General features: G+C 69.5%; 115 protein-coding genes, 3 pseudogenes and 1 riboswitch (2 of these 119 only partly in view). Of the genes and pseudogenes, 58 read left to right on the plus strand and 60 right to left on the minus strand.

Features of this window, described 5'->3' with window-relative positions; all coding sequences use genetic code 11:
* Positions 1–51, plus strand: partial view of an RNA-binding S4 domain-containing protein gene (locus tag JOD63_RS13225; RefSeq protein ID WP_045274486.1) — the end only. It extends 177 nt beyond the left edge of the window; 51 of the gene's 228 nt are visible here — the last part of the coding sequence; the start codon falls outside the window, past its left edge; it ends in the stop codon at positions 49–51.
* 108 nt (positions 52–159) lie between these two features.
* Here the strand turns inward: JOD63_RS13225 and JOD63_RS13230 are convergent, their stop codons facing one another.
* The 3 genes from JOD63_RS13230 to JOD63_RS13240 form a co-directional block, all read right to left on the minus strand.
* Positions 160–384 carry a three-helix bundle dimerization domain-containing protein gene (locus tag JOD63_RS13230; protein WP_052682336.1) on the minus strand — a complete coding sequence of 75 codons (225 nt, stop codon included), beginning with the start codon at positions 382–384 and terminating at the stop codon, positions 160–162.
* Between the two features lie 70 nt (positions 385–454).
* A complete protein-coding gene (locus JOD63_RS13235; protein ID WP_045274487.1) occupies positions 455–739 on the minus strand; it encodes a putative quinol monooxygenase in 285 nt (94 codons plus the stop codon).
* Positions 736–1,752: a LacI family DNA-binding transcriptional regulator gene (locus tag JOD63_RS13240; RefSeq protein ID WP_045274488.1), complete on the minus strand. Its 1,017-nt coding sequence runs from the start codon at positions 1,750–1,752 to the stop codon at positions 736–738. Before JOD63_RS13240 ends, JOD63_RS13235 begins: the two co-directional genes overlap by 4 nt.
* A 221-nt stretch (positions 1,753–1,973) precedes the next feature.
* On the opposite strand from JOD63_RS13240, the gene JOD63_RS13245 reads away from it, so the two are divergent.
* Positions 1,974–4,259, plus strand: coding sequence for a glycosyl hydrolase 53 family protein (locus JOD63_RS13245; protein WP_084613347.1), 2,286 nt, complete (start codon positions 1,974–1,976; stop codon positions 4,257–4,259).
* A 72-nt stretch (positions 4,260–4,331) separates the two neighbouring features.
* Here the strand turns inward: JOD63_RS13245 and JOD63_RS13250 are convergent, their stop codons facing one another.
* Positions 4,332–4,868 (minus strand): DUF1697 domain-containing protein, encoded by a 537-nt coding sequence (locus JOD63_RS13250; RefSeq protein WP_045274489.1) that lies wholly within the window; start codon positions 4,866–4,868, stop codon positions 4,332–4,334.
* Between the two features lie 306 nt (positions 4,869–5,174).
* Positions 5,175–7,835 (minus strand): DEAD/DEAH box helicase, encoded by a 2,661-nt coding sequence (locus JOD63_RS13255; protein ID WP_045274729.1) that lies wholly within the window; start codon positions 7,833–7,835, stop codon positions 5,175–5,177.
* A 93-nt stretch (positions 7,836–7,928) separates the two neighbouring features.
* On the opposite strand from JOD63_RS13255, the gene JOD63_RS13260 reads away from it, so the two are divergent.
* The 7 genes from JOD63_RS13260 to JOD63_RS13290 all read left to right on the plus strand — a co-directional run bounded on the left by JOD63_RS13260 (position 7,929) and on the right by JOD63_RS13290 (position 14,231).
* The gene (locus JOD63_RS13260) at positions 7,929–8,249 is read left to right on the plus strand and encodes a GNAT family N-acetyltransferase (protein WP_045274728.1); all 321 of its coding nucleotides are present in this window, start codon (positions 7,929–7,931) and stop codon (positions 8,247–8,249) included.
* Positions 8,250–8,256: 7 nt separating this feature from the next.
* The gene (locus tag JOD63_RS13265; RefSeq protein ID WP_045274727.1) at positions 8,257–9,297 is read left to right on the plus strand and encodes a pirin family protein; all 1,041 of its coding nucleotides are present in this window, start codon (positions 8,257–8,259) and stop codon (positions 9,295–9,297) included.
* 98 nt (positions 9,298–9,395) lie between these two features.
* Positions 9,396–9,947 (plus strand): ECF transporter S component, encoded by a 552-nt coding sequence (locus JOD63_RS13270; protein WP_045274749.1) that lies wholly within the window; start codon positions 9,396–9,398, stop codon positions 9,945–9,947.
* Positions 9,948–10,095: 148 nt separating this feature from the next.
* Entirely contained in the window at positions 10,096–11,904 is a 1,809-nt protein-coding gene (locus JOD63_RS13275) for an ABC transporter ATP-binding protein (protein ID WP_245244837.1), read from the plus strand.
* On the plus strand, positions 11,901–12,761 hold the full coding sequence (locus tag JOD63_RS13280) for an energy-coupling factor transporter transmembrane component T (protein WP_084613387.1): 861 nt from the start codon (positions 11,901–11,903) through the stop codon (positions 12,759–12,761). The genes JOD63_RS13275 and JOD63_RS13280 overlap by 4 nt, the downstream gene beginning before the upstream one ends.
* A gap of 28 nt (positions 12,762–12,789) precedes the next feature.
* Positions 12,790–13,662: a siderophore-interacting protein gene (locus JOD63_RS13285; RefSeq protein ID WP_045274726.1), complete on the plus strand. Its 873-nt coding sequence runs from the start codon at positions 12,790–12,792 to the stop codon at positions 13,660–13,662.
* On the plus strand, positions 13,659–14,231 hold the full coding sequence (locus JOD63_RS13290; protein WP_045274725.1) for an ECF transporter S component: 573 nt from the start codon (positions 13,659–13,661) through the stop codon (positions 14,229–14,231). The genes JOD63_RS13285 and JOD63_RS13290 overlap by 4 nt, the downstream gene beginning before the upstream one ends.
* A gap of 20 nt (positions 14,232–14,251) precedes the next feature.
* On the opposite strand, the gene JOD63_RS13295 is transcribed toward JOD63_RS13290, so the two are convergent.
* Positions 14,252–15,028 carry a patatin-like phospholipase family protein gene (locus JOD63_RS13295; RefSeq protein WP_052682401.1) on the minus strand — a complete coding sequence of 259 codons (777 nt, stop codon included), beginning with the start codon at positions 15,026–15,028 and terminating at the stop codon, positions 14,252–14,254.
* 170 nt (positions 15,029–15,198) lie between these two features.
* On the opposite strand from JOD63_RS13295, the gene JOD63_RS13300 reads away from it, so the two are divergent.
* A complete protein-coding gene (locus JOD63_RS13300) occupies positions 15,199–15,585 on the plus strand; it encodes a VOC family protein (protein WP_045274724.1) in 387 nt (128 codons plus the stop codon).
* A gap of 5 nt (positions 15,586–15,590) precedes the next feature.
* Entirely contained in the window at positions 15,591–16,091 is a 501-nt protein-coding gene (locus JOD63_RS13305) for a GNAT family N-acetyltransferase (protein ID WP_045274723.1), read from the plus strand.
* Positions 16,092–16,115: 24 nt separating this feature from the next.
* Here the strand turns inward: JOD63_RS13305 and JOD63_RS13310 are convergent, their stop codons facing one another.
* The gene (locus JOD63_RS13310; protein ID WP_045274745.1) at positions 16,116–16,919 is read right to left on the minus strand and encodes an MBL fold metallo-hydrolase; all 804 of its coding nucleotides are present in this window, start codon (positions 16,917–16,919) and stop codon (positions 16,116–16,118) included.
* A gap of 78 nt (positions 16,920–16,997) precedes the next feature.
* On the opposite strand from JOD63_RS13310, the gene JOD63_RS13315 reads away from it, so the two are divergent.
* From JOD63_RS13315 to JOD63_RS18065, 4 genes are all read left to right on the plus strand, one after another.
* Positions 16,998–17,861 (plus strand): serine hydrolase domain-containing protein, encoded by an 864-nt coding sequence (locus JOD63_RS13315; protein WP_045274722.1) that lies wholly within the window; start codon positions 16,998–17,000, stop codon positions 17,859–17,861.
* Positions 17,862–17,982: 121 nt separating this feature from the next.
* Positions 17,983–19,080, plus strand: coding sequence for an alpha/beta fold hydrolase (locus JOD63_RS13320; RefSeq protein ID WP_045274721.1), 1,098 nt, complete (start codon positions 17,983–17,985; stop codon positions 19,078–19,080).
* 122 nt (positions 19,081–19,202) lie between these two features.
* Positions 19,203–20,060 carry a class I SAM-dependent methyltransferase gene (locus tag JOD63_RS13325; RefSeq protein ID WP_045274720.1) on the plus strand — a complete coding sequence of 286 codons (858 nt, stop codon included), beginning with the start codon at positions 19,203–19,205 and terminating at the stop codon, positions 20,058–20,060.
* Positions 20,057–20,188 (plus strand): hypothetical protein, encoded by a 132-nt coding sequence (locus JOD63_RS18065; RefSeq protein WP_271180715.1) that lies wholly within the window; start codon positions 20,057–20,059, stop codon positions 20,186–20,188. The genes JOD63_RS13325 and JOD63_RS18065 overlap by 4 nt, the downstream gene beginning before the upstream one ends.
* 27 nt (positions 20,189–20,215) lie before the next feature.
* Here JOD63_RS18065 and JOD63_RS13330 read toward each other — a convergent pair whose 3' ends face one another.
* Both JOD63_RS13330 and JOD63_RS13335 read right to left on the minus strand, forming a co-directional pair.
* Positions 20,216–21,148, minus strand: coding sequence for a hypothetical protein (locus tag JOD63_RS13330; protein WP_045274719.1), 933 nt, complete (start codon positions 21,146–21,148; stop codon positions 20,216–20,218).
* Between the two features lie 25 nt (positions 21,149–21,173).
* Complete coding sequence (locus JOD63_RS13335; protein ID WP_045274718.1) at positions 21,174–21,608, minus strand: VOC family protein; 435 nt, start codon at positions 21,606–21,608, stop codon at positions 21,174–21,176.
* 166 nt (positions 21,609–21,774) lie between these two features.
* On the opposite strand from JOD63_RS13335, the gene JOD63_RS13340 reads away from it, so the two are divergent.
* Positions 21,775–22,287: a hypothetical protein gene (locus tag JOD63_RS13340; protein ID WP_045274717.1), complete on the plus strand. Its 513-nt coding sequence runs from the start codon at positions 21,775–21,777 to the stop codon at positions 22,285–22,287.
* Positions 22,288–22,344: 57 nt separating this feature from the next.
* On the opposite strand, the gene JOD63_RS13345 is transcribed toward JOD63_RS13340, so the two are convergent.
* Positions 22,345–22,575, minus strand: a complete 231-nt coding sequence (locus tag JOD63_RS13345; protein ID WP_045274716.1) for a YkvA family protein — start codon at positions 22,573–22,575, stop codon at positions 22,345–22,347.
* Positions 22,576–22,704: 129 nt separating this feature from the next.
* Between JOD63_RS13345 and JOD63_RS13350 the strand changes: the two genes are divergently transcribed.
* Together JOD63_RS13350 and JOD63_RS13355 are read left to right on the plus strand one after the other, a co-directional pair.
* The gene (locus JOD63_RS13350) at positions 22,705–23,091 is read left to right on the plus strand and encodes a DUF2510 domain-containing protein (protein WP_084613384.1); all 387 of its coding nucleotides are present in this window, start codon (positions 22,705–22,707) and stop codon (positions 23,089–23,091) included.
* 35 nt (positions 23,092–23,126) lie between these two features.
* Positions 23,127–23,522: a hypothetical protein gene (locus JOD63_RS13355; protein ID WP_045274715.1), complete on the plus strand. Its 396-nt coding sequence runs from the start codon at positions 23,127–23,129 to the stop codon at positions 23,520–23,522.
* A 263-nt stretch (positions 23,523–23,785) separates the two neighbouring features.
* Here the strand turns inward: JOD63_RS13355 and JOD63_RS13360 are convergent, their stop codons facing one another.
* Positions 23,786–24,583, minus strand: coding sequence for a helix-turn-helix transcriptional regulator (locus JOD63_RS13360; protein WP_211088119.1), 798 nt, complete (start codon positions 24,581–24,583; stop codon positions 23,786–23,788).
* Positions 24,584–24,848: 265 nt separating this feature from the next.
* Here JOD63_RS13360 and JOD63_RS13365 point away from each other — a divergent pair, with 265 nt between their 5' ends.
* On the plus strand, positions 24,849–25,151 hold the full coding sequence (locus JOD63_RS13365) for a hypothetical protein (protein ID WP_157003938.1): 303 nt from the start codon (positions 24,849–24,851) through the stop codon (positions 25,149–25,151).
* A gap of 101 nt (positions 25,152–25,252) precedes the next feature.
* Here the strand turns inward: JOD63_RS13365 and JOD63_RS13370 are convergent, their stop codons facing one another.
* From JOD63_RS13370 to JOD63_RS13380, 3 genes are all read right to left on the minus strand, one after another.
* Entirely contained in the window at positions 25,253–26,848 is a 1,596-nt protein-coding gene (locus JOD63_RS13370) for an ABC transporter permease (protein WP_045274712.1), read from the minus strand.
* Positions 26,848–27,759 (minus strand): ABC transporter ATP-binding protein, encoded by a 912-nt coding sequence (locus tag JOD63_RS13375; protein WP_084613383.1) that lies wholly within the window; start codon positions 27,757–27,759, stop codon positions 26,848–26,850. Before JOD63_RS13375 ends, JOD63_RS13370 begins: the two co-directional genes overlap by 1 nt.
* Positions 27,760–27,927: 168 nt before the next feature.
* Complete coding sequence (locus JOD63_RS13380) at positions 27,928–28,614, minus strand: HXXEE domain-containing protein (protein ID WP_045274710.1); 687 nt, start codon at positions 28,612–28,614, stop codon at positions 27,928–27,930.
* Between the two features lie 102 nt (positions 28,615–28,716).
* Here JOD63_RS13380 and JOD63_RS13385 point away from each other — a divergent pair, with 102 nt between their 5' ends.
* Positions 28,717–29,337, plus strand: coding sequence for a TetR/AcrR family transcriptional regulator (locus tag JOD63_RS13385; RefSeq protein WP_169748388.1), 621 nt, complete (start codon positions 28,717–28,719; stop codon positions 29,335–29,337).
* Between the two features lie 166 nt (positions 29,338–29,503).
* Entirely contained in the window at positions 29,504–30,112 is a 609-nt protein-coding gene (locus tag JOD63_RS13390; protein WP_211088120.1) for a recombinase family protein, read from the plus strand.
* Positions 30,113–30,400: 288 nt separating this feature from the next.
* On the opposite strand, the gene solA is transcribed toward JOD63_RS13390, so the two are convergent.
* Positions 30,401–31,597: an N-methyl-L-tryptophan oxidase gene (gene solA / locus JOD63_RS13395; RefSeq protein WP_045274709.1), complete on the minus strand. Its 1,197-nt coding sequence runs from the start codon at positions 31,595–31,597 to the stop codon at positions 30,401–30,403.
* 26 nt (positions 31,598–31,623) lie between these two features.
* A complete protein-coding gene (locus JOD63_RS13400; protein ID WP_084613381.1) occupies positions 31,624–32,262 on the minus strand; it encodes a TetR/AcrR family transcriptional regulator in 639 nt (212 codons plus the stop codon).
* 93 nt (positions 32,263–32,355) lie between these two features.
* Between JOD63_RS13400 and JOD63_RS13405 the strand changes: the two genes are divergently transcribed.
* Positions 32,356–33,582 (plus strand): metal-dependent hydrolase family protein, encoded by a 1,227-nt coding sequence (locus JOD63_RS13405; protein WP_045274708.1) that lies wholly within the window; start codon positions 32,356–32,358, stop codon positions 33,580–33,582.
* Entirely contained in the window at positions 33,579–34,448 is an 870-nt protein-coding gene (locus JOD63_RS13410; RefSeq protein WP_045274707.1) for an alpha/beta hydrolase, read from the plus strand. Before JOD63_RS13405 ends, JOD63_RS13410 begins: the two co-directional genes overlap by 4 nt.
* Positions 34,449–34,563: 115 nt before the next feature.
* Here the strand turns inward: JOD63_RS13410 and JOD63_RS13415 are convergent, their stop codons facing one another.
* Positions 34,564–35,250, minus strand: a complete 687-nt coding sequence (locus JOD63_RS13415) for a type 1 glutamine amidotransferase domain-containing protein (RefSeq protein WP_045274706.1) — start codon at positions 35,248–35,250, stop codon at positions 34,564–34,566.
* A 59-nt stretch (positions 35,251–35,309) separates the two neighbouring features.
* The gene (locus tag JOD63_RS13420) at positions 35,310–35,912 is read right to left on the minus strand and encodes a TetR/AcrR family transcriptional regulator (RefSeq protein WP_045274740.1); all 603 of its coding nucleotides are present in this window, start codon (positions 35,910–35,912) and stop codon (positions 35,310–35,312) included.
* An 88-nt stretch (positions 35,913–36,000) separates the two neighbouring features.
* Here JOD63_RS13420 and JOD63_RS13425 point away from each other — a divergent pair, with 88 nt between their 5' ends.
* Positions 36,001–36,942: an NAD-dependent epimerase/dehydratase family protein gene (locus tag JOD63_RS13425; RefSeq protein WP_045274705.1), complete on the plus strand. Its 942-nt coding sequence runs from the start codon at positions 36,001–36,003 to the stop codon at positions 36,940–36,942.
* Positions 36,943–37,035: 93 nt separating this feature from the next.
* On the opposite strand, the gene JOD63_RS13430 is transcribed toward JOD63_RS13425, so the two are convergent.
* From JOD63_RS13430 to JOD63_RS13460, 7 genes are all read right to left on the minus strand, one after another.
* The gene (locus JOD63_RS13430) at positions 37,036–37,278 is read right to left on the minus strand and encodes a LacI family DNA-binding transcriptional regulator (protein WP_084613380.1); all 243 of its coding nucleotides are present in this window, start codon (positions 37,276–37,278) and stop codon (positions 37,036–37,038) included.
* Positions 37,268–38,329, minus strand: a complete 1,062-nt coding sequence (locus JOD63_RS13435; protein WP_045274704.1) for an amidohydrolase family protein — start codon at positions 38,327–38,329, stop codon at positions 37,268–37,270. The genes JOD63_RS13430 and JOD63_RS13435 overlap by 11 nt, the downstream gene beginning before the upstream one ends.
* On the minus strand, positions 38,326–39,153 hold the full coding sequence (locus JOD63_RS13440; RefSeq protein ID WP_211088121.1) for an ABC transporter permease: 828 nt from the start codon (positions 39,151–39,153) through the stop codon (positions 38,326–38,328). Before JOD63_RS13440 ends, JOD63_RS13435 begins: the two co-directional genes overlap by 4 nt.
* Positions 39,150–39,998, minus strand: coding sequence for an ABC transporter ATP-binding protein (locus tag JOD63_RS13445; protein WP_211088122.1), 849 nt, complete (start codon positions 39,996–39,998; stop codon positions 39,150–39,152). The genes JOD63_RS13440 and JOD63_RS13445 overlap by 4 nt, the downstream gene beginning before the upstream one ends.
* On the minus strand, positions 39,959–40,786 hold the full coding sequence (locus JOD63_RS13450; RefSeq protein ID WP_211088123.1) for an ABC transporter permease: 828 nt from the start codon (positions 40,784–40,786) through the stop codon (positions 39,959–39,961). Before JOD63_RS13450 ends, JOD63_RS13445 begins: the two co-directional genes overlap by 40 nt.
* Positions 40,783–41,799, minus strand: coding sequence for an ABC transporter substrate-binding protein (locus JOD63_RS13455; RefSeq protein WP_084613379.1), 1,017 nt, complete (start codon positions 41,797–41,799; stop codon positions 40,783–40,785). The genes JOD63_RS13450 and JOD63_RS13455 overlap by 4 nt, the downstream gene beginning before the upstream one ends.
* Positions 41,800–41,931: 132 nt before the next feature.
* Entirely contained in the window at positions 41,932–42,936 is a 1,005-nt protein-coding gene (locus JOD63_RS13460) for a LacI family DNA-binding transcriptional regulator (protein ID WP_045274702.1), read from the minus strand.
* Positions 42,937–43,153: 217 nt separating this feature from the next.
* On the opposite strand from JOD63_RS13460, the gene JOD63_RS13465 reads away from it, so the two are divergent.
* On the plus strand, positions 43,154–43,492 hold the full coding sequence (locus JOD63_RS13465; RefSeq protein ID WP_245243939.1) for a cupin domain-containing protein: 339 nt from the start codon (positions 43,154–43,156) through the stop codon (positions 43,490–43,492).
* 87 nt (positions 43,493–43,579) lie between these two features.
* Here the strand turns inward: JOD63_RS13465 and JOD63_RS13470 are convergent, their stop codons facing one another.
* Positions 43,580–44,086, minus strand: coding sequence for a MarR family winged helix-turn-helix transcriptional regulator (locus JOD63_RS13470; protein ID WP_045274701.1), 507 nt, complete (start codon positions 44,084–44,086; stop codon positions 43,580–43,582).
* Positions 44,087–44,221: 135 nt separating this feature from the next.
* Here JOD63_RS13470 and JOD63_RS13475 point away from each other — a divergent pair, with 135 nt between their 5' ends.
* The gene (locus JOD63_RS13475; RefSeq protein WP_045274700.1) at positions 44,222–45,013 is read left to right on the plus strand and encodes an SDR family NAD(P)-dependent oxidoreductase; all 792 of its coding nucleotides are present in this window, start codon (positions 44,222–44,224) and stop codon (positions 45,011–45,013) included.
* A gap of 42 nt (positions 45,014–45,055) precedes the next feature.
* Here JOD63_RS13475 and JOD63_RS13480 read toward each other — a convergent pair whose 3' ends face one another.
* A complete protein-coding gene (locus JOD63_RS13480; RefSeq protein ID WP_045274699.1) occupies positions 45,056–45,625 on the minus strand; it encodes a TetR/AcrR family transcriptional regulator in 570 nt (189 codons plus the stop codon).
* 86 nt (positions 45,626–45,711) lie between these two features.
* On the opposite strand from JOD63_RS13480, the gene JOD63_RS13485 reads away from it, so the two are divergent.
* The gene (locus tag JOD63_RS13485; protein WP_045274736.1) at positions 45,712–46,137 is read left to right on the plus strand and encodes a nitroreductase/quinone reductase family protein; all 426 of its coding nucleotides are present in this window, start codon (positions 45,712–45,714) and stop codon (positions 46,135–46,137) included.
* Positions 46,134–46,892, plus strand: a complete 759-nt coding sequence (locus JOD63_RS13490; protein ID WP_045274698.1) for an SDR family NAD(P)-dependent oxidoreductase — start codon at positions 46,134–46,136, stop codon at positions 46,890–46,892. The genes JOD63_RS13485 and JOD63_RS13490 overlap by 4 nt, the downstream gene beginning before the upstream one ends.
* A 183-nt stretch (positions 46,893–47,075) precedes the next feature.
* Here the strand turns inward: JOD63_RS13490 and JOD63_RS13495 are convergent, their stop codons facing one another.
* Entirely contained in the window at positions 47,076–47,705 is a 630-nt protein-coding gene (locus tag JOD63_RS13495; protein ID WP_045274697.1) for a TetR/AcrR family transcriptional regulator, read from the minus strand.
* 98 nt (positions 47,706–47,803) lie between these two features.
* Here JOD63_RS13495 and JOD63_RS13500 point away from each other — a divergent pair.
* Both JOD63_RS13500 and JOD63_RS13505 read left to right on the plus strand, forming a co-directional pair.
* Positions 47,804–48,710, plus strand: a pseudogene (locus tag JOD63_RS13500) (ABC transporter ATP-binding protein).
* The gene (locus JOD63_RS13505) at positions 48,710–50,305 is read left to right on the plus strand and encodes an ABC transporter permease (protein WP_045274696.1); all 1,596 of its coding nucleotides are present in this window, start codon (positions 48,710–48,712) and stop codon (positions 50,303–50,305) included. Before JOD63_RS13500 ends, JOD63_RS13505 begins: the two are co-directional and overlap by 1 nt.
* Positions 50,306–50,384: 79 nt before the next feature.
* Here the strand turns inward: JOD63_RS13505 and JOD63_RS13510 are convergent, their stop codons facing one another.
* Positions 50,385–50,726 carry a VOC family protein gene (locus JOD63_RS13510; protein ID WP_045274695.1) on the minus strand — a complete coding sequence of 114 codons (342 nt, stop codon included), beginning with the start codon at positions 50,724–50,726 and terminating at the stop codon, positions 50,385–50,387.
* A gap of 130 nt (positions 50,727–50,856) precedes the next feature.
* Positions 50,857–51,219 (minus strand): iron chaperone, encoded by a 363-nt coding sequence (locus JOD63_RS13515; protein WP_045274735.1) that lies wholly within the window; start codon positions 51,217–51,219, stop codon positions 50,857–50,859.
* 176 nt (positions 51,220–51,395) lie between these two features.
* On the opposite strand from JOD63_RS13515, the gene JOD63_RS13520 reads away from it, so the two are divergent.
* From JOD63_RS13520 to JOD63_RS13540, 5 genes are all read left to right on the plus strand, one after another.
* Positions 51,396–51,881 carry a TetR/AcrR family transcriptional regulator gene (locus JOD63_RS13520; RefSeq protein ID WP_052682395.1) on the plus strand — a complete coding sequence of 162 codons (486 nt, stop codon included), beginning with the start codon at positions 51,396–51,398 and terminating at the stop codon, positions 51,879–51,881.
* Positions 51,882–51,930: 49 nt separating this feature from the next.
* Positions 51,931–52,581 carry an NAD(P)-dependent oxidoreductase gene (locus JOD63_RS13525; protein WP_045274694.1) on the plus strand — a complete coding sequence of 217 codons (651 nt, stop codon included), beginning with the start codon at positions 51,931–51,933 and terminating at the stop codon, positions 52,579–52,581.
* 189 nt (positions 52,582–52,770) lie between these two features.
* On the plus strand, positions 52,771–53,229 hold the full coding sequence (locus JOD63_RS13530; RefSeq protein ID WP_045274693.1) for a GNAT family N-acetyltransferase: 459 nt from the start codon (positions 52,771–52,773) through the stop codon (positions 53,227–53,229).
* 154 nt (positions 53,230–53,383) lie between these two features.
* On the plus strand, positions 53,384–53,713 hold the full coding sequence (locus JOD63_RS13535; RefSeq protein ID WP_045274692.1) for an ArsR/SmtB family transcription factor: 330 nt from the start codon (positions 53,384–53,386) through the stop codon (positions 53,711–53,713).
* On the plus strand, positions 53,710–54,384 hold the full coding sequence (locus JOD63_RS13540) for a cation diffusion facilitator family transporter (protein WP_045274691.1): 675 nt from the start codon (positions 53,710–53,712) through the stop codon (positions 54,382–54,384). The genes JOD63_RS13535 and JOD63_RS13540 overlap by 4 nt, the downstream gene beginning before the upstream one ends.
* Positions 54,385–54,425: 41 nt before the next feature.
* Here the strand turns inward: JOD63_RS13540 and JOD63_RS13545 are convergent, their stop codons facing one another.
* On the minus strand, positions 54,426–55,019 hold the full coding sequence (locus JOD63_RS13545; RefSeq protein WP_052682393.1) for a hypothetical protein: 594 nt from the start codon (positions 55,017–55,019) through the stop codon (positions 54,426–54,428).
* A gap of 373 nt (positions 55,020–55,392) precedes the next feature.
* Between JOD63_RS13545 and JOD63_RS13550 the strand changes: the two genes are divergently transcribed.
* From JOD63_RS13550 to JOD63_RS13560, 3 genes are read left to right on the plus strand one after another with little or no spacing between them, the layout of a single operon-like run.
* On the plus strand, positions 55,393–56,070 hold the full coding sequence (locus JOD63_RS13550; RefSeq protein WP_045274689.1) for a response regulator transcription factor: 678 nt from the start codon (positions 55,393–55,395) through the stop codon (positions 56,068–56,070).
* Complete coding sequence (locus JOD63_RS18270; protein WP_045274688.1) at positions 56,063–57,409, plus strand: sensor histidine kinase; 1,347 nt, start codon at positions 56,063–56,065, stop codon at positions 57,407–57,409. Before JOD63_RS13550 ends, JOD63_RS18270 begins: the two co-directional genes overlap by 8 nt.
* A 56-nt stretch (positions 57,410–57,465) precedes the next feature.
* Positions 57,466–58,158: a hypothetical protein gene (locus JOD63_RS13560; RefSeq protein ID WP_052682391.1), complete on the plus strand. Its 693-nt coding sequence runs from the start codon at positions 57,466–57,468 to the stop codon at positions 58,156–58,158.
* Between the two features lie 130 nt (positions 58,159–58,288).
* Here JOD63_RS13560 and JOD63_RS13565 read toward each other — a convergent pair whose 3' ends face one another.
* A complete protein-coding gene (locus JOD63_RS13565; protein WP_045274687.1) occupies positions 58,289–58,828 on the minus strand; it encodes a hypothetical protein in 540 nt (179 codons plus the stop codon).
* Positions 58,829–58,892: 64 nt separating this feature from the next.
* A complete protein-coding gene (locus JOD63_RS13570; RefSeq protein WP_045274686.1) occupies positions 58,893–59,594 on the minus strand; it encodes a GOLPH3/VPS74 family protein in 702 nt (233 codons plus the stop codon).
* 7 nt (positions 59,595–59,601) lie between these two features.
* Between JOD63_RS13570 and JOD63_RS13575 the strand changes: the two genes are divergently transcribed.
* The gene (locus JOD63_RS13575) at positions 59,602–60,318 is read left to right on the plus strand and encodes a TetR/AcrR family transcriptional regulator (protein WP_169748386.1); all 717 of its coding nucleotides are present in this window, start codon (positions 59,602–59,604) and stop codon (positions 60,316–60,318) included.
* Positions 60,319–60,354: 36 nt separating this feature from the next.
* Here the strand turns inward: JOD63_RS13575 and JOD63_RS13580 are convergent, their stop codons facing one another.
* Positions 60,355–60,609 (minus strand): helix-turn-helix domain-containing protein, encoded by a 255-nt coding sequence (locus tag JOD63_RS13580; RefSeq protein ID WP_045274685.1) that lies wholly within the window; start codon positions 60,607–60,609, stop codon positions 60,355–60,357.
* A gap of 69 nt (positions 60,610–60,678) precedes the next feature.
* Between JOD63_RS13580 and map the strand changes: the two genes are divergently transcribed.
* The gene (gene map, locus JOD63_RS13585; protein ID WP_045274684.1) at positions 60,679–61,455 is read left to right on the plus strand and encodes a type I methionyl aminopeptidase; all 777 of its coding nucleotides are present in this window, start codon (positions 60,679–60,681) and stop codon (positions 61,453–61,455) included.
* Positions 61,456–62,027: 572 nt separating this feature from the next.
* Here the strand turns inward: map and JOD63_RS13590 are convergent.
* Entirely contained in the window at positions 62,028–62,588 is a 561-nt protein-coding gene (locus tag JOD63_RS13590) for a hypothetical protein (RefSeq protein ID WP_157003937.1), read from the minus strand.
* Between the two features lie 721 nt (positions 62,589–63,309).
* Between JOD63_RS13590 and JOD63_RS13595 the strand changes: the two genes are divergently transcribed.
* Positions 63,310–64,077: an MBL fold metallo-hydrolase gene (locus tag JOD63_RS13595; protein WP_157003936.1), complete on the plus strand. Its 768-nt coding sequence runs from the start codon at positions 63,310–63,312 to the stop codon at positions 64,075–64,077.
* Between the two features lie 164 nt (positions 64,078–64,241).
* On the opposite strand, the gene JOD63_RS13600 is transcribed toward JOD63_RS13595, so the two are convergent.
* Positions 64,242–65,405 carry an acyl-CoA dehydrogenase family protein gene (locus JOD63_RS13600; RefSeq protein WP_045274682.1) on the minus strand — a complete coding sequence of 388 codons (1,164 nt, stop codon included), beginning with the start codon at positions 65,403–65,405 and terminating at the stop codon, positions 64,242–64,244.
* Positions 65,406–65,772: 367 nt separating this feature from the next.
* On the opposite strand from JOD63_RS13600, the pseudogene JOD63_RS18355 reads away from it, so the two are divergent.
* Positions 65,773–66,474 (plus strand): annotated as a pseudogene (locus JOD63_RS18355) (DUF998 domain-containing protein); the annotation flags it as partial.
* A gap of 123 nt (positions 66,475–66,597) precedes the next feature.
* On the opposite strand, the gene JOD63_RS18275 reads toward JOD63_RS18355, so the two are convergent.
* The 3 genes from JOD63_RS18275 to JOD63_RS13620 form a co-directional block, all read right to left on the minus strand.
* Complete coding sequence (locus JOD63_RS18275) at positions 66,598–67,536, minus strand: M15 family metallopeptidase (RefSeq protein WP_045274242.1); 939 nt, start codon at positions 67,534–67,536, stop codon at positions 66,598–66,600.
* Between the two features lie 159 nt (positions 67,537–67,695).
* On the minus strand, positions 67,696–69,066 hold the full coding sequence (locus tag JOD63_RS13615) for an MFS transporter (protein WP_052682273.1): 1,371 nt from the start codon (positions 69,064–69,066) through the stop codon (positions 67,696–67,698).
* A complete protein-coding gene (locus JOD63_RS13620; RefSeq protein WP_084613310.1) occupies positions 69,063–70,685 on the minus strand; it encodes a bifunctional hydroxymethylpyrimidine kinase/phosphomethylpyrimidine kinase in 1,623 nt (540 codons plus the stop codon). The genes JOD63_RS13615 and JOD63_RS13620 overlap by 4 nt, the downstream gene beginning before the upstream one ends.
* Positions 70,676–70,788: riboswitch (TPP riboswitch) on the minus strand. (Overlaps the previous gene by 10 nt.)
* Before the next feature lie 93 nt (positions 70,789–70,881).
* Between JOD63_RS13620 and JOD63_RS13625 the strand changes: the two genes are divergently transcribed.
* Complete coding sequence (locus tag JOD63_RS13625; protein ID WP_045274241.1) at positions 70,882–71,991, plus strand: Rv2578c family radical SAM protein; 1,110 nt, start codon at positions 70,882–70,884, stop codon at positions 71,989–71,991.
* 34 nt (positions 71,992–72,025) lie between these two features.
* On the opposite strand, the gene JOD63_RS13630 is transcribed toward JOD63_RS13625, so the two are convergent.
* Entirely contained in the window at positions 72,026–73,369 is a 1,344-nt protein-coding gene (locus tag JOD63_RS13630) for a D-alanyl-D-alanine carboxypeptidase family protein (RefSeq protein WP_245617925.1), read from the minus strand.
* 23 nt (positions 73,370–73,392) lie between these two features.
* On the opposite strand from JOD63_RS13630, the gene JOD63_RS13635 reads away from it, so the two are divergent.
* A complete protein-coding gene (locus JOD63_RS13635) occupies positions 73,393–73,539 on the plus strand; it encodes a hypothetical protein (RefSeq protein WP_157003914.1) in 147 nt (48 codons plus the stop codon).
* A 78-nt stretch (positions 73,540–73,617) separates the two neighbouring features.
* On the opposite strand, the gene JOD63_RS13640 is transcribed toward JOD63_RS13635, so the two are convergent.
* Positions 73,618–75,399, minus strand: coding sequence for a glycosyl hydrolase family 18 protein (locus tag JOD63_RS13640; RefSeq protein WP_052682271.1), 1,782 nt, complete (start codon positions 75,397–75,399; stop codon positions 73,618–73,620).
* A gap of 153 nt (positions 75,400–75,552) precedes the next feature.
* Here JOD63_RS13640 and JOD63_RS13645 point away from each other — a divergent pair, with 153 nt between their 5' ends.
* The gene (locus tag JOD63_RS13645; protein ID WP_052682270.1) at positions 75,553–76,821 is read left to right on the plus strand and encodes a nucleotide disphospho-sugar-binding domain-containing protein; all 1,269 of its coding nucleotides are present in this window, start codon (positions 75,553–75,555) and stop codon (positions 76,819–76,821) included.
* A gap of 336 nt (positions 76,822–77,157) precedes the next feature.
* On the opposite strand, the gene JOD63_RS13650 is transcribed toward JOD63_RS13645, so the two are convergent.
* Entirely contained in the window at positions 77,158–79,320 is a 2,163-nt protein-coding gene (locus JOD63_RS13650) for a DEAD/DEAH box helicase (RefSeq protein WP_045274240.1), read from the minus strand.
* Positions 79,321–79,624: 304 nt separating this feature from the next.
* On the opposite strand from JOD63_RS13650, the gene JOD63_RS13655 reads away from it, so the two are divergent.
* Positions 79,625–80,536: a hypothetical protein gene (locus JOD63_RS13655; protein ID WP_045274239.1), complete on the plus strand. Its 912-nt coding sequence runs from the start codon at positions 79,625–79,627 to the stop codon at positions 80,534–80,536.
* A gap of 54 nt (positions 80,537–80,590) precedes the next feature.
* Positions 80,591–82,360 (plus strand): DUF998 domain-containing protein, encoded by a 1,770-nt coding sequence (locus JOD63_RS18280; protein ID WP_307803167.1) that lies wholly within the window; start codon positions 80,591–80,593, stop codon positions 82,358–82,360.
* 1,047 nt (positions 82,361–83,407) lie between these two features.
* Here the strand turns inward: JOD63_RS18280 and JOD63_RS13670 are convergent.
* The 5 genes and pseudogenes from JOD63_RS13670 to JOD63_RS13690 form a co-directional block, all read right to left on the minus strand.
* A pseudogene (locus tag JOD63_RS13670) lies at positions 83,408–86,551 on the minus strand (efflux RND transporter permease subunit); the annotation flags it as partial.
* Positions 86,552–86,703: 152 nt separating this feature from the next.
* Positions 86,704–87,075, minus strand: coding sequence for a Fluc/FEX family fluoride channel (locus tag JOD63_RS13675; RefSeq protein WP_157003913.1), 372 nt, complete (start codon positions 87,073–87,075; stop codon positions 86,704–86,706).
* Positions 87,072–87,488, minus strand: a complete 417-nt coding sequence (locus JOD63_RS13680; protein WP_045274238.1) for a fluoride efflux transporter FluC — start codon at positions 87,486–87,488, stop codon at positions 87,072–87,074. Before JOD63_RS13680 ends, JOD63_RS13675 begins: the two co-directional genes overlap by 4 nt.
* 48 nt (positions 87,489–87,536) lie before the next feature.
* Positions 87,537–88,505 (minus strand): DNA topoisomerase IB, encoded by a 969-nt coding sequence (locus JOD63_RS13685; RefSeq protein WP_211088125.1) that lies wholly within the window; start codon positions 88,503–88,505, stop codon positions 87,537–87,539.
* 17 nt (positions 88,506–88,522) lie between these two features.
* Complete coding sequence (locus JOD63_RS13690) at positions 88,523–88,792, minus strand: DUF7218 family protein (protein WP_045274236.1); 270 nt, start codon at positions 88,790–88,792, stop codon at positions 88,523–88,525.
* Between the two features lie 138 nt (positions 88,793–88,930).
* On the opposite strand from JOD63_RS13690, the gene JOD63_RS13695 reads away from it, so the two are divergent.
* Positions 88,931–89,095: a hypothetical protein gene (locus tag JOD63_RS13695; protein WP_169748378.1), complete on the plus strand. Its 165-nt coding sequence runs from the start codon at positions 88,931–88,933 to the stop codon at positions 89,093–89,095.
* A gap of 93 nt (positions 89,096–89,188) precedes the next feature.
* On the opposite strand, the gene JOD63_RS13700 is transcribed toward JOD63_RS13695, so the two are convergent.
* On the minus strand, positions 89,189–89,968 hold the full coding sequence (locus JOD63_RS13700; protein WP_045274235.1) for a MerR family transcriptional regulator: 780 nt from the start codon (positions 89,966–89,968) through the stop codon (positions 89,189–89,191).
* A 127-nt stretch (positions 89,969–90,095) separates the two neighbouring features.
* Here JOD63_RS13700 and JOD63_RS13705 point away from each other — a divergent pair, with 127 nt between their 5' ends.
* Both JOD63_RS13705 and JOD63_RS13710 read left to right on the plus strand, forming a co-directional pair.
* Positions 90,096–90,953, plus strand: a complete 858-nt coding sequence (locus JOD63_RS13705) for a DUF4097 family beta strand repeat-containing protein (protein WP_045274234.1) — start codon at positions 90,096–90,098, stop codon at positions 90,951–90,953.
* On the plus strand, positions 90,953–91,561 hold the full coding sequence (locus tag JOD63_RS13710; RefSeq protein WP_045274233.1) for a PadR family transcriptional regulator: 609 nt from the start codon (positions 90,953–90,955) through the stop codon (positions 91,559–91,561). Before JOD63_RS13705 ends, JOD63_RS13710 begins: the two co-directional genes overlap by 1 nt.
* Positions 91,562–91,646: 85 nt before the next feature.
* Here the strand turns inward: JOD63_RS13710 and JOD63_RS13715 are convergent, their stop codons facing one another.
* Positions 91,647–92,192, minus strand: a complete 546-nt coding sequence (locus JOD63_RS13715; protein WP_045274232.1) for a universal stress protein — start codon at positions 92,190–92,192, stop codon at positions 91,647–91,649.
* A gap of 169 nt (positions 92,193–92,361) precedes the next feature.
* Here JOD63_RS13715 and JOD63_RS13720 point away from each other — a divergent pair, with 169 nt between their 5' ends.
* Positions 92,362–92,538, plus strand: a complete 177-nt coding sequence (locus tag JOD63_RS13720; protein WP_084613308.1) for a DUF3073 domain-containing protein — start codon at positions 92,362–92,364, stop codon at positions 92,536–92,538.
* Between the two features lie 3 nt (positions 92,539–92,541).
* On the opposite strand, the gene JOD63_RS13725 is transcribed toward JOD63_RS13720, so the two are convergent.
* The 4 genes from JOD63_RS13725 to purM all read right to left on the minus strand — a co-directional run bounded on the left by JOD63_RS13725 (position 92,542) and on the right by purM (position 96,852).
* The gene (locus tag JOD63_RS13725; protein ID WP_245617924.1) at positions 92,542–92,913 is read right to left on the minus strand and encodes a TIGR02611 family protein; all 372 of its coding nucleotides are present in this window, start codon (positions 92,911–92,913) and stop codon (positions 92,542–92,544) included.
* Positions 92,914–92,971: 58 nt separating this feature from the next.
* Positions 92,972–94,201, minus strand: coding sequence for an MFS transporter (locus JOD63_RS13730; RefSeq protein WP_045274231.1), 1,230 nt, complete (start codon positions 94,199–94,201; stop codon positions 92,972–92,974).
* Positions 94,202–94,309: 108 nt separating this feature from the next.
* Positions 94,310–95,770: an amidophosphoribosyltransferase gene (gene purF / locus JOD63_RS13735; RefSeq protein WP_045274230.1), complete on the minus strand. Its 1,461-nt coding sequence runs from the start codon at positions 95,768–95,770 to the stop codon at positions 94,310–94,312.
* 32 nt (positions 95,771–95,802) lie between these two features.
* Positions 95,803–96,852 (minus strand): phosphoribosylformylglycinamidine cyclo-ligase, encoded by a 1,050-nt coding sequence (purM, locus tag JOD63_RS13740; protein ID WP_245244901.1) that lies wholly within the window; start codon positions 96,850–96,852, stop codon positions 95,803–95,805.
* A 279-nt stretch (positions 96,853–97,131) separates the two neighbouring features.
* Here purM and JOD63_RS13745 point away from each other — a divergent pair, with 279 nt between their 5' ends.
* Positions 97,132–97,737 carry a hypothetical protein gene (locus JOD63_RS13745; protein WP_045274538.1) on the plus strand — a complete coding sequence of 202 codons (606 nt, stop codon included), beginning with the start codon at positions 97,132–97,134 and terminating at the stop codon, positions 97,735–97,737.
* A 51-nt stretch (positions 97,738–97,788) separates the two neighbouring features.
* Here the strand turns inward: JOD63_RS13745 and JOD63_RS13750 are convergent, their stop codons facing one another.
* The 3 genes from JOD63_RS13750 to JOD63_RS13760 all read right to left on the minus strand — a co-directional run bounded on the left by JOD63_RS13750 (position 97,789) and on the right by JOD63_RS13760 (position 102,399).
* Complete coding sequence (locus tag JOD63_RS13750) at positions 97,789–98,145, minus strand: hypothetical protein (RefSeq protein ID WP_045274580.1); 357 nt, start codon at positions 98,143–98,145, stop codon at positions 97,789–97,791.
* Positions 98,146–98,189: 44 nt separating this feature from the next.
* Complete coding sequence (locus JOD63_RS13755) at positions 98,190–98,615, minus strand: hypothetical protein (RefSeq protein WP_045274539.1); 426 nt, start codon at positions 98,613–98,615, stop codon at positions 98,190–98,192.
* A gap of 97 nt (positions 98,616–98,712) precedes the next feature.
* Positions 98,713–102,399, minus strand: coding sequence for an HtaA domain-containing protein (locus JOD63_RS13760; RefSeq protein WP_052682356.1), 3,687 nt, complete (start codon positions 102,397–102,399; stop codon positions 98,713–98,715).
* A 147-nt stretch (positions 102,400–102,546) separates the two neighbouring features.
* Here JOD63_RS13760 and JOD63_RS17865 point away from each other — a divergent pair, with 147 nt between their 5' ends.
* Genes JOD63_RS17865 through JOD63_RS13770 form a run of 3 tightly spaced genes read left to right on the plus strand, consistent with a single transcriptional unit; the run spans position 102,547 to position 105,601 of the window.
* Positions 102,547–103,716 (plus strand): heme/hemin ABC transporter substrate-binding protein, encoded by a 1,170-nt coding sequence (locus JOD63_RS17865; protein WP_045274540.1) that lies wholly within the window; start codon positions 102,547–102,549, stop codon positions 103,714–103,716.
* The gene (locus JOD63_RS13765; protein WP_045274541.1) at positions 103,713–104,786 is read left to right on the plus strand and encodes a FecCD family ABC transporter permease; all 1,074 of its coding nucleotides are present in this window, start codon (positions 103,713–103,715) and stop codon (positions 104,784–104,786) included. The genes JOD63_RS17865 and JOD63_RS13765 overlap by 4 nt, the downstream gene beginning before the upstream one ends.
* Positions 104,783–105,601, plus strand: coding sequence for a heme ABC transporter ATP-binding protein (locus JOD63_RS13770; protein WP_084613355.1), 819 nt, complete (start codon positions 104,783–104,785; stop codon positions 105,599–105,601). Before JOD63_RS13765 ends, JOD63_RS13770 begins: the two co-directional genes overlap by 4 nt.
* A gap of 167 nt (positions 105,602–105,768) precedes the next feature.
* Here JOD63_RS13770 and JOD63_RS13775 read toward each other — a convergent pair whose 3' ends face one another.
* The gene (locus tag JOD63_RS13775; protein WP_045274542.1) at positions 105,769–106,128 is read right to left on the minus strand and encodes a sterol carrier family protein; all 360 of its coding nucleotides are present in this window, start codon (positions 106,126–106,128) and stop codon (positions 105,769–105,771) included.
* A gap of 86 nt (positions 106,129–106,214) precedes the next feature.
* Here JOD63_RS13775 and purD point away from each other — a divergent pair, with 86 nt between their 5' ends.
* From purD to JOD63_RS13790, 3 genes are all read left to right on the plus strand, one after another.
* The gene (gene purD / locus JOD63_RS13780) at positions 106,215–107,486 is read left to right on the plus strand and encodes a phosphoribosylamine--glycine ligase (protein ID WP_045274543.1); all 1,272 of its coding nucleotides are present in this window, start codon (positions 106,215–106,217) and stop codon (positions 107,484–107,486) included.
* A gap of 9 nt (positions 107,487–107,495) precedes the next feature.
* Entirely contained in the window at positions 107,496–107,957 is a 462-nt protein-coding gene (locus JOD63_RS13785; protein ID WP_045274544.1) for an RrF2 family transcriptional regulator, read from the plus strand.
* Positions 107,958–108,129: 172 nt separating this feature from the next.
* Positions 108,130–109,182, plus strand: a complete 1,053-nt coding sequence (locus JOD63_RS13790; RefSeq protein WP_045274545.1) for a sulfite exporter TauE/SafE family protein — start codon at positions 108,130–108,132, stop codon at positions 109,180–109,182.
* A 34-nt stretch (positions 109,183–109,216) separates the two neighbouring features.
* On the opposite strand, the gene JOD63_RS13795 is transcribed toward JOD63_RS13790, so the two are convergent.
* The 3 genes in view from JOD63_RS13795 to JOD63_RS13805 are tightly spaced (at most 36 nt apart) and all read right to left on the minus strand, a layout consistent with a single transcriptional unit that may run on beyond the window.
* Positions 109,217–109,573 carry a DUF202 domain-containing protein gene (locus JOD63_RS13795; protein WP_045274546.1) on the minus strand — a complete coding sequence of 119 codons (357 nt, stop codon included), beginning with the start codon at positions 109,571–109,573 and terminating at the stop codon, positions 109,217–109,219.
* Positions 109,570–109,959, minus strand: coding sequence for a DUF202 domain-containing protein (locus JOD63_RS13800; protein ID WP_045274547.1), 390 nt, complete (start codon positions 109,957–109,959; stop codon positions 109,570–109,572). Before JOD63_RS13800 ends, JOD63_RS13795 begins: the two co-directional genes overlap by 4 nt.
* 36 nt (positions 109,960–109,995) lie before the next feature.
* On the minus strand, positions 109,996–110,507 hold the 3' portion of the coding sequence (locus JOD63_RS13805) for a DHA2 family efflux MFS transporter permease subunit (protein WP_045274583.1). It continues 1,000 nt past the right edge of the window; the window shows 512 of its 1,512 coding nt (coding positions 1,001–1,512); the start codon falls outside the window, past its right edge — the gene reads right to left on this strand; the stop codon is at positions 109,996–109,998.

Raw genomic sequence — 110,507 nt, forward strand, 5'->3', positions numbered from 1 at the left:
CACGGCGACATCGTCGAGTTCGAGGAGCGCAGGGTCCGCGTCTGCCCGTAGCCCCGGCCGCGGCATCCTCCGCCTCGTCGAGAAGGCGACGATGGCCGATCCGGAGCAGCCGACCGGCGAACCTACCGAGCCCGAGGCGAAATCGGGCTGGGGTTCGGGCTACGGCTGAGGGCTCGGGCTCGGCTTCGGGCGCAGCATCCGGATCACCGCTCCCTCGACCAGCACCGGCACGAACTGGCGCAGCCGGGCGGTGTCGAGGCGCTCGAACTGCTCGACCACGAGAGTCGTGATCGAGTCCTCATCGACGTCGGGGAAGCGCTGCGCGAGGCGATCGACGACATAGAGCAGCGCCTCGTACTCGCTCACCGGATTGGTGACGCTCACCCTTCCAGGATGCGCCTTTTCGACGCGATCGGGGCGAGATCCGCCGATCCCGTGCGGAATCGGATGCCGGTCAGCCGAGCCCGACCACGACGTAGTCACGCCGGATCGCCGCGGTGCGACGGCCCCACTCGCTCGCCGCGACGCGGGCCTGATGCGCGCGGAAGGAGCCTTCGCCGTCGAAGAGCTCGTCGACATCCCAGACCAGCGGCTCGTCGATTCGCCGCGTCACGGCGAAGGACAGGCATCCGGGCTCGGCGCGGGTGAGGGCGATGTGGTCGGGAAGCAGCTGCTCGACCAGATCGGCGTCGGCCCGCGTGGCGCAGACGAGCCGGCCGGTCAGGCTCACCGGGGTCACGCCGACTCGCGCTTCACGAGCTCGGTCGGCAGCGTCAGTCGTCCGGCAGGTCGCCCCTCGATCACATCGAGCAGCATCCGCACCATCTCGCGGGCGATGCGGCCGAAGGGCTGGTGCATCGTCGTGATGCCCGGGCTCACCCGGGTGGCGATCGGGGCGTCGTCGAAACCGGCGACGGCGACATCCTGCGGCACGCGCCGCCCCGCCGCATGGAGGGCGTCGATCGCGCCGGCCGCCATCACGTCGTTGGCCGCGAACACGGCGTCGAGGTCGGGGGCGGTCTCGAGCAGCTGCGCCATCGCCCGCCGGCCCGACTCGCGCGAGTAGTCGCCGTACGCGATGCGCGCATCGTCGACACCGCCGAGCTCGTCGCGGAAACCGGCGAGGCGCCCGCGCCCTCCCGAGGTGTCCTGCGGGCCTGCGATCATCGCGATGCGCTCGCGTCCGGCGCCGTCGCGCAGGTATGCGGCCATGTGCCGCGCGCCCTCCACGTCGTCGGCGGCGACGTAGCCGATCCGTCGCTCGTAACCGAGCGGGATGCCGCAGGCGATCACCGGCACTCCGCCGCCGACGAGGTCTTCGAGGAACCCGAGGTGCTCGGCGTGCGACGAGACGAGCAGGGCGCCGTCGACGCGGCCGGTGCGGATGAACTCCGAGGCGCGCCGCTGCTCGTCGGGCGAGCCCGCCATGAGCAGCACCATCGCGATGTCGCGCTCGGCGAGGGCGTCGGCGGCCGCGCGCATGAGCGTGGAGAAGTTCGGGTCCTCGAAGAGGCGGTCCTGCGACTCGGTCAGCAGGAATGCGACGGAGTCGCCGCGCGCCGTCGCCAGGCTGCGTGCGTGCGCGTTGATGCGGTAGCCGGTCTTGACGATCGCGAGCTCCACCGCGGCGCGCGCCTCGCCGCTCACCCAGTGCCCGCCGTTGAGGACGCGCGACACGGTGCCCCGAGAGACGCCCGACTCGCGCGCGACGTCCTCGATCGTGGGGCGCCGTCGCGGCACTCGGTCGGTCACGAGACCCAGTCTAGAGATGCCGGGATGCCGAGAATCACGGGCATCTCCCCGCGACGGCTGGGAGCGCTCCGAGCCCTGCATGCCAGCATCCGCATACCGACATCACCATTCCTCTCCGCCATGCACTGTGCTAGAACTGGGAGCGCACACAGTATCGCAGTGACGCGATCCGCGCCTTCGGGCGGCGGGCCGCGAAGCCGCCGACCCGAGAGGACCTCCGAATGCACACGCGCAGCAGGCGAAGGAGCGCAGCCGCGATCGCGGCAGGCGTCGCCGTCGCGATCGCCATCCCCACCTCGGCGGCCGTCGCAGCCGACGACACGGCAGTCGACGCCGGCATCTTCGTCGACAAGGTCGACGGGCTCTCCCCCGACTTCCTCCACGGCGTCGACGTGTCGACGGTGCTGTCGCTCGAAGAGAGCGGTGTGGTGTTCCGCGACGAGGCAGGCCAGCCGGCCGACCTGTTCGACGTGCTCGCCGACAACGGCGTGAACTCCGTGCGCATCCGCGTCTGGAACGACCCGTACGACGAGACCGGCCAGGGCTACGGAGGCGGCAACGTCGACGCCGACCGTGCCGTCGAGATCGGCGAGCGCGCCACGGCGGCGGGCCTGGGCGTGCTGGTCGACTTCCACTACTCCGACTTCTGGGCCGACCCCGCGCGTCAGCTCGCACCCAAGGCCTGGGAGGGGCTGACGGATGCCGAGACGGTCACCGCACTCCACGACTTCACCGCGGACGCGCTGCAGTCGTTCGAAGACGCCGGCGTCGACGTCGAGATGGTGCAGATCGGCAACGAGACGAACAACGCGATCGCCGGCCACACCCGCGCCGGGCGCGAGATCGACGCCCAGTTCGCGGCGCTGATCGACGCGGGCTCGCAGGCCGTGCGCGAAGTGCTGCCCGACGCCCTCGTCGCCGTGCACTTCACCAACCCCGAAACGGCCGGCCGATACGCCACCTATGCCGCCGGGCTCGACGCCTTCGACGTCGACTACGACGTGTTCGCCAGCTCGTACTACCCGTACTGGCACGGCACCACCGACAACCTCACCGCAGTGCTCACCGACATCGCGACCACGTACGACAAGCAGGTCATGGTCGCCGAGACGTCGTGGGCGCGCACTCTCGACGACGGCGACGGCTACGCGAACGTCATCGGCTCGGGCGGCACCACCAGCCAGTACCCGGTGAGCGTGCAGGGCCAGGCCTGGGAGCTGCGCGATGTGATCGCCGCGGTCGCCGCCGTCGGCGACGCCGGCATCGGCGTGTACTACTGGGAGCCCGCGTGGCTGCCCGTCGGCCCGGCCGACCAGTACGAGGCCAACGCGCTGCTGTGGGAGGAGTTCGGCTCGGGCTGGGCGACGAGCGCCGCGAGCGACTACGACCCCGGTCACGTCGGCGAGTACTACGGCGGCTCGGCGTGGGACAACCAGTCGCTGTTCGCCTGGGACGGCACGCCGCTCGAGTCGCTGCGCACCTTCCAGTACGTCTACACCGGCGCCGTCGCCCCGCTCGAGATCGTGTCGGTCGAGCAGGTCGCGGTCGAGGTGAACGACGGCGATCCGATCGAGCTGCCCGCCACGATCACAGTGACCTACAACGACGGGTCGACCGTCGCCGATCCGGTCACCTGGTCGGGCGCCCTCGCGTGGATCCGCGGACCGGGCTCGTACGAGATCCCCGGCACGACCGCCTCGGGCCTCGACGTCACCGCCACGATCGACGTCGTCGCCGAGAACTTCGTCGTCAACCCCGGGTTCGAAGACGCCGACATGAGCGCCTGGACCCTGACCGCGCCCGCCGCGCGCACCGAGACGAGCGACGCGTTCGCCGGCGACTTCGCGGTGACGTTCTGGAACGGATCGGATTACTCGGTCTCGGCCGCGCAGACGATCACGGGGGTGCCTGCCGGCGAGTACGTGCTCACCGCGACCACGCAGGGGACCAACAGCCCGGCGACCGACACCCGCACGCTCACGGCGACGACGTCCGCCGGCAGCTGGAGCGCTCCGCTGTCGTTCACGCAGTGGAACGCGTTCGACACGGCGACCGTGGCGGGCGTGGTGGTCGGCGCCGACGGCACCGTCGAGGTGCGCGCCGACTTCGCGCTCGCCGGCGGCGCCTGGGGTGTGCTCGATGAGGTGCGCCTGGTGGATGCTGCATCGGTGGGCGGCGGCTCGGTCGACAAGAGCGCGCTGTCGGCGGCGCTCGATGCCGCGGCATCCGTCGACCGCACGCTCTACACCGAGAAGTCCGTCGCCGCCCTCGACGAGGCCGTCGCGATCGGCGAGGTCGTGCTCGCCGGCTCACAGGCGACCGCGAAGGACGTCAAGAAGGCGACCCACGGTGTCGAGAAGGCGCTGAAGAAGCTCGAGAAGCCGAAGCCTCCGAAGCCCGAGAAGCCCACGAAGCCGGAGAAGCCGACCGAGCCTGGCAAGCCCGGGAAGCCCGGGACCGTCGGCCACACCCAGCCCGGAAAGCCGGCGCACCCCCGCGCCTGCTGACCGCCCCCGAGTGGCCCCCACGCGACCCGAACGCGTGGGGGCCGCGACTCTGTGCGCTCCCCGGTCGTCCGATCAGCACCACTTGTCGGCGAGGGCGTACACGACGGTGACGTTGCGGCTCGTCGTCGGTTCGATCAGCTTCGCCGCGCGGAGCGGGTCGACCTTGCCGTCCTGGTAGCCGGGGCCGAGCAGGGCGTGCACCGCGCGACCGCGCACCACCATCTCGCCGGCATCCGTCGCCGTCGCCTCGATCTGCGCGGTGAGCTCCGCCGACGGGGCGTTTTTCACGAAGTAGACGTAGTGACGGGCGAGATCCGGATGCTCCGCATCGAGGGCGCGCGCATCCTCGGCGATCGACGCGATCTCCCGCGCGGTGTAGACCATCGTCGGCACCTCGAACCCCCGGTCGGCGGCGAACGCCGACTCGAGCGCGGCCTCGATGCGCGAGGTCGAGCGCATGCGCGACTCGAACCTCACGTTGCCGGTGTTGATGTGGGTCTGCACGCCGTCGAATCCCGCGTCTTCGACCGCACGGCGGATGTCGTCTTTGGGGAAGACCCGCTTCGCGCCGAGGTTGATCGCACGCAGGAACGCCAGGTAGGTGGGCACCCCGCCATCCTCCCGCAGGCGTCCGACGCCGGCCACCGCCGCGGGCGTCCGACTCCGACCACCGCCGCAGGCGCCTGGGCCCGGGAGCCCGCCCGCCCCCGTCGCACCCCCCACTCCTGTGCCTAACGCAGGATGAAAACTGCGAGCACATCAGCAAGCCTCGGAATCACGCGGCTCGCGCACGAGGCCCGCGCATTCGTCCTGCATTAGGCACGGGTGTCGCGTCTCGGGGCACTCCGGAGCGCTCCGGAGTGCCCGGATCCACGTCGAGCCACCCCAGACCCCGCCGCGGGCAGCCCCACCGGACTACAGCCGAACGACCTCGGTGACGCGCACGACGGCGGTGCCCTCCTCTTCGGAGGCGGCGAGGTCGACGACGCCGCGGATGCGCCAGTCGTGGTCTCCGGCGGGGTCGTCGATGATCTGCTCGACGCGCCAGAGACCGGATGCCGCGGCATCCGTCTCGTCGATCTCGACCAGACGCGGCGAGCGCGCCGCCCCACCGGTGAGCACCTCGTCGTGGTCGTCGTAGTACGCATCGAGGGCGGTGGGCCAGTCGACGTCGGGGTCGAGCTCGACCAGCTCGTCGTCGCGCTGCAGTGCGGCGAGCTGAACCCGGCGGAAGAGCTCGTTACGCACGAGCACGAGGAAGGCGCGGCGGTTGGTGAGCACCGACGGCGGCGCGGGCGGCACGACGACGTCCTCGGGGTCGGCCGACGGGTTGGCGAGCGCCTCCCATTCGTCGACGAGGCTCGAGTCGACCTGGCGCACGAGCTCGCCGAGCCAGGCGACCAGGTCGTGCAGCGACTCGGTCTGCGCCTCGGCCGGCACGGTCTGGCGGATCGCCCGGTACGCGTCGCTGAGGTATCGCAGCACGAGGCCTTCGCTGCGGGCCAGCTGGTACATGTTGACGAGCTCGGCGAACGACAGCGCCCGCTCGAACATGTCGCGCACGACCGACTTGGGGCTCAGCTCGAAGTCGCGCACCCAGGGCTGGCTCGACGCGAACACCTCGTAGGTCTGAGCGAGCAGCTCGTCGAGCGGCTTCGGGTACGTGATCGCCTCGAGCAGCTCCATGCGCTCGTCGTACTCGATGCCGTCGCGCTTCATCGCCGCGACCGCTTCGCCACGAGCCTTGAACTCCTGCTGCGAGAGGATCGCGCGCGGGTCGTCGAGGGTCGACTCGATGATGCTCACCACGTCAAGCGCGTAGTGGCCGGTGCCGACCGACGTGCGGGCAGCCGGCGCGGACCCCGTCGGTGCCGCGGCCCGCGCAGAACTCCACGGATCCGTGCCTGCTTCGGCCGCGTCGGCGGCGAGAGAGCCGGCTGCTGCGGGATCTGTGGAGTTCTGCACGCGCCACGGGCCGCCCGCGGCCTCGTCGTCGGGGTCGAGCAGCCCGATGGCGGCGAGCGCGAACGGCGACAGCGGCTGGTTGAGGGCGAAGTTCGGCTGCAGGTCGACGGTGAGACGGATGCTCGGCCGCGGCCCCGACCGGTCGATCTCGACCACGCCGGCGGTGACCAGCGTGCGGAAGATCGCGATCGCACGGCGGGCCAGCTCGTACCGGCGGGCGCGCGGCTCGTGGTTGTCGAAGACGAGCGAGCGCACCTCGGCGAACGCGTCGCCCCCGCGGGCGATGACGTTGATGAGCATCGCGGCGGTGAGCTGCATGTGGGGTACGAGCGGCTCGGGCTGCGCCTCGATGAGCCGCTCGTACGAGCCCTCGCCCCAGTTGACGACGCCCGTCGGCGCCTTCTTGCGCACGATCTTCTTCCGCTTGGCCGGATCGTCGCCGGCTTTGGCGAGCGCGACGGCGTTCTCGATCTCCCACTCGGGCGCCATCACCACGACGTTGCCGTAGGTGTCGTAGCCGGCGCGGCCGGCGCGGCCCGCCACCTGGTGGAACTCGCGGGCGCTGAGCTGGCGCATCCGTGTGCCGTCGTACTTCGACAGCGCCGTGATGACGACCGTGCGGATCGGCACGTTGATGCCGACCCCCAGCGTGTCGGTGCCGCAGATGACTTTGAGGAGTCCCCGCTGGGCGAGCGTCTCGACGAGGCGGCGGTAGCGGGGCAGCATGCCCGCGTGGTGCACGCCGATGCCGGCGCGCACGAGCCGCGAGAGCGTCTTGCCGAAGCTGGTCGTGAAGCGGAACCCGCCGATCGTCTCGGCGATCGCGTCGCGCTGCTCGCGGGAGGCGACACGGATGCTGGCGAGCGCCTGTGCACGCTCCATCGCGGCAGCCTGTGAGAAGTGCACGATGTACACCGGCGCCTCGAGCCCGTCGAGGAGGCGGGTGAGCACGTCCTGCACCGGACGCCGCTCATAGGAGAAGTGCAGCGGCACCGGACGCTCGACGCCGGTGACGAGGGCGACCGCGCGACCGGTCCGGCGCTCGAGGTCGTCGGCGATCGTCGTCACGTCACCGAGGGTGGCCGACATGAGGATGAACTGCGCCCGAGGAAGGGTGAGCAGCGGCACCTGCCACGCCCAGCCGCGCTCGGGGTCGCCGTAGTAGTGGAACTCGTCCATGACGACCTGGTCGACGTCGGCATCGACGCCGTGACGGAGCGCGAGGTTCGCGAGGATCTCGGCGGTGCAGCACACGATCGGCGCATCGGGGTTCACCGACGAGTCGCCCGTGACCATGCCGACGTTCTCGGCGCCGAACACCTCGACGAGGGCGAAGAACTTCTCGCTCACCAGCGCCTTGATCGGCGCCGTGTAGTAGCTGCGGCCGTCGCGGGCGAGGCACGCGGCGTGCGCGGCGATCGCGACGAGCGACTTGCCCGTGCCCGTCGGCGTCGAGAGCACGACGTGCGAGCCTGAGACGATCTCGATGGTCGCCTCGTCCTGCGCCGGGTACAGCGTGAGACCGCGGTCTTCCGCCCACTCGACGAAGCCGAGGTAGGCGGAGTCGGCGTCGGCGCCGCGGGGCACGGCGTCGAGCAGGGAGAGAGGCATTCCCCCACTCTCTCATCCCGACCGCACGGCCGGTCGCGGTGGCGGAATCGCCGCCGCGCCCCGTACGTTGAAGGCAGCGACGGAAGGATGCCGATGACCGACACCGACGACCAGCCCACTGTCTCGCGCAACGACGAAGACCACCGCTACGAGGTGCACCTCGGCGACGTGCTCGCGGGGTTCACGCAGTTCCGCGCCGACGCGCGCGGACGCCTCCTCTTCCCCCACACCGAGGTCGACCCGGCCTTCCGTGGCCGCGGACTCGCGCAGATCGTCGTGGCCGAGGCGATGGCCGACGCCGCCCGGCGCGGCGAGACCGTCGTGCCGCACTGCCCGGTGGTCTCGAAGTACCTCGAGACCCACGACGTTCCCGGGCTCTCGGTCGAGTGGCCCCACAAGCCGCACCCCGAATGAGCCCGCGATGACCCGACTCGACACCGACGGCGCGGTCACCACCGACGTGAAGACCGACTGCATCGGCCCCCAGGCGCTGCTGCTCGAGGCGCGCGAGGTGCCGCTCGGCGGGGTCCGCGCCATGTCGGTGCGGCGAGCGCTCCCCCAGCGCGACCTGCCGATGGTGGGCGCGTGGTGCTTCCTCGATCGGTTCGGCCCGCAGGTGACGACGATGCGGGTCGAGCCGCATCCGCACGTCGGGCTGCAGACCGTCACCTGGCCGTTCGAGGGTCGCGTGCGCCATCGCGACTCGATCGGCAGCGACGTCGAGGTGCGCCGCGGCGCCCTGAACCTCATGACGAGCGGCGCCGGCATCGCCCATTCGGAGTATTCCGTGGGCGAGGATGCTGTGCCCCTCGACGCCCTGCAGCTGTGGGTCGCGCTGCCCGAAGACCGCCGGCACGGTGGCCCGACGTTCGAGCAGCACGCGTCGCTCCCCGAGGTGCGACTCGACGCCGAGGTCGGCGAGCCCGCCGATGCGGTGGTCGTGCTGGGCGAGTTCGCCGGTGCCACCTCGCCCGCGACCGTGTACACGCCGATCGCCGGTGTCGAGGTGCGCGTGCCTGCGGGCTCGACCGTGCGCCTGCCGCTGCGCGAGGACTGGGAGTACGCGATCGTCGGCGTCGACGGCGACCTCGCGGTCGCGGCATCCGTCGACGTGCCGGTCGATTCCGACGGTGCTGAGCCGTCCGACGCGCCGGACGATCGACCCGACGCGATCGAGGTCGGTGCCGACCGCCTGCTGTACCTCGGCCAAGGACGCGACGGCGTCGAGGTCGCGAGCACCGCCGGAGCGACCCTGTTCGTGCTCGGCGGCGAGCCGTTCGAAGACGACATCGTGATGTGGTGGAACTTCGTCGGCCGCTCGCACGACGAGATCGTCGCGGCGCGCGAGGACTGGGAGGCGCGCTCACCACGGTTCGGCACCGTCGACGGGCACGACGACGTGCGCATCCCGGCGCCGCCGATGCCCGCGGTGCGCCTCACCCGCCGCACGCGCCGCTTCTGACCGGACCGCTCGGCGGCCGCTCGCCGAGCGCCGGCGTCGCCCGGGCGAGCGCTTCACGTCGGAACGCCGACGCCGCCTGCGCCAAGTAGTGTGTGCAGGTGGCCCGATCATCCCGACTCTCGACGAGCGTTCTGCTCACGTGCGCGGCGATCGGGGTTGCGACGGGGGTTGTGCAGATCGCGGCGGGCGCCGTGAGCGGCGTCGTCTCGGCGACCGTGCCCCTGCTCTACGGACTCGTCCTCGGCACGCACGTGCTTCCCGGGGTGATCGGCCAGGCGGTGCTGCGCGCACCGTGGGTCGCGCTCATCACGCACGTGATCGCCGCTCTGGTCGCGAGCGCGGTCGCCCCCGTGTGGATCGGCCGGTACATCGGCACGGCCCTGCTGATCGGTGGCCTGCAGGAAGGGATCGCCGCGCTGTCGCGCTATCGGCGATGGGATGCCTGGCGGTTCTACCTCTCGGCCGTGATCGTGGGAGCCGTGATCGCCGCGGCGATCTGGTTCGCCGCCGACGTCTCGCGGTTCCCGGTGTGGGGTCAGATCGTCTACGTCTCGCTCTTCATCGTGGGTCCCGTGCTGTGGACGGCGGCCGGCCTGGGCGTGGGTTCGGCGCTGCGCCGCGCCGGAGTGGCACGGTCGCCGCGAGCCTGATGTTCCCGCCGCCGCTTAGGGTCGGCTAAGTTAGGAGTGGCTAAGTTCACTCCTGCAGGGAATCCCCGTGACCGCATTCGAGCGCGAACCCGCCGCCGATTGGTCCTCCCCCACCGCGGCGACGAGCGACGACGCACCCGCGCCGCTCCTGCGCGTCCGCGACCTGGCGATCACCCATGACGGCGAGAGCACGCCGGCACCGGCATCCGTCACGTTCGATCTGCACCCCGGCGAGGTCGTTCTGCTGCTCGGCCCCAGCGGGTCGGGCAAGTCGACGCTGACGCTGGCGCTCAACGGACTCATCCCGCACGCCGTGCCCGCCGCACTGCACGGCGCGGTCGAGGTGACCGGCGTCGACACCCGGGCCACCACCGTCGCGGCGCTCAGCACGCAGGTCGGCATGGTGTTCCAGGACCCCGATGCGCAGCTGGTCACCGGCACCCTCTTCGACGAGGTCGCCTTCGGCGTCGAGAACCTCCGGATGCCGGTGGCCGAGGTGCTCGCCCGCGCCGAGGTCGCGCTGCGCCGGGTGGGGCTGTGGGAACGGCGCGGCGAGAACCCCGACCGGCTCTCGGGCGGCGGCCGCCAGCGTCTCGCCATCGCGTGCGCCCTGGCGATGGGGTCTCCGCTGCTCGTGCTCGACGAGCCCACCGCGAACCTCGACCCCCAGGGCATCGAGGAGACGTACGCGGCCCTCGCCGAGGTGGTGGCCGCAGGCGATCGCGCCGTGCTGCTCGTGGAGCACAACCTCGATGCCGCGGTCGGTTTCGTCGACCGCGTGATCGTGCTCGACCAGGACGGGATGCTGGCCGCCGACGGAACCGTCGACGCGGTGCTGCGCGACCGCGCCGACGAGCTGCACCGCATGGGCGTGTGGCTACCGGTGTCGGCTCTCGCCGCCCTGCGCCTGCGAGCGGCGGGCTACGCGCTCGACCCGCTGCCGCTGTCACCGGGCGAGCTGCATGCAGCGCTCGAGGCGGCCGAGGGCCCCTCGACGACCTCGGGGACCACGAACACCCCGGTCGCCGAGGCCACCCCGGTCGCCGAGCCCGTCGAGGCGCCGCCAGCCGCGAACCCCCCGATCATCTCGGTGCGTGACCTCACCCTGCGCCGCGGACGCACCGAGGTGCTCCACGGCGTCTCGCTCGACGTCGCCGCGGGCGAGTTCGTCGCCGTCGTCGGCGCGAACGGCGCCGGCAAGACGAGCCTCATCCAGGCGATCGCCGGAGTCGTGCCCATCCCGCGCGGAACGATCCGGATCGGCGGCGTGGATGTCGCACGCACCGATGCGCGCACGCTGTCGCGCCAGGTGGGCTTCGTCTTCCAGAACCCCGAGCACCAATTCATCGCCCACACCGTGTTCGACGAGATCGCGCACGGCCTGCGGCTGCAGCACCTCGCCGACGACGAGGTGCGCGAGCGCACCGAGGCATTGCTCGTGCGCTTCGGCCTCGAGAACAAGGCCGACTCCCACCCGTTCCTGCTGTCGGGCGGGCAGAAGCGCCGACTGTCCGTGGGCACGGCACTCGTGGCGGGGGCGTCGATCCTCGTGCTCGACGAGCCCACCTTCGGGCAGGACCGCGCCCGCGCCGACGAGCTGCTCACCCTCCTCGAAGAGCTCAACGCCGACGGCACGACGATTATCGTCGTCACCCACGACATGCAGCTCGTGACCGAGCACGCGGTCCGAACGGTCGTGCTCGCCGACGGCCGCGTCCGCACGGCCGGCCCCACTGCCGAGGTGTTCGCCGACGCGGAGCTCATCGAGGGAGCGGGCCTGCGCCTGCCGCCGCTGCGGCGTGCGCTCGGTGGGCTGACGCGGCATCCCGACCTGGCGCGCATCGCCCGTCTCGGCGACCTGCCCGCCGCGCTCACGGTCACACCTGCGGCCGCGGCAGAAGCCCCCGCCACCCCGGCATCCGCACCCGCGTTCACGCTCCCCGGAGGTCGCGCATGACCGCCGCCCCGCAGCAGCAGCAGCAACAACAGCAACCCCCGCAGACGAACCTGCCGCTCGACCCGTACGCCGACCGCGCGACAGCGTCGCCGGCGCGGTTCCTCTACGGCCTCAACCCGCTCGCGAAGCTCGCCGCGCCGATCCCGGCCATGGCGCTGCTCGTGTTCGTGCGCGATCTGCAGACGCCCACCGCGTTCCTCGTGCTGGCAGCGGCGCTGCTCCTGGTCGGGGTGTCGTTCGACCGGCGCCTGCTGATCCTGTTCGCGGCGCTCCCGATCGGGGCACTGGTGATCGGGTTCAGCTTCGCCCTGTGGACCGACCCCGACAAGGTCGATCAGTCGGTCGTGGTCTGGCAGATCGGCAGCTGGATCCTCTACGGCGGCGCCCTCGAGGTGGGCTTCGCCACCGGCCTGCGCCTGGCCGCGATCGTCGCGCTCACCTTCATCGCCGGGCTGTCGACCACCGGGCCCGACCTCGTGCGGGCGAGCGTGCAGCAGCTGCGCGTTCCGTACCGCATCGGGTACACCGCGCTTGCCGCGTTCCGCTTCGTGCCGCGGTTCGCCTATGAGCTCGATGTGATCCGTCAGGCGCACCGGGTGCGCGGCGCCCATGGCGGGCGCGGTCCGTTCGCCGGGGTTGCGCGCTGGTTCGGATACATCGTGCCGCTGCTGGCGGGCGCCATCCGTCACGCCGAGCGGGTCGCCCTGGCGATGGATTCGCGCGCGTTCGGCGCATTCCCCGACCGCACGGAACGCCACCTCGTGCCGTTCCGCACCCGCGACGTCGTCTTCACCGTGCTGTTCTGGGCGGCGTCGGCGGCGATCTTCTGGTTCTTCTTCCCCTGGGGCCTCGCGTAGGCCCTCCACCCCACCCCCTGGAGGACGCATGGCTCTCGCGAGTCGACTGGTGAAGCCCGAGACGCAGGAACTCCTGCATCTGACGGTGCTGCGAACGCAACGGCTGTCGAAGCACTGGATGCGTGTGACGCTCGGCGGAGGCGAGATCGAGCGGTTCCGCCCGCTCGGCTACGACCAGTGGTTCCGGCTGTTCCTGCCGCTCGGCGGCGACGAGGGGCTCGACCGGCTGCCGGCGAAGGCCAACAAGATGTTCGGGTACCTCAAGTACCTGCGCATCCCCGACGGGATGCGGCCGGTGATGCGCAACTACACCGTGCGTGCGTACCGTGCGGCGACCGCCGACGCCGGGGCCGAGATCGACGTCGACTTCGTGCTGCACGGCTCGGCGGCCGACGGCACCGCGGGTCCGGCGTCACGCTGGGCCGAGGCGTGCACGGTCGGCGAGAGCGTGGTCATCATCGACGAGGGTCTGGCCTTCAACCCGGCCCGCGGCACAGATCGGGTCGTGCTCGTCACCGACGAGACCGGGCTGCCGGCCGTCGCAGGCATCTGCGCATCGCTCCCTGCGACCGCGACGGGCATCGCGATCATCGAGGTGCCGTCCGACGAGGATGCCCTCGCCTTCGAGCACCCCACCGGTGTCGAGGTGCGCTTCATCACGCGCGACCACGACGCCAAGCCGGGCACGCTCGCCCTGCGGGCGCTGCAGGAGGCGACCCTCCCCGAAACCCCGCACGCCTTCATCGCCGGCGAGCAAGCCCTCCCGACCGACGCCCGCCGGCACCTCGTCGGCGACCGCGGCCTCGCCAAAGACGCCGTGAGCTTCTGCGGCTACTGGCGGGTCGGCGCGGCATCCCCCACTCCCAAGTCCCAGGTCGCACCCGCAGGAGCACACGCATGAGCCGCGTCACCACCGCCTATCTCCTCACCTGCGCCGCGATCGGCGTGGCGGGCGGCGTGCTCCTGTGGGGTGCGACGGCCCTCTCGACGGTGCTGTTCGCCGCGGTGCCGTTCATCTCGGTCGCGCTCGCCGGCCTGTGGCTGCTTCCTGCGGTCGTCGCGCTGCGGCTGCTCGAGCGCCCGGCAGCGGGTCTGCTCGTGGGCCTCATCTCGGGTCTCGTCGTCTTCCCGTACCTGTTCACGAACCTGTGGTGGGCGTTCTTCGCCGAGCTGCCCTTCCTCCTCGCGATCTATCGCTCGTGGCGCACGTGGCAGTACTACGCCGGAGCGGTGTTCGTCGGCATCCTGTACCCGATCCTCGCCGCCGTCTCGTTCGACCTGTGGACGATGCCGCTGGGCACCCAGATCGGCTTCTTCGCGCTCACCGTGGTGAGCTGCGTGGGCGGCACCGCGATCGGCATCTTCGTCGGCGACCGGCTGCGTGCAGCGGGTGTCGCCAAGCTCGCGCGGCGGCGCGGTCTCGCCGGGCGCGGACTCGGCGCGGGCAGCGGTCCGGCGGGCCAGCACTGACACTCCGCCGCGCGGACGGCCTAGATGAGGGCGACGGATGCCGCGCCCGCGGCATCCTGCTCCCGTGCGGCTGCCGCATCCAGCGCCACCGTCGCGGCGCGGCGTCCTTCTGCGATGAGGCGCGGCACGTCCGACATCGTCCACTGCGCCATGCGCTCCATCTCGGGCTGGATGAGCACCACCGACGGATCGCCGACCAGGTCGGCCGTGCGGGTGACGGTGCGCATCATGCGCACGTTCTCCCACTTGGCGTGCAGGCGCACGACGATCACGCGGTCCGCGCCCAGAGCGCGGGTCGCGGCGACGGGCACGTTGTCGACCATGCCGCCGTCGGCCAGCAGTCGGCCGGCCACCCGCACCGGCGGCAGCAGGCCGGGAACCGCGATCGTCGCGCGCAGCGCCGTGCTCAGCGGGCCGCTGTCGATCGTCAGCGCCTCACGCGTGCGCACGTCGGTCGTGACCGCGCCGAAGCTGCGTGGCAGGTCTTCGATGAGCGGATCGCCGCCGGTGATCTCGCGCAGCGAGTCGGTGACGGCGTGGGTGTCGAGCAGACCCCACCGGGGCGCGAACGACAGCCGCGCGATGCTGCTCCACCGGAATCCTCGCGCCGCCCGGTCGATCTGCGCGGCGTCGAACCCGGCGGCGTATGCGGCGGCGACGAGCGCGCCCGAACTGGTGCCGGTGGCGATGCCCGGACGGATGCCGCGCTCTTCGAGCACCTGCAGCACGCCGACGTGCGCGGCGCCGAAAGCGCCTCCGCCGCCGAGGGTCAGACCGAGGGTGCTGTCGTCTGTCACGTCGGCCTCTTCTTCCGCTCGGGCTACCGCGGAAATCTAGCACCGAGGCATGGGAAAACCCTGGCCGCGGTCGGTATCGACGCCCGCCCTGCTGGCTGCCAGGGGTGGTGAGTCGGCCTTCACGAACGCGGGGCCTTGCCCGCCGGTGACCGCGGCCGTAGCGTCGAGGCGTGCTGATCGTCGGATCCGTCGTCATCCGCGTGGTCGATCTGGCTGCTCAGATCGACTTCTGGTCGCGGGCGCTCGCCTACGTGGTGCGCGAGCCGATCGACGTGGACTTCGCGCTGCTGCATCCGCCCGACGGCCCCGGTCCGAGCGTCTCGCTCGACGCCCAGCCCTCGGAGCGCGTGCTGCCCCCGCGCATCCACCTCGATCTGTACGCCGACGATCAGGCGGCCGAGGTCGCACGCCTCACCCGGCTCGGCGCTCGCGAGGTGCACTGGGACAAGCGTCCCGTCGACGCCGACTACGTGATCATGGAAGACCCCGAGGGCAACCGCTTCTGCGTGATCGACGCGGCGGACTGGTCGGGCTGGGCCGAACACCGGAGAGGGTGAGGGCGATGGGGCGGGTGCGACTGCGCGACGTGGTGACCGAGGCCGATCGAAGGTCGGTGGCGCACCTGCGCCGAGGCCCCGGTCAGGAGAAGTACCTCAACTCGATGGAGGACATCTTCGAGGAGGCCGTCGAAGACGCACGGGCGATGCCGCGCATGTGGGCGGTGCACGACGACGACAGCGGCAAGCTCGTCGGCTTCACGATGATCAGCGACAACATCCCCCAGCCGATGGACGACGACCTCGTCGGCCCCTACTTCCTCTGGAAGCTGCTCATCGACGAGGGCTCGCAGCGCCGCGGGTACGGCACGGCCACCCTCGACGCCGTGATCGCCTACGTGCGCACCCGCCCGAACGCCGAGGTGCTCTTCACCAGCTGTTCCGACGGGCCCGGCTCGCCGCGCGGGTTCTACCTCGGGTACGGGTTCACCGACACCGGCCGAGTCATGTGGGGCGAGAACGTGCTGGCGTACGACCTGACGGCGCAGCATCCGTCGTCCGACTGATGTCGCCCGACTGATCACGCCCGCCTAATCACGCCCGGCGAGGCGCTGCACCTGCCAGTCGTGCACGTCGACGAGCCACTCCAGCGGCGCGTTCTGACCGACTCGGTCGTCATCGACGGGCACCCCGTCGCGGACGGCCTCGACATACGCGCGGTCCTGGTCGATGCGGGTGCGCAGCTGCGCCGCGTCGCCGACCGATCCGTGGCCGGGGATGACGGCGTCCGCTTCGCCGGCGACGTCGTCGAACAGCCGCAGGGCGGCGAGGTAGTCGGCGATCGGATGCTCCGCCTGCAGGTCGAGGAAGGGCATCAGCGTGTCCGACAGCATGTCGCCCGCCACGAGCACCCGACTCTCCTCGATGAGCAGCGCCGCGTGGCCGGGGGCGTGGGCGCGGTGCTCGATGATCCGCACCGTCGGTCCGTCCCACGGCACCTCCGTCGTGCCCGTCGGCAGCGCGGTGATCTCCCCCAGCAGCTCCATCGGGATCTCGTCGGCGTGCTCCGGAGGAAGCCCTTCGGCCACTTCGGCGACCCAGTCGGGGTGGGTGAGCACCTCGCGGATGGATGCCGCGCACGCGGCGGTGCCGTAGCGCGGAGCGGCCCCGAAGTCGGTGTGCCACAGCACGTGATCCCAGTCCGGATGCGTCGAGAACCCGGCCACGACGCGCAGCCCGATCTGCCGGAGGTCGCCTGCGAGGTGCGCCATCTCGTCGCGCGTGATGCCGGGATCGATGAGCAGCACCCCGGCCGCACCCACCACGACGGTCGTGTTGCTCTGGATGAACTCGCTCTCGTGAACGAGCACGCCATCGGCGATCCGTGTCAGCATCTGCACGCCCTTCGTCTGCCCGGCCTCACCATAGTTCGGCGCGGAAGAGCGGGCCAGGGGGCGCGGCAGAATGGAGGCATGACCCGCGCGCAGACCGTCCGTGACCGCATCGTGGACGAGGTCGCGGCATCCGGATTCGGCGCACACGGGCTCCATGTGCTCGTCGGCGACGACACCGCGGCGCACCGCTGGGCGCCCGACGTGCGCGAAGACATCCACTCGGCGGCGAAGGGCATCTGCGTCATCGCGGCCGGCATCGCGGCAGACGAGGGGATGCTGTCGTTCGACGAGCCGATCGCAGACGCCTTCCCGGGTGTCGCCCTCGGCGACGGGGTCGACCAGATCACGCTCCGCCAGCTGCTGAGCATGTCGAGCGGAATCGACCTGCCGTGGTCGGAGACGATGATGACCGACTGGCCCGACCTCGCGGTCGAGTTCCTCGGGCGACCCTCCCGCGGGCGCGTGTTCCAGTACTCGAGCGCGAGCACCTACGTCGCGATGCGCGTGCTCGCAGATCGCGTCGGCGACGTGGTCGACTACCTCGCTCCCCGGCTGTTCGATCCGCTCGGCATCTCCGACGTCGTGTGGGCGCGCTGCCCGAACGGCTACATCGAGGCGGGCGGAGGCCTGGCACTGCGAACCGATGAGCTCGCCCGAATCGGCCGGCTCATCCGCGACCGCGGCCGGTGGCAGGGCGAGCAGCTGGTGTCGGCCGGATGGGTCGATGCGATGAGCTCCGACTGGGTGGTCGCCGGCGAGAACCCCGACTACGACCGCTACGCCCTCGCGGGGTGGGGTGGCCCGGGCTCGGCGTGGCGGCTGCACGGCGCCTACGGCCAGATGCTGATCTTCTCGGGCGACGCGGTGGTCACCGTCACCGCCGCCGATCATCTCGGTGCCGACGCGCTGGCGGCATCCGTCGTCGAGACCCTCGATTCCTGAGACCGACGGGCTTCACGCCGCCGGCGATCAGAGCCAGCGGCGCACCCGCGCGCAGTAGTCGGCGTACTCGTGGGGAGATGACCCCGATGCGCCGCACACGCGCGGCTCCTATGATGTCGCCGTGGACGCGCACCGGGCGGACGTCGTGCAAGACATCCGTTTCGCGCGCTCTGCAGACGGCGTCGGCATCGCCTACGCGGTCCACGGATCGGGCCCGCCGCTGCTGATCGACGCGTGCTGGCTGAGCCACCTGCAGTTCGACTGGGAGAGCCCCGTCTGGCGCCACTACCTCGTCGAGCTGGGCAAGATCGCGACCGTCATCCGCTACGACGAGCGCGGGCACGGCCTGTCCGACCGCAATGTCACCGACCACAGCCTTCCGGCGCGCGTGGCCGATCTCGAGGCGGTCGTGGAGGATGCCGGTCTCGACCGGTTCGCCCTCCTGGCCATGGCCCAGGGCGGCCCGGTCGCGATCGAGTACGCGGCGCGTCATCCGGAGCGTCTCACCCGGCTCGTCTTCTACGGCAGCTACTCGGGCGCGCAGGCGGCGGCGACGCCCGAGGAGCTCGAACTGCTCGCGGCGTTCGAGGCGCTGATCAAAGTGGGCTGGGCGAGACCGACGTCGGAGTTTCGTCGCGTGTTCAGCAGCATGATGATCCCCGGCGGCACCGAAGAGCAGATGCGCTGGCTCGACGACCTGCAGCAGCGCGCATGCGACACCGAGACCGCCGTCATCTCGCGCACGCAGCGCCAGGTCGAGGACTCGACCTGGCGCTTGGGGGAACTGGACCTTCCGACCCTCGTCATCCACAGCCGTGGCGATCAGATGAACGAGTTCCACCACGCCCGGCACCTGGCAGCCGGCATCCGCGGGGCGCGCCTCGTGGGTCTCGACAGCAACAACCACATCGTGCTCGCCGATGAGCCCGCCTGGCCGGCGTTCGTCAGAGAGATCGCCGAATTCATCGAGCCCGACAGGCAGATCCCGATCGAGGCTGCCGACGACGACGTCGCCGCCCTCATCTCGCCGCGGGAACTCGACATCCTGCGGCTCGCCGCGACCGGCTACGACAACGACGCCATCGCCGCCGAGCTCTTCCTCTCGGTGCGCACGGTCGAGCGCCATCTGCAGAACTTGTACGCCAAGCTCGGGCTGAGCGGGCGGACCGCTCGCACCGCCGCCGTCGCGCGACTGCTGTCCAGCGCACCGAGCGCGTAGAGCGCGTACGCGTCAGCCGCCACGAGACCGCGGCGCGGAAGCCGGCGTTACGCGTCGGCGCCGATGCCACCCCGTGTGCGTGATTCCTACCTTGGGTGCATCAACCGAGAAAGAGGGATCAGATGTCATCCTTTTCCAGCACCACCGCCACCATCACCGCCACCGATGAGGACCGCGCACTCAAGGCGAAGCACGCCGCGATGTGGGCGGCCGGCGACTACCCCGCCGTCGCCGACGAGGTCGTCCATCCGCTCGGCGGCATCCTCGTCGAAGCGCTCGACGTGCAGCCCGGCCGACGCGTCCTCGACGTCGCCGCCGGCACCGGCACATCGGCGATCCCCTCCGCACGGCGCGGCGCCGACGTCGTCGCCACCGATCTCACCCCCGAGCTCCTCGAGGTCGGACGCGCGAAGGCTGCAGCCGAAGGCCTCGAGCTCACCTGGCAGACCGCCGACGCAGAGGCCCTGCCGTTCGCCGACGCCGAGTTCGATGTCGTCATGTCGAGCATCGGCGTGATGTTCGCCCCGCACCACCGGCTGGCAGCCGACGAGCTCCTCCGCGTGTGTCGTCCGGGCGGATCGATCGGGGTCCTCAGCTGGACCCCCGGCGGCTTCATCGGCACGCTGTTCGCGACGATGAAGCCATACGCGCCGGCGGCTCCTCCCGGTGCTTCGCCGGCCCCGCTGTGGGGAAGCGTCGAGCACGTGCGCGACCTGTTCGGCGATCGTGTCGACGAGCTCGTCGCCCATCAGCAGGTGCTGGTGGTCGACAGATTCCCCAACGGGGCGGCGTTCCGCGACTTCTTCAAGGCGACCTACGGCCCCACCATCGCGGTCTACCGCCACATCGGCGACGACCCCGACCAGGTCGCCGCACTCGACGCAGACCTCGCCGCGCTCGGCGACCGGTACCTCGACGGCGGCGCGATGTCGTGGGAGTACCTGCTCGTCACCGCGAAACGTCGCGAGGAGAGGTCATGATCCTGGCGATCGCCGTCCTGGCCCTCGGCCTCGCCGGCGGAGTCTGCGCCGTCGTCGCGGTCGTCCGGGACTCGCGGAGTCCGCTGCCCACGCTCCGAAGCTACGACACCCGGCATCCACTGCCGTGACGACGCCCGTCGGCGCCCCGCGCCCGTTCAGTCGGCGAGCGCGGGGCTCGGCTCGGTCGCATCCCGGGTGCGCAGGGTGCGGCGGCGCGCGAGCAGCAGCGATCCGACGACGCCGACGACGAGCGCCACGATCAGGGGCGGGATCACGAGCTCGGGCATCGTGAGGGCCATGAGGAACACCTGCACGCCGTACTCGGCCATCTCGGCCGGGTACGGCGCGAGCACGCGGGTGCCCGCCGCCGCAGACACCGCGGTGAAGAACGCGGGGCCGATCCACAGCGCGAGCAGGCTCACGACCGCGGCGATGACCCGGCCGATCGAGCGGAAGCCGCACCAGGCGATCGCGCAGCCGACCAGCACCGCAGGCATCCAGCGCAGGATCGTCAGGAGCACCTGCGTCAGCTCGTTCGGACCGTAGGTCATCACGTCGCGGAGGGCCACTCCGACCCACCCTGCCGAGACGATCGCGCTCATCGACAGGGCGATCGTGGCACCCGGAACCGGCGCGCGGGCGATGAGCAGCACCACGAGCAGGCTGACCAGGAGCGACACCACGATGACGGCGATGACCGCGCCGGCGTAGACCGCGGTGCGCGTCGACTCCTCGAGCATCCCGATCGTCACGACCGACGACTGCACCGCGGCGAGCAGCTGGCCGACCATCAGCCCGCCGACGAGCAGGGTCGTGCCGAAGCGGGGGCGACGATCCGCCAGCGTCCGGCCGGCGATGCCCGCGGCTGCCGCGCCGACGACGAGCAGCGCGACGATCGACGCGAGGAAGTACTGGCTGAAGGGCAGCAGCGCGAACGGGGTGTCGGTGGTCGTCTGGTCGGCGGCGAGGTTCTGCAGCGGCAGTCGAGCACCGGTCACGAGCCACGGCAGCAGTCCCACGACCGCACCGCCCAGGCCGATGAGGAACCATGCGTAGCCGGGCAGCGGGGTACGGGCGTCGGTGCTCATCGGGGCAGACTACCGAAGCAGCGCGTCAGCGGCTCAGCGCCTCGGCGAACATCACGAGGATGCCGCTCGGCCCACGCACGTACGTGAGCTTGTAGGCATCCTCGTACTGCGCGACACCGCGGAGCGGGAAGCATCCGTGCTTCGCCGCGATGGCGAGAGCGGCGTCGATGTCGTCCACCGAGAACGCCACCCGGTGCATGCCGATCTCGTTCGGGAGCGTGGGGTCGGTCTCGATCGCGTCGGGGTGGATGTATTCGAAGAGCTCGAGCAGGCCGTGCCCGTCGGGCGTCTGCAGCATCGCGATGTTCGCGTGGTTGCCGTCGAGCCCGACGGCGGTGTCGGTCCATTCGCCGCTGACCGTGTCGCGGCCGACGACCGTGAGGCCGAGGTCGGTGAAGAAGGCGATCGTCGCCTCGAGGTCGCGGACCGCGATGCCGACGTTCTCGAGTTTGATGGGCATACGCGGCATGCTAGCGACCCGATGCGCGTGGAGACACCTCCCAGGCGGCCGCGGTACGGTGGACGGGATAGGCGATCTTCTCAATCGTCTCGCCCCGGCCGTGTGGTAACGGTCGGGGCTTCTTCTTTGCCCGGGTGCGGCTTGTCGTCATGGGTACGCTCGGGGGATGAGCAGCATCCGTGTCTCGCATCGCCGGGCTGTCGTCGTCGCCGCGGTCGGAACCGTGCTCGTCTGCGCCTATGCCGCCCTCGCGCTGACGCAGATCTTCTGGCTGAACCCTCTGGCCGCGGTGCCCGGCGCAAGCCTCGAGCAGATCCACGCCGACATGGCGGCCGCCGGCGAGAACCTCAGCCCGGGCGTCGCCGTCACCGTCGTGGCCATCGGCCCACTGCTCGCCATCGGCGTGCTGGTGGCGGCGATCTTCGTCAGCACGTCGACGCCGCGCGCCATCGGGGTGGCCTACCTGCTCCTCCTCATGCTCGGCGCGCCCGGATACTTCGCGGCATCGTTCGGTGCCGGCATGGGCCTCGCCGACACCTACGGGATCAGTGGGGCGGACTACTCACCGTGGGCGATCCCGCTGTACTTCACGAGCGCGCTCGCCTTCGTGGGACTCATCGGCATCGGCCTCGCGAGCGCTGTGCAGGGAGCATCCGGCCGGCGTGTGTCGCCCGCCTGACCCCTGCGATCTCGCGCCCGATCCAGCCGACCGCCGCCTGAACCGCCCGGCACCGGTCTACTCGGCGGCGAGACCGTCTTGCCAGCGCCGCTTCTCGCGCGTGAGGAGCAGGGCGAAGATCCCCCACAGCCCGAGGTCGTCTGCATAGCCGAGTGGGCCGAAGACGAGCTCGGGGATCAGGTCGATCGGGACGACCGTGTAGACGACCGCCGAGATCGCGACGACCCACGTCATCGGCGCGACCCGGTGCTCCCGGTCTTTGACCGCCTTGAGGAACCTCCACCACATGCGTCCAGTGTGCGGCACCGGCATCGGGTCGCGGCGGTCATCGGGTCACGACTGCGCATCAGTACAGTTGGCGCATTCGGCGCGATCCGATCGTGGGCGCCGGCGAAGACGCAGAGAGACGGGGATGCTGTGGCTGATGCACAGGCAGGCTGGTACGACGACGGAACCGGCACGATGCGGTGGTGGGACGGCCAGAAGTGGACCGACGACCTGCAGCCGCCGGCACCGAAGGCGCCGGGGATCGACGGCATGATCGCTCGGGCGCAGGCGGACGCCGTCGCCGGCGCCCAGCCGCGACCCGCCCCAGCGGGCATGAGCTACGTCGTTCTGCAGGTCGTGCTCAAGGAGAAGTTCTTCGGCTCGGGTTCGGGCAACCTCACCGAACTCGAACGCGCGATCAACCACCAGGCGGCGCTCGGCTACCGCCTCCACACCATCTCGACCGCCTCGTCGGGCACGGGCGGGTTCGGCGGCGGCGACCGCATCCAGGCGACCCTGGTGTTCGAGAAGCTGTAACGGGCAGTGGGCGCCCCTCCCACTACGGTGAGGATGTGCCCTTCGCGCTCGCCCTGACGCTGATACTCGCGCTCCTCGCCGTATTCCAATTGGCCCTCGTCTTCGGCGCTCCGCTCGGTCGCTTCGCCTGGGGTGGGCAGCACCGCGTCTTGCCCGCGCGCCTGCGAGTCGGAAGCGCGGTCGCGATCCTCATCTACGGGTTCATCAGCCTCATCGCCTGGGACCGTGTGGGTGCAGTCGATGTCTTCCCCGAGCCGTTCTCGGACGTCGCGATGTGGGTGGTGTTCGCGTACTTCGCCCTCGGCGTGGTGCTGAACGCGATCTCGCGAAGCAAGCCGGAGCGCTACACGATGGCGCCGGTGTCGCTGGTGCTGGCGGTGCTCTCATTCCTCATCGCCGCGGGTGTGGGGGAACTCGCGATGGCGGTCTGAGCTTTGGAAGCTCGGCGCCCACGGGCAGTCTCGTAACGGGAACCGCCCGCGGGCATCCCTACGGTCGGGCTAATCGGGCCGACCGCGTTAGTGCGAGTCGGGCACGGGGCAAGGGCTATGGGACCCGGGTCGATCACCAATACCGGTGAGCGTTGAACGACGGCCTGCCGGGCGGGGGTTCAGGGTTTCAGGCGGCCCCGGCCGCTTGCTCTCGGATCATCAGCTCGCGTTGCTTTCGCATGACTCCGACGCAGACCGGCAGGTCAGTCGGGCGAGGTCCAGTCACCGATTCGCGTGAAGTCGAACTCGGTGAGTTCCTGCTGACCTTCAGCGATCGAGACGATCTTGCCCTCGGGGTCTTCATAGCGGCCGAGCACGGTGAATTCATAGCGAGCCACGGTGCGTGCCCGGCGCGCTCCGTCATTCTCGATGTTGATGCGGATCCGCGGGCTCGGCAGCACACGGTCGATCGAGATGTCCTTCTCCTCGAGCACCCCGAGGAGACCGGGGTGCGACTTCCAGTCCGTGCGACGCGCTGCGGCCGCGAGGACCTCCGATTTCACGAGAGCGAATGAGCGATCGCCGACCCGATAGGCGGAGAGCCGACCATCCTCGATCATCTGCCGAACGGCCTGGGGGCTGCGACCGAGCAGACGTGCCGCTTCGGCCGCGCCGACGAGCTCCGGCACGGCTGCGGAGCCCTCGCGCAGCTTTGCCTCAGCCTCGCTCATCAGGTCTATGCTGACGACGCTGTCCCACCCGAGCCCGAAGCCGTGCTGCACGGCCAACAGGGCGTGTGTTGCAGCCGCCGCAATGTTCTCCGCGTCGACCACAATCCTCGCTGTCCGATAGCCGCGCTGGCTCACGATCAACGACACATCCTGGCCGGGCAGCCTGTCGATCACCAGACCAACCTCATCAACCGTCAGCTCTCCGCGCCGAGATACTTCCACCACTGCTACGAATTTCATGATCTCCCCTGCGATGTGCGGTGCGACGAGGCTCAGCGCGGGCGACCCGCCCCTGGGCCTCTTCTTCCGACCTTCGGTACCGCAATCCATGCTAGCCCGTATCTTGCGCTAGCGCAAGTAAAGTCGCGCGGTCGGCAGTTCGACAGTGCCCCAGTCGCCCACTCGCCTTCCTTGCCCTCTTCCGAACGAGGACCATCAAACGTGACCGGATTCGCGCTTCGGCCGACCGGCTTGCGTGCTAGCCCCGGCGCCACGAATCGCGGCCTGTAACCACGGGACGGCGATGTCCGCGGCCCAAGCCATTCACACCGTCGCGGAGTCGACAGCGTTCCTAGCTGTGTGGTTGGGTCGAAGCATGACGAGAAGGCCCGACTCCATCGACTACGCCGCGCAATGCACCATCTGCATCGACTACGAGGAGTCGGGCGTTGCGAATCGGATCGTCTACGAACGTCCGCAGATGCAGCTGCCAGAACGCCCGCTGACCGCGTTCGAGCGCATGAAGCTCTCGCAGTATCCGGACGATGAGGCGCTGACGATAGAGGCGAAAGCCATCTTTGCGGACATGCGGAGAACCGGCCGTATCAGTCAGTCCGCGACGCTGGGGTCGATCTTCATCGCGCGCACCTCTGCGGCGGCGGTGGAGATGAACCTGTAGCCGACTTCTCTCGCCTAGGGACACCACACCCAGCCACCGCCAAGTGAGCTCGCTTGACGACCGGGTTGCGGGCGGAATCGGAACGTCGATGATGCTGTGGGCTATTGGCGGGCGAGGTCTCGGCGGCGGAATCCAGCGAATCCGATCACGAGGAACAGGATGGTGACGAGGCTGATCCAGAGCAGCCCCCACCAGTCCGCGTTGGGATCGGTCACGTTGGGGACATGCCAGAACGGGCTGATCGCGAGCACCCAGTCCCACAGGTTGAACGTGGGACCGAGGATCGTGAGGCCGAAGGACAGGAGGACCCCGATCCAGGCTGCGAGTGATACCTGAGGGCGTGCACCGACCACGGCGACAGCGAGTGCGATGACGGTCCATACCGCCGGTACGGTCGCTGTGGCCTGCAACAGCACGTCGCTGAAGGTGACACCGATGTCCGCGGTGCCAGCGAGCCAACCGATCAGGGTTCCAGCGATGAGCATGTAGATGGCGGGTGCGCCCAAGGCGACAAGCACATTGCTGAGGAAGTAGCGGGGTCGCGTTGTCGCGGTCGCGATCAGTGGCTCGAGACGGTCTTCCATCTCCTCTGAACGGACCTTGAGCATCGTCTGCACACCGGGTATCGAGGCGAGGATGCCGACCATGCTGAGGATGGTGACCAGGAACGCGCTGACGAGGTCGTCGGGGCTCGCGGCTCCTGCTGCGAGGATCTGCTGGATGGCCGGGTCAGACCCGAAGATGTCGTTGACCGAGGTCGCGAGGTAGCCGAACACGAACCCGAGTGCGACGAACGCGACCGCCCAGCTGAAGAACGGTCCTCGGTTGGTCCGAAGGGCGAGTCGCCAAGTGGACCGGGTTTTGCCGCTGGCGGGCCCGGGGCGAGGATCGATAGCGCCGGCGCCGAACTCGCGGCGGGACTGCAGGATGAACGCAATCGCGAGAAGGACGACGGTAAGGGCTACGGCCAGCAGGAGTGGCCACCAGTTGTTGTCGACGGCCGGTTTCGTCTCTGTCATCCAGCCGAGCGGGTTGATCCAGATCACCCAGTCCGGCGTATCCAGTGCGTAGCTCACCCCGCGGCCGATGAACAACACTCCGAGGGTGGCGACAGCGAGCGAGTTCGCGGTGCGAGCGTCCGAGCCGAGCTGCGCGGTCACAGCGGCGACGCCGGTGAACATCCAGGCGGTCGCGGCCATTGTCGCTGCAAGCAGCATGGTGGCGTTCCATCCGCCCCCGAGTAGCACTGTCACCAGCCCGGTGAGGAGGCCGAGCACGATCGCGAACACCAAGCACATCCATACGGCCGCCAAGAGACGTGATGCGCGGCCCATGACTCCAGAGGCGAGGAGCTCGGCCTGTCCGGAGTCTTCCTGCGCGCGAGTGGCGCGGGTGATGGCGAAGATCACGCCGAGCGCCGCGATCAACCCGCCGAGCGCGAGCGATCGCCACGCGTTGAAGCCGTCGGTGGTCGACAGGTCGAATGCGGGGCCGAAGATGATCGCCATCGCCGGGTTCGCGCCGACCGCGCCTGCGAAGGCCTGCTTGTCCTGGTCCGACGGGAAGATCAGCGGGTACAGCATGGATGACGCCGATAGCAGTGTGGTCAACAACGCCCAAGGCGCCAGCATCCGTCCGTCGTAGCGGACGTTCGCGCGCAGCAACTGCGGGCTGCCGGCGATTGCGGGTGCCGCCATCATGACGCCTTCTGATCGGCAGCGGACGGCTCGTACAGACGGAGGAACAGCGATTCCAGCGACGGCGGCTCTACCGTCAACGCGGTGATCCCCAACGGGGTCAATCTCGCCATCGCATCGCCCACGTGCCCGGCGTCGACTGTCGCAGAGAGCCTCGCGCCATCGATGTGGACGTCCTTCAGCCCTGACAGTGCCGATTCGGCAATCGGGCCGCTGAACGTCGCGTGAATCGTGGTGCGAGCACCCTTCTGCAGGTCGGTGAGGGTGCCGGTCTCCACGATTCGGCCGTCCCTGATGATGGAAAGTCGATCTGCGAGGGTTTCCACCTCGGTGAGGATGTGGCTGGAGAGCAGCACGCTCGTCCCTCGCGCCTTGGCCTCACCGATGACGTCCTGGAAGACGCTCTCCATGAGCGGGTCCAGGCCGCTGGTCGGTTCATCCAGGATCAGCAGTTCGACGTCGGACGCGAGCGCGGCGACGATTGCGACCTTCTGCCGGTTGCCCTTTGAGTACTGCCGGCCACGCTTGGTGGGGTCGAGTTCGAACCGGTCGAGCAGATCCTTCCGGCGCGCTTCGTCCAGCCCGCCGCGGAGGGAACCGAGCAGATCGATCGCCTCACCGCCGGTCATTCCGGGCCAGAGCGAAACGTCGCCGGGGACGTATGCGAGCCGGCGGTGCAGCGCGACGACGTCTTTCCATGGGTCCTGCCCGAGCACGGTCGCGGTACCGCCATCGCCGCGGAGCAGCCCGAGCAGGACGCGGATCGTGGTGGACTTCCCGGCACCGTTCGGGCCGAGGAAGCCATGAACCTGTCCCTGCTCGACGGTCAGGTCGACGCCCTTCAGTGCTTGAAACCGACCGTATGACTTCGTCAGCTGCTCGATCTTGATCACCGGGTCATTCGCGCCCATCGGCGTCCTCCTTGTTCCCATGCGGTGGTTTCGCGGCCAGCCTAGAGCGAAGTCCACAATTGGGGACATAGGTGCCGTGTGTGTTGTTCTGGTGCGTCGGCGTTCCGTCACGCGTGGTGGACGAGCATCGACTGAATGTGTTCAGGTGTAAGTCGTAGACAGCGGACCTCACTTGGCGATGCGGTCGGCCGTGAAGGGAAGCGGCGTGATGCCGGCGTGGGCGAGGCGTCGCTCACGGTCGAAGCGACCCATCTCGTCACGGGTGAAGGGGTATCGTCCGGTCTTGTCCTGCAAGATGCCGTAGGTCAACGCGAAGCCGAAGAACCCGATCATGAAGATGCCGTAGAGGACGACGAAGAGCCACTGCCACCCATCAACGCGACCTTCCCCGTATGCGACGATCAGATACCAGATGGCCAGGGGGACCCAACCAACGACCACGGTGAAACATCCCGGGTTGTAGAAGGTCTTGAGCTTGATGTTCGTCTGCACCACGTGCACGACGAATTGACCGACCGCGCCGAACAGCACTGGCACTAGGCCGAGCCAGATCACATCTGGGAAGAAGACCGGCACCAGGTATGGCACCCACATCGCCACATTGCCGAGGGACGCGCTGTTGGCGTTGAGGGGGTAGCTGTCGGCAGGGCCGCCCTTGGGCTGGCTCACCTCGTTCAGGATCCACGGTTCCCCGCCCGGGAGCCGGTACTCCTCGAACTGGTGCAGCAACAGTGTGGCGAAGTTCAGCAGCAGGATCAGCTGCAGTCCCTTGAATCCCACGATCGCGCCGACGACGAGGGCTGCGATCCCGACGACGAGACCCAGGTCATACCAATGAGTGCGGAACCAGCGCATGGAGTTCTCCAAACCTGAGCGGAATAGGCCAAACAAGAGATATGTCTTCGAGCGTAGATATCCACAAATGTGGATGTCAACACGGGGAGATACTATTGCGGAGTGAGCATCGATAAAGGCGGGAAGACCGGTCGCCGCCCAGGCCGGGGATCGACCCGTGACAGCATCGTGCTCGCGGCGAGAGCGCAGTTCGCAGCCAATGGTTTCGAAGGCGCTACGCTGCGTGCGATCGCCGCAGACGCGGGCGTGGACCCCGCCCTCATCCGACACTTCTTCGGCGACAAGGAAGGCCTGTTCGCGGCCACCTTGATCCTGCCCACTGATCGAGTTCGCGCCCTGATCGAGGCATTCGAGGGCGGCCCCACGGGGATCGGCGAGCGGGTGACGCGGCACTACCTCGGTCTGTGGGACGCCGAAGGAAGCCGAGAGACTCTGACAGCATTGGCTCGCACCGCCATCGGACATGACAAGGCCATGGACCGGTTCCGGGACTTCCTCATGTCTACGGTCGGGCGTGAAGCCGCCGCGCTCGTCGATCAGGACCGACCGCAACTTCGCTTGAACCTCGCCATGGCACAACTGCTCGGCATCGCGCTCGCACGCTACGTCGTCAGAACACCACCGATCGTCCAAGCGTCATTCGAGGAAGTCGTCGCCGCCGTCGCACCAACCGTCGACCACTACCTGGTTGGCGGTCTCGGACCAAGCCGCTCAGTTTCGTGACGCGAGAGGTCGCGGAAGCCCACCATCGGTGATGTCTGCGAGGGAACCATGACCGAACGCCCGCTGGGGGATCCGAAACGCACGCTCAGGTCCCATCACCGGGCGTCGCCCGCAGGGGGATCCAAACTCGCGGGCGCGTGACGGGTTTGGTGGCACGCTCGGCGGCATGAACGGAATACAGATTGGCTATGCCAGAGTCTCTACCGCCGATCAGGACCTCACCTCGCAGCGAGGCGGACTGCTGCGACTGGGCGTCCTTGATTCGAACATCTACGTCGATCACGGACTGACCGGCACTAACCGGGCCCGACCCGGACTGCGCGAAGCGCTCGCCGCCGTCCGTGAAGGCGACACGTTCGTCGTCACGAAACTTGATCGGCTCGCCCGGTCAGTGAAGGACGCCCGCGACATCGCCGACGAACTAACGACGAAGGGCGTCGCGCTCAATCTCGGCGGCAGCAAATACGATCCCACCGACCCAGTCGGGAGGCTGCTGTTCAACGTGCTCGCCATGGTCGCCGAGTTCGAACGCGACCTGATCAGCATTCGCACGAAAGAGGGGATGGCGGTCGCCCGCGCGAAGGGTCACTTGAAAGGCAAACAGCCGCAGCTGTCGATGACGCAGCGCAAGCTCTTGTTCGACGTGCAGGACCGCGCTGAGTACACCCAGACCGAGATCGCCGAGTTGTTCAGCGTCTCCCGCGCCACCGTCTACCGCGAACTGCAGCGTCGGCGCGTAGCGTTCCTCGCTGCGTCCGATGCACACATCTTCTAGACCGACGCGGTCGAGGACCCCGCCGCTTCCCGCGGCGGCCTCGACCGCGAAACCGATCCGATCAGAAACACCCGGATAACAATCCCCCGCACGGCCATGGCGGTCGCAACCTGTGGAGCGTCGAGCCAGATTTCCTTGCGGATCCATCGAGACGGAGGCGTCTCGCGTGATCCTGTCGAACCTCTGTCCTCTTCCGCGCGGTCCTCTTCCGCGTCAGCGAGCTCGAGGTCGGGACGGGGAGAAACGACAGAGCGTCCGGTGTCGTCGTTGCGAGCGGCGCAGGCGTGGTCAACGATCGTCGCCGACGGCAGACCTGAGTCGGAATCTCGGGACGAAGTCCGGGTCGATGATCGCGGGTCTGGTGAGGCTGAAGGCCGAGAGTTCGTGCGGTGTGGATCCGACGGTGAGGAGGTCGGCGATGATCCGACCGACGAGCCCCGCGAACTTGCCTGCGTGCCCCGCGCCGTTGAACACCGCGACGTGAGGACGACCCGGCACGATGTCGAGGACGAAATCCCGATCGGGGGGCATGTCGTAGACGCATGTCTTGGTCGACAGCAGCGGACCGGCCGCCGCGGGGAGGAACTCCGCGAGGAAGCGCCGCAGTCGCACGTGTTCTCCGGCGTCGCCGTCGAAGACGCGCTCGCCACTCGAGATGTAGTGACCGCGCATGTCTCGGGCGATCTTCACGGCTGCCTCGCCGTAGACGGGGAAGCCGTAGTGCACCTCGTCGGCGTGGTGGATCCAGATTGGGAACCGCTCCGGCGCGAAGTCCCGTGGCCTCTCCGGAACGAAGTAGGCGACTTGCTCCTGCGAGAGCGTGAGCGAGAAGTTCAGTCCGAGGTCGGGCATAAGGTCGCCGAGCCATGATGCCGCCGCCACGACGAGGTGGTCGGCGTCGATCGGCCCGTCGGCCGTCGAGACCGTGACGCCTCGCTCGTGGACAGCGACGCCGGTCACCTTCGTCCGGGGCCGGAACTCCGCACCCGCCGCGAGCGCGAGTGCCGTGTGCACCGAAACCGAGCGACGGATGTCGAGGATCCCCCCGTCCTGCTGGAAAAGGCCGATCGTGTCATCCGGGACGTGCCATTGCGGGTAGCGCTCGCGGATGTCGTCGATCGAGAGGTCTTCGTAGGGGATGGATGCGGCATCCATCGCCCGTCGATACTCGTCGACCTCGTCCTCGCCGGCGCTCCCCGCAGCGGCCAGATCGATTCCGCCGGTACGGGTGAACAGGGTGAGGCCAGACTGCTCCTCGACATGGGCCCACGCGGCGTACATCGCGTCGGTGAGCCTCGTGTACTCCGGACGGTGGTACGCGCGGCGGATGATCCTCGAGTGGTCGCCCGACGAGCCAAGCGTGTTCACGAGATCGAACTGCTCGAGCACGAGGACGCGCTCGACTCCTGCCTGGGCCAGCCAGTACGCGGCGGCCGAGCCGATCGCGCCGGCGCCGATCACAATGTGCGAGTATCCCCGTGCCATGCTGCACCACTCCGTCCTGGCGGATATCAGCCGCTCTCGTCGAAGCGGGCCCGGACGCCGACCGTCGCCACGGCTTGGCGACCGTCGAGGGCGTTTGCTGGCATCTCCGTAGGCGCGCTCAATGAGGCGAGAAAGCGTTCGGCTGCGGCATCGACGTCGGCGGATGGGGCCAGCAGTCTTTGCAGCAGAAGCCCTCGCAACACAGAGGTGGCGAGGATGCTCAGCTGCGCCGCATCGGTTGGCGTAGATCCATCGCGAAGAGCGGCCGCTTGGATGAGCTGACGCAGGTCGTCGATGTCGGTGACGAACTCTTCGAAGGCATCGCGCTCGTAGACCGCGAGCCCGACCAGGTGGAAGAACGCCCGGCTTCGATCCTCGTGCGCGCCATCGGCATAGAGGCGCCATAGCGCTCGGCACATGTCGGCGTAGCCGAGGTCCGCGTCCGCGGCCGCGATGACGTCGTTGTCACGACGGCGGGCTTCGGACAGTACCGCGGCGAGGAGGCCCGGTCTCGACCCGAAGTGATACGTCAGGAGGGTATGGTGCACCCCGACGCGCTCGGCGATCTGACGCATCGACAGTTTCGGGCTTGGGCCGCTCTCGCCGAAGTCGTCGAACAGCGCTTGCAGCAGCCGGTCGCGTCCCTCACCTACGGGTGATCGCATGAGACCTCCGTTGACGCCCTCACCAGTGTTGAGTACGTTAGCAGAACGAATTCACCACTGTTGAGGTCGCTGGCGTTATCGGAATTGAGACGAATGACTGCTGTCTGGTTCGTCCACGGCAACATCGCCGACGGGTCAGGGGACAACCCCTTCCCGGCCGATGTCTGCGTGTCGGATGACGTGATCACTCAGATCGGACGCGCACCCGCGGATGCAGCGACCGTCGAACTCGACGGGATGCTGCTGACTCCAGGCCTGATCGACGCCCACGTGCATTTGGGACTCTCCAGTCCGATCCGTGCGCAATTCGGGTTCCAGCTCTCGATCGCAGAGCTCGCCGCCGACATCTTCGCCAATGCGGGTCACGCGCTCGACGCCGGGTTCACGACACTGCGCGATACCGGCGGCATCGACCGCGGAGTCGTCGAGGTCTTGGAGAAGGGCAAGGTGCGCGGGCCGCGCGTCCTCTCATGCGGTCCCGTGCAGTGCCAGACGGGCGGGCACGGCTACTACGGGGCGGCGTGGGAGCCGACCGAGATGTGGGAGTCGCACCACCTCCCCGGGCTCGTCGCGCTGTCGCTCATGTCGGGCAACGCTGACGAGCTGCGGCGCAACGTCCGTGAATCGTTTCGTCGGGGTGCGACGTTCCTCAAGCTGTGCGTCACAGGTGGCGTGGTCGGGGGACACGACCACCTCGGCGACACACAGTTCACGGTCGAAGAGATCGCCGTCGCGGTCGAGGAAGCCCGAGCTCGAGGAACGTACGTCACGGTTCACGCGCACAATAACGCCGGCATCCGCAATGCCGTCCTGGCCGGCGTGCGCTGCATCGAGCACGGCACCGACATCGACGAGCCGACGGCCGAACTCATGTCCGAGCACGACGTAGCGCTCGTGCCCACCTTCGCCGTGATCAACCAACTGATGGATGTCGAGAGCATGGATCTGGATGCCGCGACCCGCGACCGCGTCTCTGGCGTTCGTGAGCGCATGGCCGCGGCACTGAAGACCGCGCGCTCAGCGGGCGTGCGCATCGGGTTGGGCACAGACCTCATCGGACCTCACCAGGAACGCCGCGGCGAGGAGCTTCGCCTGCGCGCCGAGCTGGAGTCGCCCATGCAGGCCCTCGTATCTGCCACCCGGGACAACGCTGACATCCTCGGCATCGGCGATTCCGTCGGGATGATCCGCGTCGGCATGCGGGCGGACCTCGTGGGGTGGCGGAAGGACCCGCTCGAGGACGCATCGGTGTTCGCCGATCCGAACATGGCCGCGCTCGTCGTTAAGGCCGGCCGCATCATGAAGGGAGACGCTCGATGAGCGACATGTTGAACGGCTGCTTGGCAGACACGGACTATTACGAAATCACTGCGAAGTCAGGACACGCCTACGCCGTGTGGGTGACCACTCCGCCCGGCTACGCAGCCTCGGCGGACGCCTTGCCGCTGGTCTACGTCGTGGACGGCAACTTCGCCGTCGGGCTCACCGCGCCTCTCATCGTCACACAGGCCGATCCCTATCTGTCGGTCGCGCCATACATTCAAGTGAGTGTTGGGTATGCGGGCGATGAGGCCGCACAGTGGGCGAGCCTGCGTAACCGTGACCTCGTACCACCGGATGAGCCGGTCGGCGACGACATGATCACGACGCTGACACAGGCTCGGGATGCCGGTGCGATGACGCAAGAGCACATGGACGCCTACCTCGCTCAACTGACCGACACACACGGCGACGTGTTCCTCGACTTCCTCACCCAGGAACTGCACCCGTTTCTGCAAGCGAAGGTACGCGTCAGCGACACCGGGCACGGCCTGTTCGGATACTCCTACGGCGGACTCTTCGCCCTCTACGCGTGGCTTCGGCGAGAGCCACTCTTCTCAACGGTCGGTGCGGGCACGCCCGGTGTCGCGGCTACGAATAGTCAGATCTTCTCGCTGATCGAACGCCTACCCCAACGCGACACCGACAACGCGGGGCCGAGTCTCCACGTCACCCTCAACGAAGCCGAGACGATCGGCGACATCCCGATCTACCGCGGGATCGCGCGGAACGTCTTACTGGTTCTCGAGCAGCTGAACGGGCGTGGCTGGTGGCCCGATATCTCGACCGCGATGATGCACGAGACGCACGTGACCGGGCTTCAGGCATCCTTCCTCAGCTACCTGAAGACGAGTCGCGCCCGCTGACGTTCGCCGCCCGCTGAGGGTGGGTGATGCACGCAATGTTCCTCGTACGCGCAGCGCCCGCAAGGGGATCGCCGAGAGCGTTGGGCGTCGACGTAGGGCCAGGCGCGACGGCGGCTCAGGGGAGGAGCGCGGCGACTTTCTGTGCGGTCTCCTTGGCGGATCCGGGGTTCTGTCCGGTGACGAGTCTGCCGTCGGCGACGGCGTAGGAGACGAACGGGAGCCTGGCCTTCTCGTAGAGCGCGCCGCGGTTCTTCATCTCCTGTTCGGCGTTGTAGGGGACGAGCTTGTCGACCCGGGCGAGGACTTCTTCCTGCCAGGCGAACCCGGTGACGCGTCGCCCGGTGACGAGGTGGGTGCCGTCGGAGAGGGTGGTGTTCAGCAGTCCGCAGTAGCCGTGGCACACCGACGCCACGACGCCGCCGTTCTCCCAGATCTGGCGGGTGAGGCGCTGCAGGCCGGGGCTGTCGGGGAAGTCGTACATCACGGCGTGGCCGCCGGTGAAGAAGATGGCGTCGTAGTCGGAGGGATCGATGTCGTTCGGGTGGGCGGTGGTCTCCAGCAGCGCCATGCGTGCCGGGTCACGGTGCCAGGTCTTGGCGGACTTGTCGTAGTTGGGGAACTTCAGCGACCGAGGCTCCAGCGGCGAAGGTCCGCCCATAGGGCTGACGATGGTCTGCTCGAAGCCGTGCTGTTCGAACACGTCCCACGCGTGGCTGAGCTCGGACAGCCACAGCCCGGTGGGGTGGCGGGAGGGGTCGTCGTAGTGGCCGACGTTGGTGACGACGTGCAGGATGCGGGTCATGCTGACCTCCAGGAGCGAATCGGTGCGAGGGAGAGTGGGTGGATGCCGGTGGCCCGTGTTCAGGCGCTCTCGGTGGGTGCGAGAGCGCGCACGGCGGCGAACGACCCGCGGACGCGGTCGGCGACGGCATCCGGCGAGTCGGCGGCGAGTTTCCCGTCCAGGTGGAGGAACGCGAGGCCATGGGCGAGAGCCCACAGCGCGGTCGCGAGCGGTGCGGGGTCGGCGTCGGGGTAGACCTGGCGGAGCGTGTCCTCGAGGAGCACGTGGAGCGCTCCGGCGGCGAGGACGCGATCGTCGTCGCGTTTGTCGCACTCCTGACCGAACATCAGCCGGAACACCGCGCGATGCTCCAGCGCGAACCCCACGTACGCCACCGCGAACTCGGTCAGCTCGGCTTCAGTGGTCGCCAGCCGCCCTCCTGGGGAGAGCCGTTCACGGAGGTCGCGGAACCCGCGCACCGCGAGGGCTGATTCGAGGGCGTCTCGGTCGGCGAAGTGCCGGTACGGGGCGGATTGCGACACGTTCGCGCGGCGTGCGACGGCGCGCAGCGAGAAGGGCTCGCCTGCCTCGAGCATCCCGGTCGCGGCATCGAGCAGCGCCGTTCTCAGGTCACCATGATGGTAGGCGTCGCGGGTCGCTGCCGCGGATCGCTCCTCGTGCATGCTCACACCTCCAATGTGTTCACCGCTTACATTGGATGCTAGAGTGCTATGTATTCAGTGTCAACATCGAATCGAACGGACGACAGAGATGCAGACCATCCTCGGAGCGGGCGGCCAGATCGGAACGGAGCTGGCGCGCGAGCTGCACGATCACCACACGAACCGGCTGCGACTGGTCAGCCGCAACCCGAAGCGGCTGCATGACACCGATGAGTTGGTCGCGGCCAGCCTGCTGAACCCCGTCGAGACGGATGCCGCCGTCGCCGGCAGCGACATCGTCTACCTCACGGTCGGCCTGCCGCCTGACGCGAAGCTGTGGGCCGAGCAGCTGCCGGTGATGATGCGGAACACGATCGACGCGTGCGCGAGACACGGCGCGAAGCTCGTGTTCTTCGACAACACCTACATGTATCCGATGACCAGTGTGCCCCTCACCGAGAGCACCGGGTTCGACCCGCGCGGACCCAAGGCGAAGACCCGCGCACTGATGACCACGATGCTGCTCGAGGCCATGGCCGCTGGACGCGTCGAGGCTGTGATCTGCCGGGCTCCGGAGTTCTACGGACCGGGCAAGACCCAGAGCTTCACCAACAGCCTCTTCCTCGACCCGATCCAGAACGGCGAGAAGCCGCGCGTCCCGGTGCGCGACGACACCCTTCGCACCCTGATCTGGACCCCGGACGCCAGCCGCGGGATGGCCCTCATCGGCAACACCCCGTCGGCGTACGGGCAGACGTGGCACCTCCCCTGCGATACCGCCGTGACCTACAAGCAGCTCGCCGAGTTCGCCTCAGAAGTGTGGAGTACCGAGATCCGATACACGGTCATTCCGAAGATCGCTTTCCAGGTCGCCGGTCTGTTCGACGCCGGGGCGCGCGAGATTCGCGAGCTACTCCCGCGCTACGCGCACGACAACGTCTTTGTAACCGAGAAGTTCGCGCGCGCGTTCCCCGAGTTCCGGGTCACCACTGCGCACGAAGGCATCCAGGTGATCCACGACACCCACGCACCCACGCGTCCTGAACGTTGACAGGATCCGCCGTCCCTCCGCTCACCACGATATCGGCCGCACGCGATCTCCCGCTATCGCGCAATGCCCGCTACGGGATCCGAACTCGGCCGACTATCGACTGGTGTGTGGCGCGTCGATGACGTCCCATCGTGCTCGGGCCAGCGCTTGCGCTCCGACGTCTGCGGTATATCCGAGCTCTGCAGCCGCGTCCAGGACGGCGAGGCGATTGCTCTCTGGGACGGTTCTTCGCGAGCCATTTATGACCCGAGATGCGGTGGTGACGGAGACGCCGGCGGCCGACGCCACATCTCGCAGCGTCGGCCGACGGCCTGTTGAGTTCACGTCAGGCGACACGGCTCGCTCTGTCGAGGAGTTCGGATTCTGTTCCGGTACGGATCCGGTCGCCGCAGATCCGATGCAGGTTGCCCTCGTAGATCAGTTGGCGCTCCTCGTCGCTGATGTCAAGGTTGTCGATGATGCGGATCATCTCCCGGATGTACATCGGACCACCTTCAGGGTCAAAGGGGCAGTCACTCGCGAAGAGAACGTGTTCGGCGCCGAAGAACTCCAGGCCGCACTTGGTGCCGATCTCAGATCCTGACAGCGCGGTGTCGGCGTAGAAGGAACGGAAGTACTCGATCGGCTCCTTGCTGAGCTGGCCGAGAATGGCTTCTGCGGTGGACCCATGGGTTCGGCTGCCGAACTGGTCGGACCATCCGAGGCGGATGCGTCCTTCGAGGAACGAGATCATCGCGCCCATGTGGTGGGTGATCACCTTCAGGCCCGAGCACCGCTCCATCACTCCACTGAAAACGAGGCGTGACATGGCCACGCTGGTCTCGTAGGGCCAGCCGAGCGCCCACCACACTTCGAACTGCGACTTCTCCTCGGTCGGATAGTCCGCTGATGCCGCCGACCGTGTGGGGTGCATCCACACGGGCAGGTCGCGCCTGGCCATCTCGGCGAAGATCGGCTCGAATCGCGGGTCATCGAGCGGGATGCCGTTCACGTTGGTGAACACCTGAACCCCGATCGCTCCTAGCTCATCGATCGCGTAAGCGAGTTCTTCGAGCGATGCGTCCGGGTTATTCATCGGCAGCGAGGCGACGAACGCGGGGAACCGATCCGGGTACTGGTCGACGAGGTCCTTCATGGATTCGTTCGCGAGGCGGGCGAGCTTCCAGGATTCGTTGGGGCCTGCGAGGAGTTCGATGGGCGGGGAAGAGAGGGTGAGGATCTGCTGGTAGTCGTCGCCGAACTCGTCCATCATCAGCAGTCGCGCTTCGTGGTCGTGGAGCGCGGGGAGGTCGAGCCACCGCTTGAGGGCGCGGGGGTCGCTGACGTGATTCTTCATCACATCGAAGTAGCGGCGCGGGAGGATGTGGCTGAAGGCGTCGATCTTCATCGTGATTCCTTGCTGTTGGAGGGCACCCAGCTGGTCATGCGGTTGTCGACGAGTTGGACGAGGGCTACGGCGGCGAGGGCGACGACAATGATCACGAGGAGGATCGCGAGGACGGCGGCGCCGTCGAAGCTCTTGCCCGCCTGGGTGACGATGCGGCCGAGACCGGTGACGGCGATGAACATCTCGCCGTTGATCATTCCGGTGACCGCCCGCCCCATACCGAGGCGAATGCCGGCGAACATCATCGGCAGCGCGGCGGGGAGGATGACCCGTGTGACGAGCTGCCACTCGCTGGCCCCGTACGACCGCCCCATCTCGGACAGGCTCGGATTGACGTTCTCCACGGCCGAGGCGGTGTTGATAATCATGATGAATGCGGAGTACATGAAGATGACCGCGATGATCGCCGCTTGCCCCGCTCCGAAGATTGAGAAGAAGATCGGCGCGAACACCAGCGATGGTGCGGTCAGTAGCGCGTAGACGTAGATCCCGAGCGCCGCATTAACTCGCCGGTATCTTCCGATCGCGGTCCCGACGACGATGCCAGCGACGAGGGAGATCCCGAACCCAACGGCCAGGTTTCCGAGGGAGACGAGCAGGTTCCCGAAGATCATCCCGGAGACGATCATCTCCCAGAGTGTCGCGAGGACCTCGGTCAGCGGGGGGAAGAACGGGACGTCGGCGACACGTCCGATGATCTCCCACAGGATCGCTCCGATGCCGAGGGAGATCAGGCTGACGGGCACACGGTTCCAGCTGAGCCGTGGCTTGAGAGTGCCGACGACTGGATGGGTGCGGGTCTGGGTTTGGGTCATGGTGCTCATCCCGCATCCCTCTGGTCCAGATCGTGGGTCGTGGTGCGGCGCTCTTCGTGCATGTCACGCAGCCGCTCCCACAGGTGGGCCGTGATCTCCACGTACTCGGGGGCGCGTTCGAGGCTGCCGACATCCGAGGAGCGAGGCCGCTCCAACGGGACATCGACAATTTCCGCGATCTGACCGGGACGGGCGCTCATCAGCACAACGCGGTCACCGAGGAGGACGGCTTCTTCCATGGAGTGGGTGATGAACACGACCGTGAGGCGGTTCGATTCCCAGATCGCGAGGAGTTCCTCCTGCAGCAGTCGTCGGGTCTGCTCGTCGACGGCACCGAACGGTTCGTCCATGAGTAGCACCTTCGGCTCGACAGCGAGAGCGCGGGCAATACCGACACGCTGCTGCATGCCACCGGAAAGCTCGCCAGGACGCTTGGACTCGAACCCTTCCAAGCCAACCTTCGCGATCAGGTCACGGGCACGGTCGTTGCGGTCGTTCTTGGCGACGCCCTTCATCTTGAGTCCGAACGCGACGTTCTCAAGCACGGTCGCCCAGGGAAGAAGTGCGAAGTTCTGGAACACCATCGCCCGGTCAGGGCCGGGACCACGCACGGGTGACCCGTCGATGGTGATCTCGCCGCTATCCCAGCCCTGCAGGCCGGCGATCATCTTCAGCATGGTGGTCTTGCCACAGCCACTGGGGCCGAGAACGGTGAGGAACTCGTTGTCGTTGATGGTGAGGTCCACGCCGCCGAGGGCTCGGACGAGGGATCCGTCTTGTCCGACGAACGTCTTGGTGAGTCCGCTGATTTCGATCATGAGCGTGCGCTCCGCTTCTGGTTCTTGACTGCCCACGGTGCGACGCGACGTTCGAACCACTGGGCGAGGGAGATGAGGACGAGAGCCTCTATGAGGATGGCGGCGATGACCGCGTAAAGAGCCGGGCCATTGAACATGCCGCGGTACTCGAGGATGAGGCCGCCCAGGGCGAGCGACACCATGAGCAGTTCGACGATGACCATGCCGGTGACCGCCCGACCAAGGCCCAGCCGGATGCCGGTCATGATCGCCGGCAGCGCGCCAGGAATCAGCACGTCACGCCAGATCTGAGGCTCCTTCGCGCCGAATGATCGAGCCATCTGGATCAGACTCGGGTCGACCTGACGAACACCGGCACGCACGTTGACGATCACCATGACGACCGCGAACAGTGTGACCAGGATCACGCGGGACAGTAGCCCGAAGCCGACCGACATGACCAGCAGCGGGATGATCGCCGCCATCGGGGTGACCAACAGGATGTTCAGGTACACATCCGTGAACCGTTCCAGCGTCCGGTACCGGCCGAGGAGGACTCCCACCGGGATGCCGATGACGACGGCGGCGAGGAACCCGAGGGCGAGTGCCTGGTTGCTGACTACGAAGGCATCCCAGAACTCGGGGTTCACCATCAGCTCACCGAACGCGACGACAGTTTCGGTGAAGGTCGGAACCAGGAGCCCGCCCCAGAAGGTGCCGTAGATCTGCCACGCGACGGCGAACACCACGAAGGTGTAGATCTGCCAACTGCGGTTCGCGTCCAGGACCTGCAGCCACTTGGGCTTCTCAGCCGTGGGGGCAGGTCCCGCGGTCATGGTGCTCATGGCAGGAATGAGAGGTCGGCGACATCGTCGGCACTGAGGTCACCGATCACGGCGGCGTCGGTGAAGAAGTCGATCGTGGCTTGCATGTTCTCCGGCGTGAGCGCAGCGGCATCGAACAATCCGGCATCGACATAGGCCTGAGCGATCGCCTGCTGGGTGGCATCATCCTCGGCACCGAGGTGCTTGACGGCAAGTTCGACCAAGTATCCCGGGTCGTCGTTGATCTGCGCGTGGATGTCGATCAGTGCGTCGACGAATGCTTGGGCCGCCTCGGACGAGTTCTGTAGGAAGTCCGCGTTGGCGTACACGGTCTGCGGGTGCAGGTCGGGCAGCGCCTCGCCGAAGTCGACCACCTTCTCGAACTCGGCATCTGCGGTCTCTCCGAGAGTGACAACGTCCGCGATCTCCAACGCGGTCGCGTCAATCTGGCCCGTCAAGAGCGCTTGCGCGCGAACGTCGGAGCCGCCGATCACGAGGTACTCCGGCTCTCCCGCGGTGCACTCTTCCGCGACCCACTCGCGCACCATCGCGGTGGCGACAGCGCCTTCGCTGAAGATGCCGACCGGACGATCGACGAGGTCGTCGCATCGCTGCACCCCCTCCACGCCGTACACAGCCCACTGGTTGCCAATCACGTCCGCGATGATCCGGATCGGTGCGCCCTGCTCAATGGCGATCAACGCGGGGCTCGTCGCCTCAGCAGAGATGGCGTAATCACCCTTGGCGAGACCCTCAATCGCCAACTCCGGTTCCGCGAGCTCAACGATCTCCACCGTGTAGCCGTCAGCGTTCAGTTGGTCTACGGCTTCCATTAGGGGAACAGTGGTCAGGTCCGGCTCGATCAGGGCAACCGTGAACGAGTCGCCGTCGCCTGTCGCTGAAGCGCCCGCGCAGCCGGCGAGAACGGCGACCGCAGCCACCGGGATGGCGAGGCCCGCAATGATCCGTCGGGAACGATCCCGATCGTTCCCGACCTTGCGGCCGATGCCCTGAATGCTTGTGCTAACTGGCATCTCTGCCACTCCTCTCACTTCTTTGTGCAAGTGGTTGAAACCGTAGCGGGATCGATCCCGCTATGCAAGTCGGAAATCGTTTACCCCCGGCCGACTGCTTTCCCACCGCGAGATCTGAATGTGCGCCGGGGGCTAGATCGACGCCACTGAAGCGCGCTCGACGAGGTGCGGCTGCACCGCAGGTCGGTCGGTCGCTGCGGGCGAGAGCAGGAGGTCGAGCGCGTCGGCCGCGATCCGCGCGAAGTCGACCTTGACGCTCGTCAAGGGCACGGCCAGCCGCGCTGCGAGGGGCGTGTCATTGAACCCGACCACCGACAGTTGATCCGGAACGCTGACGCCCGCGCGCTGCGCCGCGGACATGACGCCGAGCGCGAGGCTGTCGTTCGCGGTGAACACCGCCGTCGGGACCTCCGCAAGCGCCAGCAAGCGATCCGTGATCTCGAGTCCGGCATCCACGCTGAAATCCGAATGGTGGATTGTGCCCGGACCGATAGAGACCCCCCACTCCTCCATTGCCGCACGGAACCCCGCCTCGCGCCCCTGCGAACTGGATGCATGAGCCGGGCCACCGATGAACGCGATGCGTCGATGACCGCGCTCCAATAGATGCCGAGTCGCCATCTCCCCACCAGCGCGATCATCAATCACCGCCGCCGGCGAACCACCGTCCGTTCGGAGGGCGAGAGCGTGCGGGATCGACTTCTCCTTCAACTCGAGGAGGAAGGGGTCAGCACCATCAGTTCGGGCCGTAGTAAGAATGAATCCGTCCACGCGCTGCTTCACAAGCGCCCGACCTCGATCGAGTTCCTTGCGAGGGTCATCACCAGTCGTGACCACAGCCGCCTGGTATCCCCGAGACGACGCATCTTCTACGATCGCCTCATACAGTGTCGCCATGACCGTGTCGGTAAGACGCGGGACCACAACACCGATCAAGCCCGTGCGCTGACGCCGCAGATTCGCAGCCCACGAGTTTGGAACGTACCCGTACTCCGCAGCCACCGCACGGACACGGTCTGCCTTCGCACCACCAACCGGCGCCGTCGCGTCCAACGCGCGCGACGCCGCCGAGCGACTCACCCCCGCCAACCGGGCAATGTCCGCCAGCGTCAGAGGGCGACCATCATCGCTCACCATCGATTACCTCCATCGGGATCGATCCCGATCGTATCGGCACCGATCGAGAATGTGCGCCGCCATTCGCATGGAACCGCACACATGCACGATCGGGTCCCTTCAGTGTGCAATGCCCGATGCGGGATCGGCACCGACTGACCCGCGTGCCGGGTCTCGCCTCGCGCACCCGCGACCGCGCCGCGCTGACGCGCTGTGGCCCTACTACTAGGCTTCCGCCATGTCGGACGAAGTGCGCAACGTGAACCAAGCCCTGTCGAAGATCACTGAGTACTGGCAACCGCATCGGCTCACGAGCGTGAACGACTACGACGTGAAGCTTGCGAAGATCAACGGTGAGTTCGTCTGGCACACGCATCCCGACACCGACGAGCTCTTCCTGGTGGTGAGCGGCAGGCTGACCGTCCAACTCCGGCATCGCGACGTCGTCCTCGGCCCGAACGACGTGTTCGTCGTACCGAAGGGCGTAGAGCACTGCCCGAAGTCGGATGCCGAGGTCGAGGTCATCATGATCGAACCGAAGGGAACCGTGAACACGGGGATGCCGGGGGAGACATGACTGCCGATCTGCGCGAGCTGAGCTGACGCCGCCACGAGGCTCCCCAACCGAACAGTGCCCGCAAAGGGATCGTGAAGCTTGGCAGCACTAAGGCGATGAGGTCTGCCTGCTCTCTGGACTCCACGCGGGGGCGGAGTCGATCGCTTGGGCGATGCGACCGCTGATCGCACCGAGCTGGCGCACCTGCTGCTCGGTGAGTGAGTTGAACACGAGCTTCTCGACAAGCGCATGGTGGGCCGGCGTCGAATGCCTCACTGCGTCGTGTCCGGCGTCGGTCAGCACGGCCAGGGTCACGCGTCCGTCGGTCGGGTCGACCTCGCGGCGGACCCACCCCTTCTTCTCCAGTCGGGAGATCGCGCGCGACAGCCGCGACAGCGTGCTGCTCGCGTAGCCGGCGAGCGTGCTCATCCGCAGCGTGCGCTCCGACGCGGTGTCGAGTGCGAACAACAGGCCGTGTTCGAAGTGCGTCAGCCCGCTGTCGCGCTGCAGCTGCGCATCGAGGGCTGCGGGCAGGCGCTCGAGGAGTGTCGCGACCGACGCCCACACCTCGAGATGGGCGGCGCTCAACTCGGACGCCTCGGAGGACTGCGGCATGACACGAGGCTATGCCAGGCCCATCAGCGGCCTCCACACCACGCCGACAAACTTGCTTGAGCAAGTGAAGTCCATTAGATTCACTTGCTTAGGAAAGTAAAATTGCTGCATGGAGCAGCCAAGGAGGAGAGTCGAATGGAACTTCAGCTGAGCGGCAAGACGGCGTTCGTGAGCGGATCGACCCAGGGGATCGGTTTCGCCATCGCGGCCGGTCTCGCCGCTGAAGGGGTTCGGGTCGTCGTGAACGGGAGGTCGTCGGATGGTGTCGATGTTGCGGTCGAGAAGCTGCGTGCCGAGTATCCGGATGCCGGCCACTCCGGGTTGTGCGCGGACTTCGCGAAGCCCGACGAGGTGGGCCGCCTGCTCGAGGAGCTGGGTGACGTGGACATCCTGGTCAACAACGTCGGGCTGTTCGGGCTCGCCGAGTTCGAGTCGGTCACCGACGACGAGTGGGCGCGCTACCTCGACGTCAACGTGATGAGCGGTGTGCGCCTCTCGCGCCACCTGCTCGGTGGCATGCTGCAGCGCGGGTGGGGGCGCGTGCTGTTCCTCGGCAGCGAATCCGGGGTGAACGTGCCGGCGGACATGGTGCACTACGGCGTGACAAAGGCGGCGATGATCGCGCTTGGCAACGGGCTCGCCAAGCTCACCCGCGGCACGGGTGTGACGGTCAACACCGTCCTGGGCGGGCCGACGTACTCGGACGGCGTCGCGGCGACCGTGGAGTCGATCGCCGGATCCCAGGGCGCTCCCGTCGACGCCGTCAAGCAGGCCATCATCGGCCAGAACCGCACGACCCTGCTGGAGCGGTTCATCTCGCCGTCCGAGATCGCGAACACGGTGACCTATCTCGCCAGCCCGCTGGCGTCTGCCACCAACGGAGCGGCCGTCCGCGTCGACGGTGGCGTGCTCACCGCGATGCTGTAACCGGCTGGGTTCGCCCGGCCGCGGCATCCGTCCCTGACGACCTCACGACGCCCGCGGCTCGACGATCGCGGCCACCGCCGCAACGACCGCCGCGCGATGCTGGGCGACCCGCTCCGGGTCGTCGGGGTCGGCGCCATCGGCGCTGAGGAGCCCGCGCGGGGTGACGGTCCCGGCCTGCGCGATCGCGTAGACGATGGCGAGCAGGTCGATCGCCCGACGCGCCCCGCCTGTCTCGGACGACACGGTGAGCGTCTTGGCCATATAGGCCTCCATCGGCTCGGCGGCGACCTCCGGGCGCTCCAGTTGCGCCCACAGGCTCACGCGAAGCGCTGTCGGGTCGGCGCGGTGATAGTCGAAGAGGCGCCCCGCCCACTCCGCGAGCATGCCGGGCGTGGGCGGGACGGCGGCAGCCATCCCCTCAACGGCTGCATGGACCGCCGCGTCGAACAGACCTGCCTTGTTCCCGAAGTAGGCATAGATCATCCGCACGTTGCTCTCGGACTGCGCGGCGATCCGTTCGACGCGGCCTCCGGCGAGCCCGACCGCGGCGAACTCCGCCATCGCCGCGCGCAGAATCCGCGCGCGGGTCGCCTCCGCGTCTCGATTCGACATCCGAGCCCTCGCATCCGCCGACTTGACCTGCACTTCGTCCTCGATCTACTTTAGAAGTAAATGAACACTTACTTACCCGGATGATCATGAACTCGACCATTGCCTCAGCCCTCGCCATCACCCCGGCCTCCAGCGCCCGCGAGCGCACCATCGACATCACCACGATCGGCGCGAAGACCGGCAGGGTGCGGCGCATCGAAGTGTGGTTCTACCGCGTCGAAGGCGAGATCTACTTGACGACATCGCCCGCGCGGCGCAGCTGGTACGCCAACCTGCTGCGTCACCCGGACTTCACGTTCCACCTCAAGCACGGCATCCGTGCCGACCTCGACGCGCACGCGACGCCCGTGCTCGACTCCGATGCGCGCACTCGCCTGTTCGCCGCGATCGTCGACGACCTCAATCAGCCCCGCAATCCCGCAGGCATCCCGCAGCCCGTCGAACCTCTCGAGGAGTGGGTCATGGGGAGCCCGCTCATGCACGTGACCTTCCCGAACGGAGAGAACGAATGACGGACCAGCCCACCGCCCTCGTCACCGGCGCCAACCGAGGCCTCGGGCAGAGCATCGCCCTCGCCCTCGGGCGAAGCGGTCATCGAGTCATCGCCGCGCACCGACCCGGCAGCGACGCGACCGAGACCGTACGCCTGTTGCAGGCAGAGCGCGTCAGCGCCCTTCCCTGGGCGATCGATGTGACGGATGCCGCGGGCCACCGCGACGCCGTCAGCTCGCTGCTCGCCATGCTCCACGCGGAATGGGCCATCGACCGCCTCGACGTCCTCGTCAACAACGCCGGGATCGGAGCCTTCGCGCCGATCGACGACGTCACGCCCGATTCCTTCGACGCGCTGCTCGCTACCAACCTGCGGGGGACCTTCTTCCTCACACAGGCGATGCTGCCGCTCCTCGAAGGCGGCGGTCACGTCATCAACATCAGCACCTCACTCACCCGCCACGTCAGCCCGGCGACCGCCGTCTACGCCGCGTCGAAGGCGGCTGTCGAGACGCTGTCCCGCAGCCTTGCCGTCGAACTGGGGCCGCGCGGCATCCGGGTGAACTCCGTCGCTCCTGGACCGACCGCCACTGACTTCAACGGCGGGGCGATGCGCGACGACACCGCGCTACGGGCCGAGCTCGCCGCTCACACCGCCCTCGGCCGCGTCGGCGACGCCTCCGAGATCGGTGATGCCGTGGCATCCCTCGCCTCCCCGGCAATGAGATGGGTCACCGGCGAACGCCTCGAAGTCTCCGGTGGCTCCTACCTCTAGGCGTCAAGAGACATCGCACGCCCCAGGCACCGCCGACAGCTCCCGCACCACGCCAGCGACAACGACCGCACCGGTCGAGCTGCGTCCCAGCGCCCGCTAGCGACGCCTATCGAACGTGCTGGGGCCCGCCCGCGAGGTACCGCTTTCGAGCGGTGCGCGCAAGCGGATCCTCGCCCTGCAGCGTCAGTCGCTGTTGTCGATGCTGCGACTGCCGTCGATATACGTCTGGATGTGTGGGGCGACGAGGGCGACGAGTTCGGTGTGTGGGATGCCGGTGAGGGCGGGGATCTCGAAGACGTTTCGGAGGATCGCGATGCCGAGGAGATTTGCGCCGGAGAGGGCGAGTCCGCGTGCGCGCGGGTCGGTGGGGTTTGGGAATGGGGCGTCGGCTCGGATCCGCGTGAAGAGTGCTTCGGCGAGCATCCGCTGTGCGCGGAGCGAGGTCATTGCGGAGCGGGCGAGCCCGACGAGGATGGGTCGGGTGGTTTCGTCGTCCCAGAGTTGCAGGTAGGCGTCGGCGAGTCGTTCGCCGATGGTGGACGGGTCGCCGTTGAGTGCCGTGGCGATGCGTTCGGGGATGGTCGTGCGTGCCCCCATGGTCTGGGCGAACAGGGTTTCCTTGTCGGCGAAGAAGTGCCGGATGAGGGCGGGGTCGACTCCGGCTTGGGATGCGATGGCGCGGACAGAGGTCTTCTCGTAGCCGTGCTGCGCGAACAGGTCACGGGCGGCGTCGAGGATCGCGTCGCGGGTGCCGCTGTTGCCCGCGCGGCGACCGGTGCTGCGCTTGTTCGACGCGGATCGGGTGCCCGTCACGTGTCGATTGTAATCCCGTTCCACCTATTTCCTCACTTGGGGACTTTGCTCTAGGCTCATGCCGCAAGCGGTCGGTGCCGGACGAGGAGATGACGGTTATGGGCGACGCGGTGATCCAGATCGAGCAGTTGACCAAGTCGTACGGGCGGTTCCAGGCGCTGAAAGGGCTCGATCTGACGGTTGAGAAGGGGCAGGTGCATGGGTTCCTGGGCCCGAACGGGGGCCGGGAAGTCGACCACGATTCGGGTGCTGCTCGGGCTTCTCCGTAGCGATGGGGGCACTGCGACGGTGCTCGGCAAGGACCCCTGGCGGGATGTCGTGGAACTGCACCGTCGGCTGGCGTACGTTCCCGGGGACGTGTCGTTGTGGCCGGGGATGACCGGCGGTGAGGCGATCGATCTGCTCGGCAGCCTGCGCGGCGGCTTGGATGAGGCCCGTCGGAAGGACCTGCTGGAGCGGTTCGAGCTCGACCCCACCAAACGAGGCCGGCAGTACTCGAAAGGGAACCGGCAGAAGGTCGCGATCGTCGCCGCGCTCGCATCCGATGTGGAGCTGCTGATCCTGGACGAGCCGACCAGCGGGTTGGACCCGCTGATGGAGAACGTGTTCCAAGAAGTCGTCGGTGAAGCGAAAGCCCGCGGTGCGAGTGTGCTGCTGTCCAGCCACATCATGTCCGAGGTGGAGACCCTCGCCGACCGGCTCTCCATCATCCGGGACGGGAAGATCGTGCAGACCGGCACCCTGACCGACCTGCAGAAGGGCTCCCGCACCACCATCCATGCGACCTTCACCCAGCCGGTGACCGACCACGCACTGCAGGGGTTGAAAGACGTGCACGTGGACGGCCCTCGGCTCACTGCGACGGTCGACACCGCCCTGGTGGGTGACGCGATGGGGCGGCTGACACCGTTCGGGATCACCGCCCTCACCGTCGAGCCGCCGTCGCTGGAGTCCCTGTTCCTCCGCCTGTACGAACCGGTCGCGGCGGACGAGAAGACGTCCTGATGGCTGCCACCGCTGTCGCGGACACCCCACCGCTGCTGCGCGCGAACGTCCGGTACGACGGACGGATGCTGGCGCCCTGGGCGTTGCTGACGACACTGCTGTCCGCCTCGTCGATGCTGTACCCGGTGATCTTCCCCACAGACGAGGACCGGGCCGCGTTCGCCACAGCGGTCGGCGCGAACCCGGCGATGGCGATCATCTTCGGCCCCGCGTTCGACCTGTCCACGGCTGACGGTTTCAACGCCTGGCGGGCCCTCGCCCTCGGCGGGCTGATCGCAGCCCTCGGGGTGATCTTCGCCGTCACCCGTGCCACCCGCGCCCAAGAGGACTCCGGACAGGCGGAACTCCTCGCCTCCGGCGTGATGGGACGCGCCACCCGGCTGATGGCCGCGGTCTGGATGTGCCTGGTCTTCGCGATCCTCCTCGGACTGATCACCGGTCTGGTCACGGTGCTGTTCGGCGGCGGCTGGAACGCGACGATGCTGTTGGCCGCGACGATGGCTGCGACCGCGTGGATGTTCACCGGAGTCGCCGCAGTCACCGCGCAACTCGGCGCCGACGCCCGCACCGCCAACTCGCTCGCCGTCGCCACCCTCGGCGTCCTGTTCATCGGCCGTGGCGTCAGTTACGCGCTCGAAGCGCCGGACTGGGTCATCTGGATCAACCCGCTCGGCTGGATGACCGAAACCAAACCCGCCGTCGACAACAACTGGTGGCCACTGCTGCTCGCCGTCGCCCTCACCGGCGTGCTGCTTGCCGTCGCCTTCCTCCTGCAGTCCCGCCGCGAGTTCGGTGCCGGGGCGATCGCACCCCGGCCCGGGCCACCCCGCGGAACGGCCCGCTCGACGTGGCGGCTCGCCGTCCGCATCAACCGCGGCCCGTTCATCTCCTGGACGATCGCCTTCATCGCCATCGGACTCGTGTTCGGCTACCTGGCCACCTCCGTCTCCGACATCTTCGCCAGCAACGAAGCACTCGCGGGCGCACTCGCCGCCGGCGCCGTCACGAGTGAAGACCTCGTCAACGCGTTCCTGGTCACCATCCTCAGCCTCGTCGGCATCCTCGCCTCCATCTCCGGCGTGCAGACCATCCTCAAAGTCCGCTCAGAAGAAGTCGAAGACCGCCTCGAACCCGTCATCGCCACCGCGACCGCACGACCCCGCTACTACGCCAGCAACGTCCTCATCGCCCTCGCAGCCCCCGCCCTCTACGTCCTCATCGCAGGGACCCTGATCGCCACGCTCGCGTCCGCGGCAGACATCGGCGTCGAATTCGGCGACGCCCTGATGCAGGCCGTCGTCACCATCCCCGCAGTCTGGACCGTCGTCGCCCTCGCCGTCGCCGTCGTCGGCGCCCGCCCCCAGGTCTCCCTCGCCGCGTGGCTCGGCGTGCTCGCCTCGTTTGCGCTCACCATCCTCGGCCCCACCTTCAACCTGTGGGACTGGGTCCTCGCCATCAGCCCGTTCTGGCACGTCCCCAACGTCACCGACCCCAACGCCGACTGGTGGGGACTCATCTGGATCAGCCTCGTCACCCTCGTCTTCCTCGCGATCGGGTTCGCCGGCTTCCGACGCCGTGACCTTGCCCGCCAATAGACACACGCACGCTCACCAATCCACACCGGACAACGCCAGCTAAGGGATCGGGCGCGTTCTGCGCACGGTCGATCAGAGATCAGCGCTTGGTGTTGCCTCCGAACGAGATCTCATTGCCATCAGGGTCGGTGTAGACGACTTTCCGCATGGCGCCTTCGTACTGCTCGACACGCGTCGGGTCGATGCCTCGGCCGGTGATCGCGTCGACTCGCTCGTCGAGGTCGTCGACCATCACCATGCTGAGCGAGCCGCCGGCTCTATCGGGGAGCACTTCGAAGTACACAAAGCAGTGCTCACCGACCTCCCACACGGCCTCGCGGTCGTTCGGATAGAAGCTCGGCTCGCTTCCGAGCAGCTGTCGATACCACTGCAACGCGGGCTGATAATCGGCGACCGGGAACCCGGCGAACAGATCCACCATCCCGCGATGGTACGCCCGGGGCACGCACGGGCCCAGCGCTCGCCCACCGCCCGAATGGGGATCGGGCAGGAGGAATGGTCCGGAGATGGGAGCGGCGCCGACGCGGGTGTGGACCTGGGGAGGCTGCGGGTCAGTTTCCTGCAGCGCGGCGCTGAGCAACCACTCCTGCAGCGATCCGTCCGATGAGCTCGTACGGAATCGGCTCGCGGTGCGGGAACACCACGGAGTCCTTCTCTCTGCGAAACGGGGCGACCTCTGGCTCAAGCACGGCCGGAAGCGTGGGAACGGGGTAGAGGCCGATGTGCTTCTTCCACGCGGCGAAGTGCAGCGCGTATCGCCCGCCGAGCATGATGGCCGGCATCCCGTACCGGATCTTCTCCTCTGGATCGGGAACTTCTGCCGCGATCGTCTCGCGGATCCGTTGGAGGCGTTTGGCAACCTCGGGATCGGCACATGCTGCGATGTAGGCGTCGATCGACTCTGGGGCCACCATGCGCGTCACCCTATCGCCGAAACAGACCCGCCGCCGGATCCTCTGGTGGGGTGGGCTATATTAGACACATGTCAAATACGTCGACGGGTGTGCGTCGTTCTCCGGAGCAGCGCCGTGCACAGATCGTCGACGTCGCGGCCGCGCACTTTTCTCGTGACGGGGTTGCAGGGGCGTCGATGAGCGCGATCGCCACAGAGGCGGGGATCACCAGGGCACTGGTGTATCACTACTTCCCCGGCAAGGAGCGCCTGCTGGAAGCGGTGCTGGAGCGTGAGGCGAACCGGGTATTGGTGGCGACCGCTCCGGATGCGGCACTGTCGCAGCGCTCGAACGTCGACCGGGCGCTGACCGCGTTCTTCGAACACTTCGCAGCGAGCTCGGGAGCGGTGCGGGAGCTGTACGCGCCGACCACGCCGGCGGGCACCTCCACCGCGGCGCGACTCGCGGCCACCAACCACCAGGTGCAGGCGCAGCGCCTCCTCGCCGCAACCGGCACGGCAGACACCGAGCAATCGCGGCTTGCGATGGGCGCATGGCTCGCGTTCGTGGAGTACATCGCCCGGCACGCCGCCGAGGCCCCCGCAACGCCCGCGCAAGGCCACATCGAGTTGTGTGTGGCCGCGCTGGAGAGCATCCTCGGTCGCCCACTGCTGACCACCTGAGCGGCGAGCCACCCGCTCGCCGTTCATCCATCCCACGAAGGAGAAGTCTGTGAAGATCGTCGTTCTGGGAGCTACCGGCAATGTCGGCTCCCGTTTCATCACCCAGGCCGTCCATGCCGGCCACCAGGTCGTGGCATTCGCGCGCACCCCGGAAGCAGTCGCGGTGCAGCCCGGCGTCACGACCGCGAAGGGTGCAGCAGAGGACACGGCGGCGCTCACCACTGCAGCGCAGGACGCGGACGCGCTGCTGGTGTCGATCACCGGCTCCCTGAGAGACCGGGACTTCATGCAGCGCACCCTGCCGAAGATCATCGACGCCGCGAAGACCGCCGGTGTCGCCCGCGTCGTGCTCGTCTCGGCCTTCGGCGCCGGCGACACCGCGCAGAAGGCATCCGGATCCGCACGACTGATCTACCGCACCGCGCTGCGCGGATTCCTCGCCGACAAAGCCGCCGCCGACCAGCTCCTGCAGGCCTCGGGTCTGGACTGGACGATCGTCTACCCGGTCAACCTCAAAGACGCACCCGCCCTCCCCGAGACCGCAATACAGCCGCTGACCGGTGTCGGCAGCGTCCCAGGCCTGCCGACTCTTCCGTTCGACAACGTCGCCACCGCGCTGGTCGGCATCATCACAGACCCGGCCACCACGCGCCAGCGACTGCTCATCACCACACCCAAGGGCTGGAAACCCTTGCGCTGAGGAGACGGCACGCGCTAGGGCGACCATCGCGCGCCCCTCATGTGGCTCTCCGATCCGACCCAGGCAACACGAGCGTATCGATCGGCTCCCGCCGAGCCGGCGAGTCGGGCCTGTCCGGCTCATCGCCGCAACGGGCAGTGCGGGTGAACGGATCGGCGCTGTGCGATCCGGTGTCGGTAGGGTTGCCGGATGCCTGAACTGCATCATTCTCGGCTGCGCGAGATCGACGCTGAAACGCTGTATCGCATGATGTGGCTTCGAGTCACCGTGTTCGTCGTCGAGCAGGCTGCCGCCTACGCCGAACTCGACGGCCGCGATCTCGAGAAGGAGACCGAGCACTTCTGGGTGTCCGATGACGAGGCGAGCGAGGTGCTCGCTACGCTTCGGCTACTGGACGACGGCGATGCCGCGCGTATCGGACGTGTCGCGACCGCGCCGTCGGCACGCGGCGCCGGGCTGGCAGCCGAGCTCATGCGCCGCGCGATCGCCAGGTCGACGGAGAAGTGGCCGGGCAGGCCGATCCACCTCGACGCACAGATGCACCTCGCCTCCTGGTACGGGCGGTTCGGATTTGAGGTCTCGGGTCCGCAGTTCGAAGAGGATGAGATTCCGCACGTCCCGATGGCCCGCGCGCCTGGTCCCGTGTGAGGTCTGACCGGCAGGCTCGAGCCGAACTAACTCCGGCTCCCTCACCACGCACGGCACGCAACGCCCTCACACCGCGCACCGCCCGATTGGGGATCCAGTCTGGCGAATGGATACACGGTTCTCTTAATTCAGAGAGGCGTGTACCGTTGCTCCCGTGACTGCGACGCTGACGCACGCCCACGCGCTGGCCAGGTTCGGGTATGCGGTGTCCGATCCGACCAGGGTCGGCATCCTGCTCGCTCTTCGTGATGCGCCGGCGTATCCATCTGACCTCGCCGACACGCTGGGCGTGTCCCGTCAGGTGATGTCGAACCAGCTCGCGTGTTTGCGTGGTTGCGGGCTCGTCGAAGCGACCCCGGACGGGCGCAGGTCGTCGTACCGTCTCGCTGACCCGCACCTGGTGGCCGCGTTGAACGAGCTGCTGCAGGTCGTTCTGCTCGTCGACCCGACCTGCTGCGACAGCGACACCTGCAGGTGCGCATGACCACCGAGGCCCTGAGCATCAAACGCGCGGCGACGCTGCGGCGCCGCATCCGCTGGATCGTCACCGGGACGATCGCCTACAACGTCATCGAGGCGATCGTCGCGATCACCGCCGGCACGATCGCATCGTCCGGAGCGCTCGTCGCGTTCGGTCTGGACTCCACCATCGAGGTGCTCTCCGCAGCTGCGGTCGCGTGGCAGTTCTCCCGCCGCGACCCCGAACGGTGGGAGCGGCCCACGCTCCGCGTCATCGCCGTCGCGTTCTTCGCCCTCGCCGCGTACGTCACCGCATCGTCAGCCATCACGCTCCTCACTCAGGTCGAGGTGGAACACAGCCCACTCGGGATCGCGATCACCGCGCTGAGCGTGCTCGTCATGCCGTTCCTGTCCTACGCGGAACGACGCGCCGGGCGTGAGCTCGGCTCCGTGACCGCCGTCGCGGACTCCAAACAGACATTGATCTGCACCTACCTCTCTGCCGCGGTCCTCGGAGGGCTCGTCCTGAACAGCCTGTTCGGCTGGTGGTGGGCAGACAGCGTCGCCGGCTTCGTGATCGCCGCATTCGCCATCCGTGAAGGCATCGAGGCCTGGCGCGGCGACGCCTGCGCCACCTCAATCGGGATGCTCATCGAAGACGACACCAACGACGCGGGCGAGCACCAGCACCACTGAGCGGCACCGCCGCCCAACTCCCGGGGGGATCCTGGCCCGGTCTACTCGTGCGATGGGGGCGGCGTCCCGAGGTCGCGCACGAGGTATGCCCAGGGGAACCAGCGCCACGCGAGCATCCAGCCCTCCTCCTCATCGCGCCGCGACAGCCCGCGCCAGATGAGCCGCTTGTGCTCCCACTGGGTGTCGGTACGCACCATGCGGTGACGGAACATGCCCCCGTCGACGGTGCGCCAGCCGGCGCGCCCGGCCAGCTCCAGCTCCAGCATCTCGTCGAACGCGGTGACGGGACCCAGCCAGCGATACTCCGATGGCACAGCCTCGCCGGTGGTGTCGGGATCGGCCGCGTCCGACCTGCTGGCATCACCGAATCGCTGCTGCGCCGCCTGGCGGGTCATCCCGAGTTCGGCGCCGATCGCCGCCCAGCTCACGCCGCCGGCGCGCGCCGACTCCACGGCCTGCCGCAAGATTCCCCGCACCTCGAGTTCGGCCTCCGCGCTGGTACGAATGAGGGCGAGGTGGTCCTCGGCGCGGACGTCACCGTCGATGCCCGCAGCATCCAGGATCGCGACGCGTACGACGTCGCCGACGCCCGAGAGCCCGTCTTCAGGACCTTCCGGGGCCGTCGCGCCCGTCATTCCGCGTCCCGCTCGTCAGCGCCGTCTCGGCTCGGGAGCCACATTCCTCCGAGCGTCGATTGGTCTCGTGGGTTCCGTGCGAGCCATCCGAGCCGGGCCGCGAGGGTCACCGTGCCCGCGACGCAGAACACCACCCCGATGCCGATGAGCATCCCGCCGCCGAACCCATCGAGAAAGGCACCGGCGAGCGTGCATGCGATACCGAGGAAGAGGACGACGTACCCTGGCGCCAGACGGGCGCCGCGAGGGCTCTGAGTGCCGGAAGACATGCGTCAACCCTAGGTTGACATGCCCGTATGCGTCAAGCGTTCCTTGACACGCGGGGGCACGTCCGTTCAGCCGTGCGTCAGGCGGTCTCGGGCAGACTCGACGCATGCGCGTACTGCTCGTGGACGACGAGAAGCGACTTGCCGACGGCATCCGCCGTGGCCTCGAAGCCGAGCGGATGACCGTCGACGTCGCGCACAACGGCGTCGACGGACTCTGGCGCGCTCGTTCGCAGGACTATGACGCCATCATCCTCGACGTCATGATGCCCGGGATGAGCGGATACCGCGCCTGCGCGGCCCTCCGGGCGGAGGGCAACTGGACGCCCGTGCTGTTCCTCACCGCGAAGGACGGCGAATGGGACGAGGTCGAGGGCCTCGACACGGGCGGCGATGACTGGCTGATCAAGCCCTTCTCGTATCCGGTTCTCGTCGCGCGCCTTCGCGCACTGGTGCGTCGCGGCGCACGGGAGCGGCCCGCGGTTCTCGAGGCGGGGGATCTGCGGCTGGATCCCGCCGCCCGCACCCTTCATCGCGGCGACGTGCCGATCGAACTGACAGCGCGCGAGATGTCGGTGCTCGACTTCCTCATGCGCCGACGCGGTGAAGTCGTGACCAAGCTCGAGGTGCTCGACAACGTCTGGGACGAGCACTACGACGGCGATCCGAATATCGTCGAGGTCTACATCGGTCGCCTGCGACGCAAGGTCGATCGCCCGTTCGACACGGACGCGATCGAGACGGTTCGCGGATTCGGCTACCGATTGGCGGCGAACGGTGGCTGACCGCGCGGCGGCGCCGCGCCGCAACCCGCTCTCGATCCGCGCGCGGATCGTCATCGTCGCCATCCTCGTCGTCGGTGCTGCTCTCGCCGTCGGCGCGGTCGGCATCGTGCGGGTGCTCGACACCGCGCTGGTCGCGCAGGCGACGCAGAGCCTGGAAGCCGAGCTCGAGACGATCGCCGACGGATTGGAGAGCGGCAGCATCGACGCGGCATCCCTCGAGGAGCGCGACGACGACATCCTGATCGCCTGGCACACGGCATCCGGCACCGCTGTCAACGACGACGATGCCGGCGAACTCACCGTTCCCCGCAATGAGGGCGAAGCCGAGCAGATCACGGTCGACGACGAGCGCTACCTCGTCATGGCGGAGGACGTCGACGGCGGGATGCTCGTGGTCGGGCGATCGATCGACGAACTCGGCGCCGCGACATCGACGACCGCGGTCATCCTCGCGATAGCGGTGCCGGTGGCACTGCTGCTCATCGGAACGATCATGTGGGTCGTCGTCACACGTGCGCTCTCCCCGGTCACGCGGATCCGCACGCAGGTCGATGCCATCGATGCGACGGCGCTCGACCGGCGCGTGCCGACCACGGGATCGGGCGACGAGATCGACCGCCTCGCCGGCACGATGAACCGCATGCTCGACCGCGTCGAGGACGGATATCGCGCCCGCCAGCGCTTCGTCGGGGATGCCTCGCACGAACTGCGCTCGCCGCTGGCGACGATGCGGCAATTCGCGGAACTCGCCCGCACGCACCCCGACATCACGCAACCCGCCGAACTCGTCGATGTCGTGATCGAGGAGGGCGGACGGATGCAGGGGATCGTGGAGGGGCTGCTGCTGCTCGCGCGGCTGGACGAACACGCCGGCGTCGGCTTCGATCCGGTGGACCTCGACGACCTCGCCCTCACCGAGGCGCAACGTGTGCGTGCGCTCGCGACGTGCGACGTCGACGCCCGAGAGGTGCGGCCCGTTCAGGTCACGGGCAACCAGAGGCTGCTGGGTCAAGCTCTCCGGAACGTGGTCGACAACGCGGTGCGTCATGCGCGCGGCGCCATCTCGCTCTCCACCTCGATCACGCCGGGCGGCACAGCCGTCATCCGCGTCGACGATGACGGCATCGGGATTCCCGCATCCGAGCGAGAGCGCGTCTTCGAGCGATTCGTCCGCCTCGACGAGGCTCGGTCGAGGGATGCCGGCGGCACAGGTCTCGGTCTGGCCATCGTCCGGGAGATCGCCCGCGCCCACGGCGGCACGGTGCGCGTGGAGGCGTCACCGCTCGGCGGGGCGGCGTTCATCCTGGAGTTGCCGGCGCGACTCGATGCGGAATCCTGACATCGCGTTCAGGTCGGTTCAGCATCGGTTCTGCTCGCGTTGGCGAGAGTGGGGACATGACCACCGACGAGAACCCCCAGCCCTCCATCGACAACCACCACCCCGGCGTCACGAACCCCCAGCCCACCGTCACCCCCGCAGCTGAGCCCGCGCCGCGTGCTCGAGGCCGCGTGAAGGCGCCCCTCCTCATCGGCATCGGGGCAGGTCTCGCGGTTCTCCTCGTCGGCGGAGCCGGCGCGGCGATCGGCCTCGCGGTGACGTCCGACGAGGACGATGACGATCGCGCCTCGGTCGTCGTGCAGGATGACGACCGGATCGCCGGAACTGTCGTGGACTCTCAGGGCGCGGCCGCAAGCGACGCCGCAGCCTTGCGCTCCGCTCTCGACGAGGCGATCGCCGATACCGACGGCGTCGGCGCGAGCGGCCTAGAGGTGGAGCACGACGGATGGGATGTCGACGTGATCCTCACCGACGGCTCGGAAGTCGACGTTCACGTGGCGGCCGACGGCTCCGCCGAGGTCGTCAACGAGCGCCCCGAAGCGACCAGCGACCCGACCATCGACCTCGACCGGTTCGACGCGATCGTCGACGCCGCCATCGACGCTGCCGGGGGTGGAACCATCCAGTCGATCAGCACTGACGACAGCGGAGCGCGCTACGAGGTGGCCGTCGACCTCGGCAGCGGACGCGAGGCCGAAGTCCATCTCGCCGACGATCTCGCCGTCGTCTCGGTAGAGCACGACGACTGAGCGCAGCGGACGAAAACGAGGCTCCGAACTCACCGCAGCTGACGATCCGCCCGCCGACGGGGCCGAGGCGCTTCCCCTCGCGACCGATCCTGACGGGCACGGTCACGCGGCCCGGCGGGTGCGGCATCCGTCACCCGTAGAGCAGGGCGAGGGCGCCTACCGACACGGCCGTCGTGAAGCCGGTCCAGAGCACGATCGCAACACCCTGCCACAGAAGGATCCACGACTTCGACACACCCGAGGCGACGAGCATCGCCGAGGTGATCTGCGTCGGGAGCGCGAGAGGGCCGAGGATGCTCGCGCCCGGAACGCCGAACCGCACGAGGAATCGGCGGAACCGCTGGCGCCCCTTCGACTCGGGCTTGGCCTCGGGCGCGTCGGACGAGTCCGCGGCGCCGCCGGCGGGAACAAGAGCGCGGGCGCGGGCGCGCCGTGCGACGATCGCGGCACGGATGCGCGCGCCGAACACCACGACGACGAAGACCGAGAGGAAGTTGCCGACGACGGCGGCGGAGAACGCGACGAACGGGTTGAGACCGGCCCAGACGCCGAGCACCGATGCGAGCTCGCCTTCGACGAACGGGATGGCCGCCGCGAGGGCGACGATGAGGGGCTGCACCAGCAGCGGCACGTGCGACATGAGGTCTTGGAGCGCCTCGATGAGGTTCATGATTGTCCTTTCGGGCGCGCCGAAGCATCGCCCAGGTCGATGGGGTCGATCTGTATGAGGTGGGTCAGCGGGCCGAGGTGACGCCGGCCACGATCATCGCGTTGACGATGACGGCCGTCATCGTGCGGGTGACGGCCGCGGCGGCCGCGTCGGCTGCGAAGTCGCCCCGCTCGAGTTCCTTCGCACGGGTGGCGACGGGCGTGCTCCACGGGATCTCGGGGTGGAGCGTGGGGAGGGCACCGCTCGCCGAGAGCAGAGCGGCGAGGGTGGCGGTGCGGGCGGTGGGTTCCGCGCCGTCGACGAGCGTGGCGCGGACCGCGGCGACGAGCTGCTCGCGGCGGCCGGTGTCGCCGAGTTCGAGCGTCTCGGTGGGGATGAAGCCGAGCGCCTTCCCCCGTGTGCGTCGCAGATCGCCGCGCTCGACGAGCCGGTCGAGCACGGGTGACCGCAGCTGCGGGCCGATCGCGGCGAGCACGGTCTGGACACCGCGTGGCTTCTCGGAGATGTAAGTCCACATCGTGCGGAGGATCTCGTCGTCGGGGGCGGTGTCTCCCTCGGCGGTCACGACGGTGCCGCGGACGCCGAGGTCATCGGCACGCACGGCGCCCTCGAGAGCGAGGTCGGTGAGCACGGCGCCCGCGAGCACGTAGAAGAGCGTGTTCTCGCCCGCGATGGTTCCGGATGCCGGTGAGAAGAGAAGGAGCATGAGGTCGTCCGCGACACCGTGCCGCGTCGTGGATGCGTCGCCCCGTGTCTGGTCGGCCATGAGAGGGATGCCTTTCTGGTGGGTGCTGCGTTCGGTTCGAGCAGTGCTGGCACAGCGTACTAGCACACTGTACCAACACACTGTACTAGTACACTGGGCGTCAGGCAGATATTCCCCCGATGCAGGAGGTGGCATCATCGGCACCCGCGAGAAGATCGTCGATGCGGCGACGGAGATCATCCGCGCCGGCACCGAACGGCCGAGTGTGCGAGCGGTCGCCGCCCGGGCGGGAGTCGGCGCGAGCACGCTCCGCCACTACTTCCCGACCCAGCGCGATCTGCTCGACGCCGCCCTGCACGACCTCTACACCGAGGCCATGCCCGATGTGCGCATCCGCGACACGTCCGTCCCCCCGCGTGACCGCCTCCTGGAGTGCCTGTGGGCACTGCTCGAGCCGTTCGGCACCGAGGAGCAGGCGCGCGAGACCTGGCGCACCCTGTATGAAGCGTTCATCGCGCCGGATGCCACGGACGACGCCCGCACCGGATACCTGGTGCTCATCACCCAGGCCGTGCGGCGGGTCGAGTCCTGGCTCGTGATCCTCGAGGCCGAAGGCGTGCTCCCACCGGGTGACGTCGCCGCGCGGGCGCGGTTCCTCCTGGCCGTGGTCGACGGGATCTCCCTGGACCGCGGTCTGCTTCCGGGCCCAGCGCGACTGGAGTTCGAAGGGTCGACGCTGCGGATGGCCGTCGATGCCGTGTTCCGGGATGCCGAGGGGGCCTAGTCCCGAACGGTCATCAACGCCGGCTCAACCAAGGCGCTACGCCACAGCGGAGGTTTCGACCTCGGCCCACAACCGGTCGAGCGAGAGCCCGACCGCGTCGGCGATCGCGGCCACCGTCTGGAACGACGGCGTCGCGATGCGTCCCGACTCGATCTTGCGCAGCGTCTCCGGTGATACGCCTGCCGCGAGCGCGACCTCGAGCATCGTGCGCCTGCCGCGCGCGTCGCGCAGCACCGCTCCGAGGCGGCGGCCGCGGTCGAGGTCCGCGGCGCTGAGGGGAAGTCGCACCATCACGATGCCGATACTAATACCGGGATTCTTCGGCCGGTATAGTAATACCGAAAATCGAAGGAGACAATGATGATCGAGATCCTGAGCCCTGCCCAGGTCGACCAGGCTCGCGTGTCGGGCGCTCTCGTCGCCGACGTGCTGCAGGCGATGAAAGCGCGCGCGACCGTCGGCACGAACCTGCTCGAGATCGACGCCTGGGCGAAGGAGATGATCCTGGATGCGGGAGCCGTCTCGTGCTACGTCGACTACGCGCCGTCTTTCGGCAACGGGCCCTTCGGTCACTACATCTGCACCGCCGTCAATGACGCGGTCCTGCACGGGATGCCGCACGACTACGCCCTCGCCGACGGCGACCTGCTGACTCTCGACCTCGCTGTGCTGACGGGAGGCATCGCCGCGGACGCCGCCATCAGCTTCATCGTCGGCGAGCAGCAGCGCCCGGAAGACCTCGCCATGATCGACACGACCGAGCGCGCACTCGCCGCCGGCATCGCCGCTGCCCGCCCCGGCGCGAAGATCGGTGACCTCTCGCGCGCGATCGGCACGGTGCTCAAGGCCGACGGATACCTCGTCAACACCGATTTCGGCGGTCACGGCATCGGAACCACGATGCACGGCGATCCCCACGTTCCCAACAGCGGGCGCCCCGGGCGCGGCTACCAGCTTCGCCCCGGCCTCCTCCTCGCCCTCGAGCCGTGGATCATGGCCGATACCGACGAACTCGTCGTCGACGAAGACGGCTGGACGCTCCGCAGCTCGACCGGCAGCCGCACCGCCCACACCGAGCACACCATCGCGATCACCGAGAACGGCGCCGAGATCCTCACGCTCCCGTCCACACGCTGACGCCTGCGGCGCTGTCACGCCGATACGGGCCGATAGGAATCCGGATGTCGGTGGCTCGCTCGATGATCACACCATGAGCGATTTCGACTTCCTCTACGGCGAATGGAAAGTAGTCAATCGTCGCCTGCGGCACCTGTTCGTGGGCAGCGACGAGTGGGACGAGTTCCCCGCTACGTCGTGGGCACGGCCGTTGCTCAACGGCGTCGGCAACGTCGATGAGATGCACTGCCCGACGCAGGGCTGGTCAGGTGCGAGCATCCGGTTCCAAGACAGGAGACCGGCGAGTGGTCGATCTACTGGGCGAACAGCAGCACGGGCCGGCTGTTCCCGCCCGTCGTCGGACGATTCACCGACGGGCGGGGCGACTTCTACGGCGACGACACGCACGAGGGCGAGCCCATCAGAGCGCACTTCACCTGGTCGGACATCACCCCTGTTTCGGCGAGGTGGCAACAGGAGTTCTCGCGCGACGGCGGCAAGACGTGGGAGTGTAACTGGATCATGGACTTCACCCGCGCCTGACCGACTCCCCCGCGGCGCTGGAAGCCGACACGGAGGCCGGCACGGGAATGTCAGCCGAGGGGTGCGAGCAGTCCGTCATCGACCAGCCGGAGCGGCGGGAGACCGCACATGCCCCGCACTGCATTGAGGTGGATCTCGCGGCGCTTAAGCCCCTCGACGGTGCTCGTGCACTCTTCGACTGCTCGGGCAAGTGCCTCCAGTTGTGCTGCAGCGAAGCGTCGTCGCTGCAGACCATCGATCATGCGGTCCACGACGATCATCACGCCCGCGAAGATCGCGGAGCCGCCGGCGAACCATGCGCCGGCGATCGCCTGATCGGTAAGCCACACCAAGCCGGCGAGAACGACGGAGAGTCCAATGCCCACGGCGATGCGAAGTCGTCGTCGGCGCCGACGGCGACGCAGGGTCCCCAGTGCGTACACAGCGTTGATGTGATCCATGTGCTCGCCGGTCCACATGCCGAAATCGACGACTGCGGCCGTCACCGCAGACGACGCACCGTCGAACTGCAGAACGTCGAGCACGGCGCGCGCTGCCTGCATGTCGGACGCATACCTCTGAGAAAGACCATCCCATTGGCCCTGATCGATTCGATCATCGGCCTCGCGCATCCGTCGCTCGTGTGCCGTCTCGTCGTGTGCGACCGGGCGCGCGACCGGCTTCGTCGCCTCCAGCGCGCTTGATCGGGCTCGCGCGTGCTCGAGGTTCTCGCGCGCTCGCCTCTCCAGGTCACGCGCCTCGGCCGTCGCGTCCGAGTCACGGCTCGAGGCTTCGAGGTCGCGACTGGATTCGGTCACGATCCGTCTCGCCTGCACGACGGATGCCGTCGTCGCCGCAACATACTGCTCCGCGGCTACCACCAGGCGGAGGCCCTCGAAGTCCGTCACTCCCGAACGCGAGTCCCCGACGAACGGGTCGATCGCAAGACGCATCGGGTCGAGGTCTCGGAGCTCGGCTGCCAACTGCGCCGGCCTCGAGCGGATCCGCGAAAGCGTGAGCGGCGACAGTCCCCCAGACATCGGCGCTGGGGTCTCCCCAACCGGCGGCAGCTCGAGCTGGTGGGGCGGAGGCTCGTACCCGATGGTCGAGAACCACTCCTCTGCAGCTCGCGCGGCGGCGGCGCGCCAGCCCTCGACGGGAGCAACGGGGTCGGATGACTCCCCAACGGAATCGTTCGTGACGTCGCTCATCGGCTCGAATCTACCGGGCGGATCCGACGGACTCGGTTGCACGGGCTTCGTGCGTGGACGCCGTACATACCGCAGCGATCCTGGTGATGATACGCAGCGCCCTTGCACGAAACCAGGTCGCGGCACTGAGTAGGGTGCTCGGGTGAGTGGTTTGCAGGAGGTCGCGCCCGGGGTGCTCGTCGCGACGAGTCGACGCATGTCGACCACGTCCACGGTGATCACGGATGGCTGCGGTGCTCTGCTGGTGGATCCGGCGTGGATGCCGGACGAACTCGAGAGCCTGGCTGCGGGCCTCGTGGTGCGAGGTCTCGATGTGATCGGCGGGTTCGCGACGCATGCTCACCACGATCACCTGCTGTGGGATCCGCGATTCGGCAAGGCGCCGCGTTGGTCGTCTGCGGCGACCGCGCAACTCGCGTCATCGGAGCGGGAGGCCCTTGTCGGCCACCTCGGGCAGGAGTTCCCACCGGCACTCGTCGATCTCATGGGGCGGGTCAGCGGCGTGGATGCTCGCCTCCCGGACGAGTCCGTGCCCGCAGGCGTCGACATCGAGTTGATCGTCCACGATGGGCACGCGCCCGGGCACACCGCGCTGTGGCTTCCACGCCAGAAGGTGCTGATCGCCGGGGACATGCTCAGCGACGTCGAGTTGCCGTTGCCCTTCTTCCCTGACGATCTGCCCGCGTACCTGAACGCGCTGGATCTGCTCGCACCGTTCGCTGCAGAGGCTTCCGTCGTCATCCCCGGCCACGGGACGGTCGGCGGCGATGCGCTGCTGCGACTCGATGCCGACCGGCGGTACATCGACGACGTGCTGACGCGAGGCGACTCGGACGATCGCCGCGTGCACAACCCGGGCATGGGAGAAGAGCACGCCCACATGAAGCAGCTCGCGCGCAGCCTCTCCTGAACGGGCCGATCCCGAAGCACCGCCCGGATTGACGCAGACCGGGAACTACACGCCGTCGTGCGCGAGCGTCATCTCCCTGGGCCGCGACGGCCGCAGACGACGGATGCCGCGTCCCGAACCCCGTCAGGGGCCGGGCCGCGGCATCCGTTCTCGTCAGAGATCGATCAGCGCTTGCCGACGATCTGACGGGCGACGAGGTCGCGCATGATCTCGTTCGTGCCGCCGTAGATGCGGTGCACTCGGGCGTCGAGGAACGCGCGGGCGATCGGGTACTCGGTGATGTAGCCATAGCCGCCGTGCAGCTGCACGCCGACGTCGAGCAGCTCCCACTCGCGGTCGGTGGCCCAGAACTTGACCTTGGCGGCCTCTTCGGCCGTCAGCTTCGCGTCCTTGTAGAGCATCATCGCGCGGTCGATGTACGCCCACATCACGTCGACCGTGGTCGCCATGTCGGCGAGCTTGAAGCGCGTGTTCTGGAAGTCGGAGATGGGCTGGCCGAAGGCCTCGCGGCTCGCGGTGTAGTCGCGCGTCCAGACGAACGCAGCCTCACCCGCGGCGGCGGCCGCGACGCCGATCGACAGGCGCTCGAGGGGCAGGTTCATCATGAGCTGGATGAAGCCGAGACCCTCCTTGCCGCCGATGAGGTTCTCTTCGGGCACGAAGACGTCGACGAACGACATCTCGGCGGTGTCCCAGCCGTGGAAGCCCATCTTCTCGAGCTTCTTGCTGTGGTCGAAGCCCTCCATGCCGTCTTCGAGGATCAGCAGGCTGAACGCGTCGGGGCGGTTGCCCTCGCCGGTCTTGACGAAGGTCACGACGATGTCGGCGGTCTTGCCCGACGAGATGAACGTCTTCGCGCCGTTGACGATGTAGCCGCCGTCGACCTTCTTGGCGGTGGTCTTGATGCCGCGGAGGTCTGAGCCGGTGCCGGGCTCGGTCATCGCGAGGGCACCGAGGATCTCACCGGTGGCCATGCGGGGCAGCCACTTCTCCTTCTGCTCCTGCGTGCCCATGTGCGCGATGTACGGCACGGCGAGGTCGTCCTGGATGCCGAGCGCGCCGGCGAGCGAACCCTGGCCGGCGCCGATCACCTCTTCGAGCACGATCGCGCGGAAGCGGTAGTCCTGCAGCATGCCCGCGCCGCCGAACTCCTCCGGCACCGACAGACCGATGATTCCGGCCTCACCGGCGGCGAGCATGGTCGCGCGGTCGATCTCACCGTCGGCATCCCACTGCTTGCGCTTCTCTTCGGTCGCGTAGCGCTTGATGAACTCCTTGACGACGTCGCGGAACGCCTCGTGGTCTTCGTCGTAGATGTCGCGCTCCATATGCGCCATTCCTCTCGTCCTCGAGTGGATGCGTGCGCGGCGGCGACGATCAGCCGCCTGCGAGGACGCACCCGCGCACCATCCTAGTCGTGCAACACGATCATACCGATTGGTATGTGAGATTGGGTTCTACTGAGGACGGAACTGCGTTTCCGCTTTTGTCGGATGCCTCCAGGCGCATCTCGGCGGCGCCGACTATTCTTCTCCCTAAGCGGCTTGCCGCGACCGGGGGCACGTGGATCTGGAGCTAAATGCGGTTCGGCGTTCGTCCGTGACTGGGGACCTTCTTGTCAAGGCCGACGTTGTCCCGGTGGGGCGCGTGGGGTCGCCCGAACCGGGGCACACCACACCGAACGGATGCGAGCCGATGCCACACGCTGCCCTCTCCCAGCGCGCCCTCACCAGCCCCACCCTCACCAGCCCCACCCTCACCCTCCTCTCCCCCGCCCGCAGCAGCCCGGCGAGCAGCAGCCCGACGAGCAGCAGCCCCGCGCTCGACAGCCCGATCGGCGGTCCCGCGATCGTGCGCGTCGGGGCGGCGGCGATCCAGGCGACCGGATCCGCGGCGACCGCATCCGCGACCCCTGTCATCGCGCACCGCGTCGGCCGCCTCGCGGTGCTGTCACTTCCCGTCGGCGTGCTGGTCGCCGTGCTCACCACACATGAGCCGACGTGGTGGCACCACCACTTCTCGCAGCTCGGCACGCACTCCGACCTGTCGGGACGCACCTTCAACGCGAGCACGATCTTCGCCGGATTCTTCCTGGCCGTGTACGGCGTGCTTCTCGCGGCGGTGCTCCCGGGCGGCATGAGCCGCCGGAGGTCGCGCGCCTTCCGCGGGTCGGTCGTCTCGGCAGGTCTTCACCTGACGGCCGTGGGACTCATCCCGATTCCGGTGAGCCCGACCATGCACGACCTCATCGCGACGGGTCTCGGCCTGTCGTTCCTGTCGACGGTTCTGACCGGCCTCTGCATCCCGGGTATCGGTCGACGCTTCGCACGGGCGACAGCCTCGTGCGCCGCACTGCTCGCGGCCGGAATGGTCGTGCTCACCTGCGGGCTCATCACGCTCGCGCTGTTCGAGTTCGTGGCTTTCGTGACGATGGGGATCTGGCTGCTGTCGCTGTCACGCGTCCTCCCGGAGCACACGCGTCCGACGCCGAGCGCGATGCCGCGGCACGACGCACGAAGCTCAGTCCAGATAATCGGGAGCGGCCGGCAGGCCGAAGAAGTCCTCGAGGGTGCGCCATCCACCTTCGTGATACGCCCGCGCCAGGTCGGGGCCGACGTAACGCAGATGCCAGGGCTCGCCGACGTACCCCGTCGTGCCGGTCTCGGCGCTCTCATAACGCACGATCCAGCCGTGCTCCCAGGCGTGCTCCACGATCCACTCGCCCTGGGCCGTGGCCGCGAGGTCGTCCAGCGACCCGCATCCACCCGCACACGCGACCACATCAGCCGTGAGCCCCGACTGGTGCTCGCTGTACCCGGGCCGCGCACTCACGAGGTCGGCGCCCGACACACCGCGCGACGCGACCTGCGAGCCGTAGGACTGCACCTGGGTCCGGTACGAGCGGAAGCCGCTCTCGAGCGCGATCTCGCCCGCTCCTGCATCGCGCGCCGCGGTCACCAGGTCGTTGAGCGCCACCGCCGCGACATCGCGCATCGAGCCCTGGGCGAGATTGCGCACGCCGTCGGGCATCTGCAAGCCGCTCGGCCGGTAGTCGATCGGGTTGTACGGCCGCGTCTTGTTGACCACGACCCACAGGTGCGCCGGGTCGTCGAGGGGGATGCACGGAGCCTCACCCGCAGCCACCGCGGCCCGCAGCATCTCACCGCCGCCGGCGGCTTCGATCACCGCGGTGTCGTCACCCGAAGCGAGTCCCGCGGCGACGCCGTCGAGCGCGCAGATGTCGTCGGTGAGGGCGCGCTGCTCCACATCGGGCACGGGCAGCACCGAGATGTGCGACAGCGACACCGGCTCGTCGGCATCCGTCCGCTCACCGGCATCCGACGCGGTCGGGGCACCCGCCGTCGCTGCGGTGATCGCCGCCGTCGCTCCCACTAACGACGCCGCGACCACGAGCAGACCCGCCGCGAAGGCGGCACGCCGGAGCCGCGCCGGACGCACGTGCGAGCCCGTCCCCCGGTGGCGGCGCAGGGGCAGCGGCGCCGCGGCATGCCTGAGCGCACGTCGGGAGGCTGGAAATTCGTGCGGTGGGGGCGCCGTCACCCTTCCATTGTGACCACGCCCGGCGCGACGCGCGACCACGACCCGCGCACAGCCGCCTCAGATGTCGGTCGTCATCGTGCGCGCGAGCACCGCCCCCACGAGTCCGAGCCCCGCGGCGAGCACCATCATGACCGCGACCGGCCACCAGTGCCCCACGCCGACGGCGAGCGCGGCCGCGGCGAGCGGCGCGAGTCCGCCGCCGACGATCGCACCCGCTTCGCGCCCGAGCGTGATCCCCGAGTAGCGCACCGGCGCATCGAACAGCGCGGCGAACCACGCCGGCTGCACGCTGTCTGCCGCGGCATTGGCCACGCCGATCGCGAGCGCGACGACACCGACGACCAGCGCCGTGACCCCGCCCTCGAGCACCGCGAACAGCGGCACCGCCAGCACCCCGAGCGCGACGAGCCCACCCGCGACGAGCGGGAACGGCCCGATGCGGTCACCGAGGCGACCCCACAGCGGGCACAGCACGGCAGCCAGACCGGCGCCCACGAGCAGGGCGGTCAGCGTCACACTGCGGTCGAGCCCGAGGGTGTTCACCGCGTACCCGAGGCAGAACACCGAGACGATGTAGAACGCGGTGTTCTGGCCGACGCGCATCAGGAAGACCGCCACGACACTGCGCGGCCGGCGCAGCGCGTCGACCACCGGCCGGCGCGCGAGGCGGTCGGCGGCACGCGCCGCCACGAACTCGGGCGTCTCGGCAACGCCACGGCGCAGCAGCAGCGCGATCGCGAGCAGCGCAAGGCTCGCGAGGAACGGGATGCGCCAGCCCCACGACAGCAGAGCCGCTTCATCCAGTGTGAGGGTCAGCACCACGAAGGCGAGGTTCCCGAGGATGAGCCCGACGTACACCGCGCTCTGCACGAACGCCCCGCGCGCTCCGCGCGACCGTGCGCCCTCGACCGCGAGGAGCGCCGCGCCACCCCACTCCCCGCCGGTGGCCGCCCCCTGCGCGAGACGCAGCAGCACGAGCAGCGCGGGCGCGAGCGCCCCGGCCTGCGCGTAGGTGGGAAGCACGCCGATGCCCGCCGTCGCGACTCCCATCACGACGACGGTCGCGATCAGCGCCGTGCGTCGCCCCGCGCGGTCGCCGAGCCAGGCCGCCGCGATGCCGCCGAGCGGCCGCGCGACGAAGCCGGTCGCGAAGACCGCGAGCGAGAGCAGCACCGCCACACCCGGGGCGCTCTCGGGGAAGAACAGGGTGGGGAAGACGAGCGCCGCCGCGGTGCCGTAGAGGAAGAAGTCGTACCACTCGAGCACGGTGCCGGCGGATGCCGCGACCACGGCGCGACGCGAGGCTCGAGCGGTCTCGGGGCCTGCGGCAGCGGGCGGGGAGACCGCCGCGGATGCGACATCGGTGACGGATGCCGAGCCAGTGGCTGATGCCGGGTCTGTGGCCGATACCGGGCCTGTGACGGTCACGCGGGCACCGCCTCGACCGGTGCGGTGGTGGCAGCGGGTTCGGCCGCGGGAGCGGCATCCGTCCGCTCCTCGTCTCGGTCGCCGGCACTCGTGAGCCCGAGCGGCACGTCGAAGAACGCGAGTTCGAGCTCGGCCGACCGACGGAACGCGGCGAGCATCCGCGCGCGCGCCTCGGGCGTCGCCGCTGCCGCCAGACCCGTGGCGATGTCGATCGCCTGCCGCGTCGCATCGGCGAAGGCGGGGTCGGCGTACGTGATGAGCCACGACGCGTACGGGTGGTCTGCGTCCTGCGGGCGCGAGCCGAAGTGTCCGTCGGCCAGACGCACGCCGAGGTCGGTGTACAGCCAGTAGCAGGGCAGCACCGCCGCCGTGAGGGTGGCGTAGTCGCCGCGCGCGGCGGTCGCGAGCAGGTGGTCGAGGTAGGCGGTGGTGGTGGCATCCGCCCGTGCAGGCACGCCGTCGTGCCCACCCAGGCGCTCCCGGTGCAGCTCGAGCTCGCCGATGATGCACCCGTGCGCGGACTGCGCCCAGAACGCCTGCGCGGCCGAGTCGGGCGCCAGCCGCGCAGCCTCGGCGAGAACACGCGCGTAGTCGCGCAGATAGAGCGCGTCCTGCGCGATGTAGCTGAGGAAGGGCTCGCGCCCGAGCGTGCCGTCGGCGAGCGCGCGGATGAACGGCAGGTCGTCGATGCCGGCGCGCACATCGGCGATCTCATTCCACCAGTCGGCCTCGACCTCGGCAGCGGTCGGCGCGGTCTGCACCCCGCCACGTGCCCAGAGCCCGGAGAAGTGATGCACCGGGCCGTGTCCGCCGCCGACCTCCAGCTCGTCGCCGTGGCGCAGCGACTCGCGCAGCCACTGCCGAGCCTCGTCGATCGCGGGCGCCCAGTCGCCGCACGACACCCGCAGCGTGGCGACGGCCGACGAGAGCGAGCATCCGGTGCCGTGCGTCGAGGTGGTCGCGATGCGCGACCCCGCGAACATCCACGCCTCACCCGATGCCGCGTCCACCAGCGCGTCGGGCGCGTCGTCGCCGGCGAGATGACCGCCCTTCGCGAGCACCCGCACACCGTGCCGCGCCGATACCGCCTCGGCCTGCGCGAGCACCTCGTCCCACGTCTCGGCGGGAGCGCCGCCGGCGAGCACCGCGAGTTCGGCCACGTTCGGGGTCACGAGGTCGGCGAGCGGCAGCAGCTGCATCATCGCCTCCTCGGCATCGGCGTCGAGCAGGCGATGACCGCTGGTCGACACCATCACCGGATCGAGCACCACGACCGGCGGCCGGGTGCGGTCGAGCCACGCCCCGACGGCGCGGATCACGTCGGCGTTCGCGAGCATCCCGAGCTTCACCGCATCTATCGCGATGTCTTCGGCGATCGCGTCGAGCTGGTCCGTGAGGAACTCCACCGGCGGCACGTGCACCGCGCTGACACCGCGGGTGTTCTGCGCTGTGAGCGCCGTGATCACCGCCATGCCGTAGCCGCCGACGGCGGAGATCGATTTGAGGTCGGCCTGGATTCCGGCGCCGCCGGACGGATCGCTCCCGGCGATGCTGAGCACGCGGGGGATCCGCGGTCTCGCCGGAGAGTGGGAAGGGTCGATGGACAGGCGATCGCGCATTGCGACATCCCTTCGCTAGTTCGAACTAGATCAGGTTCGACGGGTGTGTTCTCAGCCACCCGTCGCAATCGCGACTACGCGGGCGGCACCCCGTGTCACTGCCGACGAGCCTAGCGCCTGACGGCACGAGCGCTCGATGTTCTATTCAGAAGGCACCGCTCTTGACATTGTTTAGAACATCTGTTCGTATGTTCACATGCGTTGGCAGGGTCAAGAGCTGGGAGTAACGGATGCCGCCGCCCTGCCCGGCCTCGAACATCTCAGCGGCCTGGTGCGCTCGGTGACGACCCCCGAGTTCGCCGGCGTCACCTTTCACGAGGTGCTCGCGCGCACCGCGCTGAACCATGTTCCGGGCGCCTCGGCAATGCCCTTCGACTGGACGGTGAACCCGTACCGCGGATGCAGTCATGCATGCGTATACTGCTATGCCCGCGGGACGCACGAGTACCTCGAGCTCGATGCCGGGCGCGACTTCGACACCCAGGTGATCGTCAAGGTGAACGTGGCCGAGGTACTGCAGAAGGAGCTGCGCAAGGGCACGTGGATGCACGAGCCCGTGATGCTCGGAACCAACACCGATCCCTATCAGCGTGCGGAAGGCAGGTACCGCCTGATGCCCGGGATCATCGACGTGCTGGCCGAGAGCGGCACGCCGTTCTCCATCCTCACGAAGGGCACGCTGCTGCGCCGCGATCTTCCGCAGCTCGCCCGCGCCGCCGAGCGCGTCGACGTGTCGCTGGCGATGTCGATCGCGATCTTCGACGACGCCCTGCAGCACGCCGTCGAACCCGGCACGCCGTCCGCAACGGCGCGACTCGAGACGGTGCGCGCTGCGACCGAGGCGGGCTTCGCCGTGACGGTCTTCCTCATGCCGATCCTCCCCCACCTCACCGACTCGATCGCGATGATCGACCACGCTCTCACCCGCATCCGCGAGGCGGGCGCGGTGCGCGTCGTGTACGGCGCCCTCCACCTGCGCCCGGGGGCCAAACAGTGGTTCCTGCAGTGGCTCGAACAGCACCACCCCGAGCTGGTGTCGTCGTACCGCGGCCTGTACCCCGGAGCCTCTGCGACGGCACCCAAGGGCTATCGCACCTGGCTCGCGAAACGCGTGCGCCCGCTGCTGCGCGTGCACGGGCTCGACGGTCGCGCGGAAGACGACCATCCGCGCGGCACGCCCGTCGCCGGGCTCGCGGCGCGGGCCGACGCGCGCGCCGCGGGAATCGTGACGACGTCACGCGGACGAGCGACAGCGATGCGCGTGCCCGCCACCCCACCGGCCGCAGCCCCGCCGCGACTGTTCTGAGGCGCGCCAGGCCCGGCCGACAGGCCGTGACGGGTCAGCCCAACAGCGTCGGGTGGGTCAGCCGCCACCAGTCGGTCGGCTCATCGAGCGTGCCCGCGATCTCGATGGGCACCGAGACGCTGTTCGGACCGGATGTCCAGGTGACGGTGCCGACGACCGCCCCGTCATCCCACGACGTCGGGGTCGTCGTCTCGAGCTCCACGGTGATCGGCGTGTCCGACCAGACGAAGATCGAGGCGCCCTCCCCGAGTACTACGTCGACCGAGTCGCCCCACGGAACGGTGAACTCCCCGACCGTCGTGCCCCCGGTGCCGACGGAGACCATCCGGAACCCCGACTGGACGCTCTCGATCAGCGCGGTCACGCTGGCGTTGACGGCATCCTTCGACGATCCTCCGAGCACCACTCCGACCATCGACAGCGGTTCGGCCGCGCCGACGTCGATCGTCGCCGTGTAGAGCAGGTTCGACCCGCTCTCGCCGAGGTTGCCGGTCTTGAGGCCCGTGACACCCGCCGTGCCGAGAAGGGTGTTGGTGGTCGCGATGCGGCCGGCGCCGGGCACCGACATCTCCGACGTCGCAGCGATCTCGGCGATCACCGGGTTCGCGGCCGCGAGCCTGCCCAGCACGACGAGGTCGGTCGGGGTGCTGGTGTTCCGGGCGTCGACGCCGGTCGCATCCACGATCGCCGTGTCGCCGAGGCCGTTCTCGTCGAGCCATCGCCGCGCTGCTTCTGTGTACGCCCACTGCGACCCGAAGGCCCACTCGGCGATCGCCTCGGCGTAGTTGCTGGCAGACGGGATCAGCATCGTCGCGAGCGCATCGCGCAGCGACATCGAACTGCCGATCGGCATCGGGGCGATCGTCACGTCCATGACGTAGTACTTGTCGTACAGCTTGTGGTCGGCGCGGTCGAAGAAGAGCGTCGGCCCCGGGTCGTCGCCGGAGAGCGGATGCGCGTCGAGCACCACGAGAGCGGTGACGATCTTCGCGATGCTCGCGATCGGTCGCGCACCATCTGGGCCGCTCACCGCCCAGATGCCGGGCTCCTCAGCGCCGAGGTACTCCTCCGCGCCGGTCACCCACAGCGCGGATGCCCCGTCGGACGGAAGCGTGAGTGCGACCGGCTCCGGTTCTGGGGCACGCGGTGCCGACATCGACCCCTCGGGGTCGGGGAGCGCCGCGCTGGTCGCCCAGGCGACGTATCCGCCGCAGCCGAGCACGATCGCGAGCACGATGGCCGCCGCGATGAGCCAGCCACGTCGGCGGCGTCGCCGCGCCACCGGATCGGCAGCACCGCCGGCGTCGCCGTAGTCCTGCTCGTCGCGCATCAGCTCGCCGAGGTCGGCGAGCGCGTCGGGGCTCTCCTGGGTCGTCACTGTGCTCCGGTCACGGGTCGGTCATGTCGCGGTCTGCGGCCGCGGCGGTGTGCGCGGGTGCCGGCATCCGCAACGGAGTCGGTCCGTCGCATCCTCGCACGACGCAGCGCATCGTGGTCGGCATCATCCACAGCCCTCGCGCGCAGCAGCCGGCGCGCACCGCATCCTGACACCCGGCGGCCAGGCGCCGAGCACGCGGACGCGGACGCGGGCACCCGAAGTGCACCCGCGTCCGCGCCGCCCCCGGCTCAGCGCTGCCAGGGCCCGTTCTTGCCACCCGGCTCCTGGTTCCGCGTCCACCACTTCGCGGTGTAGGTGACGCCGCCGTGCACGACCCGGTCGCCCTTCGTGTAGATCGTGTCGGCGTACCACTCCTGCACCGTTCCGGCCGCGACACCGCAGACGGTGAGCGTGGCCCACGGGCCGTGGACGGATGCACCGGGCGCATCGCCCTTCGCGTACCACTGCGCTTCGAACACCCGCCCGTCGAGGAATGCGAGGTCTCCGGCGCGGTAGGTCACCGTGGCGTTCCACGGCGTGGAGGCGGCATCCGTCGTCGATGCGCACACCGACGCCTCGTCGCCGGCGACCGGACCGGCAGCGGCGGCGCGCAGGGCGTTCGCCGACACCGCGGACAGGTCGCCGTCGCGGTCGTTGCCGACCTCCCAGAAGTCGACGCCGCCGAGCCCCTGCGCGATGGCCCAGGCGGTCTTCTCGGCCACGGCGACCTCGTCGTCGAGCGACCAGAACTGCGAGGTCGCCGCGTCGAACGCCCACGTCGCGTTGAACCGGCCGTCGGCGGTGTACTCGTGGTGCACCTCGAGGTCGCGCCCGGCGAGCTGGTCCCAGGTGAGCTGGCCGAAGCCGCCGCCTGATGTGGTCCAGGGCTCGGGCTGGGCGTCGTTCCACCCCTGCCCGTAGGCGGCGAGGCCGAGGTTGAGCTTCGACGGCTCGACGCCCGCGTTCACGTACGAGGCGACGACGGTGTCGAGGCCGAGACCCCAGTTGTGGGCGGGGTCGCCGTAGATGTTGCCCTGGTGACCGGTCTCGGGCGTCCACGAGCCCCACAGGTCGTAGCCCTGCAGGTTGCCGTAGTCGAGGCTCGCCCACAGCTCGGGGGTGTTCCAGCCGCCCGCGTTGATCTGGGTGGGACCGGCGGGCAGGAAGGCCGAGATCTCGTAGTCGGCACCGGTCTCGGTCTCGACGGCATCGAGCTGCGCGCGCAGTTCGGCGGCGAACGCGATGAAGTTCGCCTTGTCATTCACGGGGTCGACGCTGTTTCCGACCTCCTGGGCCCAGTCGGGTGCGCCCGGCCACTCCCAGTCGAGGTCGAAGCCGTCGAAGATGCCGGCGGCGACGCCCGCGCCACCCCGGCCGTCGACCACGGGCAGATCGCCGCGGATGTACAGATCGATGCAGGACTCGGCGAGGTCGGACCGCAGCTCGGGCGTCGCGACCGCCTTCGAGAACGACTTCGACCACGACCATCCGCCGAGCGACACGTTGATCTTCAGCTCGGGGTACAGACGCTTGAGCTGCTTGAGCTGGTTGAAGTTGCCCGCCAGCTTCTGCTTCTTGGCGGCACCGTCGGCGATGCCGAGCACAGACTGAGCTGCGGTGAACGCGTGGACGAAGTCGCTGTCGGCGTCGCCGGCGACGTCGGTCTGACCGGGGCCGGGGGCTGCCGAGTCCGAGATGAAGCACGTGTACGGCTCGACCCCGTCGAGCCCCTGCACGCCGGCGGCACGGGCCGTGTCGAGAGCCGCCTGGTCGCCGGCGATGTTGCCGAACGAGTAGTTGATGTGGGTCAGGTTCGCCGCCTGACCCGAGTCGACGAAGACGCGCTTGACGGTGGCCTGCGCCTCTCCGGTCGCGCGCCATTGGCCGTAGTAGCCGACGTTGCGGTAGCCGTTGATCGTGGTGGTGGGGGTGGCGTCGCCTGTCTCGGCGACGGCGGGTGTGGCCGCGAAGACACCGGCGACGAGCATTCCGGTGAGCGCGACCGCGAGGGCTGGGGTTCGGGGGGACAACACAAGCTCCTTCGGTTGCGGGTGGCGTCCGGGTAATTAGGTAATCGTCTTAACAAATACCCGGACTCCCATTGTGGCAGGAGCACCCGCCGAAGGGGAACCCCCGAAGTATCAGCGGATGCGGGATCATGCTCGTGAAGACCGGAGGTCGCCATGGCACGGTTCCTGTTCTCTGCGATGCCGTTCACGGGGCACGTGCAGCCGGTGAGCGCCGTGGCCGCGGCGCTGGTCGCGCGCGGGCACGACGTGCGCATCTACACCGGACACGCGTTCGCCGGCCGGGTCGCGGCATCCGGCGCCCGCCTCGTCCCGTGGCATCACGCCCCCGACTTCGACGAGAACGACCTCGCGGCGACCTTCCCGCGCCTGGTGGGCAAGAAGGGCCTCGGCCAGCTCCTCGTCAACGTGCAGGACGTATTCATCAAGACCGCCCCCGCACAGGTGCGCGACCTCACCGAGGAGTTCGCCCGTGAGCCATGGGATGCCGTGGCCGGCGACGACGTGTCGCTCGGCGCGATCTTCCACTCCGATCTCGCGGTCATCCCGTGGGCGACCATCAGCGTGACGCCGCTGAACATCGTCGGCACCGAGGGTCCGCCGAGCGGCATGGGGCTGGCTCCGGGAACGAACGTCTTCACGAAGGCACGGGATGCTGCGCTGCGCGCCCTGGTGCCCGCCCTCTCGATCTCGCTCCGCCGCCCGCTCATCGACGCGCGAGCGGCGGCCGGACTCCCTCCGTCGAAGGCGACGCTCGACCAGACGCTGTTCTCACCCCGCCTCATCGTCGCGAGCGGCTGTCGCCTGCTCGACTACGACCGCGGCGACCGACCGCCGCACCTGCACTTCGTCGGACGCCTCACGGCGCCCGCAGCCGCCGGCGCCCCGCTCCCCCTTCCCCCGTGGTGGGGCGACCTCGCAGGACGCCGCGTGGTCCACATCACGCAGGGCACGCAGAACATCGATCCGAGCGACCTGCTGCAGCCCGCGATCGAAGCACTCGCCGACAGCGACGCCCTCGTGGTCGCCGTCACCGGCGTGGCCGGGCGAGACGAGCTGCCGTTCCCGGTGCCCGCCAACGTGCGGGTGGCGGGCTTCATCCCCTACGACGCGCTGCTCCCCCTGACCGACATCGTCATCACGAATGGCGGATGGGGAGGCACGCTCGCGGCGCTGAGCCACGGCATCCCGCTCGTGATCGGCGGGGGCGACCTCGACAAGCCCGAGATCGCGTCCCGCGTCACCTGGGCAGGTGCCGGAGTGAACCTCAAGACCGGCACTCCGACCGCCGCGCAGGTGCGGGCCGGTCACGACCGCGTCGTTGCCGATCGATCGTTCCGGGATGCCGCGGCCCGCGTCGGCGCCCAGCTCACGGCGCTCGGCGGACCGGCGGTCGCCGCGGAGCTGCTCGAGACGCTCGTCTGACCGCTCGGACGCGTTCGCCCCGGCACGTTTCGTCTCGTCGCTGCGCTCCTCGCTCAACGACCGGATGGGTGCGCCCCCGGTCGTTGAGCGAGCGCAGCGAGACGAAACGCCCCCCACCGGAATGGGGCACGCTCCCGGTCATTGAGCGAACGCAGCGAGACGAAACGCCCCCACCCGAATGGGTGCACCCCGGTCGTTGAGCGAGCGCAGCGAGACGAAACGCCCCCACCGGAATGGGGCAATCTCCCGGCCGTTGAGCGAGCGCAGCGAGACGAACACCCCCGACCGGACTGCTCCCGGTCGTTGAGCGAGCGCAGCGAGACGAAACGCCCCGACTCAGCGGGTCGGGTCGACCTGCCGGCCGGCGAGCTCCTCGATCAGGTCGTCGCCGAGGCTGACCTCGTCGAACGGCGCCTCGATCTCGGCACGGTCGAGCATCTCCGTCATGCGCCGGCGGCGCTGACGGGTGATCAGGGTGACCACGGTGCCCGAGCGGCCCGCACGACCGGTGCGGCCGGAGCGGTGCAGGTACGTCTTGTACTCGTCGGGCGCGTCGGCCTGCACGACGAGGTCGATGTCGTCGACGTGGATGCCGCGGGCGGCGACATCGGTCGCGACCAGCACGTCCACCTTGCCCGCGGTCATCTTCTCGAGGTTGCGGGTGCGCTTGGCCTGGTTGAGGTCGCCGTGGAGGGCGAGTGCGCGGATACCCTGGTCGTCGAACTGCTCGGCGAGCATCTCGGCGTAAGCACGGGTGCGCGCGAAGACGAGCGTCTTGCCGGCCCGGTCCACGAGCGAGTTGAGGATCTCGGCCTTGTCGCGGTGGTCGATCACGAGGATGCGGTGATCGATGGTGCCCGAGTCCTGATCCTCTCCGGCGACCTCGTACACGGCGGGCTCGACGAGGAACTCGTCGACGAGCGCGGCGACCTCGCGGTCGAGGGTGGCCGAGAACAGCAGCTTCTGGGAGCCGTCGGCGGTGAGGCGCAGGATGCGCTGCACCGGCTCGAGGAATCCGAGCTCGCACATGTGGTCGGCCTCGTCGAGCACGGCGATGCTGATCTCGGAGAGGTCGAGCTTGCCCTGCGCCTGCAGGTCTTCGATGCGGCCGGGGGTGCCGATGATGATGTCGACGCCCTTGCGCAGCGCGCCCACCTGGCGCGCCTGCGGCACGCCGCCATAGATCTGGGTGGTGAACAGGCCCACGCTCCGCGCGATCGGCTGGATCGTGCGGTCGATCTGCAGGGCGAGCTCGCGGGTCGGCGCCATGATGAGTGCCTTCGGCGAGCGGCCGAACTCGCGCTTGCTGCCGGCCTGGCTGCGCAGGATCGCCTCGACGAGCGGAGCGCCGAAGGCGATGGTCTTGCCCGAGCCGGTGCGCCCGCGGGCGAGCACATCGCGGCCATCGAGGATCGGGCGGATCGTCGCGGCCTGGATCGGGAACGGACGCTCGGCGCCCAGCGACGCGAGGGTCTTCACGATGTTCTCACCAAGGCCGAGGTCACCGAACCCCTGGTCTGCGACGGACTCGGCCTGAACCGCCTGCGCCTGCAGGCGCTCGTGCACGACGTCGACGCGCTGCTCGTCGCGCGCGACGGGCTTCGCATTCCAGTCGGCGCGGTTCGGGCCGTCGCCTCGCCGCGGGGTGCGGTCGTCGCGGCGGGCCGGACGGGCGTCGCGGTCGTAGCGGGGACGCTCGGTGCGGTCATCGGTGCGAGCCGGACGGGCATCGCGGTCGTAGCGGGGACGCTCGCGGTCGTCACGAGCCGGACGGGCATCGCGGTCGTAGTGAGGACGCTCGTCGTCGCGACGCGGGCGCGAGTCTGCGCCACGGTACGACGAGCGGGCGTCGCCGAAGGAGCGGCGGTCGTCGCGCTCGACACGGTCGCGGTTGCGTACGTTCGAGGGACGGTCGTCACGGCGCGGCGCGCGGTCATCGCGGTCGTAGCGGGGACGCTCGCCACGGTCGTCACGGCGCGGCGCGCGGTCGTCACGGTCGTAACGGGGACGCTCACCGCGGTCGTCGCGTCGGGGTGCGCGGTCATCGCGGTCGTAGCGCGGACGCTCGCCACGGCTGTCGAAACGCGGGCGCTCACCGCGGTCGTCGCGACGCGGGGCACGGTCATCGCGGTCGTAACGCGGACGCTCACCCCGGCTGTCGTAGCGGGGACGCTCACCGCGGTCGTCACGACGCGGGGCGCGGTCATCGCGGTCGTAGCGGGGACGGTCGTCGCGCGACGGGCGATCGCCGTTCGCGTGGGTGCGGATGCCGCGGGCCGCGTCGCGGCCCGCCTTCTCCTGCGAGCTCCAGCGGCGCTTCGGCGCAGCATCCGTCTCCTCCGGACGGTAGCCGCGGTGCGACGGGCTCTTGCTGCCGGTCTTGCCTGCCGATGACTCGCCCGGACGGCGCTTGCGGTCCTGGAAGCTGGTCTTCGCGCCGTAGCGCGGCTCGAAGTTCTTCGCGGCGCGACCGCCGGCGGGCTTCTTGTTCTTGGGCATGGGTGTGTCCTTCTCAGGTTGTCTCGCACGACCCGTCGCAGCAGCTCGGGGCAAGGCGCAGCCGCGCTGCGGGAGCAGGCGCGAGCATCCCGGGAACATCGTCGGCCGGGGGCCATTCATGTGATGGTTCAATAAGCGCCGATCGGCGCTCACCATCGGCCCCTTGGACTCACAAAACCCACCCGCGCATGGCGCGGCGTCCAGAGCCGACCCGCCTACCCTACCGGCTCCGCCTGGGAAGCCGCCCGACGAGGGCGACGTCGCGCTTGCGAGACGGCGGCCACGCCCGCGACACTGTTCGGATATGAGGCGATGGAGCACGCGCACGGTCGCACTGACGGCCGCGCTCGTCATCGCGCTCACGGCGAGCGGATGCGCCACCACGCGCACCCCGGATGACAGCCCCGGCGCCCTTCCTGCCGGCGTTCCGACGCCCACCGAGACCATCGAGCACGGCACGGCCTCGGGAGGTCCCCCGCCGTTCACCATCCGCTACGACGACACCGAGCTCGTGCTGCCCGCCACCAGCTGGTGCTACGGCAACAGCTGCGCCGACGGCTACGACATGCATCCGCCGTCGGTCGGCAGCCCCGACGAGGTCTTCGTCTTCGTGCCGGTGGCCGGCTTCGAGACGCTGTCAGCCTCGCAGCGCTCGTCGGGCGACTGGTGCGCCGCCCGCACCGTCGAAGCCGAGGTGACCGACCTCGGCGACGGGTGGTGGTCGGTGCACCCGCAGGGCGCCGCCGGCACCTGGACGCTCGACTTCTTCGCCGGCGGCGACGGCGGCGGTGACATGGCGGCGAGCGTCGCCTGGGACACCCCGGCCGATCAGCCGCTGCCCGAGCCCGAGGCATCCGTCGTCGTCATCGCCGACCACGACGGCGAACCCGACTCGTACGGAGTCGAACTGCGTGTGTGGAACCTCGCCGAGACGCCCGTCGACGCCGTCGCCGAGATCACGGTGACAGCGGCCGACGGCGAATCGCTCACCTTCGAGGCGACCCGCGACACCGATTGCGCCGGCGAGGGCGCGCTGTACTTCGACGGCCCCGCATCGGCGGGGCTCGAGGCCGCAGCCCTCGGCGATTTCCCCTTCACCTACGACGTGACCCTCACCATCGACGGCGCCGAGCACACCGCATCCGGCGTCTACCCCGACGATGCGCCTCCGCAGGACCTCGCGGTGCCGCTGGAGTTCTCCCCCGCCCTCGACTGACCGCGGGCCGCGGCGCGTCATCCGGCTGTGACATCCACCACCGACAATGGAGCCATGGCAGACCCCGCCCACCCCATCACCGTCGCGATCGAGCGACGCATCGACCCCGTCCGCACCGCAGAGGCCACGAGCTGGATGCAGGCGGGAACCGACCTCGCGACGGGCTTCGACGGCTTCCTCGGCTCCGGCTGGGTGCGCGCCGGCGAGGCGAGCGACCTCTGGTACATGCTGTACCGGTTCCGCGACATCCCCACCCTCGAGGCGTGGGAGCAGTCGCCCCAGCGCGCCTGGTGGCTCGATTCGGGCCGGGCATTCTCGAGCGAGGTGCGGGTGGAGCGCCGAACCGGCATCGAGGGGTGGTTCGACGCCCCGTTCGCCACGCACGTCGAGTCGCGGACGGCGACGGACGCCGCGCCGGCGACCGGCCCTGTGCAGCAGCCGATCCCGCTCGCCCCGCCCCGGTGGAAGCAGGCGGTGACGATCTGGGTAGGTTTCTTCCCGACCAACCTGCTCGCCTCCTGGCTGCTCGGGTTCGTGCCCGGTTTCGCCGAGCTCCCGCTCGTCGTGCGCGTGCTGATCTCGACGCTCGCCCTCACCCCGGTGATGACCTACGCGGTGCTCCCGTGGGTGACGCGGATGCTGCGCCCCTGGCTGCAGCGCAGCCGCTGCGCGGCCACCAGAACCGCTCGGGAACGGCCCGCGAACGGCCCGCGCGCGCCCTACCCCGCGCCCGCGGCGCGGTCCTACACTTTCGCCATGAGCACCCCTGTTGCGGCAGAGGCCGCGACCGCCCCGGCGCCGGGACGGCGCGCCGAATCGGAGTCCATCTACGCGGCACTGGCCGCCGGCGTCGTGGGCGCCGTCTACGGACTGCTGGTCTCGCTCCTCGCCGACGACCTCCGACTGGTCGGCGACGACCCGTTCGCGGTGTTCGCCGCCGCGGGCGCCGCCGTCGTGGCGGCGGCCGCGTCGACGACGGAGTACTGGCGCTCCCGCGGCCGCCCCGGTCAGGAGTGGCGCCTCGACCTCGCGCCGTGGAAGTTCACGGTCAACACCGTCTCGGTCGTCATCGTGCACACGGCGCTGGCGTTCGTCTCGGTGTACGCGCTGTATCGCGTGCTCGCTCTCGGCTTCATCGGGCTGCCGATCGTGACGTTCTGGGCGGTCGTGCTGATGGCGGTGACGCTCGGACTCACCGCCTGGGTCGTGTGGCTGTCGGTGTCGAGCATGAACACGCAGCGCATGTCGAGCCTGCTGCTGAGCTTCATCGCGATCGGAACGCTCACCGCCACGGTCACCACCCCCGACCCGGAGTGGTGGATGGTGCACTTCAGCCACCTCGGCACGTTCGACGACTGGTCGAGCTGGGTGTTCAACGGCACCCTCATCGCCGGCGGACTGCTCGTGACCACCTTCGCCGTCTACATCGCGAACGACATGGTCGCGCTCACCGACTCGGGAGTGCTCGGCAACCCGCGCGGATCGCGGATCGTCTCGACGCTGTTCGTGGCGATGGGCGTGATGCTCGCGTGCGTCGGCATCTTCCCGGTCGACGTGAACCTCTGGCTCCACAACCTGTCGGCGTCGGGCATGGCCCTGATGTACCTCGTGCTGCTCATCGGCGGGCCGAGATTCCTGCGCGGGATGCCGCGCACCTACTTCGTGGCCGCGTGGACGTTCCTCGCCGCCATGGTCGTCTCGGTGGTGCTGTTCGCGGTCGGATACTTCTCGTTGACGGCATTCGAGATCATCGTCTTCGCGCTGATCTTCGGCTGGATCGCCGTGTTCATCAGGTTCCTGGGCGTGGCCGGGCGCAACGACTGACGACGGATGCTGCGCCCCGGCGCACGCGCGAACGCCCGGGCCGAGCCGCTCTCGCGGCCACGTGCCCGGGCGTTCCCGTGATCACTCGGAGCGGTCGTCGCCCCGGTGCTGGTCGCCCTCGGACTGGCCCTCGTGGTGCTCGCCCTCGGACTGGCCCTCGTGGTGCTCGCCCTCGGACTGACCCTCATCGTGCTGACCCTCGTGGTGCTCGCCCTCGGACTGACCCTCATCGTGCTGACCCTCGTGGTGCTCGCCCTCGGGCTGACCCTCGTGGTGCTCGCCGTCAGGCTCACCCTCGTGGTGTTCCCCACCCTCGGGCTCGTGCTCGTCCTCGTGCTCGCTGGGGCCCTCGGGCGTCGACTCGTCGGAGTCGGTGGTCTCGGAGTCGGCGGTCTCGGCGTCGGGGGTTCCGGGCTCGCTCGCCTCAGACTCGCCGCTTTCGGATTCGTCGGACTCCGGCGCCTCCGGCTCGGCGGCTGAGTCGTCAGACTCGCGCTCGACGGATTCGGTCGCCTCGGCGACATCTCCCTCGGGCTCGGGCTCGACGTCTCCCTCGGCCTCGGACTCGACCTCCGGCTCGGCGTCGTCCGCACCGTCGTGGGTGGCCTTCGGCTCGGCTCCCTCGGACTCGGCCTCACCCTCGGACTCGGACTCGGACTCGGTCTCGGCCTCCGGCGTCGCCTCAGCCTCGAGGTCGCCCTCAGACTCCGGCTCATCGTCGACCGGGGCATCCGCGTCGGTGTCAGCCCCGCTCACTCCCTCGGCCTCGTCGACGACGACCGGCTCAGCGACCGGGTCGCCCTCAGGTGCCGCCTCGCCGTCCGTCAGCGCATCCGTCGCCACGGCCTCCGTCACGGCCTCCGTCTCGGCCTCGGCGCTCACCGCTGCGGGTGCCGCTTCGTCTGCGGCGACCTCGATGTCGGGGTCCTCCTCGATCGTGGGCACCGCGACCGCGACGGCGGTGGCTGCACCGCCGGCCGCGGCTGCCTCGATGGCCCGGCGCTGACGACGCGTCAACGGTGCACCGTCCACGATCTCGCCTTCGCCGGCTGCAGCCTCGGGGCCGTCATCGTCGGGAGCGCCCAGCGGCACAGCATCCTCGCCGCCCTCGTCGCGGCCGCGGCGCTTGGCCGCGCGACGCTCCTTGGCGCCCTCGACGAGGTTGTACAGCGTCGGCAGCACGAGCAGCGTCAGAACGGTCGACGACACCAGACCGCCGATCACGACGATCGCCAGCGGCTGCGAGATGAAGCCGCCGTGGCCGGTGATGCCGAGCGCCATCGGAGTGAGCGCGAAGATCGTCGCGAGCGCCGTCATGAGGATGGGGCGCAGTCGTCGCGAGCCACCCGCGAGGGTCGCGTCGTGCGCCGACAGCCCCTTCTCGCGGTACTGGTTCACGAGGTCGACGAGCACGATCGCGTTCGTCACCACGATGCCGATGAGCATCAGCACGCCGATGAGCGACGAGACGCCGAGCGGCACGCCCGTGATGATCTGCAGCAGGATCGCGCCGGTCGCCGCGAACGGCACCGACACGAGGAGCAGCAGCGGCTGGCGCAGCGACTTGAAGGTCGCCACCATCACGATGTAGACGATCAGGATCGCCGCCAGCATCGCGAGGCCCAGCTGGGTGAACGCATCCTGCTGCTGCGAGACGACACCGCCGAGCGACGCGTCCGCCGAATCGGGCAGCGCGACGTCTTCGAGCGCCAGCGTCACGGCCGAGGTGGCCGCGGCGAGGTCGTCGGTCGACGGGGTCACCGTGACGGTCGAGGTGCGCTGGCCGCCCTGCGTCGTGATCGACACCGGACCCTCGCTCACCTCGACGGTGGCGACGTCTTCGAGCGGCACGAAGCCCGCTGCCGTCGGAACGGGCAGCTCGCGCAGCTCGTCGAGCGAGGCGGGCGTCTCGGATGCCGCGAGGTACACGGTGAGCGCGGTGTCGTCGACCTCGATCGAGCCGATCGACTGCGCCTGCATCGTGTTCGACACGAGGGCGCCCACGGCGACCTCCGACAGGCCGAGCTCGGCGGCGGCGTCGCGATCGACGCTCACCGCGATGTACGGCAGCGATGCGGCGAGGTTCGACGAGACCTGGCCGATGCCGTCTTCGCCCTCGATCGCGTCGACCACGGCGTCGGTGGCCTCCTGCAGCGTGCCCGAGTCGGGCGCGGTCACCTCGACCTCGATGTCGCTCGAGCCGAAGCCGCCGCCCGCGGTCGACACGGTGATCTCACCGGCGTCCTCGAGCGCGCCGACGGCGTCCTGCACCTCTTCGCGGAGGGCGACCTGGTCGACGTCGGCATCCGTCGTGATTGAGTAGGTGATCCCGGCGCCGCCACCGGCGAACGCGTCCTGCAGGGCCGACCCGCTGGTGCCGATCGACACCTGCACGGTCTCGATGCCGTCGATGTCGAGCAGCACGGCCTCGACCTCCTCGGCGGCGGCCGACTCGGCCTCGAGGCTCGGGGCGGGCCCGATGTCCTGCGTCATGGTGAACGTGTTCTGGCCCGAGTCGCCCAGGAAGTTCGTCTTCATGAACGGCGCGGCCGCGATGGTGCCGGCGAGCACGAGCACGGCGAGCAGCAGGGTGACCCACGAGTGCTTGAGCGTCCACTTGAGGATGGGCTGGTAGCCCTTCTGCAGGCGGCTGAGCGGCGCGGCCGGGTCTTCGGGGTCGATCTCGGCCCCGTTCTCGTCGAGCAGGGGCTTGCCGGGCTTGAGGAACCAGTACGCGAGCACCGGCACGATGGTGAGGGCCACGAACAGCGACGCCAGCATCGCGATCGTCACGGTCATCGCGAACGGCCGGAACAGCTCACCGGTGATGTCGCTCACGAAGGCGATCGGCAGGAACACCGCGACCGTGGTGATCGTCGACGAGGTGATGGCCGAGGCCACCTCCTTCACGCCGCGCAGGATCGAGGCCTTCTTGTCGGCCTCGCCGACGTAGTGCCGCTTGATGTTCTCGATCACGACGATCGAGTCGTCGACGACGCGCCCGATCGCGATCGTCAGCGCGCCCAGGGTGAGGATGTTCAGCGAGTAGCCGAAGGTCTGGATGCCGATGAAGGTGATGAGCACGCTCGTCGGGATCGAGATCGCGGTGACGAGGGTCGCGCGCACCGACATCAGGAAGATGAGGATGACGATGACGGCGAAGACGAGGCCGAGCATGCCCTCGACCGCCAGCGTCTCGATCGACTGCTCGATGTAGGGAGCCTGGTCGAACACGACGGTGAACTCCGCACCGCCGAGCGAATCCTCGAGGTCGGGGAGGATCGCGAGCACGCCGTGCGACACGTCGACCGTGTTCGCCGCGGGGAGCTTGGTGACCGCGATCGTGAGGGCCGGCTCGCCGTCGACGCGCGAGATGCTCGTCACGGGGTCGTCGGCCTGCTCGACGGTCGCGACGTCGGCGATCGTCACCGTGCCGGCGGCGAGCTGCTCGGCCGAGCTCGGCACGAGCGGCAGCGCAGCGAGGTCGTCGACCGAGGTGATCTTCGAGCCGGTCTGCACGGTCAGCGTCTCGTCGTCCTCGGTGACCTCGCCGCCCGGGAACAGCACGCCGTTCTGGTCGAGTGCGTCGCTGATCGCCTGCTGCGTGTAGCCGGCGGCCGCGAGCTCATCCTGGTCGGGCGTGATCGTGATGCGCTGGCCGACGCCGCCGACGACCTCGGCGCCGTCGACGCCGTCGACGTCTTCGAGCTCGGGGATGACGGATGCCTCGAGCTGCGCCTGGATCGCGTCGGGGTCGGAGTACCCCGTGACGGCGAGCTGGATCACCGGGAAGTCGTCGATGCTCGCCGAGATGACCGTCGGCTCGACGCCGTCGGGCAGGTCGATGCGGTTCAGCGCCTGGTTGATCTTCTGCTCAGCGGTGCCGAGGTCGGTGCCGTAGGTGAACGACGCCTGCACGATCGACGCGTTCGTGGTGCTCGTCGCGACCGAGGACTCGAGTCCGGGCACGCCCTGGATGGCCGACTCGATCGGTGTCGACACGTCGGTGTTGACCACCTCGGGCGAGGCGCCCGGGTACGTGCTCACCACGATCAGCGCAGGGAACTCGATGGACGGGATGAGCTCCTGCTTGAGGCTCGTCAGCGCAAGCCCTCCGAAGAGGGCGGCGACGATGGTGACCAGCGCGATGAGGGCGCGGTTCTTCAAGCTCAGGACGGCGAGGTTCGACACGGAGGGCCTTCGCTGGTGAGTGGTGCAGATGGAAACCTGACCCGCGCGTGACTCCCCAGATGTGCCCGGGCCGGGCGGCCGCACGCGGCCGATACGGGGATGTATCGGTTCAGTATTTCACGGTCGCGTGGTGAGACCCGTCGACGATGATCTCAGGATGCCGCGCCCGCGAGAGCGACGCCGAGTGCGAGCCCGATCCCGGCGGCGCCGACGGCGAGCGCGGCGGTGCCGAACAGGTTGAGCGCCGCCTGCGCCCAGCGCCGCCGCTGAGCCAGCAGCACCGTCTCCACCGACACGGCGCTGAAGGTCGTGAAGCCGCCGAGCACCCCCACACCGACGACCGTGAGCACGTCGGCGGAGACCACCGGGGTGAGGAGCCCGAGCAGGAGCGAGCCGGTGAGATTCACGACGAGGATGCCGAGCGGAAAGCCGTGCGGGCGCGGAACGACGGCATCCACGATGACGCGCATCGCCGCGCCCGCTCCCCCGGCGACCGCGGCGAGGATCACGAGCCCGAGGTTCACTCCGCAGCCTCCACGGGCTCCATGCCGCCGGGGGCATCGACGAGGCGGCGGCCGATCGCGAGCCCCATCGCAGCCCCGAGCACCCCCGCGCCGAGTGACGCCGCGACCAGCATCAGGGCGTGCAGCGGCGCCTCAGCGGCCATCCCGACCGTCTGCACGGCGAACGCGCTGTACGTGGTGAAGCCGCCCAGCACGCCGGTGCCGAGGAACCCGCGCAGCAGCGGGCGACGGTCGTCGAGCCATCCGACGACGATGCCGAGCAGCAGGGAGCCGAGCGCGTTGACCCCCATCGTGGCCCAGGCCGCGGCCGCGGGGTCGTCGATCGGAAGCACGATCAGCGCACGCGCGAACACCCCGATCGCACCGCCCGCCGCGGCGACCGCGACCGTGCGGAGCGCGAGCGGATGCGGCATCCTCTCACCGTACTCCGGGGCGGCGGCGCGAGCCGCCGCGCCCGCGACTCACCTGCCGCGTCGCAGCAGGTCGCGGATCGCCGACTCCGGTGTGATCGTGAGGTCGAGCAGGTCGCCGTCGCGGTAGCGCGTGAACACGCGCGGGTCGATGTACGACCCCCGCGCCACGGCCGGGGTGTTGCCGAGGGCGCCTGCGGTCGCCCGCACGGCGAGCGCCTCGGCGCGCTTGCGGTCGGTCTTCGAGTCGACGACCCCGATCCGCGCCAGCGCGTCGGCTGCGAGGATCGTGCCGCGGAGCGTGCGGAAGTCCTTCGCTGTGAACCTGCCGCCGGTGAGCGAGCGCACGTACGCGTTCACCTCGGCCGAGGTGAGGGGCACCCGCCGCCGGCCGCGCTCCCACGCGAGGAGGGGCGACCGCGGGCGCCCGGTGGCGAGCAGGTCGACCGCGGCGGCGAGGTCTTCGTCGTCGATCTCGATCAGCTGACGCTGCCCGCTCTTCCCGGGGAACGACAGGTGGACCGCGCCGCCGTCGACCACAGCGTCCCGCCGCTGCAGCGTCGTGAGTCCGCGGCTGCCGTGGAGCGAGAAGTACCGCTCCGACCCGATGCGCGGCGCCGCCCGGTCGAGCAGGCGGAACGAGACGGCGAGCACACGCTCTCGGTCGATCGGCTCGCGGCGGAGCGACGTCGTCACCCGGGCCCGTGCGTGCGGGAGCGCCTCGGCGAGCCGGAGCGCGCGGGCGAACTTGCCGCGGTCCCGGCCCGCGGTCCAGTCGGGGTGATAGAGGTACTGGCGCCTGCCGGCGTCGTCGGTGCCGACCGCCTGGATGTGCCCGTCGGGGCGACGGCTGATCCACACGTCCTGCCAGGCCGGCGGGATCACGAGCGCCTGGATGCGATCGACCTGCGCGCGCGAGGCGGGTCTGCCCTTCGCATCGATGTAGCGGAATCCCGAGCCTGCGCGGATGCGCCGGAGCCCGGGGTCGTCGTACGGGCGGACGCGCGTCAGCTTCGGCATCCGTCATCCACCGGCGATCAGTGATTGCGGAGCATGCTGATCAGCTCCGCCTTGCGCTTGCCCGAATACCCGGTGACGCCCAGTTCCTTCGCCCGCTTCCGCAGCTCGGGCACCGTCCAGTCGTCGTATGAACCCGACTCCCCGCCCTTGCGCCCGACCGCCGCCCGCCCCTGCGCAGCGGCGGCGTTGGAGATGCGTGCCGCCTTCTCCTTCGAGGCTCCCTCATCGCGGAGCGTCTCGTAGAGCTCCGCGTCCTTCAGGCTGTTCGACCCGCGTCCTTTCGGCATATCGCTTCCTTACCATCGGCTTTCCTGGCCAGTCAAGACCCTGGTCGCACCCCTGCGGTGATGCCAGAGTCTTAGCCATACCCGGGGGCGGACGAACACGTCTGCCCAATCGGTGAGAGGAAAAAGGAGACCCCCCTCATGAACCTCGTTCTCATCATCATCATCGTGGTCGCCATCGTGTTGGCGATCGTCGGCGGCCTGGGCGAAGCGCTCAGCTGGCTGCTGTGGGTGGCACTGATCGTGGGTGTCATCGCGCTGATCGCGCTGTTGTTCCGAGTGATCAGCGGCAGCCGTCGAGGCTGACGGAACCCCACCGAGACGGAGCGGATGCCGCGGCCCGAAGGTCGCGGCATCCGCTCCTCTCTTTTCACCGCTGACGCGGCGCCGGAGCGCGGCTCAGAGGTTCGCCTCCGCATATACGCGCAGCGCGTCGCGCACGAACTCGGCGCCTGCCGTGCCGCCCGCGCTCGTGGCGTAGTTCGCCCCGAATCGCGGGTCGGCGACGTACATCTCGCCGAGGCCGAGCACGTAGCCCTTCACGTCGCCACCGGGGGCGGCGGCGGGAGTGCCGGGGATGCCGGTCAGCCACTCGACGTGCCGCTTCGCGACCGCCTGGGCTTCGTCGCTGTCGGGCGCGATGCCGCTCTCCGCGGCCGCGATCCAGTCGCGACCGAGGTCTGACACCTGCTGCTGCCAGGCAGCCTTGGCGTCGGCATCCATCGATCGCCACCAGCGGTCGCTGTCGGCGTAGGCCTGGGTGCCCCAGCGCTGTTCGACCTCGTCCTTGTACTGCGTGTGGTCGAAGCCGTCGAACATGTTCTCTGCCATCAGTCGTTCACCTCCTTCCAATGCTGTGATCGTCGATTCGACCGACGCGATCTGCCGCGCCAGCCGGTCCTGCTCCTGTCGCAGGAGCGACAGGTGGGTCTCGAGTGCATGCGTCTCGGATGCCGAGTGGTCGAGCACATCGCCGATCTGCGGCAGACCGAGCCCGAGTTCGCGCAGCAGCAGGATGCGCTGCAGCCGCACCAGCGCCGCCTGGTCGTACTGGCGGTAGCCGTTGTAGCCGATGCTCGACGGAGCGAGCAGCCCGATGTCGTCGTAGTGACGGAGCGTGCGGCTCGTGGTGCCGGCGAGCTTCGCGATCTGCTGGATCGACCACTCGTTCTCGTTCATGTCCTTCACGCTAAACCTTGACGTTGCGTCAATGTCAAGAACGGGTCTTGACGAACTCGCGATATATCGTGTTATCCTGCTCTCAACGCGATATATCGCGATATAGACCAGACCTTGGAGAAGCATCATGACCCTGGAGAAGTGGCTCATCCACCCGGGCGAAACGCGCGTGATCGACATCGAGACCGTGCGCTCGCTCAAGATCGGACTCGTCGGCGGACAGATCGACGTCATCGCCCACGACGAGCCGGGTGCCCGCATCGAGGTGCACGGCGTCACCGTGAAGGACCTCCGCATCGAAGTGACCGGCGAGGCCGTCGAGATCGACCACCCGCAGCTGCGGTGGGACAACTTCCTCGAGGTGTTCCGCAACTTCGGCGCCGGCGGCCCCAAGGCCGAGATCAGCGTCGCCGTCCCCCGCGACGTCGCCCTGAACCTCGGCGTCGTGAGCGCCAGCGCCCTCGTCTCGGGCATCCGCCGCGACGCATCCGTCAACACCGTCTCGGGCGACATCATCGTCGACGGCCTCACCGGCGACCTCAAGGTCAACGCGGTCTCGGGCGACGTGCAGGTGCGCGAGCTGGTCGGCGCCATCGGCGCCAACAGCGTCTCGGGCGACGTGGCCGTCACCGGATCGGTGCACCGCGCCGCCATCGACACCGTCTCGGGATCGACCTTCGTCGACACGACCGGCACCGTGCACAGCGTCAACCTCAACACCGTCAGCGGCAACGCCACCGTGCGCCTCGACGAGGGGTTCCCCGCCAACTACGTGTTCCGCAGCGTCAGCGGCAAGGTCCAGGTCGACGGCGTCGTGCGCTCGGGCAACGGCGCCGGCCCCACCACGAACTTCACCGGATCGGTCGGCGAGCTCAGCGGCACCTTCGCCGACGTGCGCGCGAACACCGTCTCGGGCGATGTGACCGTGCTGCGTCACGGCAGCCGCACCCCCGAGGCGACAGCCGGACTCGACGAGGAGTGGTGATGAGCCCCGTCTTCTCGCACGGCGACCTCCGCCTCTACCTGCTGAACCTCCTCGACGAGGGCCCGCGCCACGGGTACGACATCATGCAGGCACTGGCCGATCGCACGGGCGGCACCTACACCCCCAGCGCGGGCACCATCTACCCGCGCCTCGCCAAGCTCGAGGAGGAGGGTCTCGTCTCGAAGTCGATCGACGGACGCAAGACCGTCTATGCGATCACCGAGGCGGGTCACGCCGAGGTCGTCGCCCGCGCCGGCGAGCTCGAGGGCATCGAAGCAGGCCTCACCGACTCGGTGAGGCTCATCGCAGACGAAGTGCGCGGCAGCGTGCGCGAGGCGATGAAGAGCCTGCGGGCAGACCTCGCGGCCGCCGGTCGCACCGAGCGCGAGTCCGCGCCGCGGCCGGCACCCGAAGACGACCCGCGGGTGCACAGCCGCGAGCAGGTGCAGCGGGCGGATGCCGCGGTGAACGAGTTCCGCGCCCGCGTGCGCAGCGACGTGCGCACCCACGTGGCGCGCGGCGGCGAGCTCGCGGCATCCGTCGTCGACGAACTGGTCGGCGAACTCGACCGTGTCGCCCGCGACATCACCCGCGCGTTGCGCAGCTGACCCGCCGTTCGTCTCGTCGCTTCTCGCTCAACGACTCCGGCCGTTGAGCGAGGGGCGAGGCGAAACGCCCGCACCCGCCCGCGCGTCAGGCCGGCCAGATCTCCTGGTCGTCGGGCACCGGCTCGCCGAGGGGCACGACCAGCAGCGGCCGGTGCTGGCGGTGCGCCAGACGGGCGGCGACCGATCCCGTGAAGAACTCGCGGATCGACTCGCCGAGACCCTGCTTACGGGTGCCCACGACGAGCAGTCGTGCGTCGACCTTCTCGGCGAGGTGCTTGATCGCCATCGCCGGGTCGCCGACGAGCTGACGGAGGCTCCAGTCCACACCGCTGCCCTCGAGCACCGAGGCAGCGGTCGCCTTCACGACATCGAGCTCGCCCTCGCCGGCGGCGATGTTGAGGTCGATCGGGGCGGAGTGCACATAGCCGTCGGGGTCTTCATAGGTGACGAACCGCGTCACGTCGACGTGCACCACCAGGAGCGGGGCTCCCATGAGCTTCGCGTACCGCGCACCCTCTTTGAGGACGCGCGTGGACTGCTCGGGGATCACTCCCACGATCACCGCTCCGTGCACCGCGAGATCGGCGTCGTCGGCGGGGTGGTTGGTGGCGTCGGGTGCCTCGTCGGTCATGCGTCTTCGCTCCTCGTCGACTGGTGCAACGGTGCCGTCGCCGCTGTCGTGCGGAGGCGCCGTGGTATCCTGAATGCTACTCTTACCGGCTCGCGGCCGGATTCGTGAATACCCGGGTCTGCAGCTTCGTGAGCCTCAGCAGCCCGCGATCAATATGAGGGGGTCTCGCATGGGGCGTGGCCGTCAGAAGGCGAAGAACACCAAGATCGCCCGCGACCTGAAGTACGACACGTACAACGTGAACTACTCGGCGCTGGAGCGCGAACTTGGGTCCCACACCGACGAGCAGTACGTCGACAAGTGGGCCGATCAGTACTCCGACGAGTACGAAGACGAGAAGGCGTAGCCCCTACGCCTCCTGGCGCTGCGCTCTGAGCGCGGCCTTGCGCTCCCGGCGCGCGCGCCACCATGCCCAGAACCGGTCGAGCAGTCGCTTGAGGCGCGCCGCGATGCGGCGAGCCCAGTGGAATTCGGTTCCCAGCACGGCGAGGCCGAGGAACACGATCAGCCACCCGGGTCCGGGCAGCGGCACGAGGAGCAGCCCGCCGACGGCGAGCACGCCGCCGACGATCGCCACACCGACGCGGTAGGCGTGCTCGAGACGCGGATGCTGCGCCACGAAGGCGCGCCCGCGGCGCAGCATCCGCCTGATCGGCCGGTCGGGTGCTTCGGCTTCGGCGATCTCGGCGCGCACGGTGGTCTCGAGCTGCTGGTTCGTCACCCGGCGAAGCTAACACGATATATCGCGTGCTCCCTGTGAGTTCGTGCGGTGCCGGCTGTCACCAGGTGCCGTGCCGCCGCTCCCAGTCCTCTTCGATGGTGCGGCTCCTCGCCACGATGACACCGGCGGGGATCGCCGCGCTGATGACCACGGCCAGGACGATGAGCGGGGCGGTCCAGGCATCGGTCGCATCGTGGAGGATGCCGATGCCCAGCGGGAAGAACGCGGCGATCGCGTACCCGCCGCTCTGGACGAAGCCGCTCAGGGCTACCGCCCCTTCGTGGGTGCGCGTGCGCAGGCCCAGCAGCACCAGGATCATCGGGAACAGCAGCGGCGCGAGGCCGAGCAGCGCCACCCACAGCCACGTGGCTGCGGTCGGTGCGAACAGCAGCCCGGCGATGCCCGAGAGCCCGAACACGACCGCCGCGCCGAAGAGGATGCGGGTGGCTCCCGCACGCACGACCAGGAACGGCACGATCAGCGACGCGGGCAGGCCCATGAATCCGAACAGCGACAGCAGCGCGCCGGCGGTCGCGGGCTCGACACCCGCGATGTCGACGAGCATCTTCGGCATCCAGGCGAACGAGGTGTAGGCGACGGTGCTCGACACCGCGAACGCGACGAGCAGCGCCCAGGCGAGCGGCACCTGCCACATGCGGCCGAAGACGCGGGGGCTCGGCTGCTCGATCTCATCGGGGTCGGCGTCTGCGCGCCGCCGCGCCGCGAGGCCGACCCATGGGAGCACCGCGACCAGGGCGAACACAGCCCAGAGACCGAGCGACACCCGCCAGTCGGCGGCGTCGGCGAGGGGCACCGCGACCAGGGGCGGGATGAACGTCGAGACCGCCATCGTCGTGGAGAAGATCGTGGTCATCAGCCCGATGCGATCGGGGAAGTAGCGCTTCACCAGGGGCGGCAGCAGGATGTTCGCCGTGCCCACGGCGGCGAACACCACAGCGGTTCCGGCCAGCAGCATGAGCGCGTTCGGGGCGAGGCTGCGGGCCACGAGGCCCACCGCCACCACCGCGATGGCCACCGCCGTCAGCCGCTCGAGGCCGAACCGCCGCTCGAACGCCGGGGCGAGGAGGCCGAAGACGGCGAAGCAGACGGGCGGCGCGGTGCCGATGAGGCCGACGACCGCGGCCGGCAGGTCGAGGTCTTCCTGGATGTGGTCGAACAGCGGCGAGAGCGATGCGACGGCCGAGCGAAGCGAGAACGCCACCAGGACGATGCCGACGAGCGCGAGTGCTCGACCCCGCCAGAGCGGGCGGGCGGGGGATGAGGTCACTCGTTCGACTCTAGCCGCGCGGGAGCGGACCGGCTCCGGCTCCGGCGTGGGTCCGGCTCCGGTACCGGCTTCGGCACCGGCGCACTACCGCCCGCCGACCGACCGGACTCAGGACTCCTGCGAACCCTCGACCCAGGCCAGGTACTCGTCGCTCACGGTGCCGGTGACGTACCGGCCGTCGAAGCAGCTCATGTCGAGGTCGGCGATGTCGGTGCCCTCGAGGATCGCGGCCTTGAGGTCTTCGACCTCCTGGTACACGACGAAATCGGCGCCGAGCTCCTGGGCGATCTCCGGGATCGTGCGCCCGTGCGCGACGAGCTCCTGGCGCGAGGGCATGTTGATGCCGTACACGTGCGGGTAGCGCACCGGCGGCGCCGCCGAAGCGAACGTCACGCTCTTGGCCCCGGCATCCCGAGCCATCTGGATGATCTCTTTCGAGGTCGTGCCGCGCACGATGGAGTCGTCGATCAGGAGCACGTTCTTGCCCTTGAACTCGGTCGACATCGCGTTGAGCTTCTGACGAACGCTCTTCTTGCGCACCGCCTGCCCCGGCATGATGAACGTGCGGCCGACGTAGCGGTTCTTGTAGAAGCCCTCGCGGTACTCGATGCCGAGCTTGCGAGCCACCTGCATCGCCGCGGGTCGCGCCGAGTCGGGGATCGGCATGACGACGTCGATCGCCTCGCGCGGCGTGTGCTTCGCGATCGTGTCGGCCAGGCGGTCGCCCATGCGCAGACGCGCCTCGTAGACCGAGATGCCGTTCATCACCGAGTCGGGGCGGGCGAGGTAGACGTACTCGAACGAGCACGGCGCGAGCGTCGCGTCGGCCGCGCACCGGCGGGTGTGCAGGTTGCCCTCGAGGTCGATGAAGACCGCCTCGCCGGGCTCGACGTCGCGGACGACCTCGAACTCGCCGTTCTCGAGCACGAGCGACTCGCTCGTGACGACCCACTCGTAGTGCCCGTCGGCGTTCTTGCGCGTGCCGAGGATGAGGGGACGGATGCCGAACGGGTCGCGGAACGCGAGAAGTCCGTAGCCGGCGATCACGGCGATCGCGGCATACGAGCCCTCGACGCGCTCGTGCACGCGGGTGACGGCGTGGAAGACCTGGTCGGGGTCGAGCTCGAGTCCCGAGATCGAGGACTGCAGCTCGTTGGCGAGCACGTTGACCAGCAGCTCCGTGTCGGAGGTGGTGTTCAGGTGCCGGCGGTCCTTGCGGAAGAGCTCCTCGGTGAGCTCGCGCGTGTTCGTGAGGTTGCCGTTGTGAACGAGCACGATGCCGTAGGGCGCGTTGACGTAGAAGGGCTGCGCCTCTTCCTCGTTGCCGGCGTCGCCCTTCGTGGCGTAGCGCACGTGGCCGAGGCCGACCTCGCCGAGGAGGCCGCGCATGTCACGGGTGCGGAAGGCCTCGCGCACCTGGCCGCGCGCCTTGTGCATGTGCACGCTGCCGCTGCGCTCCGCGGTCGCCATGCCGGTGGAGTCCTGCCCGCGATGCTGCAGCAGGAGGAGAGAGTCGTAGATCTCCTGGTTGACGGGCCCGCGGCCCACCATCCCGACGATTCCGCACATGGAGTGTTGCTTGCTTCCGTGAGTGTGTGGTCTTACGCAGACGCCGGGGCGGCATCCGCATACGTGCCGACCAGGCGCACCGCGCCGCCGTCGACGCCCTTGGCGCCCTGCTCGAAGTCACCCGCGGGGCGTGCATCGGTGTGCACGACGCCGACCTGCCAGGCGGCGATCCCCTCACGCGCGAGCGCCGACACGGCGGCCGAAGCCGTCGCGGCGTCGACCACGGCGAGGAAGCCGATGCCGAGGTTCCAGGTTCCTTCGGTGGCGGCGAGGTCGAGATCGCCGAGGTCGGCGAGCACCCGGAACACCGGGGGCGGCGACCACGTCGACCGGTCGACCTCGACCCACGTGTTCTGCGGCAGCACACGGGCGAGGTTCGCCGCGATGCCTCCGCCGGTGACGTGGCTGAGGGCGTGGACGCCGTCGTTGGTCTCGGCGATGAGACGCAGAAGCGGCTGGGTGTACAGGCGGGTGGGCTCGAGGAGGGCCTCACCCCAGGTGGTGCCGAAGTCGGCGGCGTTGTCGCCGTAGCCGATGCCGGCACCCGCGACGATGTGTCGCACCAGGCTGTACCCGTTCGAGTGCAGTCCCGAGCTGGCGAGCGCGAGCACGACGTCGCCGTCGTTCACCCGGTCGGCGCCGAGGAGGCGGTCGGCCTCGACCACGCCGGTCGCGGCGCCCGCGACGTCGTAGTCGTGGATGCCGAGGAGGCCGGGGTGCTCCGCGGTCTCGCCGCCGACGAGCGCGGTGCCCGTCTCGGCGCATCCTGCCGCGATGCCGCGCACGATGTCGGCGATGCGCTCGGGGAAGACCTTGCCGCACGCGATGTAGTCGGTCATGAAGAGCGGCTTCGCGCCCACCACGACGATGTCGTCGACGACCATGCCCACGAGGTCGAGCCCGATGGTGTCGTGCTTGTCGATGCGCTGCGCGATGGCCACCTTGGTGCCCACGCCGTCGGTGCTCGAGGCGAGGAGCGGCCGGCTGTACGCGCGCAGGGCGCTCGCGTCGAAGAGTCCGGCGAAGCCGCCGACGCCGCCGAGCACCTCGGGTCCGTGCGTCTTGCGCACGGCCGACTTCATCAGTTCGACAGCGAGGTCGCCGGCAGCGGTATCGACGCCGGCTTCGGTGTAGGGGTTCACGGGGGCGTCACGAGAGGAGGAGGCCACGCGTACCAGAGTACCGGCGCTCAACCTGTGCGGATGCCGCACCCGTGGTCCGGGGCTCGGGGCGCGGGGGCGGGGAGCGCGCCGGGCTCGCGGCTCCCTGGCGCACCGCGCGCGACTCCGACCACCCGACGGGAGGAAGCGCGACGGGCGGAGTCCGCGCAGGGGCCGGCGGCCCGGTCCTAGACTGACCGCATGGGCGGCACGGGAAACCCCGAGTGGCTGATCCGTGAGGATGCGGGTCAGCCGGTTCTGCTCGCCCTCTATCTGCGTCAGGTGCTCGGCATCCGCTCCCCCGACGAGCTGCCGCAGCTGCGCGGCATCCCGCCCCGTGAGAACGTGCGCGACGACACCGCGCAGGCGACCCTCGAGCGTCAGTGGCGCGAGTACTGGGCGATGACGGTCGAGCCGCAGGCGCATCCGTCGACGGTGCCGCTCGAGCTCGTCGACGAGTTCGGCACACTGATGGCGCTCCCGCAGGACGGTGCTCGCGAGCTGCGTGCGGCGGTGCGACCGCACGCCGCCGAGGCGATGGCGTTCACGCAGTCCGCGCACTCCCGCTACCGGCGCGACGCCGGATCGGGCAGCTCGTACCGCGCCTATGCGAGCGCGATCGCCGAGTACGAGCGCCAGGTGGGCCGCCGCGCCCACTCGTTCGAGCTCAACGTGCAGGTGCTGCCGCTCGCACAGCGCGGCGTGTGGTGGATCGGATCGCTCACGGTCGCCGTGACCGACGGACTGCGCGGCGACGTCGCGGCGTTCGACGCGGCGATCAACCCGATCATCGCCGAGCTCGCCTGAACCGCGCCGACGGCGCGCGTCCGGGTAGGCCGTCGCCCCGAACGGGGGCGGTCAGGCCGGGTCGCCCGCGGGGTTGTCGGTGACCGACTCGTGCGACACCGTCACCTCGCGTGCGTGACGGCTCGAGGAGCGGTCGAACAGGAGCGCGATGAGGCCGGCGACCGCGAGACCGACGGGGATGCAGATGAGCGCGAGGAAGCCGAAGACCTGACCCTGCGAGTACTCGAGCCCGGTGTTGGGGCTGGCGTCCTCGGTGCCGCCGAACGCGAATGTGAGACCCATCGCGGCGACGATGCCGAGCGCCGCACCGGCGAGCAGGAACACCGAGATCTTCGGAGCGCGACGCACGCGGACGACCTCAGGTCGTTCCTCGGATGCGGGGTGCTGTGCGCTGCTCGGCGAAGACATGACCACCATTATCTCCCCCGTGCCTGAGCGGAAACCGCACGTTCTCAGGCGAGGTCGTCCTCGTCTCGCACCCACCGCGGGGCGTCGTCGGTGACCGGGTGCGCGAGGTCGTCGGAGAGAGAGGTGGTGTGGTCGGCGGTTCCCGGATGCACGCGCCGCGACGCGCGGCGGTCGAGCACGATCACCACGATCGCCGACACGAGCAGCCCCACCGCGACGCAGACCGCCGCGACCACGCCGAACCCGCGCATCACCCCCGCCGCGCCGGTCGCGGGCAGTCCGCTGGGGCCTCCCGAGAGGGCGACCACGATCACGGCGGCGACGAGACCGCCGGCGATGCCGATGCCGAAGATGCGCCCGTATCGGGGGGTGCGGCGCACCACGACCTCGCGCAGCTCCTCGTCGACGATGTGGTCGTCGGCGTCGTCCGGGAGGTCGTTGTCGGGGTCGCCGGCACGCAGGGCAGGCATACCGCCATTGTCCCACCTGAGGCCCTCGGGCGTCTCGATGAGAGCGAAGGACGGCGCCCCACGGAAGCCGAGCGGGGCGCCGTCCTGACAGCCGACGTCAGTCGGCCGTCTGATCTCCTCCAGCGCCGGCCGTCGCGCGGCGACGGGAGATCACGATCCACGCGGCGGCGATCGCCAGCACCACTGCGAGCCCGCCGACGGCCCACGGCCACACGGGGGCGGCCTCAGCCGCGACAGCATCTGCCGCTCCATCGGCGACTGCCGCTTCGGCCTCGACCGGCTCGGCCGCCGAGTCCTCGGCAGTCGCGACGACCGGTTCCGCGCACGCATCGGCGACCGGCAGCACGGCCGACACCGGGTCGAGCGCCTCGCCGGCCGCGTAGGTGCCGAACGCCGCGGCCCCGGCGTCGGTGAGCGTCGCCGCGAGACCGTCGAGCACGAGCCCGTCCTCGGTGATCTCGAGATCGGGGAGGGCGAACTCCGCGAAGCGGATGCCGGCCGCGGTCACCGCCTCGCCGTCCTGGGTCGTGCCGGTGACGTCGAAGACGAGATAGCCGCGGTCGCCGTCGAGCTCGATCCGCGCGTCAGCGAGGGTCGTGTCGAGCGCCCCGTCATGCCCGGTGAAGCGGATCGTGCCGCCGAAGCCCACCAGGCCGGTGCGCGTCTCGACGTCGACCGTTCCAGAACCGCCCGTCCAGACGTACTCCGGGTACTCGTACGCCACGTCGGTCAGCTCCCACCCGCCGCCGGCGATGCCCTCGATGTACGTGCGGAAGCTCTCCTTGAAGCCCCAGCGCAGTCCGGCGTCGGCGACGACGCATCCGTCGAGCGACGCTGCTGCGCGCGCGAGGGTGAATCGGATGCCGCGGTCGACCGAGCCCTGGAAGGTCAGCGTGTGCTCTCCATCGGCCAGGGTCGCCGGAAGCGAGCCCGACCAGGTCGCCGCGCCCGTGGCGTCGGCGGTCACCGTGGCGAGCAGCACCGGCGTCGAGTACACGACGACCCGGATGCCCTCTTCGCCCGGCTGGAATCCGGTCGCGGTCACCGTGGCCGGATCGCCTGCCTGCAGCGCTGCCAGCGTCTCGTCGTCGACCTCGATGCCGTCGGTCGCCGGAGGCGTGGCGGGAATCGTGCTGGTGGTGCTCGCCGGTCGCGGCGCCGCGGTGGCCACCGTCCCCGTGTTGCCCGCGGGGGCCGGCGCCGCGACGCCGATGGTGAAGGTCACGGGATCGAGCGTCGTGCCGTAGCCCTGGAACACCTGGCTGCGTCCGGCGTCGGTGAGCGTCGCCGGCGCACCCGAGTACGTGACCGAGGCGCTCGTGGCGACGCGCGTCGCGGCGTCGAGGTCGAGCTCGGCGAAGACCACGGAGGTGCCTCCACTCGTGACCGACAGGGTCGCGTCGCCGTCGGACTCGATGCGCACCTGCGGGTTCGCGACTGTCACGTCGAGGATGCCGCCGTGCCCGGTGAAGCGCACCGCGCCGAGGTACGAGACCGTGCCCGACTCGGAGTCGCGGTCGTAGGTGCTCCCCGCCGCCTGACCGAACTGGAAGACGTCGCTCGCGCGGGTGGCTCCGCCGGTCACCGCGATGCTGCCGTGCGCGATCGGACCGGTGACGTAGCTCGTGAAGCTCGACGAGATCGCCCACCGCATCGACCCGGACGCCGCAGGGGACCCGGGTGTCGCGGGGGTCGTGGGCGACATGGGCTCCGTCGGGTCGGTCGGGTCGGTCGGATCGGTGGGGTCCGTCGGGTCGGTCGGGTCGACGGGGGTCTCCGGGAAGAGTGCATCCCAGTTGGCCGTGGTGAACGGCACGTCGGCGCGAGCGTAGATCGTGTCGGCGTTCGGTGCGGTGTGCCCCTGCCAGACGATCACCTCGTACTGCTTCGACTCATCGAGCTTCGCCGTCTCAGCCACCAGCGTCTTGTCGAACGAGCCGCCCGCGATCGCGCCCGGAGTCATCCAGTACCCGAACGCGACGTACCCGCCGCCGGCCGATACGGCCGCTTCGGTGCCCTTCTCGATCACTGCCGCGTACGCACCGGTCACGGTGCCGAACTGCGAGCCCACGACGCGCACCGTCGCGCCGGACTTCGCCGACGCGGCTGTCACCGACAGCTTCACTGCCGGAGCGCTGCCCGGGTCGGTCGGGTCCGTCGGGTCCGTCGGGTCCGTCGGGTCCGTCGGGTCGGTCGGGTCGACCGGGGTCGCCGGGAAGAGCGCATCCCAGTTGGCCGTGGTGAACGGCACATCGGCGCGAGCGTAGATCGTGTCGGCGTTCGGCGCGGTGTGCCCCTGCCAGACGATCACCTCGTACTGCTTCGACTCATCGAGCTTCGCCGTCTCGGCGACGAGCGTCTTGTCGAACGAGCCGCCCGCGATCGCGCCCGGAGTCATCCAGTACCCGAACGCGACGTACCCGCCGCCGGCCGAGACCGCTGCTTCGGTGCCCTTCTCGATCACTGCCGCGTACGCACCGGTCACGGTGCCGAACTGCGAGCCCACGACGCGGACCGTCGCGCCGGACTTCGCCGACGCATCCGTCACCGTCACGTCGACCGTGGGAATCGGCGCCGGCTCGGCGAACGAGACCGCCGTGTACGTCTCGAACGGCGCGTATTTCGCGCCGCCGCCGGGGTAGGTGTACACGCCGTAGTTGCCCGTGAGCAGTTCCGACGCCTCGGTCTTCGACACCGTCAGCGTCGTCTCGAACGACCCGTCCGCACCGATCACGATGCCGCCCGCGGCAGCCCCGCCGATCGTCGCCAGGTCGGCTTCGAGCACGCCCCACTTCTGCGCCAGCACCTTGCGCGCCGAACTCGCGACACCCTCAGACGGCTTCCACGCGTCGAGGAACTTGCCGAACACCACATAGGCGCCCGTGAACCTGTTCGCCAGCGGCGGCCGCGTGCCGCTCGTCGCCGGCGCGTTCGGCACGAACCCGGTGCCCGACACCGTGATCGTCTCGCCCTCCGCGTCGAGGCCCGACGTCTTCGACACCGTCACGGTCGGCACCGGCAACGGCTCGGGATCGACCGGCTCGGGCTCCGTCGGCGGCGCGGTGATCTCGTACGAGACGACGGCCGAGGACGACCCCGTGAACGCCGCGGCATCCGCGGGCGTGAACACAGCCGACAGCCGAGCCGTTCCGGCCTGATCGATGCGCGCGGTGACCGCCGTGCCGACGGCTGCCGCGCCGATCTGCGTGTCGCCGTTGAAGTACGTCACGGTTCCGGATGCCGCGGGTGCGACCGATGCCGACACGGTGAAGTCGGCCCCGGCCACGCTCGATCCCGCAGGAGACACGGCGAGCGTGGTGGTGGTCGAGACCGCCGGCGCCGGCTCCCAGGCGAGGGCCTGTGTGAGGCGCTGCGTCGCATCGGGGATGCCGTGCGCCTTGCGGGCGAACAGGCTGTAGGTGGTCCCCTCGACGTACGCGGGCACCACGACATCGACGACGAAAGAGCCGTCGGCGTTCATCGGAGCCGATGCGCCGAGGCCGGGCAGGTCGCCGACCGTGTTCGCTACGTCGATCCACACGGTGTACGTGTCGGATGTCGCGCCGTCGGCGCGCAGGCCGAGATACAGGCCGGGGCTCGTCGCGCTGAAGCCCGATCCGCTGACGGAGATCGTGCCTCCCGCCCGGGGCAGATCAGGCGCCGACAGTGTCGGACCGGCGGCGTAGGCGGGCACGGCGGTCAGTGCGCCGGCGAGCGCGAGAAGGATGGCGAGGATCGCGGCGATGGTCGCCCGGCTTCGATCCAGGAGCTGCTGGGTGTTCAACGTTGTGTCTCCGGCGCAGCGGGCGCCGAGGCGCACCGAGGCGTCAATGCTGTTCGGGTGGGAGTTTAGGTTTGGCTAACCTAATATGAACCTGAACGTACGGCAGACACCCAGCCACCGTCAAGTTTAAGGTTAGCCTCACCTAATATGTCCTCGCGACCCCTCACCCCCGGCGCAGCCTCCCGCCTCCTCGCCGTCGCCGCGCTCCTCACGGCGTCCCTGCTCGCGGCCTCCGGCTGTGCTGCGGCATCGGCCGAGCCGGTCGACGCGGACTGCCCTGCGGCGGCCGAGTCGCTCGCCTCGGTCGACCTCGTCGACGACCCCCGGTCCGCGATCGGCCCGTCCACCGCCTGCCTCAGCTCGCACGTGATCACCGCCGTCGACGACGACACCGCCCCCTCGCTGCCGGTGACGGTGACCGACGCCGAGGGGCGCGAGGTCGAGATCACCGACGTGAGCCGCATCCTCCCCGTCGACATCTCGGGCACCATCGCGGCCACGGTCTTCGGCCTGGGCCTGGGCGACCAGGTGGTCGGACGCGACTCGTCGACCGTGTTCGACGGCACCGAAGACCTGCCCGTCGTCACCAAGACAGGGCACACCCTCAACGCCGAGGCGATCCTCGAGCTCGCCCCCACCGTGATGCTCACCGACACCACCATCGGACCGAAAGAGGTGCGGCAGCAGCTGCGCGAGGCGGGCATCGCCGTCGTCGTCGTCTCGGACGACCGCCGCATCGACACCGTCGATCAGCTCGTCGCAGAGGTCGCTGCTGCACTGGGCGTGCCCGAGCGTGGCGCGCAGCTCGCGGATCGGCTGACCGCCGACATCGAGGCGGCGAGCGCCGAGGTCGACGAGATCGCACCGGGGACGGCATCCGATCGCCCGCGGATGCTGTTCCTCTACGTGCGGGGCAGCGCGAACGTGTACTACATCTTCGGGCGCGACTCGGGCGCCGACTCGCTCATCGAGGCCGTCGACGGCATCGATGTCGCGGGCGAGATCGGATGGGAGGGCATGAAGCCGATGACGGCCGAGGCGCTCGTCGCCGCCCAGCCCGACGTGCTCGTGATGATGACCGACGGGCTGGCCTCGGTCGGGGGCGTCGACGGGCTCGTCGAGCGCATCCCGGCACTGGCGCAGACGCCGGCCGGCGCGAATCGTCGTGTCGTCGACATGGCCGATGCCGACATCCTCGCGTTCGGCCCCCGCACGGCCGACGTCATCCGTGCCCTCGCCCGCGCCGTGTACGCGCCGGCGTCGTCGCCGTCGGCCGCCGACTCTGCACCCGCTTCGACCCCGACACCGACCCCGTGACGGCCGAGGTCGTGACCGCGGTGCCCACGGAGCACCGCGGCATCCGCTTCGCCCTCCTCGTCGGCGCCCTGGCGGTGACGCTGGTGGTCGTGGTGGTGCTCTCGCTCGGACTCGGGCAGTACCGCCTCGCCCCCTCCGAGGTGGTCGGCGTGCTGCTGCAGTCCGTGGGCCTCGACACCGCTTGGGCACCGGCCGCACCGACCGCCGCGGGCGTGGTGCTCGACATCCGTCTGCCGCGGATCGTGCTGGGGCTGCTGGTCGGCGCGGCGCTCGCGGTGTCGGGCGTGCTCATGCAGGCGATCTTCGGCAACCCGCTGGCGGACGCCGCGGTGGTCGGCGTCTCGTCGGGCGCCGCGCTCGGGGCGGCGACGAGCCTCACCTTCGGTCTGGCCGTCTTCGGCATGTGGACGACGCCCGGATTCGCCTTCATCGGCGGCCTCGTCGCCGTCTTCGCGGTGTACCTCATCAGCAGGTCCGGCGGCCGCACCGAGGTGGTGACGCTGCTCCTCACCGGCATCGCGGTCAACGCGATCGCCGGCGCCGGGCTGGCCTTCCTCACCTTCCTCGGCACGACAGCCACCCGCGAGCAGATCGTGTTCTGGCAGCTCGGATCGCTCAACGGCGCCCTGTGGTCGAACATCGCGCTGGTCGCGCCGCTCATCGCCGTCGGTGTCGCGATCGGGATCGCGGTGGCCGGCCGCCTCGACCTGTTCGCGCTCGGCGAGCGCACCGCACGGCACCTCGGCGTGCGCGTCGAGCTGCTGCGCGTGGTCGTCATCGTCACGGTCGCGCTGCTCGTCTGCGGCGCCGTCGCCTTCGCCGGCATCATCGGCTTCGTAGGTCTGGTCGTCCCCCACCTCATGCGCATGGCGATCGGCCCCGCGCACCTGCCCCTCGTGATCGCGAGCGCGCTGGGCGGCTCGCTGCTGATCGTCGCAGCCGACCTGATCGCGCGCACGGCCGTGCCGCTGGCCGACCTGCCGATCGGCATGATCACCTCGCTCGTCGGCGGCCCGTTCTTCCTGTGGCTGCTGCTGCGCACGCGTCGCCGGGCAGGGGGCTGGGGATGACGGCGACGGATGCCGCGACCGCGGCCGCGGCCGGATCGACGACCGTGCGGCTCGCGGCGCTCGCGGTGACGGTGACTCCGCACGGGGCGCCGGCGCCGGTGCTGTCGGATGCATCGATCGAGGTGCGGGCCGGGGAGCTGCACGCGCTCGTCGGGCCGAACGGGGCCGGAAAATCCACGCTGTTCGGCGTGCTCTCGGGCGACATCGAGCCGCAGTCGGGCGACGTCCGTCTCGACGGCGTGCAGCTCGGGTCGATCAAGCCTCGGGACCTCGCCCGGTCCCGGGCCGTTCTGCTGCAGCAGAACGCCGTGTCGTTCCCGTTCACCGTGGAACAGGTCGTGCGTATGGGGCGCGCCCCGTGGGCACGCACCGCCGCCGAGGCCGACGACGACGACGCGGTGGCCGCGGCGCTCGCGGCGACAGACATGACAGCGCTCGCAGGTCGAGGGATCACGTCGCTGTCGGGCGGCGAGCGCGCACGCGCCGCGCTCGCGCGGGTGCTGGCTCAGGCGTGCGACGTGATGCTGCTCGACGAGCCCACCGCGGCGCTCGATCTGCGGCACCAGGAGGACGTGCTGCGGATCGCCCGCCGTCGCGCGTCTGACGGCGCCGCGGTGGCCGTCGTGCTGCACGACCTCAACGCCGCGCTCGGGGTCGCCGACCGGGTGACCCTCCTCTCACGCGGGCGGATCGTCGCATCGGGCGAGCCGGCCGTCGTGCTCACGGCGGAGCGCATCGAGGAGGTGTACGGCCAGGCGGTCGACGTCTTCCCGCATCCCACGTCGGGCTCGCCCGTGGTGGTGCCCCGCCGCTGATGCGGCGGGTCCGCCCGTTTCGTCTCGTCGCTGCGCTCCTCGCTCAACGACCGACACTGCCCCGGCACGCCCTCCCGGTCGTCGAGCGAGCGCAGCGAGACGAAACGTCCCCCTCGACACACCCCACCGGTCGTCGAGCGAGCACAGCGAGACGAAACGCCCCCCGACTACGGACGCAGGGGCAGCAGGTCGGAGATGTCGGCCCGCGTGCCCGACGCGCTGATGCGGCCGGCGGCGGCGGCATCCCTCCACTCCTCCGCGCCGGTCGCGAGCGCGATCCACGTGGCGGCGTCGGTCTCGACGACGTTCGGTGGCGTGCCGCGCGTGTGGCGCGGGCCCTCGACGACCTGGACCGCTCCGAACGGCGGCACCCGCACCTCGACGGAGTTGCCGGGAGCCTTCTCGACGAGCAGCTGAAGCAGATACCGCACCGCGGTCGCCCTGTCGACGCGCGGGGCCGCGTCGCCCGCTGCCTGCACCGCGGCGAGCGCCGCGCGGCCGTCGGCGGTGATGATGGTTCGCGGCATGACTCCACGCTACGCACTGCGCGGGTCGCGTGTCACAACCCGGCCGGGCCCCGGGCCCGCGACCGGGCCCCGGGTAGGCTGGCGGGGTGAAGATCCTGGTCCTCGGCTCGGGCGCGCGCGAGCACGCCATCATCCTCGCCCTGCGCTCGGAGGAGGCGGAGCACACGATCCTCGCCGCCCCCGGCAACGCCGGCATCGCGCGTGACGCCACGGTCGTCGAGCTCGACGCGAACGACCCCGCCGCGGTGACCGTCTTCGCGAACGAGGAGCACGTCGACCTCGTCGTCATCGGCCCCGAGGCCCCGCTCGTCGCCGGCGTCGCCGACGCGCTGCGCGAGCACGGCATCCCCGTCTTCGGTCCCGGCAAGGCTGCCGCGCAGCTCGAGGGCTCCAAGGCGTTCGCGAAGCGGATCATGGACGCCGCGGGCGTGCCGACCGGCCGCGCCGTGCGCGCGACCACCCGCGCCGAGGTGGAGGCCGCCCTCGACGACCTGGGCGCTCCGCACGTGGTGAAGGCCGACGGGCTCGCCGCCGGCAAGGGCGTCATCGTCACCGAAGACCGCGCGGAGGCGCTGGCCCACGCCGACAGCTACCTCTCGAGCGGCTCGATCCTCGTCGAGGAGTTCCTCGCCGGCCCCGAGGTGTCGCTGTTCTTCCTGAGCGACGGCGATCACGTGCTGCCGCTCAGCCCCGCACAGGACTTCAAGCGCCTCGCCGACGGCGACACCGGCCCGAACACGGGCGGCATGGGCGCCTACTCGCCGCTGCCCTGGCTCGACGGCAGCTTCGGCAGCGAGCAGGCGTTCGTCGACGAGGTGACCGCGACCGTCGCCGAGCCGGTGATCCGCCAGCTCGACTCCGAGGGCACACCGTTCATCGGCCTGCTCTACGCCGGCCTCATCCTCACCGACGCGGGCGTCAAGGTGATCGAGTTCAACGCCCGCTTCGGCGACCCCGAGACCCAGGTCGTGCTGCCCCGACTGCTCGACCCGCTGTCGCAGCTGCTGCTGGCCGCCGCATCCGGTCACCTCGAAGACCTTCCCCGCCCGGCCTTCGCCGACACCGCCGCCGTGACCGTCGTCGTCGCGAGCGAGGGGTACCCCGCCGCGCCGATCACGGGTCGTCCGCTCACCGGACTGGATGCCGCGGCCGCGGTCGACGGCGTGCATCTGGCCCACGCGGCCACAGCCGAGTCGGCCGACGGGCTGGTCGCCACAGGGGGTCGCGTGCTCAACGTCGTCGCGGTCGGCTCGACGTTCTCCGAGGCCCGGCAGCGCGTGTACCGCGCGATCGATGAGATCGGGCTCGAGGGAAGCCAGCACCGCACCGACATCGCCGCGCGCGTCACCGAGGACTGAGACCGAGCCATGCGCATCTCGGCTCGCGCGGACTACGCCGTGAGGGCCGCGCTGTTCCTGGCGCGGAGCCCCCGCGACACCCCGATGCCGGGTGAGAGCATCGCGGCGGCGCAGCAGATCCCGGCGCCCTTCCTCGAGGGCATCCTCGCGGCGCTCCGCCGCGCGGGCATCGTCGAGAGCCGCCGCGGTGCGAACGGCGGGTATCGCCTCGCCGGCGATGCGCGCGCGATCTCGGTCGCCGACGTGATCCGCGCCGTCGACGGCCCCCTGGTGTACGTGCGCAACGAGCGTCCGAGCGAGCTGGAGTACCCGCCCGGCGACGAAGACCTCGTCACGCTGTGGGTCGCCCTGCGCGCGAGCGTGCGCCGCGTGCTCGACGACACCTCACTCGCCGAGCTCGCCGAGGGCGACCTGCCGACCGCCGTGCGCGACCTCGCCGACGACCCCGACTCGTGGGTCAGCGGGCGCTGACCCAGCGCTGATCCGCCGGGGATCCACCTGCGCCCGCGGCATCCGGGATCACTCGGCGAAGCAGCTGCTCCCCCGCGCCCGCATTACGCCCCATGTCACATTCCTTGCCGCACCACTGCCCAGCCGATTCAATTCCTATCAATCCAATCGGAATTGAAGGAAAGGCCCCCCGGTGCAGACTCTCGTCCTCCTCGCCCTCGTCGGACTCGGTGCGCAGCTCGTCGACGGGGCCCTGGGCATGGCCTACGGCGTGACCTCGACCACGCTCCTTCTCGCGATCGGCGCCAACCCCGCCGCGGCGAGCGCCTCTGTGCACCTCGCCGAGATCGGCACGACGCTCGCGTCGGGAGCCTCGCACTGGCGCTTCGGCAACGTCGACTGGAAGGTCGTCCGCCGCATCGGCATCCCCGGTGCCATCGGCGCCTTCGCCGGCGCGACGTTCCTCTCGAGCCTGTCGACCGATGTCGCAAAGCCGATCATGAGCTGGATCCTCCTCGGCCTCGGCGTCTACATCCTCATCCGCTTCACCGCTCGCGCCCTGCCGAAGGTCGACACCTCGCGTCCGCTCCGCTCGCGGTTCCTGGCACCGGTCGGCCTCGTCGGCGGTTTCCTCGACGCCACCGGCGGCGGCGGCTGGGGCCCGGTCGGCACTCCGGCACTGCTGGCGAGCGGCCGCATCGAGCCCCGCAAGGTGATCGGCTCGATCGACACGAGCGAGTTCCTCGTCGCGGTCGCCGCCTCGATCGGCTTCTTCATCGGCCTCGGCAGCGAGGGCTTCGACCTCACCTGGGTGGGCGCCCTGCTCCTCGGCGGCCTGATCGCCGCGCCGATCGCCGCGTGGCTCGTGCGCAAGATGCCGGCCCGCCTGCTCGGCTCGCTCGTCGGCGGAATCATCGTCTTCACCAACACCCGCACCCTGCTCATCGGGTGGGAGGCCTCGGGCACGGTCACCGCCTGGGTGCTCGGCTCGATCGCCGTCATCTGGGTCGCCGCTGTCGCCATCGCGTGGACCGAGCACCGCAAGGAGGTCGCGAAGGCGGCCCGCGAGGCCGAGTCGACGGAGCAGGCGACGGATGCCGCGTCCGCGGCCCAGACCGAGCGCGACGCCGCTGCCGGGCACGAGGCAGCCGACGCCGACGCGGTCTCGGGCGAAGCATCCGCGCCCGCCACCGCCGACGCATCCGACCGCGAGCCCGTCGCCGCGGCCGAGCACCCCGAGCGCTGACCGGGCGGCGGGCGCCGGATGCTCGACGTCGGCGTCAGCGCGGCGACACGAGCACGGTCGCGATGAGCAGCACCGCGCCGCATCCGACCGTGAACACGGTGAGTGCGAACAGCAGGCCGGCGCCGGGCAGGCGTCGCCCGGCACTGGGCTCGTCGCTCAGGAGCGAGTCGTTCCACGACAGGTACCGGCGCCGCGCGAGGCTCCACATGACGACCGCGAAGGCCATGCCCAGCACCCCGGGCAGCGCCCACACGATCGACCCGAGCACGTCGGGCAGGATCCGCGCCGCGACGATCGAGCCGACGCCGATCGACAGCGCGGTGCGCCGCCAGGCGAGCTCCGTGCGCTCGGGCTGCAGCCCCGGGTCGTAGAGTGCGCGCTCGTCGGTCATCGCAGCAGCACGCCCAGGAGCACGAGCAGTCCGACCGCCGACACCACGACCGCCAGCACGATGCTCGACCGCGCGCCCGGCAGCGCATTGCCGGTGCGCAGCGCCCGCTCGGTCTGCTTCCATTCGAGCCAGGCGACGATCGGGATCACGAGACCCGCGACGACCAGGAGGATGGATGCCGCGAGCCGCAGCCCCTCATGCAGGTCGAGGCCGAACGCCTCGAGCGCCACACCGCCCGCGATGAGCGCGAGGGCGGTGCGGTTCCACGCGAGGAAGGTGCGCTCGTTGGCGAGGGTGAACCGCGGATCCGGTTCCTCTCCGACGCCGAAGACCGACTTCGGGAAGCGCGTCGTGCTCACAGGTTCTCCTTCGGGTCGCGCGACCATCCTGGCATCGATCGCGAATCCCACCGGTCCGCAGGATCAGTCGGCCCGCTTGGCAGCCGTCCAGTCTCCCGCCACCGGCTTCGGCCGGCGGAGGAACAGCACGGCGACCACACCGACGACCAGCACGGCCGCCGACAGCAGGATCGACTGAGCCATGGCGGTCGAGAAAGGCTCGGCGACCACAGCGGGAAGAGTCCCCTCACCGAAGCCTTCCCCGGCGTCCGACGCGCCCGGCAGGTTCGCTTCGAGCCGGCCCTGCATGAACACCGCGATGGCCGCCGATCCGAGCACCGAGCCGATCGTGCGGGTCGTGTTGTAGATGCCGGCGCCGGCGCCCGCCTGCCGCGGACCGAGGTTGCGGGTGGCGGTGGTCGCGAGCGGCCCCCACATTCCGGCGTTGCCGACGCCCATGATGAACGACGGGATCAGGAAGGCCCACACCGGGGTGTCGACGTTCATGAGCACCGAGTAGAGCACGAGCGCCCCGGCGACCAGCAGCAGGCCGGGCACGAGCAGCACGCGCGGGTCGGTGCGGTCGAGCCAGCGAC

Source organism: Microbacterium terrae (genome assembly GCF_017831975.1).
GTDB classification, from domain to species: Bacteria; Actinomycetota; Actinomycetes; order Actinomycetales; family Microbacteriaceae; genus Microbacterium; species Microbacterium terrae.

Bases quoted from the DNA above. Each gene is read 5' to 3' on its own strand.
- JOD63_RS13450 (WP_211088123.1), bottom strand. From the start codon at position 40,786: ATGAGCACCATGACCGCGGGACCTGCCCCCACGGCTGAGAAGCCCAAG.
- JOD63_RS13330 (WP_045274719.1), bottom strand. From the start codon at position 21,148: ATGAGCACCGACGCCCGTACCCCGCTGCCCGGCTACGCATGGTTCCTC.
- JOD63_RS13425 (WP_045274705.1), top strand. From the start codon at position 36,001: ATGCAGACCATCCTCGGAGCGGGCGGCCAGATCGGAACGGAGCTGGCG.
- JOD63_RS13255 (WP_045274729.1), bottom strand. From the start codon at position 7,835: ATGCCTCTCTCCCTGCTCGACGCCGTGCCCCGCGGCGCCGACGCCGAC.
- JOD63_RS13345 (WP_045274716.1), bottom strand. From the start codon at position 22,575: ATGTGGTGGAGGTTCCTCAAGGCGGTCAAAGACCGGGAGCACCGGGTC.
- JOD63_RS18065 (WP_271180715.1), top strand. From the start codon at position 20,057: ATGATCCTGGCGATCGCCGTCCTGGCCCTCGGCCTCGCCGGCGGAGTC.
- JOD63_RS13480 (WP_045274699.1), bottom strand. From the start codon at position 45,625: ATGTCGAATCGAGACGCGGAGGCGACCCGCGCGCGGATTCTGCGCGCG.
- JOD63_RS13360 (WP_211088119.1), bottom strand. From the start codon at position 24,583: ATGGATTGCGGTACCGAAGGTCGGAAGAAGAGGCCCAGGGGCGGGTCG.
- JOD63_RS13600 (WP_045274682.1), bottom strand. From the start codon at position 65,405: ATGGAGCGCGACATCTACGACGAAGACCACGAGGCGTTCCGCGACGTC.
- JOD63_RS13340 (WP_045274717.1), top strand. From the start codon at position 21,775: ATGAGCAGCATCCGTGTCTCGCATCGCCGGGCTGTCGTCGTCGCCGCG.
- JOD63_RS13460 (WP_045274702.1), bottom strand. From the start codon at position 42,936: ATGGTGAGCGATGATGGTCGCCCTCTGACGCTGGCGGACATTGCCCGG.
- JOD63_RS13565 (WP_045274687.1), bottom strand. From the start codon at position 58,828: ATGAACCTCATCGAGGCGCTCCAAGACCTCATGTCGCACGTGCCGCTG.
- JOD63_RS13550 (WP_045274689.1), top strand. From the start codon at position 55,393: ATGCGCGTACTGCTCGTGGACGACGAGAAGCGACTTGCCGACGGCATC.
- JOD63_RS13720 (WP_084613308.1), top strand. From the start codon at position 92,362: ATGGGGCGTGGCCGTCAGAAGGCGAAGAACACCAAGATCGCCCGCGAC.
- map (WP_045274684.1), top strand. From the start codon at position 60,679: ATGATCGAGATCCTGAGCCCTGCCCAGGTCGACCAGGCTCGCGTGTCG.
- JOD63_RS13245 (WP_084613347.1), top strand. From the start codon at position 1,974: ATGCACACGCGCAGCAGGCGAAGGAGCGCAGCCGCGATCGCGGCAGGC.
- JOD63_RS13785 (WP_045274544.1), top strand. From the start codon at position 107,496: ATGCGCATCTCGGCTCGCGCGGACTACGCCGTGAGGGCCGCGCTGTTC.
- JOD63_RS13700 (WP_045274235.1), bottom strand. From the start codon at position 89,968: ATGAACGAGAACGAGTGGTCGATCCAGCAGATCGCGAAGCTCGCCGGC.
- JOD63_RS13470 (WP_045274701.1), bottom strand. From the start codon at position 44,086: ATGCCGCAGTCCTCCGAGGCGTCCGAGTTGAGCGCCGCCCATCTCGAG.
- JOD63_RS13415 (WP_045274706.1), bottom strand. From the start codon at position 35,250: ATGACCCGCATCCTGCACGTCGTCACCAACGTCGGCCACTACGACGAC.
- JOD63_RS13515 (WP_045274735.1), bottom strand. From the start codon at position 51,219: ATGGTGGCCCCAGAGTCGATCGACGCCTACATCGCAGCATGTGCCGAT.
- JOD63_RS13690 (WP_045274236.1), bottom strand. From the start codon at position 88,792: ATGCCGAAAGGACGCGGGTCGAACAGCCTGAAGGACGCGGAGCTCTAC.
- JOD63_RS13315 (WP_045274722.1), top strand. From the start codon at position 16,998: ATGACCCGCGCGCAGACCGTCCGTGACCGCATCGTGGACGAGGTCGCG.
- JOD63_RS13440 (WP_211088121.1), bottom strand. From the start codon at position 39,153: ATGAGCACCATGACCCAAACCCAGACCCGCACCCATCCAGTCGTCGGC.
- JOD63_RS13645 (WP_052682270.1), top strand. From the start codon at position 75,553: ATGGCACGGTTCCTGTTCTCTGCGATGCCGTTCACGGGGCACGTGCAG.
- JOD63_RS13560 (WP_052682391.1), top strand. From the start codon at position 57,466: ATGACCACCGACGAGAACCCCCAGCCCTCCATCGACAACCACCACCCC.
- JOD63_RS13290 (WP_045274725.1), top strand. From the start codon at position 13,659: ATGAGCCGCGTCACCACCGCCTATCTCCTCACCTGCGCCGCGATCGGC.
- JOD63_RS13510 (WP_045274695.1), bottom strand. From the start codon at position 50,726: ATGGTGGATCTGTTCGCCGGGTTCCCGGTCGCCGATTATCAGCCCGCG.
- JOD63_RS13265 (WP_045274727.1), top strand. From the start codon at position 8,257: ATGACCCGACTCGACACCGACGGCGCGGTCACCACCGACGTGAAGACC.
- JOD63_RS13375 (WP_084613383.1), bottom strand. From the start codon at position 27,759: ATGGGCGCGAATGACCCGGTGATCAAGATCGAGCAGCTGACGAAGTCA.
- JOD63_RS13755 (WP_045274539.1), bottom strand. From the start codon at position 98,615: ATGCCTGCCCTGCGTGCCGGCGACCCCGACAACGACCTCCCGGACGAC.
- JOD63_RS13465 (WP_245243939.1), top strand. From the start codon at position 43,154: ATGTCGGACGAAGTGCGCAACGTGAACCAAGCCCTGTCGAAGATCACT.
- JOD63_RS13400 (WP_084613381.1), bottom strand. From the start codon at position 32,262: ATGCGATCACCCGTAGGTGAGGGACGCGACCGGCTGCTGCAAGCGCTG.
- JOD63_RS13680 (WP_045274238.1), bottom strand. From the start codon at position 87,488: ATGCCGCATCCGCTCGCGCTCCGCACGGTCGCGGTCGCCGCGGCGGGC.
- JOD63_RS13325 (WP_045274720.1), top strand. From the start codon at position 19,203: ATGTCATCCTTTTCCAGCACCACCGCCACCATCACCGCCACCGATGAG.
- purF (WP_045274230.1), bottom strand. From the start codon at position 95,770: ATGTGCGGAATCGTCGGGATGGTGGGCCGCGGGCCCGTCAACCAGGAG.
- JOD63_RS13520 (WP_052682395.1), top strand. From the start codon at position 51,396: ATGAGCGCGATCGCCACAGAGGCGGGGATCACCAGGGCACTGGTGTAT.
- JOD63_RS13505 (WP_045274696.1), top strand. From the start codon at position 48,710: ATGGCTGCCACCGCTGTCGCGGACACCCCACCGCTGCTGCGCGCGAAC.
- JOD63_RS13545 (WP_052682393.1), bottom strand. From the start codon at position 55,019: ATGACGGGCGCGACGGCCCCGGAAGGTCCTGAAGACGGGCTCTCGGGC.
- JOD63_RS13260 (WP_045274728.1), top strand. From the start codon at position 7,929: ATGACCGACACCGACGACCAGCCCACTGTCTCGCGCAACGACGAAGAC.
- JOD63_RS13570 (WP_045274686.1), bottom strand. From the start codon at position 59,594: ATGGCCGACCAGACACGGGGCGACGCATCCACGACGCGGCACGGTGTC.
- JOD63_RS13710 (WP_045274233.1), top strand. From the start codon at position 90,953: ATGAGCCCCGTCTTCTCGCACGGCGACCTCCGCCTCTACCTGCTGAAC.
- JOD63_RS13530 (WP_045274693.1), top strand. From the start codon at position 52,771: ATGCCTGAACTGCATCATTCTCGGCTGCGCGAGATCGACGCTGAAACG.
- JOD63_RS13695 (WP_169748378.1), top strand. From the start codon at position 88,931: ATGAACCTCGTTCTCATCATCATCATCGTGGTCGCCATCGTGTTGGCG.
- JOD63_RS17865 (WP_045274540.1), top strand. From the start codon at position 102,547: ATGTCCTCGCGACCCCTCACCCCCGGCGCAGCCTCCCGCCTCCTCGCC.
- JOD63_RS13410 (WP_045274707.1), top strand. From the start codon at position 33,579: ATGAGCGACATGTTGAACGGCTGCTTGGCAGACACGGACTATTACGAA.
- JOD63_RS13715 (WP_045274232.1), bottom strand. From the start codon at position 92,192: ATGACCGACGAGGCACCCGACGCCACCAACCACCCCGCCGACGACGCC.
- JOD63_RS13625 (WP_045274241.1), top strand. From the start codon at position 70,882: ATGCGTTGGCAGGGTCAAGAGCTGGGAGTAACGGATGCCGCCGCCCTG.
- JOD63_RS13770 (WP_084613355.1), top strand. From the start codon at position 104,783: ATGACGGCGACGGATGCCGCGACCGCGGCCGCGGCCGGATCGACGACC.
- JOD63_RS13455 (WP_084613379.1), bottom strand. From the start codon at position 41,799: ATGCCAGTTAGCACAAGCATTCAGGGCATCGGCCGCAAGGTCGGGAAC.
- JOD63_RS13280 (WP_084613387.1), top strand. From the start codon at position 11,901: ATGACCGCCGCCCCGCAGCAGCAGCAGCAACAACAGCAACCCCCGCAG.
- JOD63_RS13485 (WP_045274736.1), top strand. From the start codon at position 45,712: ATGAACTCGACCATTGCCTCAGCCCTCGCCATCACCCCGGCCTCCAGC.
- JOD63_RS18280 (WP_307803167.1), top strand. From the start codon at position 80,591: ATGGCAGACCCCGCCCACCCCATCACCGTCGCGATCGAGCGACGCATC.
- JOD63_RS13420 (WP_045274740.1), bottom strand. From the start codon at position 35,912: ATGCACGAGGAGCGATCCGCGGCAGCGACCCGCGACGCCTACCATCAT.
- solA (WP_045274709.1), bottom strand. From the start codon at position 31,597: ATGGCACGGGGATACTCGCACATTGTGATCGGCGCCGGCGCGATCGGC.
- JOD63_RS13540 (WP_045274691.1), top strand. From the start codon at position 53,710: ATGACCACCGAGGCCCTGAGCATCAAACGCGCGGCGACGCTGCGGCGC.
- JOD63_RS13380 (WP_045274710.1), bottom strand. From the start codon at position 28,614: ATGCGCTGGTTCCGCACTCATTGGTATGACCTGGGTCTCGTCGTCGGG.
- JOD63_RS13285 (WP_045274726.1), top strand. From the start codon at position 12,790: ATGGCTCTCGCGAGTCGACTGGTGAAGCCCGAGACGCAGGAACTCCTG.
- purM (WP_245244901.1), bottom strand. From the start codon at position 96,852: ATGAAGTCGGCCGTGCGCAAGACGCACGGACCCGAGGTGCTCGGCGGC.
- JOD63_RS13745 (WP_045274538.1), top strand. From the start codon at position 97,132: ATGGGCGGCACGGGAAACCCCGAGTGGCTGATCCGTGAGGATGCGGGT.
- JOD63_RS13655 (WP_045274239.1), top strand. From the start codon at position 79,625: ATGAGGCGATGGAGCACGCGCACGGTCGCACTGACGGCCGCGCTCGTC.
- JOD63_RS13575 (WP_169748386.1), top strand. From the start codon at position 59,602: ATGCCTTTCTGGTGGGTGCTGCGTTCGGTTCGAGCAGTGCTGGCACAG.
- JOD63_RS13775 (WP_045274542.1), bottom strand. From the start codon at position 106,128: ATGCCGCGAACCATCATCACCGCCGACGGCCGCGCGGCGCTCGCCGCG.
- JOD63_RS13435 (WP_045274704.1), bottom strand. From the start codon at position 38,329: ATGAAGATCGACGCCTTCAGCCACATCCTCCCGCGCCGCTACTTCGAT.
- JOD63_RS13705 (WP_045274234.1), top strand. From the start codon at position 90,096: ATGACCCTGGAGAAGTGGCTCATCCACCCGGGCGAAACGCGCGTGATC.
- JOD63_RS13390 (WP_211088120.1), top strand. From the start codon at position 29,504: ATGAACGGAATACAGATTGGCTATGCCAGAGTCTCTACCGCCGATCAG.
- JOD63_RS13405 (WP_045274708.1), top strand. From the start codon at position 32,356: ATGACTGCTGTCTGGTTCGTCCACGGCAACATCGCCGACGGGTCAGGG.
- JOD63_RS13365 (WP_157003938.1), top strand. From the start codon at position 24,849: ATGACGAGAAGGCCCGACTCCATCGACTACGCCGCGCAATGCACCATC.
- JOD63_RS13620 (WP_084613310.1), bottom strand. From the start codon at position 70,685: ATGCGCGATCGCCTGTCCATCGACCCTTCCCACTCTCCGGCGAGACCG.
- JOD63_RS13800 (WP_045274547.1), bottom strand. From the start codon at position 109,959: ATGGTCGCGCGACCCGAAGGAGAACCTGTGAGCACGACGCGCTTCCCG.
- JOD63_RS13685 (WP_211088125.1), bottom strand. From the start codon at position 88,505: ATGCCGAAGCTGACGCGCGTCCGCCCGTACGACGACCCCGGGCTCCGG.
- JOD63_RS13310 (WP_045274745.1), bottom strand. From the start codon at position 16,919: ATGCTGACACGGATCGCCGATGGCGTGCTCGTTCACGAGAGCGAGTTC.
- JOD63_RS13650 (WP_045274240.1), bottom strand. From the start codon at position 79,320: ATGCCCAAGAACAAGAAGCCCGCCGGCGGTCGCGCCGCGAAGAACTTC.
- JOD63_RS13750 (WP_045274580.1), bottom strand. From the start codon at position 98,145: ATGTCTTCGCCGAGCAGCGCACAGCACCCCGCATCCGAGGAACGACCT.
- JOD63_RS13635 (WP_157003914.1), top strand. From the start codon at position 73,393: ATGTCGCGGTCTGCGGCCGCGGCGGTGTGCGCGGGTGCCGGCATCCGC.
- JOD63_RS13490 (WP_045274698.1), top strand. From the start codon at position 46,134: ATGACGGACCAGCCCACCGCCCTCGTCACCGGCGCCAACCGAGGCCTC.
- JOD63_RS13305 (WP_045274723.1), top strand. From the start codon at position 15,591: ATGGGGCGGGTGCGACTGCGCGACGTGGTGACCGAGGCCGATCGAAGG.
- JOD63_RS13580 (WP_045274685.1), bottom strand. From the start codon at position 60,609: ATGGTGCGACTTCCCCTCAGCGCCGCGGACCTCGACCGCGGCCGCCGC.
- JOD63_RS13590 (WP_157003937.1), bottom strand. From the start codon at position 62,588: ATGCGCGAGGCCGATGATCGAATCGATCAGGGCCAATGGGATGGTCTT.
- JOD63_RS13370 (WP_045274712.1), bottom strand. From the start codon at position 26,848: ATGGCGGCACCCGCAATCGCCGGCAGCCCGCAGTTGCTGCGCGCGAAC.
- JOD63_RS13335 (WP_045274718.1), bottom strand. From the start codon at position 21,608: ATGCCCATCAAACTCGAGAACGTCGGCATCGCGGTCCGCGACCTCGAG.
- JOD63_RS13475 (WP_045274700.1), top strand. From the start codon at position 44,222: ATGGAACTTCAGCTGAGCGGCAAGACGGCGTTCGTGAGCGGATCGACC.
- JOD63_RS13795 (WP_045274546.1), bottom strand. From the start codon at position 109,573: ATGACCGACGAGCGCGCACTCTACGACCCGGGGCTGCAGCCCGAGCGC.